Genomic DNA, 115,343 nt, shown 5'->3' on the forward strand with positions numbered 1-115,343 from the left:
GGTGCAGCCCTTCAGTACGCACTACGCGCCGGCACCCGAGCAGGCGCAGGCCCCCGCCGAGCCGGCGGCCGCGGGTGAGAGCCTGCTCGACATCCTCGCGGGGCGGCTGGCCGGCAAGGGCGTCCCGGCCCACCAGGTGTGGCTGCCGCCGCTGACCACCCCGCCGACCATCGACGAGCTGGTCGGGCCGGTGGCGCTGGACGCGGCCCGGGGCCTGTCGGTGAGCAATCCGCAACTGCACGGCGCCCTGCAGGTGCCGGTCGCGCTGGTGGACAAGCCGTTCGAGCAGCGCCGCGACCTGCTGTGGCTGCAGTTGGACGGCGCGGCCGGCCATGTCGCCGTCGTCGGCGGCCCGCAGAGCGGCAAGTCGACGGCTCTCCGCACTCTGGTCACGGGCCTGGCGCTGACCCACACCCCGGCCGAAGCGCAGGCGTACTGCCTGGACTTCGGCGGCGGACAACTGTCAACCCTGCGCGACCTGCCGCACGTCGGCGGTGTCTCGGGGCGGCTGGACACCGCGGCGGTCCGGCGCACCGTCGGCGAGGTGGCGACGCTCCTGGCCGATCGGGAGCGGCGCTTCGCGGCCATCGGCGTGGACAGCATGGCGACCTACCGGCGCCGGCGGGCCGCCCGCCCCGAGGGTGGCGCCGCGGATGATCCGTTCGGCGACGTCTTCCTCATCGTGGACGGCTGGGGCACGCTGCGCAGCGAGTACGACGACCTGGAGGCCGTGGTCACCGACATCGCCACCCGTGGCCTGTCGTACGGGATCCACGTCGTCGCCACCGCGTCGCGCTGGATGGACTTCCGGCCCGCGATCCGGGACCTGTTCGGCTCGCGGTTGGAGCTGCGCCTGGGTGATCCCAGCGATTCGTCGGTGTCGCGCAAGGCTGCGGCGAACGTCCCCGAGCGCAACCCGGGCCGTGGGATCACCGCCGAGCAACTGCACTTCCTCACCGCCCTGCCGAAGTTGACCGGCGGGGAGCCGGCCGACCTGGTCAAGCAGGTGGCGGCGGGTTGGACCGGGGCGCCGGCGCCGCGGGTGCGGATGCTGCCGGCCGTTGTGCCGTTCGCGGCGATCGCGAACGTCCGCGACGACCGGGAGCCGTTGTCGCTGCCGATCGGCATCGCCGAGGCCGACCTGCGGCCGGTGCTGGTGGACTTCGACTCTGAACCGCACTTCCTGCTGTTCGGCGACGCGGAGTCAGGAAAGTCGACGTTCCTGCGCTCGCTGGCGACCACGATCGTCAACCGGTTCACGCCGGAGCAGGCCCGCTTGATCATCGTCGACTACCGCCGGAGCCTGCTCGGGGCGGTGCAGAGTGAGCACCTGATCGGGTACGGCACGGCAGCCGCACACACGCAGGAGCTGACCCAGTCGGTCGCCGTGTACATGGACAGCCGCCTGCCCCCGGCGGACGTGACGCCGGAGCAGATGCGTACCCGCTCCTGGTGGACCGGGCCGGAGTGTTTCGTGCTGGTCGACGACTACGACCTCGTCACCACCGGTCCGAGCAACCCGCTGCTGCCGCTGCTGGATTACCTGGCACAGGCGCGGGACGTCGGCCTGCACCTGGTCATGACGCGGCGCAGCGGCGGCGCGAACCGGGCGATGTTCGAGCCGGTCATCCAGCGATTGCGGGAGCTGTCCTCCCCCGGCCTGATCCTGTCGGGCGACCGGGACGAGGGGCCGCTCCTGGGCAACGTGCGACCGTCGACACAGCCGCCGGGGCGCGGCTGGCTGGTCACCCGCAAGGAGGGTGCCCGCCTCATCCAGGTGGCACATGCGCCGTCGAACTAAGGAATTCTTAACGTCTATCCGATCCCCAGGACCGGCGGAGAGCGGCCAGAATATAGCCACCGTGATCAGATACGTATCGGCCCGTGGAGCCATCTCGCGCGCGGCTTCAGTGGCGCTCGCCTGTGTCGTGGCTGCTGTCGTCGTGGCCGCCGGCGTGGCGACACCGGCGTACGCCGATGCGATCCGGGACGAGCAGTACCAACTGCGTGCGCTCGACGTCGCCACGGCCTGGCAGTCCGCCAACGGTGCCGGGGTGACGGTCGCGGTGCTCGACTCCGGAGTTGACGCGACCCACCCGGACCTCGCCGGCCAGGTGCTGCCGGGCGCCGACTTCGTCGATGGCTCAACCGACGGTCGGCGGGACCTCGTCGGCCATGGGACCACCGTCGCGGCGCTGATCGCCGGGCGTAACGACAAGAGTTCGGGCGTCGCCGGTATCGCGCCCGCGGCGAAGATCCTGCCCGTCCGCGTCCTCGACAAACAGAACAAGTACGACGACGCCACGGTGGTGGCGGCCGGGCTGCGCTGGGCGGTCGACCACGGCGCGACGGTCGTCAACATGTCACTGGGCGGGGGTACGCGCAGCGAGGCCCTCGCCGAGGCGCTCACCTACGCGGCACAGCGCGACGTGGTGGTCATCGCCTGTACGGGAAACGTGACGGCCGGCGCGAACTACACCGAGGTCTGGTACCCGGCGCGCGAGCCCGGCGTGGTGGCTGTCGCCGGTCTCGTCGGCACGCCGGCGTCCGGCGCTCCGGCGACCGGCGGCACCGCGGCCGGGGGCGGCTCCGGTGGCGGTGCGGACGCGCTGTGGACCGGGTCGCTGACCGGACCGCCGACCGTACTCACGGCACCGGCGGTCAACCTGATCGGTGCGCGCCCCGGTGGGTACTGGCGGGTGCAGGGCACGAGCTTCGCGGCGCCGCTGGTCGCCGGGGTCGCCGCCCTGGTGCGCTCCCGCTGGCCCAGCCTTGACACGGCCAACGTGATCAACCGGTTGATCCGCACCGCCCGTGACCTCGGGCCGCCAGGGCGGGACGACCGGTACGGCTACGGCGAGATCAATCCGGTCGGGGCGCTGACCGCGTCGGTGCCGGTCATTCGCCGCAATCCGCTTGTCGCGCTCAAAGAACCGCCCGCCGTCCAGCGGTTCAGCGAGCGCGTCCCACCGGCACGCGCCAGCGACACCGGCGGGGTCTGGGTGACACCGCTCCGCGTGATGTTCAGCGCCGCCGTCGGCCTCGCGACCTTCACCCTGATGCTGGTCGCGGGTCTCGTGGCCGCACGCCGTTTCATCCGCCCCCGGGCCTAGTCCCCCGGCACGCCTACTCGGCGCAGTTGCCGGTGCTGGTGGCCTGGGTGCGGGTCTGGCCCGCTGCTGCGACGGGCGAGGCCTCCTCCGCGGTGACCGCGAAGCCGGTCTGCGGGTCGTCAGCGGCGGCGGCGAAGATGACGCCGAGTACCGAGCCGTCGGTGCCGACCAGGGGGCCTCCCGAGTTGCCGCTGCGTACGAGGCCGTAGATCGTGTAGACCTCGCGGGTGACCTTGCCTGTGTTGTAGATGTCGGGGCCGCTGATCTCGCGGCGGTCGCGCACCCGGGCGCCCTGCGCGTCGTACGGCCCGTCGAGGGGGAAGCCGAGCACGATCGCGTCCGAACCGGTCTCCGCTGGGCGGCTGAACTTCATCACCGGCCCGCGCAGTCCGGGCACGTACAGCACGGCGAGGTCGCGCTGGGGATCGTAGGCCACCACCTGGGCCGACCGGCGTGCCCCGTTGACCTCGACGGTGTTGCTGCGGGTACCGGCTACCACGTGCGCGTTGGTCATGACGCGTTCCGGCGCGTAGATGAACCCGGATCCCTCGATGCGGCGCGAGCAGCTGGGTGCGGTGCCGAGCACCTTGACGACCGAGCTGCGGGCGCTCAGGACGAGCGGGGAGTTGGCCAGAGTGGGGTCGGGCGCGGGCACCGGGCGCACCCGGGTGGGCGTGAGGCCGCCGAACACGTCCGGGAAGCCACGGGTGTCGACGGTCTGGCGCAGCGCGTCCGACAGTGCTCTGGCCTGGGCCGGCATCACCCGGTCGACCGTGCCGAGAATGGCCGAGTTCTTCACCGCCCGCGCCAGCGATGGCAGGGACGACGAGCCGAGCGGCAATGCGACCAGCCACACCACGAGCAGTACGGCGACCACGGAGACCAGCGCACCGCCCAGGTCGTCGAGGCGGCGCGCGGATGGGTTGCTGATCGCTTCCCGCAGCTTCGCCCCGACGAAGCCGGCGACCGCCTGTCCGATGGCGGCCACCCCGAAAACGGCCGCTAACGATACGAGCACCCGGATCGGGTCGTCGGCGAAGCGCCGCGCGATCATCGGGCCCAGCTGCAGCCCGATCAGGGCACCGCCGAAGAATCCGATGAAGGACAGCAGTCCGATGAGGAAGCCCTGACGGTAACCGTTCAGGGCGAACACGAGCATCAGACCGACGAGGATCAGATCAACTACGGTGCCGGACACGAGTTCAGCGTACGGGGGCATTTCCAGAATCGGGTAAACCCTCGACTCGGTCGATCGGCCATGGGACCGACCAACCGGCCATTTCGAGCAAGGTAGACAAGACGCCTGCGGTAAAACCCCAGACCAACATCTCGCGTACGCGGAACGCCGGACCGATCCAGCCACTCGGGCTGCGAACCCGTAACCGGTTGTCCGGATCGACCAGTTCGGACACCGGTACCCGCTCCACCCGCGCCACCTCGGCGAGATCGACCGGGCGGACCGGATGCGGGGTGTGCCACCACGCCAGCACCGGGGTCACGAGAAAGTCACTCACCGGGATCCAGAGGGTCGGCAGGTGGGTGACGACCTCGACGCTCGTCGGGTCGAGGCCGACCTCCTCGGCCGCCTCCCGCAGGGCTGTCGCGGCCACGTCGGCGTCCCCGGGGTCGCACGCGCCACCCGGGAACGCGGGCTGGCCGGCGTGGTTTCGCAAGGTATGGGCCCGCTGCAGCATCAGCACGTCGGGCCCGGAGTCCGGGCTCTCCTCGCCGAGCAGGATGAGGACGGCGCTCTCCCGGCCGGCGGCCTCGGGCGTCGGCAGGCGGGTGAAGTCGGCCGCCTCGGCCAACTCCAACCGGGTCAGCAGCGGCTCCCACCACTCGGGCAGGCGCTTTCGGCGCTCGTCCCACCCGGCCCCCTCGCGCGCCGCGTCTTTACCGGACTCGGCCGCGCCGAACTCGTTCACACCGCCACCCCGAGGTGCTGTCGCACGAGATCGGCCAGCGCCGCCTCGTCCAACGGCCGTGCGCTGTGCCGGTAGGCCACCCGGCCGCCGGCATCGACAAGCAGGGTGGTCGGCATCGCCACCGGTGGACCGATCTGCGCCTGGAGCTTGGCCTGCCCGTCGTAGAGCATCGGGAACCGGAGTTTCAGGTCGTCGATCAGCGACTGGGCGCCGCCGCGGTTCGGGTCACTCGTGATCACACCTACCACCTGTACCCGACCGGCGGCCCGATCGGCGAACCGCTGCAGCTCCGGCAGTTCGGTCCGGCAGGGACCGCACCACGACGCCCAGAGATTGATCACCGCCGGGGTACCGAGCTTCGACAGCCGGACCGGCTGGCCGCCGGTGAAGCATGGCAGCGTGAGATTGAGAGACGGCCCGGTCGCGGAGCCGCTCGGGGCTCCGGCAGTCGAACTCGCCGGCGGCATGCAGGGCGGCCCGGACGGCGCCGGCGCCGCAGCGGTTCGATCGCCGACCGAACCGCGGTCAGCCGGCGACGCGCACCCGGTGAGGAAGACGACCGCCACCAGGAGCGCGGCCAGCCCTCCGCGCAGCCGGCTCATCGCCCCTTCGCCTCCCGGTAGCGCCGGGCCTGCTCGGTCAGCTCCGCGACGCGCGGCCCCTTGAGCAGCTTGGCGGCGGTCTCGAACTCGGTCGGCCCAATGCCGTACGACGGGCAGTCACCGGCCAGGACACACGCCCCGCAGGCAGGTTTGCGCGCGTGGCACACGCGCCTGCCATGGAAGATCACCCGGTGCGACAGCATCGTCCAGTCGCGCCGCTCGATCAGCGCGCCGACGGCGTGCTCGATCTTCACCGGGTCGGTCTCGGTGGTCCAGCGCCAGCGCTGAACCAGGCGGGAGAAGTGGGTGTCGACGGTGATGCCGGGGACGTCGTACGCATTTCCAAGAATGACGTTGGCCGTCTTGCGCCCGATGCCGGGCAGCGTGACGAGTTCGTCGAGCGTACGGGGAACCTCGCCGTCGAACCGCTCGACGAGCAGCTGGCCAAGCCTGATCAACGAGTCGGCCTTGTTCCGGAAGAAGCCGGTCGGCCTGATCAGCTCTTCCAGCTCGGCCCGGTCCGCCCCCGCGTAGTCCGCCGCCGTCGGGTAGCGCGCGAACAGCTTCGGTGTGACCTCGTTGACCCGCTGGTCGGTGCACTGCGCGGAGAGGATCGTGGCCACGGCAAGCTCGAGGGGGTTGCGATGGTCGAGCTCGCAGTGCGCGTCGGGGTGCGTCTCGGCGAGCAGTCGCGCCATCCGCCGGGCCCGCCTCTTGCGCCCCAGTTCCGTTTCCTCAGCCGCCACGGCTCGCAGCCTACGTCGCCCGTACGACGAACGGTGACGAGGTGTCAAGTCCGAGACGTGATCGCCCCGTTGTCGCCGATCCTTACCCCGGACGCCGGAAGGTCGGTGTCGCTGAGACCGCGGATCAACGACAGCGCCTGCTTGGCCGGGTCCATCGCCGGCAGGCCGGGCGCGACCATGCGCGTCGGTACGAGCGAGCCGTCGACGTACGAGCCGTCCTTGCGCAAGGTCACCTTGAGCACGCCGCCGACGCCGGGCACCCCGTTGTAGTTGAGCGCCCGGTATCCGGCGAAATTGCCCAGCGAGTACGCGATGAGCCGGCCCCGGTAGAACTCCATCGCCCGCATGACGTGCGGGCCGTGCCCGATGACCAGGTCGGCGCCGGCGTCCACCACGGCGTGGGCGAACTTCAGCGGGTCGCCCCGGTTCTCGCCCAGGAACATCTCGGTGCCCGGCCGGACGTGCGTCTTGTCCGCCCCCTCGGCACCCGCGTGCATGTGCACCACGGCCAGGTCGGCGCGGGCTTTGGCGCGCTTGACGAGCGCCGCGGCGGCGCTGACGTCGACGAGGCTGGCCGACCACGGGTACGACGAGAAGCCGACCACAGCGATCTTGATGCCCTTGGTCTCCACCACCGTGATCTGGCCCGGCGCGCCGGTGTGTGCGAGACCGGCCGCCTCCAGGGCCGAGCGGGTCTGCCGGTTGCCCTCGGCGCCGAAGTCGTACGCGTGGTTGTTGGCGAGGTTGAGCACCCTGAAGCCGGCATCGCGCAGCACTTCGGCATAGGCGGGCGGCGAGCGGAACGCGAAGCAGGTGGGCTTCGGCGGCGCTGACGGCGGCGTCGACGGCACCGCGCCGGGTGAGGGCGCCGCCGACGGCGGGCACTTGGTCACGCCCGTGTCGTTGGTCAGCGGCTGCTCCAGGTTGCCCATCTGCACATCGGCCCGCAACGCGCCCTTGACGTCGGCGAAGAAGTCCCCGGCGCCGCGCGGGGGCAGGTTGGCCGGGGCCGCGCCCATGATGATGTCCCCGGTGGCCGACAGGCTCACCGTCGCGTCGCCGGTGCCCACCACCGGCGCGACTGCCGGCGACGAGGCGGCGTCCGAGCCGGGAGCGGCTGGGGTGACGACGGGCGCCGACCACCGGGACGCGCCGGCCCCGGACTCGGATCCGCGCAGCGCCAGCGCGGTCCCGCTGGTGGCCAGCCCGACGACGATCAGCCCGACCAGGCCCACCGCCAGCAGGTTGGTACGCACGGCGGAGGACGGCCGGCGGGGCGGTTCGGCGGTCACGATGCTGGCGAGGCGGCTGGGGCGCTCGGCGGCCGGGCGCCCGACCGGCGCCCGGCCGGCAGCCGACGCCCTGTTGACGTCCGCCGATCTACCGACGGCCGGCGGCACCGGCGGGGTGGAACGCCGGTACGACCCACTCGCCGGATCGGCCGGCCCCGCGCCCCGCATCGCCATACAACATCCAACGCCTTCGAAGGGTGCGGCGGCAGCCGCTCGCGTGAAGATACCTCAGGAAACAGCGTTGACGGACGATTGAAACACCGTTCCCGCAGGCAACGTTGCCGCTGCGTGGAGCACGGCGACGGTCGGCGTTTGTCATACGACCGGATATGCTGCGCAAGCCGGGCGTTTAAGCAGCGCCGGGTGGATGGCATACCTACTGGTAGGTATGCCTAGACTGGCTCGCAGCAGGCGTTGCCCGTACACCCCCACCGGCAACGCACTTTGAGCGACAGAGGTGACGCATGGACGAGGTACTTGCCCGAAGCGGGATCTTCCAGGGCGTGGACCCGGAGGCGGCGGATGTCCTCGTCAAAGAGATGGACACCGTCGAGGTCCGCAAGGGCGAGGTGGTCTTCAGCGAGGGCGAGCCGGGCGACAGCCTGTACATCGTGCTCTCCGGAAAGATCAAGGTCGGTCGGCGCGCGGCCGACGGGCGACAGAACCTCATTGCCGTAATGGGGCCGAGCGACATGGTCGGCGAACTGTCCCTGTTCGACCCCGGGCCACGGACGGCCACGGCGACCGCCGTCGTCGACACCCGCCTGGCCCGGCTGCGCAAGCAGGCCCTGCGCCCGTGGCTGACCAACCGGCCCGAGATCGCGGAGCAGCTGCTCCGGGTTCTCGCCCGCAGACTGCGCCGGACGAACGACGCACTCGCCGACCTGATCTTCACCGACGTGCCGGGCCGGGTGGCGAAGAACCTGCTGCAGATGGCCGGCCGGTTCGGCACCCGGGACGGCGGGGTCCTGCGGGTGACGCACGACCTGACCCAGGAGGAGTTGGCCCAGCTGGTCGGCGCCTCCCGGGAGACCGTCAACAAGGCCCTCGCGGACTTCGCGTCCCGCGGGTGGCTGCGGCTCGACGGCAAGAGCGTGATCATTCTCGACCCCGAGCGACTGGCCCGCCGCGCCCGCGTGTGACGCACGCCTGAGCCGGACCACGATTTAACCGACAAGCCGGGCTGCTGGAGACGACCTCCAGCAGCCCGGCTTGTCGTTGCGGCCGCGCTCAGACCGAGGCGGCGGCCCGCGTAGCGATGGCCTGGCCGTGCGCCCGGGCGGCCTCGTGCGCCTCGCGCAGCGACTGCTCGGCCAGCCCGCGCAGCTCCTCCATGGCCGGAACCACCGGAGCAAGGGTCAGCTCGGCCGCGACGACCTCGAGGTCCAGGCCGAAGACGTCGGCGAAGATGCGCTTCAGGTACGGGGTCGCGTGGTCCCAGCCTTCGCGGGGAGTGCCGGGGCCGTACCCACCTCCGCGCACGACGACGAGCACCGCGGGCCGCCCGGTGAGCGGCTGCTCACCCCCGGGACCCAGGCGCGGGTCGGCGATGAGCAGGTCCAGCCACGTCTTGACGTGCTGCGGAACGCCGTAGTTGTACAGCGGCACTGCGAACAGGTAGGAGTCGGCCTCGAGTAGCTCGTCGGCGAGGGAGGCGGCCAACGCGCGCGCGTCGTCCCGCTCGGCGGGGGTCGAGGCGCCACCGACGAGGCTCATCCAGGCGCGCGCGGGCAGCGGCTGCGCGCCGAGGTCCCGGCGAATCACGCTGGCATCCGGACGTTCGGCCTGCCACGCGGCCTGCACGGTGTCGGCGACTTGGCGGGAGAACGAACCGTCGGTACGGACGCTGGCATCGAGACGGAACAGGGTCACGAGGACTCCTTCGATGAGGGGATCGATGCTGGACAGATCATCTGTCGACCAGAACATCTGTCTAACAGCCATTCATTCCCGCATCCGATCTAGCATGGACGCATGGTGCCCAAGGTCACGCCCGCTGCAGGGGACGACGAAGCCGACTTATGCGGCGTACTCGACGCTGACCTGGGGTGGGCGCTGGGAGTTCTCTTCCGCTCGTACCTGAAGATCACGAATGCGATGCTGGCCGATCTGCCGGGCGGGCCACGGGGCTACCAGGTCCTCGCCTCGGCCGCCGGCGATCGGGCGGGCACCCAGCTCGCCCTCGCGCAGCAACTCGGGGTCGACCGCACCGTCATGACGTACCTGCTGGACGATCTCGAACGGGCGGGCCTGGTCGAGCGCCGGCCGGACCCGGCCGACCGGCGCGCCCGCCGGGTCGTGACGACCGACCGGGGTACGGAGCTCCTGGCCCGGCTGACGCAGCGGCTCCGGCAAGCCGAGGAGCATCTGCTCGGTCCCCTGGAAGCGACGGACCGGACAGCGTTCCGGGAGCTCCTGCAGCGCGTGGCCACCCAGATCGACTGCCTGGACCCGGCGCCGGACGCCTGCGCCGTGGTCGAGGAGGTACGCGACGCGCCCATCCCGGCCCGCCGTCGCGTACGCACCTGACCTTCGCGTCGCGATCCAGAAGTCCTACTAGTACGGGATCACGCGGGTGACGTCATCGTCGCCGGAGGCAACGGTCGACTCGTTGGACCGCGAGGTGGGTGTGTCGAACACCGGGCGGCGGACCGGCCTGGCCGGCCGGGCCCCGTCGAGCTCGAAGTCGAGCACGAACAGCGCGTCCCGCAGCTCCACCGCCGTCGGACGGCGGTGTTCGTCGTGCGCCAGTCCCGCGCGCAGCAGCGCCATCAACTCCGGCGGTACGCCCGGCACATCGGGGATCGGCTCACCGAACATGTCCACTGTGGGCACGAGGCCCGGGTTGACGTCGTCGCGCCAGCGGGGCGGCCGGCCGCGCATCAACGCGTACAGGGTGGCGCTCAGCGCGTACACGTCGGCGGCGGGCGAGGGCGGCGCGTACCGGAACATCTCCGGCGGCGCGTAGGCCGGCGTCAACGCGTCCAGCGTGATCGAGTGGTCGCGCACCTCGACCAGGACCGCCAGGCCGAAGTCGGCCAGTTGGGGCTCCCCGAACCGGGAGATCAGCAGGTTGGCCGGCTTGACGTCGCGGTGCAGCACGCCGAGGGCGTGCGCGTCGGCGAGCGCATCGGCGATTTTGACCCCGACGTCCCGGGCTTCGACCGGCGACAGCGGGTTGGTCTTCATGCGGTCGGCGTACGAGGCCTCGCACAATTCCATGATCAGATACGGGTGGCCGTCCGCCGTCACCCCCGCGTCGAACAGGTCGATGACGTTCGGGTGGCCGGACATCCGACCGGCGGCGCGCGCCTCCCGTAGAAAACGGCGCTGGTCCAGCTCACTCTCCAGGCGCCGGTTCTCCACCTTGACCGCGACGTCCCGCCCGATGGACTCCTGCACCGCCCGGTACACGGTGGCGTAGCCGCCCCGGGCCAGCACGGATAACCCGGTCAAGCCGGGCACCGTCGGCACGGTCACGCGGGCGTCGGTCACCATAGAAAAATACGCCAGTCGGCTAGCGACATATGTCGCATGGTTGCCACGGTCACCAACGTGATCGGCCTAACAGCGGTAGCCAAAGAAGGGCCAATCAGGACAGCTCCGACAGTACGGCCTGGCTGGTCGCCCGCTCGGAAACCTGCTGCGTCGCCTGGGACTCACGGAGCGCGGCGGACGCCACGATCACCGCCTCGTCACGCTTGCCGACGGCGGCGAGCGCACGCGCCAACGCCCTCCCGGCATGGACCCGGCTACGGACGTCCTCACCCGGCGCCGCGACCGCGCGCCGCGACCACTCCAGCGCCTCCTCGTGGCGGCCCGCCGCGAGCAGCGCCTCCGCGTAGCAGGCGACCGCCTGCCGGCGCGGGAACAGCAGCGACGGCCCCTCCGCCGACGCCGCCACGTCCCGCAACAGGTCGACGGCCGCCGGCGCGTCCCCGGCCGCCAGGCGGGCGTTGGCCAGCAGTACCCGCGGGCCGACGTGGGCCGCCTCGAGCACGTCGTGCGGCTCGACGACGGCGAGCACCGCCCGGGCGTCCGCCTCCGCGGCGGCCGCGTCACCCTGCTCGACCGAGACAAACCCACGGATCGTACGGGCCATGCCGATCAGCAGCGGATGGCCGGCCTTCTCCCCGTACTCCAGCGCGTCGGTGAGCAGGTCGATCGCGTGGGACTGTTCACCGAGCCCACGCGCGATGACTCCGCGTACGACCAGCGCGAGGCCGCGCCCCCAGTCGTCGTCTGCCGCCGCGAAGTCCCGGTAGGACCGGCGGGCCTCCCGATCGGCCTCCGCCAACTCGCCCAACTCGGCCGCCGCGAACGCCTCGACCGAGCGCAGGGTGCCGACCGCCCAGGCCTCGCCCACGCGCTCACCGAACGGCAGGAACACCCGGGCCAGCCGGCGCGACTCACCCAGCCGCCCGGCAAGCATGCGTACGAACGCCGTCGTGCCGCGCAGCCACGCCCGGCCGACCGGGTCACCGATCTCGGCGAAGCGCCGGGCCGACCGGCCGAGCGCGAGATCCGCGCCGGCGAAGTCCCCGCGGGTCGTGAAGACCCAGGCCAGGTTCTGCAGCGACCAGGCCTGGCTGCGCCGGTCACCGGTCTCGACGGCGACCTGGTACGCCGCGGCGAACCGCTCGCCGGCCTCCGCCAACCGCCCGGACAGGTAGTCGGCCATCCCCAGGCGGCGCATCGCCTCGGCGCGCTCGACCGGCCGGTTGGCCGCGGTCGCCGCGTCGAGCGCCTCCTGCCAGGTGACGTACGCCCGCTGCGGTTCACCCATCATCCGGTACGCCCGACCGGCGAGCAGCAGAGCGCCGGCCCGGACGCCCAGCTCGTCCTCCGCGTTGGCGGCGATCTTCTCGGCGTACCCGAGCGCGTCGGCGGCCCGCCCGACCTGGAGCAGCGCACGGGCGTGGATGAGCCGGTCGGCCGGGGACAGCGTGCCGCCGGCCAGCGCCGCGGCCCGTTCGGCGTGCGCCGCGGCCTGGGACGGCTCACCGCTGACGAGCGCCTGCCGGGCCAGCCTGCCGAGCACGGCGACGCCGAGCGGGGCGACCGACCGTACGGCCGCGTCGCTGCGCAGCCCGACCGCGTCGGCGAGGGTCGTCACGCGCTCGGCGTGCTCGGCGACGAACGCGTCCGCAGCCTCTGCCGTCATGCCCACCCGGCCCGGCCGGGGCCGGCCGGGCTCGGGTCGCGCGGACGGCGCCGGGTCGGCCGCCCACCGGGCGAGCAGCGCATGCCGCTCCGCCAGGTCGGCCTTTCCGACGCCCGCGTACGCGGCCTCGCGCAGCAGCGGCGTCGCGAACGCGTACCCGCCCTTGACCTTGCGCAGCATGCGCCGTTGCAGCAGTTCCTCGACCGCCCGGGTCAGCTCCACGGCCGCCACGGCGGACGGCCGGCCGTCGGGCCGGCCCGCCCGTAACGCCTCGAGGGCCCCGGCGGGCACGGTGTCGCCGACCACGGCCGCGTCGCGCAGCACCGCGCGGGCATGCGGCGGCAGCGCGTCGATACGCGCCGCGAGAACCGCGGCGAGGTCCCGGGAGAGCAGGCGGCCGCCGAGCGAGCCGGGCGCGAGCCGCCAGGCCGAACCGGTGTTGGTCAGCAGCCCCCGCTCCTGCAGCAGCGCCACGAGTTCGGCGAGGTAGAACGGGTTGCCCTGGGCGGTGGCGAGCAGCCGGTCCTCGTCGGCCTGCGCCAGCCGGCCGTTTCCGAGGTAGTTGGTGAGCAGGCGGGCGGCGTCCGCACCGCGCAGCGGCAGCAGCGCGGTCACCTCCGCGTCGGCGAGCCGGTTGAGGATACCGGCGGTACGCATCAACTCGGGCCGTCCGAGCAGCAGCACGAGTACGGGGCCCGACAGCCCCGACAACGTGACGCCGAGCGCGTCGACGGTGTCCGGGGTCGCGTCGTGCAGGTCGTCGACCACGATCAGCAGCGGCTCCTCGGCCGCGAGGGCCGACAGCAGGTCGGCCACCGCAGCCGGGATCGCTTCAAGGTCGAGATCGTCGATCGGGCCGGCGCTGGCACCCCAGCCGCCACGGGTGCCCGCGGGCCCGGCCCACGCGGCCCGGTCGGCCGGGCCGCCCGGCTCCGAGCGCCCGGCCTCGCCGTACCCGATGAGCGTCAGCAGCAGGTCGGTGGCGAGCCGGGGTGGCTCCCCTGTTCCTGAGGAGGGCGCCCCTGTACCGGTATGGACCGAAAGAGAGGCGCCATCCTCAGCAAGAGGGGTAGTCGACCGCCGGCTGCGAGCCTGGCGCGCCAGCCGCTGGCCGAGGCGGCGCAGTCGCTCCTCGGCCTGCTCCCGGGTGGTCGGCGAGTCGCTCGGCAGGCCGATCGCGGCCCGTACGAGGTCGGCCAGGGGCGCCAGGCGCCGGCGCTCGCCGAACGCGGCGCAGTGCACCGAGAGCACCCGGGCGCCCGTACTGGGCGCGAAGCCGGCGACCTGGTAACCGGTGGCGAAGCGCTCCACCTCGGCGGCGAACCGGGTCTTCCCCAGACCCGCCTCACCGGTCATGATCAAGATTCGGGACTCTTGCCGGTCCACGACTTCGGCCAGCCGACCGGCGACGCGGCCGAGCTCGGTCTCCCGGCCCACGAACGGCGCCTCGTCCCCCAAACCGGACCGGGTGCCAGGCGCGTCGAGCAGGCCGAGCAGTTCGTACGCCTCGACCGGCTCCCGCTTGCCCTTCAGCCGCAGGGGGCGCAGGGTACGCCAGGACGCCACCCGCCGGGTCGCCGCCGCGGTGACGGAACCGGCGTAGACAGCGCCGACTGCCGCCGCGTCGGCCAGCCTCGCCGCGGTGTTCACGGTGTCACCGATGACGGTGTACTCCAGCGCGGCCTGCACCCCCGCGACGACCGCACCGGTGTTCAGGCCCACGCGCAACCCGAGCGGGGCGCCGCCACCGCGCTCGTCGTCGAGTACCCGCCGGACCGCCCGCTGCATCGACAGCGCGGCGCGGACCGCGCGCTCGGCGTCGTCCTCGTGCGCGACCGGCGCACCGAAGACGGCCATGATCCCGTCGCCGGTGAGCTTGTCGACGTGCCCGCCGAAGGTCTTGACCGAGCCGGCGAGGGCCGCCAGCACCCGGTCGGTGACCGCACCGACCCGCTCCGGGTCGACGTCCTCGGCCCACGCGGTGAAGTCGGACAGGTCACCGAAGAGAACGGTGACGATCCGGCGCTCCGCGGCCGGCAGGGTTGCGGCGGCCGGTAACGCCGAGCCGCAGTTGTGACAGAACCGCCCGCCGGGGACGGCGACGGTTCCGCACACGGGACAGGTCACGCTTCGTCCAACTCCCGGGACGACGAATGTGATTCCCGTCCCTGCTCACTTTCGATGTACGCCAATTGTGCCCGGACCGACAACTCGGCCGCGGGCCACAACACCGGGTCGACCTCGGCATAGACGACCTGTACGAGCTCTTCGGCCGTCCGCGCGCCGGCCGACCGCGCCGCCCGTACCTGCTCCAGGCGGGCCAGCCGGTGCTCCAGGTAGTACGCCGCAGCAGCCGAGCAGTCGGCGAGCGCCGGCCCATGGCCGGGCAGTGCGGGTACCGGGCCCTGGGCCTGCAGCCGGCGCAGGCTGCCGAGGTAGTCACCGAGATCGCCGTCGGGCCAGGCCACGACGGTGGTGCCGCGCCCGAGGACGGTGTCGCCGGTGAAGACGACGTCCCGGACCCGGTAGCTGACCGAGTCACGGGTGTGGCCGGGCGTCAGGATCACCTCGAGGCCGGCGATCTCCCCGCCCGGCCGGCTCGGCAGCGGGTCGGCCCCGATGCAGTGCTCCGCATCGAGCCCGACCACCGGAACCCCGCCGAGCAGCTCGGACAGGCGCGCCGCGCCGTCGGTGTGGTCGGCGTGGCCGTGGGTGAGCAGGATGGTGTCGATCGGCGCACAGTCCGCGATCGCGGCCAGATGGCCCTCGTCGGCCGGGCCCGGATCGATGACCACGCGGTGTTCCGGGAGGACCCAGGTGTTCGTACCGTCGAGGGTCATCGGTCCCGGATTGGGTGCGCGCAGCAGCGTGACCCAGCCGGGCAGCCCGTCGAGCAGCGCCGCCGTGGGCGCGGTCACATGGGTCACCATGCTCAGGATGGTACGGCGACGACCGCCGTTTCCGTCCCAGGGTCATTCATAAGTCGTACATAAAGGCAGATATCGCAGCTATCCACCGGCTCGGGAAGCCCTTGACGCAGCGTTCGCCAATTGCTGCGCTGTGTGTACCAACGTCCCCGAGTCCCCCCAGGGGTGCGTGTTGAGGCCTGACGTCGTCGCCGCCTTCCTGAGCGGTGCCGTACTCGCGTCCATCGCCACCGGAACGGCCGTCTACCTCGTCCGGCGGGAACGGCGCGGCGCCCGCTCGGCCATCTCCGACCTCCGCGCCGACTGCCTGGACCCCCTCGCCGAGCACCTGCTCGGCCTGACCGAGGAGCAACGCGGGAACGCCCACCGCGTCGATCAGGTACGCACCGGGCTGACCGACGTGCAGCAGAAGATCGACGAACTGAACCGGCGCTTCCTCGCGGTCCGCACCGAGCTCCGTCGGCTGCAGGACGACGCGTTCGCCGCCCGGTACCGACGCCACCTCGACCTTCCCGACGCCGGCCTGCTGAAAGGCGCGGTGTTCGCCCCGGATCCGGTTGCCGCCGACCGGATCCTCACGAAGTACCTACGGGCCGCCCGCGCCCTCCAACTGCAGACCACGCTGCTGACCGCGGCCGACGGCGGGCGGCACGTACGGCTGTGGCTATGCCGGCGCAGCGCCGGTGACGCCCCGCAAGACGTCGACCGGCGCGTCCACGACGCCATCGCGGAGGTACAGGCCTGGCACGGCGACGTGGCCGGCCACTGGCGGGCCGCCACGCCGCCGGTACGCGCCCTCGCCGACACCATCGCGCTGCTCGGTGCGGAGGACGAGGCCTTCCTGCAGCTCGGCCGGGCGGTCTTCGTCAACGCCGGGGCCCGGCTGGGCGTGGCGATCTTGACCGACCGCGATCTGGCGTACCTGGAGGAGCACCTCGACCTGGTGACCTCGCCCGGCCGGGCGCTGGCGCGGATGCGGACCGCGATGCGGGGCCGCTACCTCGACCTCACCCCGACGCTGCGCGCGCTGGCCGGCTCGCCAGGCAGCTCGACCTCAGCCGACCTCGAAGATCGCCTCGACCTCGACGGGCGCCCCCAGCGGTAGCTCGGCCACGCCAACGGCGCTCCGCGCGTGCCGCCCGGCCTCCCCGAACACAGCCCCGAACAGTTCGCTGGCACCGTTGATCACTCCCGGCTGCCCGGTGAACCCCTCGGCGGAAGCGACGAAGCCGACCACCTTGACGACCTTGACCACTCGCTCGATGCCGACCAGCGAATCGACCGCTGCGAGCGCGTTGAGAGCGCACTGCCGGGCCAGTTCGGCAGCCCGCTCCGGGGCGACCTCGGCGCCGACCTTGCCGGTGGCCAGCAACTGCCCCTCGGCCATCGGTAGCTGGCCGGAGACGTAGACGTGGTTGCCCGACTGCACGGCCGGCACGTACGCCGCCACCGGAGGCACCACGGCGGGCAGCTTCAGGCCCAGCTCGGCGAGCTTGTCGCGCGCGTTCATACGATCACCTCGCTGCGCTCGGCGATGCGTTCGCGACGCACTGAGCCACTGATTCGCTCACTCATCACGCCCCCTCGCGCGGCCGCTTGAGGTACGCGACGAGCTGGTCGGGGTTCGGGCCCGGCACGACGGCGACCAACTCCCAGCCGTCCTCGCCCCAGTTGTCCAGAATCTGCTTGGTCGCGTGGACCAGCAGCGGCACGGTGGCGTATTCCCACTTCTGCATCGCTAGAGGGCTCCCTGGCTCAAGGGTGTCTACGCCTGCCAGCCTAGAGGCTGCGCAGAGCACAGACCGCGAGAGTGGGCCAGTAATTGGATCTACATCGGGTCGGAATGCGCAAGATCCCGACAACATGCACCCAACGGCGGTCACCGCTCGATGGCGGAGCGACCTACGCTTGATCGCGGCCACATCCGGACCGGCGCTGGGACCGTGCGCGCCCCACCCAAGCATCGAACATGTGTTTTAATTCACGGGATCGGACGTCGGTGAACGCGGGTCCGACCAGCGGCGCGGGCTCATGGGATGGGGAGGGTCGATGGTGGCGGTGCAGGCGTACCGATTCGCACTGGACCTGACTCCGGCGCAGGAGCGGGCGGCGTGGGCACACGCAGGGGCAGCCCGGGTGGCCCACAACTGGTCGCTGGCCCGGCTGGGGCGGCTGAAATTGCACGAACCTTGCACTTGGAAGTGCGTCATGAAAGGTAACGGGAGGACATGAGCCAGCCGCCTGGATACCCGCCCTCGCCCGAGGAACCGCCCTCGCCCGAGGAACCGCAACACCAGCCGGCGCCGCAGTCACCGCCGCCCGCGGTGCCGGCCGCGCCCGAGGCGCCGGCAGCACCCGAGCCACCGGCAGCACCCGAGCCACCGGCAGCGCCCGAGGCACCGGACACGTCCACGGCCGCGCGGCGCCGCCGCCGGACCCTGGTGATCACCTCCATCGTCCTCGCCGTGGTACTCCTGCTGTGCGGTGGCGGCGGCACGACGGCGTACTTCTTGATCAAGCGCGTGAACGGCACCGGCACGACCACCCCCGCGGCGGCGGTCGAAGGCTTCCTCGCCGCCGTGTTCCGCGAGCACGACGTGGAGAAGGCGAACACGTTCGTCTGCGCCGAATCCCGCAACAAGGCGGCCCTGAGCAAGAAGATCGACGAGCTGCGCTCCTTCGAGCAGAAGTACAAGTCGCCCCGGTACAGCTGGCCGACGCCGAGCGTGCAGTCGCGCAAGGACAAGACGGCCACCCTGACCGTCCCCGTCAAGATCACAACCGCTGATGAGCGGGTGGCCGAGAAGCGGCTGAAGTTCGTGGCGGTCGACGAGTCCGGCTGGTGGGTATGCGAAGTCGGTGACGCGGGATAGCTACGCTCGGATCGTGGCTGCACAAGAGCACGCCGGCTGGCCGGCACGCCTGCACGTGGTGACCGGCAAGGGCGGCACCGGGAAGACGACCGTCGCCGCGGCCCTCGCGATCGCGCTGGCGACCGGTGGCCGTCGGGTCCTGCTCGTCGAGGTCGAAGGCCGGCAGGGCATCGCCCAGCTGTTCGAACTACCGCCCCTGCCGTACGAGGAGCGGGTGGTCGCCGCCGCCCCGGGCGGCGGCGAGGTGCGGGCGCTCGCCATCGACGCCGAGAAGGCGCTGCTGGAGTACCTCGACATGTTCTACCGGTTGGGGGTGGCCGGCCGAGCGCTGCAGAAGATGGGCGCCATCGACTTCGCCGCCACGATCGCGCCGGGCATGCGCGACGTCCTGCTCACCGGGAAGGTCAAGGAGGCCGTCACCCGTGCGGTGGACGGGCGCCGAGTGTACGACGCAGTAGTCGTCGACGCACCGCCCACCGGCCGGATCGGGCGCTTCCTGAACGTGACGGCGGAGACCGCCCGGCTGGCGAAGGTCGGGCCGATCAAGTCGCAGAGCGAGGGGGTCTCGGCCATCCTCCGGTCGCCGATGACCGCCGTGCACGTCGTCACGCTGCTCGAGGAGATGCCGGTACAGGAGACCGCCGACGCGATCGAGGAACTGCGCGGACTGGACATCCCGATCGGGTCGGTGATCGTCAACGCCACCCGGGAGCCGATGCTCGACGGCGTACGGGTCAGCCAGGCCGAGATCCGCCGCGGGCTGATCGAGGCCGGCCTCCCAGCGGACCGGGACACGGTCGCCGGCCTCGTGACCGAGGCCAAGGCGTACCAGACGCGCCTCGGCGTCGAAGCCGCCCTGCGTGACGAACTGGCAGCGCTGGGCCGCCCGGTGGTGGAGCTGCCCGCCCTGGCCGACGGGGTCACCCGGGAGGGCCTTGACGCGCTCGCCCGCGTGCTGCTGAACGAGGGCTGACGGTGTGACAAGGGGCGCTCTGCCCGACGGACCTGGTCAGTTCGCCCGTACCGCCGGATAGGCTCGCAGCGTGCTGTCCGACCACGATGATCGATTGGGAAGCCCTCAGCTGGACGTCGACGCACTCTTGGCCGACCCCGGGATTCGCATCGTCGTATGCTGCGGCGCCGGCGGCGTAGGTAAGACCACGACCGCGGCGGCGCTCGCGCTGCGCGCCGCCGAGCAGCACGGACGGCGTACGGTCGTGCTCACCATCGACCCGGCCCGCCGGCTGGCCCAGTCGATGGGGCTGACCGCGCTGGACAACACGCCCAGGCAGGTCAAGGGCGTCGACGCCGACAGCGGCGAACTCCACGCCATGATGCTGGACATGAAGCGGACCTTCGACGAGGTCGTGTTCGCGCACACCGACGCGGAAAAGGCCGAGGAGATTCTCGCTAACCCCTTCTACCAGGCCATGAGCTCCACGTTCTCCGGCACGCAGGAGTACATGGCGATGGAGAAACTGGGCCAGTTGCGCGCCCGCGGCGAGTGGGATCTCATCGTGGTCGACACCCCGCCGTCTCGGTCGGCGCTCGACTTCCTCGACGCGCCCGCCCGGCTGTCCCGCTTCCTCGACGGCCGGATGATCCGGATGCTGCTCGCCCCGGCCCGGGCCGGCGGCCGGGGCATGTTCAAGCTGGCGTCGGCATCCTTCGGCGTGTTCAGCCGGGCGGTGACGAAGGTTCTCGGTTCGCAACTGCTGACCGACGTGTCGACGTTCGTGACCGCGCTCGACTCGATGTTCGGCGGCTTCCGGGAGCGGGCCGAGCGCACGTACCGGATCCTGCAGAACAAGGAGACGGCGTTCCTCGTCGTCGCCGCGCCCGAGCCGGACGCGATCCGGGAGGCCGCCTACTTCGCCGACCGACTCGACAGCGAGCAGATGCCACTGGCCGGTCTGGTGCTCAACCGGGTGACGACCGTAGCCGCCCCCGCAATCAACGCCGGGAGCGCCCGGGCCGCTGCGGTACGGCTCGACGAGGTCGACGGGCACGGCGTGACGGCGGATGCGATGCGGGTACACGCCACCCTGGTTGAGCAGCGCGCGCGACAGGCCGCCGTCGCCGACCGGTTCGTCTCGGCGTATCCGGACGTCCCCGTGGTGGAGGTGCCGGTGCAGGCGGCCGACGTTCACGACCTCGACGGGCTGCGGGCGATCGGCGGGTCGTTGACCGCCCCGCGACCCGCTGACGTCTGAGGGAAACCCGCCCCCTCACCGCGACGAGCAGACGAGGTCGGGCGCGGTCATCCCCGTGACCGCGCCCGCCCGTGGTTTCGGCGTCAGCCCGCCGCCACCAACTCCTTCTCGCCGTCCAATAGCCTGGTCTCCTTGACCATGGCGGCCTCGAACGTCTTACGCCAGTTCGTCACCTGCGGATTGCGGCGCAGCAGGGCCCGCCGCTCCCGCTCGGTCATGCCGCCCCAGACACCGAACTCGATGCGGTTGTCGAGCGCGTCAGCCAGGCACTCGTTGCGCACCGGGCAGCCCCGGCAGATCCGCTTCGCGACGTTCTGCTCGGCACCCTGGACGAACAGCGCGTCCGGGTCGCCATTTCGGCAAGCCGCCATGCTCGGCCAGTCGACGACCATCGCCATCTCGTACGTCCCCCCTTGAAAGGCCCCCCCGGGCCTCTAACACCCAAACGGTTGCGCGGCCCTCATCGGCGCGTATCGTGGCCCCACACCGCAACCCGCCAACTCCGACATCAACCGCGAACCGCCCACCGCCATCGATGACTGCTCCCTCCAGGCCCGAAGGGATTCGCATCCACCGATCATGATGCTCTGTAGTCACACAATTACGCAACGTTGTGTGCCATAGACTAAGCCCGCTATTGGGCGGTGCCAAACATGCTAAACGGGACTTATCCCCTCTAGACCCCCATCCACCACCGAAACGGGTCACCCAAACCGTCACACATTCTGACCGACCGACGGACACTGACAGCACACTCGCCGTCACGGTTAGAGTCATCCGTCTATCACAACGAGGCCACGTTCTGAAAGGACGCGGTCTATTGCATTCTCCCGTACCCTGTGCCCGTGACATGGATGCGCAAGCGGGACCATGGTGTTCTCACCAATACAGCATCATTGCTCGTCTGCGGCCTCCTCGCAGGCATCGTGGTCGCTGCCGCGGCCTTTCCGGTCGTCGCCGTCTCCGGTCTAGCCGCAAAGGCCAGCGCGGATGCCTTCGATAACCTGCCGACGCAGTTGGTCGAACTGCCTCCACCGCAGATCTCGTACGTCTACGCCTCGGACGCCAAGACGCTGCTCGCCATGTTCTACGACGAGAACCGGCGCGACGTCCACCTCGCCGACATCGCCCCGGTGATGTATCAAGCGATCGTCGCCGCTGAGGACTCCCGCTTCTACGAGCACCACGGCGTGGACATGAAGGGCGTCGCCCGGGCCGCCGTCGCCAACCGCAACTCCTCCGGTCAGGTGTCGCAGGGCGCATCCACTCTGACGATGCAGTACGTGCGGCAAGCCCTGGCGTACTCGGCTCGCACGAACGAGGAGATCGTCGCCGCGACCGAGCAGACGCCGGCGCGCAAGCTGCGCGAGATGAGGTTCGCGCTCGCCATCGAGAAGAAGTACAACAAGCAGCAGATCCTGGAGCGGTACCTCAACATCTCCAGCTTCGGCCACGGCGCCTACGGCATCTACGCCGCGAGCCAGGTCTACTTCGGCAAGGAGCCCAAAAACCTCACGTTGGGCGAGGCTGCGCTGCTCGCCGGCCTGGTCAAGGCGCCGACCGCGTACGACCCGGCCGACCCGACCGATCCCGAGAAGCGCGCCGCGGCGCTGAACCGCCGCGAGTACGTGCTGCGCCAGATGGTCACCTTGAAGTACATCACCCAGCAGCAGGCCGACGAGGCGAAGTCCGCCGAGCTCAAGATCGTCGGACAGCGCTCGCCGGAGGGCTGCGCCTCGATGCCGCGCGCGGACCTCGGCGCCGGTTTCTTCTGCGACTACCTCTATCGGTGGTGGCTGGAGCAGCGCGACTTCGGCGTGGACCCGTATCAGCGGGAGAACAAGCTCCGCAGCGGCGGATACAAGATCATCAGTTCGTTCGACCTCGGCACACAGACGGCGATGCGCAAGAACGTCGAGAGTTCACTCGCCACGGGCAGCCCGTACGCGTTGATGGTGGCCGCGGTCGAGCCCGGCACCGGCAAGGTGCTCGGTCTCGCGACCAACCGCACCTTCAGCAACGACCAGAGCGGCAACGGGGCCAACACCAACCCGAACAAGCAGGGCCAGAAAGGCAACTACCCCAATACGACCGCTCCCCTGCTGACCGGCGGCGGCGACATCGTCGGCTACCAGGCCGGCTCGACGTTCAAGATGTTCACGATGGTCGCGGCCCTGGAAAAGGGCATGACGCTCGACTACACCATCAACAGCACCTCGCCGTACAAGTCAAAGTACATTGTGGACTCTAACGGCGAGGCAGCGTGCAAGGGCACGTCCTTCTACTGCCCGGTCAACGCGACTCCGAGCTGGATGAACGGCCCACGCAACATGTGGACCGGCTTCGGGCGCTCGGTCAACACCTACTTCGTGCCACTGCAGGAGCGCGCGGGCGCGGAGAACGCGGTCGACGTGGCCAAGCGCCTGGGCATCCAGTTCCGGGCGCGCAGCAACGACCCCCGCTACCCCACCGACTACGAGTTCGCCAACAACCCCGACCTGACCCGCTCCTGGGGGCCGTTCACGCTCGGGGTGAGCGCCACTACCCCGCTGGACCTGGCCAACGCGTACGCCACCCTGGCTGCCGACGGGAAGTACTGCGCGCCGACCCCGGTGGCGGAGATCCGCGACATGGACGACAACAAGCTGGACCTGGCGAAGCCGCAGTGCCGCCAGGTTGTCGATCCGGACGTGGCCCGCGCGGCGGTGGACGCGGCGCGCTGCCCGCTCGGCGACCAGTCCGCGTTCGGCCGCTGCGACCAGGGCACAGCCAGCGAGGTACGGGGGATCGTGGGGCGCCCGGTGGCCGGTAAAACCGGTACCACCGACGGTGACAAGACGGCGTCGCTCGTCGCGGTGACCAAGCAGATCGCGATGGCCGGCATCCTGGGCGACCCCGACTGGCCGCTGACCAACCGGCTCGATGCCGTCCTCGGCGATCCGCACAAGTTCGTGAACAAGGCGGTGCAGTACGGGCTGCGCGACGCGATGGCCCCCAAGCCGGCGATCAACTTCACCCCGCCGAGCAGGCAGATCGCGTTCGGCAAGGGCACTGGCAACTCGTCCAATTCAGGTGCCGGCAACTCCGCGACCAACTCGGGCCAGGGCGGTGGCGAGAGCCAGCCCGGCGGCGGAAGCAGCCCCGGTACCGTGGCTCCGACCGCCGCTCCGTCACGCGGCCAGTCCGCACGCTGCCAGCTCTTCCCTGCCCTATGCCAACGGGGCTAGGCCGACGCGCCGAAACGTGATGGGGGTGGGTCAAGGTGACCCACCCCCGGTTTTTGAGGTCTGCCGTGAGCGGCTGATACGACGACGGCTCAGACGGCCAACTGCCGGCGCACCTCGGCAGCGACCCTGCCGCCCTCGGCCCGTCCGGCTACCGCGGCCTGGGCCGCCTTCATGGCCGGCCCCATCCCCTTGGGCCCCGCGAAGTCCCCGGCGGCGAGCGCCGTCGCGACGATGTCCGCCAACTCCTGATCCGACAACTGGGACGGCAAGTACCGGTCGAGAATCTCCTCCTCGGCGCGCTCCTTGTCGGCCTGCTCGGTGCGGCCGGCGTCGGCGAACGCGGTGGCCGCCTCCCGACGCTTCTTGGCCTCCTTGGTCAGTACGGCCAGCACCTCGTCGTCGGCGAGCTCCCGGGCGGAGGCGCCGGCCACCTCGGCGGCTCGAACAGCGGCGATCGCCATCCGCAGCGTCGATGTCACCAGCTCGTCACGCGCCTTCATCGCGGCGCGTAGATCATCTTCCAACCGTCCCTTGAGCGTCATAACTAAGAAAGCTACCGAAGCCGGGTTGCAACTGCCGCCCGATAATCTGGCAGGCATGGCCAAGCGATCTACTTTCCGCCGCGTGGCAGTGGGCACCACCGTGCTCGGCGCCGCCACGCTCGCGTACGCCTCGCTCGTCGAGCGCAACCTGTTCACGCTGCGCCGCTTCGACGTGCCGGTACTCGCCCCGGACGCGGAACCGCTGCGGATCCTGCACCTGTCCGACCTGCACCTGACTCCCGGGCAGCACAGAAAGCAGCGTTGGGTCGCCGAACTGGCCGCCACCGACCCCGACCTGGTCGTGGTGACCGGCGACAATATGGCCCATGTCGATGCGGTGCCGGCCGTGCTCCGATCCTTCGGGCCACTGTTCGACCGGCCCGGCGCGTTCGTGTTCGGCTCCAACGACTACCGGGGGCCGGTGCTGAAGAACCCCTTCTCGTACTTGCAGCGCGACCGGGAGTACGTGCAGGGTGCGGCGCTGCCGGCCGAGGAGTTGCGGGATGCGCTCACCGGGGCCGGCTGGGTCGACCTGAACAACGCGCGTACCACGATCAAGGCCGGCGGCCGCGCCATCGAACTGGTCGGCGTCGACGATCCGCACGTCGGACGCGACGACTATCCGGCGGTGGCCGGCCCGGCCGACCCGACGGCGGACGTACGCATCGCCCTGACGCACTCACCGGAACCGCCGGTCCTCAACGCGATGGCCGCCGACGGGTTCGACCTGATCCTTGCCGGGCACACCCACGGGGGCCAGGTGTGCGTGCCCTTTGTGGGCGCGCTGGTCACCAACTGCGGACTGGATCGGCGAATGGCCAAGGGGCTGCGCCGCTGGCCCGGCTCGGACGCGCTGCTGCACGTGTCGGCCGGGTTGGGTACCCATCCGACGGCGCCGGTCCGCTTCGCCTGCCCGCCTGAGGCTTCGGTGCTCACGTTGATTCCACGATGAGCACTGATCCACTCACTTCACCTGTCATCCGCCGCTGGCCCCGGCGCACCGCCTACGGGCTGGCGGGCCTCGCCCTGCTGGTCCCGACCAGTACCGCCAGCGCCGGTTGGTACTTCGCCAACCAGGTCGTCGACGCCCGGCCGCGGGAGTACCCCCTCGAAGTCCGGGGTTTCGACGGCGAACTGGTGACGTTGACCCGCACCGAGGACACCGAACTCGACGTGCCCTACGCGCTGCTCTGGCCGACCGGGCACGGCCGGCTCGGTTCGGTCGTACGCGTGGACCGGGGCACCGTCGTCCGCCATGTGGACGAGATCACCCGGGGCACGCTGCAGGCCGGGGTTCGGGCAGCCACCAGCAGCGCGGTCTTCGACGGGGATCCGCTGACCGCGCGAGGCCTGAACTTCGACGAGGTGACGGTGCCCGGCGAGCTGGGCCCACTGCCCGCGTGGCTGATCCCCGGCACGTCGTCGACCTGGGCGATCGCCGTGCACGGGCGGGGCGGGACCAGGGCCGAGGCGCTGCGCGCGCTGCCGACGCTGGCCGAGCTCGGGGCGCCGACGCTGGTCATCACGTACCGCAACGACGAGGGCGCGCCACCCAGCCCGGACCGCCGCTACCACCTGGGCGGGACCGAGTGGCACGACGTGGCGGCCGCCATCCGGTACGCGCGCTCACACGGCGCCTCGGACGTCATCCTGTACGGCTGGTCCATGGGCGGGGCGGCGACGATGATGGCGCTCCGGCACGCCCCGGAAGCCGACTCGGTACGGGCCGTCGTCATGGACTGCCCGGCGCTGGACTGGACGTCGACGCTGCGCCTCAACGGCCGGCGGCGCAACCTCCCGCCGCCGCTGATCTGGGCCGCGATGCGGCTGGTGGAGCAGCGCATCGGCGCCCCGCTGGCCGAGCTCAACCAGGTACGCCACGCCGGCTCGCTGCGCGTACCGACGCTGATCTTCCTCGACGGCGACGACCTGGTCGTCGACCCGGAGCCGACCCGGCATTTCGCCCGGTTACGCCCTAACCTGGTGCGACTGGTGGAGACCGGGGGCGGCGGACACACCCGATCATGGAACGTGGAGCCGGCCCGGTACGAGGCTGAACTGGCCGGTTTTCTGCGGAACGTTCTCGACCGGTGATACCCCGAGTTGCTCGTGGCGCTCAGTAAGCTACTATTGCTCGGCACGCCGGGGTGTAGCGCAGCTTGGTAGCGCGCTTCGTTCGGGACGAAGAGGTCGTCGGTTCAAATCCGGCCACCCCGACAGAGCAGTACGAGAAGGGCCCCTCTCCGGAGGGGCCCTTCTCGTACTGCCAGGTCGCTCAGCGTCGACCCTGAGCGATCATTCCGACGCCCGGGTCAACCGCTGGATCTCAGCGTCGGTCAGCCGTAGCTGCGCCACCCCGAGCAGGTCGGGCAACTGCTCCACGGTACGGGCGCTGGCCAGGGGCGCGACCACGGTCGGCTGGGCGGCGAGCCATGCCAGCGCGACGGTCGCCACCGCCGTGTCGTGCGCCGCGGCCACCTCGTCCAGGGCTGCGAGCACCCGGCGACCCCGCTCGTCGAGGTAGGCGGCGGCACCGCTGGCACGCGGACTGTCCCCAGCGGCGCCGTCCCGGTACTTGCCGGTGAGGAAGCCGCTGGCCAGGGCGTAGTACGGCACGACCGACAGGCCCTCACGAGCGGCGAGTCCGGCGATGCTTCCCTCGAATCTGTCGCGCTCCACCAGGTTGTAGTGCGGCTGGAGCGCGACGATCCGGGGCAGGCCCCCGGCGTCAGTGATCTTCAGCCACTCCGCCAGCCGCTCTGCGGTGTAGTTGGACGCGGCGATGTAGCGCACCTTGCCCTCGCGTACCAGCTCGCCGAAGGCGGAGACGGTCTCCTCCAGCGGCGTGTCCGGGTCGTCGAAGTGCGCGTAGTACAGGTCGACATGGTCGGTCTGCAGCCGGCGCAGAGACGCGTCGATGGCCCGTCGAATTGTGGGCCGCGACAGCCCCTTCGCCTCGGGATGCTGGCTGACCTTCGTGGCCACCACCATCTGGTCGCGGTTGCCCCGAGCCGCCATCCAGCGGCCGATGATGGTCTCGGACTCGCCGCCGGAGTTGCCCGGCACCCACGCGGAGTAGCTGTCGGCGGTGTCGATGAAGTTTCCGCCGGCCTGCGCGTACGCGTCGAGCACGGCGAACGACTGCTCCTCGTCCGCCGTCCAGCCGAATACGTTGCCGCCCAGGGCGAGGGGGAAGACTTCCAGGTCCGTGTTGTTGATGCGCGGCATGCGGTGGGACCCTCTCGTGCTCTCGGTCGATCAGCGATAACGGGTCGATCATGCTCCCCTACCGGGACCGAACGGCCTATGATCCCACTCACGCGACTGCACGCCACGCGAAACGTCACTACGCGGGTACGGCCGGCCGCGCCGCCGCCGACGCCATTGCCCGCAACTGCTCAGCGGGTAGGTGCTCGCGCAATTGTGGGAACTCCAAACGCTCCTCGTTGCGGGCGTGGGCGGTCACGGCGTCCCGCAGGTCCCCGATCGCGGCGGCAATGCCCTCCTCGCTGACGTCGGCGTCGATCAACGGGGTCAGCAGCTCGTTGATCTTGCGTTCCTCGTCGATCAGGTCGCGCACCACGTTGAACCCGCCGACGATCCGGTCGCGGGCCAGCGGGTGCACCAGCTCCCCCTCCGCACCCTCGTGTGCGCGGAGCAGGTCGACCAGTTCGGCCCATACCGACTGCCGGCGCTCGTCGGTCGCCACGTCGAACTCTCCGAACAGCGCCTCGATGCGCCGGTGCTGCTCCGTGAGTACGTCGATCAGATCGCGCTCACCGGAGATCGCCGGAGCGTTCTCCAGCCGCTCATTGACCTCGCGGACCTCGGGTACCTCCCGCATGGCGGCGGAGCCGACGGTGTCCGGGGCGAGCCGGGCGGCGAGCAGCCGGCGCAGGAACGCCCGGTTCTCCTCGAACCCGAGCGGCTCGGGCAGGCCGCTGCCGACGACCTCGTCGGCGTCGCGGTCTTCGAAGCGGCGCAGCAGATCCCGGGCCAGCTGCAGGCGCGCCAACTCCATGTCCAGGTACAGCTCCCACACCGCCCGTAGCCGTGGGTCGGTCTCCTGCTGCAGGAACGAGTAGTACAGGTAGCACTCGTTGTACTCGTGCAGCACGAGTTGCCGCCACGGGCTCGCGTTGGGGTCGACCAGCGCCTGGTGGCGGGTGAGCTGATCGCGCTCCTCCTGGCTGATCTCCCGGTAGGTCGGCCGGGTCGCTGGGTCGACGTAGTCGGGGGCGGCGCTGCGGTAGAACGCCCGCATCAACTGCTCCACCGACAGCAGCGTCAACGCGTTCAGGTCCGAGATGGGGGCCGTGGTCGGCTCACGGCGGCCCTCCCCTTCGACCGGGACCGCGCCGGGCTCGGGCCGCTCGGGAAGCACGTCGGTCAGCTCATCGGCGACCTGCTCGGCCCGGCGCCGCCGGAACAGCTCCAGTACATCGGCGTACCGGTACAGATGGTCGAAGTCCTCCAGCGCATCGGACTCGTAGACCTCGCGACGATGCGGGTCGGGCTCCCCGCGAGCCAGCCACGAGTCCAGTTCCACCGCGGCGAGCTCGTAGTCGAGCGCCCGGTCCACGACGCTGCCAGTCTCCGGAAGCAGCCGGTCGACGACCCGGTGTTGCTGCTCCGAGAGGGATCCGAGGTAGTCCATCTCCCGGCGGATATCCGAGTCGGCGTGGTTGCGGGCGATCTGGTACTCGAACTGGATCGCCTCGTTCTCGGCGCCGTTCACGGCGATGATCCGGCAGGTGGCGTACGGATCGGCGCTCTCCGTGTCGATCGGCGCGACGTCGAGTTCACGCCAGTCGCGCGTCTGGCGTTCCAACGGGATGCCGTTGTACTCGAGGGGATTGAACACGGCCTCTCCTGGCACTTGGTCGCGGTGAGCGGACGCCGACAGCGCACCGCCCAGGTCGGATCGGCCCCCTTCTACCCTTCGTCACTGGCCGAAACCTCCGCGCGCGACCTAATCAACGTCCGGGTTGCAGGTACAGGCCTCGCGTACAGGGTTGAACTGTGACATCGCGGGTAGGCCCGCCCGACATGAGCGCGCTGGCGGGTTCCGCCTGGCCGCCTGAGCAGCTGGTCTATCAGGTTGATCTGTCGACCGAGATGCTGCGGGCGGGGGTGCATGCCGTTGACGGCCGGGAGTGGGCGGACCCGACGACGAAGCGGCGCACCTGGTGGACGCGGCGGCGTGGCCTGGACGCCGGAATACCGCGGCAGCGGGTGGCGGACGTGCGTGCCGACGAGGTCGCGGCCTGGATGACCGGTGCCTACAGCCGGCCGCAGTACCCGGCGGTCGTCGTCGGGTCTCCGCACGTCGGCGCGCTGCACCTGGCCGCGGCCCTCGGGGCGCCGTGGCTGCCGGCCGGGTTTCGGCTGTCGGTGCGCTGCTCCCCCACCGAGGCGAGGCGACCGCAGCCGGCGCTGCGCCAGGGCCGGGTGATCGCCTCTCACCTTCTCGAGGCGGACCAAGACATCGCCGTATACCAACGCTGCGATCCGATCGGACAAGGCGCGACCGTCAGCGCCACTCTCGACTTCTATGTGAAGTGGACGGCCGTACCCGAGCACCTGCGCCGGTTCCTGGCCGAGCGGCTCGCTCCGGGCGGCACCGTCGTCCTGATCCGCGATTGCCGGGGGTGGCCCGCGACCCAGCCCGACGACGGGTACCGGTTCCAGGTCGGCACGGTAGGGGCCGGGCTGTCCTGGCCCGACTACTGCCGGCAACTGCGCCGGCTGAGCGACGAGAGCAGCGACGACTGGGCCGACGACGAGAGCTGGACCGTCCCCGCCCCGGACGGTGGCGACGTGGACGCCGAGCAGGGGATCCACCCCGGCCTCCTCGGTGACCTGCGCCGCTGGAGCGGCGACAACGCCAGACGCCTGCGCATCGTCGCGATCACCGACTCGGCCGCGCTCAGCGCGGCGGTCGCCGACGTGTACCGGTCCTGGCTGCGCGGCGCCGGCAAGACCGGCAACCGGCTCGTCATCGGCTGCGGCGCACTGTTGGATCCGTGGCACGTCGTACGGGCCGGGCTGGTCCCGTACTGGTTCCCCGGCCCGCTGCACAGCGACGTCGACGCGCTGGAGTACTGGCTGGCCGGCAGCGAGCCGTACCGCACGATCGACCTGCTGGTGGACCCGCCGGGACGGCTCTCACCGAAGGTCGTGCCGCGCGACCGGCTCTCCGCGCTGACCCGGTTCGCCTGCGAGCGCGGGGTCCTCGACCCGACCTGCCGGCGCAACTACCCGCTGGGCATGGTCGACCCGCGGCACATCACCCGCCTGCTCAGCGAGCAGCCCTACGACTCTCCGCCGCCCCAGCCGCTGTCCACGGCGGCGGCGATCGAGGGGCTGGACCGGCTCGCGCGCTACGGTCGGCTGCTCGTTACGTGAGGTGCCCTTGTTGGTCAGGAGGGTGCCCCTGTAGGCGTCTGCACGCTAAGAGGGTGCCCCTCCTGCCGAACAGGGGAAGATGACCGCATGCCGGATCTCCGCGCGCAGTGGCGCGCGCTCGTACCGGGCGCTGAAGCGCTCGCCGAGGACCTGATTACCCGCTGGTCGCAGCCGCACCGCCACTACCACACGACCGATCATCTGGCTGCGGTCCTCACTGTGGTCGACCGGTACGCCGACCTGGCCCCGGACGCCGACGCGGTCCGGCTGGCCGCGTGGTTCCACGACGCCGTGTACGACCCGCGGGCGCCGGACAACGAGGAGCGCAGCGCACAGCTTGCCGAGACCGGGCTGCCCGCTGCCGGCGTGCCGGCCGGGCGGGTCACGGAGACCGCCCGCCTGGTACGCCTGACCGCCGGTCACGCCGTGGCCGACGGCGACCGGACCGGCGCTCTTCTCGCCGACGCGGACCTGGCGATCCTCGCCGCCGGGCAACACGACTACGACCGGTACGCGGCCGCGGTGCGCCGGGAGTACGCGCACGTGCCCGAGGCGGCGTTCCGGGCCGGCCGCGCCGCCGTACTGGAGAGTCTTCTCGCACTTCCGGCGCTGTTCCGGATCGTGCCGCCGCGGGTGGAGTGGGAGGACCGGGCACGGGCCAACATCGAGCGCGAACTGAGCGCCCTGCGCCGCGCTTCCCCATGATCACGGGAACTTTGCCGTCTGGAGACGGAAAAGCTCCCGTGATCATGAAAGTCAGGTGGCGACCGTCCCGAGCGAGAATGCGTCGACTCGACCCCACCAGCCAGGTATGCCGGACAGCGCCAGGTGGCCACAGCGCAACGGCACGTGGCCGTCCACGCCCAGGCCGTCTCGCCGTGGCTCCAGCCCCATCATGCTGCGCAGCAGGAGCAGCGGCGTGCCGGACGCCCACGCCTGCGGCGAGCACGCCGCGGTGTACGCCACCGGTACGCCGGTGGCGGCGCGGTCGGTGCCGATCAACGCCTCCGGCAGCCGGTGCTGGAAGTACGGTGCGGCCTCCAGCATGACCTCGGCGAGCCGGGCGGCCTCGGTATGGCGGCCGTACCGGGTCAGCCCCATGGCGATCAAGGCGTTGTCGTGCGGCCAGACCGTGCCGTTGTGGTACTCCATCGGGTTGTACGCCCGTTGCCCGGCCGCGACCGTCCGCACGCCCCACCCGGAGAACAGGTTCTCACCCATCAGGTGCTCCACGACCTGGTCGACGTTCTCGTCCGGCACGATCCCACTCCAGAGCAGGTGGCCGATGTTCGAGGCCAGCGTGGGCACCGGCCGGCCGTGGCCGTCGCGCGCCAGCGCATAGAAGCCCTCGTCGGGCAGCCAGAACGTCTCGTGGAACCGCTTGCGCAGGGCGTCGGCGTCCCGCTCGAGCCGCTCGGCCAGCGTCATGTCCTCCCAGCACTCCCGGGCCAGCCGGGCCATCCGCCGGCGGGCGTCGTACGCGTACCCCTGGATCTCGCACGTGGCGTGGGGCAGCGGCGCGGGCGTGCCGTCGGGGTAGACGATCGAGTTCCAGGAGTCCTTCCAGCACTGGATGCGCAGGCCGGTCTCGGGGTTGCGGCTCAGGTACTCGATGAACCCGTCCCCGTCGAGGTCCCCGTACCGCTCCATCCAGGTCAGCGCCGCCCGGGCCGCGCCTTCCAGCGCCTGTACGGTCTCGCGGTCGCCGGTCCACCGCTCGTACTCGTCGAGCACGATCAGGAACAGCGGCGTCGCGTCCGCGGTGCCGTAGTACGGCGACTGGGGGCGCTCCCCGAAGTGGACCAGCTCGCCCTGGCGCAGTTCGTGCAGGATCTTTCCGGGCTCGGCGTCGCGGAAGTCGTCGAGCGCGGTGGCCTGCTGCGCGGCGAGCGCCCGCAGGGTCGTACGGCACATCTCGGGCACGAACGGCAGTGCCTGGTAGCTGGTGATCAGGCTGTCCCGGCCGAAGAGCGCCATGAACCACGGCAAGCCGGCGGCGGGCAGCGACGAATCGGGGACCGAGTCCGGGTAGAAGCGCAGCGCGGCCAGGTCGACCAGGCTGCGCTGGTACACGCGACGCAGGTCGTCCCAGCCGGTGTCCAGGCGCGGTGCGGCGTCGATCCACTCCTGCATCGCATAAGGCATGTTCGGCTCGGGGATCCGCTTCACCACCGGCCGTACGCGCTCCGTCGCCACCCCGACCTCGACCTCGGTACGCCAGGTCTGGCGGGGCTGGAGCGTGATGCGGAAGGTCGCCGACTCCTCGGTGAAGAACGCGTTGGCGGCCCGGACGACCGTCTCGCGCCGGAAGGCGCCGCGCTCGTAAACCATCGTGACGTCCCCGGGGCCGACCCGCCGGTAGGACCGGCCGGTCTTCTGCAGCCGGTCCTTGATCTCGAAGATGTCGGCAAAGTCGGCCGCGAACAGGATCGACAGTTCCAGCGTCAGCGGCGTGGTGCTGTGGCTGGTCAGCTCCAGTGTCTCCCGCATGCCGTCGCCTACGTGGCGGCGGCGCAGCAGCGAGACGGTGGGGTTGCGGTAAATCGTTCCAGTCGGTTCGACCAGGAAGAACACCGCCTCGTCGTACTCGACCTCCTCGCCGGAGAGCGCATCCAGCTGGTTTCCGTTCAGCCGTACCTGCCATCGGGAGAGGTGACGGACATCCCGGTAGAACAAACCGGTTGGCTCGTCGGGGTCGGGCGCGATGTCACCCCGCATATCGCTGACGACGAATGTGATTCCTTCAAGGATGCTGACCTGCGGAAGCTTCACCAAATCTCCAATTTTCGTCCACTTTGGTAAAAGGTGACGATTTAATCCGTCGGCGAATGGCCTCGGATGTTCGATTCGGCGCGGAAGGGGTAGTCGGCCGCTCGGCTCAGGGTCTCTACCTCGCCTCGGGTGCCGTACCCGACGAGTGATGACACAACCGGAAGGGGCCGGATAGTGATCCCGACTGAGGCCGACCATAGCGACCCTACTTCCCCACTGAGAATCGCGATGGTCGTTCCGCCGTGGTATGAACTGCCACCGAGCGGCTACGGAGGTATCGAACTGATCTGCGCCGCGCTCATCGACGCCCTGTGCGCCCGAGGTCACGACGTGACGATGTTCGGGGCGGGCCGCCGTACTGGCACTGCGGCACGATTCGTGAGCACTCTGCCAGAACCTCAGTACGAGCGGCTTGGCGAGGCGATGCCCGACGCGCTCCACGCCGCCCGCGTTACCGAGTTACTGGCCGATTCCCAGTTCGACGTCGTCCATGACCACTCACTGTCCGGACCGCTGACCGCAGGGCACCGGAGCGCACCGACGGTGGTGACGGTCCACGGGCCGGCCGATGGCGAACTGGGCGACTACTACGTCGCCCTCGGTGAGCACATCCACCCGGTCGCGATCTCGGACTCCCAACGGCGCCAACGTCCGGAGATCCGCTGGGCTGCCACGATTCACAACGCCATCGACCCGGCGCAGTTCGTCCCGGCACACCGCAGTCAAGGGCCGGTGCTGTGGCTCGCCCGCTTCTCCCCCGACAAGGGGCCCGACCTGGCCATCGAGGCGTGCCGGAAGGCCGACCTGCCGCTGGTTCTCGCGGGCAAGTGCAACGAGCTGAGCGAACAGCGCTATCTCGACGCGGTGATCCGCCCGCTGTTGGGCGATGACGTCACACTGATCGTCAACGGCGACCGAGCCACCACCAATCGAATGCTCACCGAGGCCCGCTGCCTTATCATGCCGATCCGCTGGCACGAGCCCTTCGGCATGGTGATGATCGAGGCGATGGCGTCGGGTACGCCCGTGGTGGCCCTCCGGCGCGGCTCGGTGCCGGAGATCGTGCGGCACGGGACCACCGGATGGATCTGCGACGAGCAGGCCGAACTGCCCGAGGCCCTGCACCGGGTGAGTGAACTGGACCCCGACGAGTGCGTGGCGCACGCGCGCTCGGCGTTCGGGGCGGCCCGGATGGCACGCCGCTACGAGCGCGTGTACCGGCAGGCCATCACGTACGCCCGCCGCCCACGCCGGGGAGTTCGCCGACCGACGGCGCTGGCGCCGACTCGGATCCTGTCGACGGTGGGCGAACGCCGGGGCGTGCTCGGCTGATCTCCGGGGCGTGCTCGGCTGAGCTCCAACCGGCACCATCCAGCAGTCAGGCGATCGGGGGCATCTTGCGCCGGCGCAGGCCAGCCGCGTAGAGCCGCGCGACGATCTCGCGGCTGGGTACGACGGTCGCCCCAGCCACACGGCCATCCGTGCCCGCTCCGCCGGCAGGTCGTAGTGGTCGCGCTCGAACGCCCGCCGCGGCGCCCCCAGCATCTCGGCGAACGCGTGGAGTTCGGCGAAGGAAGCGTCGCTGACCAGGTGCGACCACAGCCGGCCGCGAGCCGGCCAGCGCGGTGGGTCTACGTAGATCACATTTCCCCAATTCGCGATCTTGGACGCCGGCTTCAGCGTCCAAGATCGCAAAGCGTCACGTGGCAGCGTATCCCCGGGGGTCCGGGGCACCCAGGCGCGCGGCGTCGGCCGTCGCGTCGTCGGGCATCCGCTGCGACTCCCGCTCGGCGGCCACCCGGGCCAGGTAGTGGTCGACCTCGCGGCGCCGGGTCGCCTCGTCCCAGCCCAGCACCCGGCCCATGATCAGCGCGGCGTCCTCGGCGCTCTCGACGCCGCGGTGCACCGTGTCGATGGAGATGCGGGTGCGCCGGGTGAGCACGTCCTCCAGGTGCAGCGCCCCCTCGGCGAGGGCCGCGTACGCGATCTCGGCGGCGAGGTACTCCGGCGCCCCGACCAGCGACCGGGCCAGCGTCGGGTCCTCCGACATCAGGGTCAGCAACTGGTTGGACAGCGTCCCGTACCGCTCCAGCAGGTGCTCGACCACGCCGACCGACACCCCGTGCCGGCGCGCCACATCGGCCCGATTGGTCCACATCTGCTGGTAGCCGTCGGCGCCCAGCAGCGGTAGATCGAAGGTACGGGAGCCGGAGACCCGGCCACCGTCCCGGCGCAGGCCCCCCAGCCGCCGCGCGGCGTGGTCGACCACGTCGGCGGCCATCACCCGGTACGTCGTGTACTTGCCGCCGGCCACGAGCATCAGGCCGAGCATCGGCTCCACCACCGCGTGCTCGCGCGACAGCGACGAGGTCTGCTCGTCGCGGGTGTGCGGGCCGACGCGGTGCCGGGCCTCGGCGGAGAGCAGGGGACGCAGGCCGGCGTACACGCCTTCGATGTCGTCCGGGGTCAGCGGCCGGTCGAGCACCCTGTTGACCTGCTCCAACAGGTACGAGATGTCGTTGGCGGACGCGGCCGGATGGGCCCGGTCGAGCTTCCAGTCGGTGTCGGTCGTGCCAATGATCCAGTGGCCGCCCCACGGGATGACGAACAGCACCGACGACGCCGTCCGCAGGATCAGGCCGGACTCGCCGCTGATCGCCGAGCGCGGCACGACGAGGTGCACGCCCTTGCTGGCGCGTACCCGCAGGCCGGTGTGCTCGGCCGGCTGGCCGTCGCTCGACAGCAGTTCGGAGATGTCGTCGCTCCACACGCCGGTGGCCGCGACCACCGTGCGGGCCCGTACGTCGAACTCGTCACCGCTCTCCAGGTCGCGGACCCGTACGCCGGTCACCTCGCGGGCGTTGCGCAGGATGCCGACGGCGCGGGCGCTGGTAGCGACGGCCGCGCCCAGGCTGGCCGCGGTACGGGCCAGCGTGACCACGAAGCGCGCGTCGTCGACCTGGCCGTCGTAGTACTCGATCGCGCCGGTGACGGCGTCCTCGCGCAGGCTCGGGAAGAGCCGGCGGGCCGCGGTACGCGACAGGTGGCGGTGCATCGGCATGCCGCGGGCGGGCTGGCCCTGCAGGAGCCGGCTGGCGAGCCCCGAGACGCTGGCGAACGCGTCGTAGAGCGCGACGCCCGCGCCGTAGTACGCCCGGTGCCAGATCCGCTGCGGCAGCCCGGCCGGGCCGGCGGGCGCGGTCAGCGGCACGAGGAACGGGACCGGCCGGACGAGGTGCGGCGCGAGTCGAGTGGTGAGCAGACCCCGCTCCCGCAGCGCCTCGTGGACGAGTCCGAACTCGAACTGCTCCAGGTAGCGGAGGCCGCCGTGGATGAGTTTGGAGGATCGGCTGGACGTACCGGAGGCGAGGTCGCGCGCTTCGATCAGCGCGACCGACAGCCCGCGGGACGCGGCGTCGAGGGCGGCGCCGGCACCGGTGACCCCGCCACCGATGACGAGCACATCGAAGTGCTCCGCCTTGAGTCTGGCCAGGTCGGCGGCGCGCCGCTCGGACGAGAGCTGTCCGGCGCCGAAGCGGGACGCCTGAGGATCTCTGCGCACGTACTCCACCGTAACTCTCAGACTGCCTGGGTTACCCCGCAGTAGTGTCAAAACTCATGTTCTGCACTCGTAACGACCGACGAATCGCTAAGGGTCTTTGACCGAAACAGCGAACAACGGGTGCGGCTCGTTTTCGGACTCAGCGGAACGTGTCGATCTCTACATCGACGACCATACGCAAGGGTTGTCGCCGGCCCCAAACAATGGTCGGAATAAGAAGCGGCGCGGCAAAGCGCTTCTTTACCAATTCCAGGTTTAAACCCTGCTTACTCCCAGGATGTCGCGCGGCGCCGCTGGGCGAAGCCCCAGCGTCGTACCGTTCAGACATGTCCGCACCGGAGCCGCCACCGACCGCGACCTGGCCGCCGCAGCAGCCGCCACCCCCGCCCAACCGGCCGACCGACGGTTGGCGCGGTCCGGTCACTGTGCTGCTCGCGGTGCTCGGCGGCCTCTGGATCGCCACCGTCATGGCCGCCGGCCAGGTCCTCGCGTGGGGGATCGAACAGGCCTTCGCCGTGACGTCCGGACGCGAGCTGCCGCGCTGGGGCTGGCTGGTCAGCACGCTCCTGTCCGGGTTGCTCGCCGGCGTACCCGCGCTGCTACTCGCCGTCGTGCCCCGGATGCCGGCCGTACGGGCGGCCGGTCGCCTGTGGACCCGGGCGGTTGTGGCGGCCGTCGTGCTGGGCGTCGTGCGCGCCGGTGTTCCGATCTCCCGGCACGAGCTCTACCTGCTGCTGCTCGCGGTCGGCGGGGCTGTGGTGGCTGCCCTGCTGCGCCTGGTCCAGCGTCGGGGACGCCGTCGGGAACCCCGCCCCGAAAGCGATTTCCGGGCGGATCTGCTCGGGCTCGCCGCCGGTCTCGCCGCGCTGCTGCCGTGGCTGGCGCTGGGCGCGCTCGGCGGGGTTCCCGAGACGGTGCTCGCCCTCGCGGCGGCGGCCGCGATCGGGTTCCTCGCGGCGAGCGTGATCGACGCCCTCCTGCCGCGCCACGGTTCCCCCTGGTTCCAGGTGGGCGTCGGCGGCCCCATCGCGGCCGTGGCGCTGACCGCGATCGCGGCGACCACGGGCGCTTCCGGCATCGCCCTCGCCGAACTGTTCGTACTGCCGCCGCTCGGCTTCGCCGCCGCCAGCCTGTACCGCGCCTCGGGGTCCGCCCGGCCCGTCGGCTGGCTGGTCGCGGCAGCGGCGGTGGGCCCGCTCGCCCTCGCCGACCCGCAGGAGACCACCATCGTGCTCGGCGTTGCGGACGCCCCGCGGTGGATCCTGGCCGCCGCGGTCGGGTCGCTCGCCGTCGGGCTACTCGTCGACCTCGGGTACGCGCTGAGCCTCGGCCGCGGCGTCGTACCGCGCCGGTGGCTCGCGGCCGCGGTCGCCGGCGTCGTCGCGGTCGCCGGCGTCGCCGTCTACCTCGGTACCGGCCAGCCCGGCACGTACGGTGACCGCCTCTTCGTCGTCCTGAAGCAGCAGGCCGACCTGTCCGGATTGGACGTGATCGGCAACCGCGACGCCCGACTTCGGGAGACCTATCACCGGCTGGTGGCCAACGCGAACTCCACCCAGGCGGCGCTCCGCCGTGACCTGAGCGGGCTGCACATCGGCTACACGCCGTACTACCTCGTCAACGCCCTCGAGGTGGACGGCGGCGAGCCCGTACGCGCCTGGCTGAGCACCCGGGCGGAGGTCGCGCAGATCCTCGACAGCCCGCGCGTACGCCCGATCCCGGAGCCGGCCCCGGTCATGCGCGGCAGCCAGCCCGCACCCGCCGGCCCGCAGTGGAACCTGTCGATGATCGGCGCCGACCGGGTGTGGCGGGAGCTGGGCGTGACCGGCGCCGGAATCCTCGTCGGCACCTCGGACTCCGGCGTCGACGGCGCCCACCCCGCCCTGGCCGACCGGTTCCGCGGCGGCGCCGACTCCTGGTACGACCCGTGGTCGCACACCCGCGCCCCGGTCGACCACGGCGGCCACGGCACGCACACGCTCGGCACCGCGGTCGGCGGGCAGAACGTCGGGGTCGCACCCGGGGCGCACTGGGTCGGCTGCGTCAACCTCGAACGCAACCTGGGCAGCCCGGCCCGGTACCTCGACTGCCTGCAGTTCATGCTCGCGCCGTTCCCGTACGGCGCGGATCCGCTGCGCGACGGCCGGCCCGAGCGGGCGCCCCACGTCCTGACCAACTCGTGGGGCTGCACCCGGCTGGAAGGCTGCGACCTGCGGTCGCTGCGGCCGGCGATCGAGGGGCTGACGGCCGCGGGCATCTTCGTGGTCGCCGCCGCCGGCAACACCGGTCCGGCGTGCCGGTCCGTGGTCGACCCGCCGGCGCCCTATCCGGAGACGATGACCGTCGGCGCGGTCAACCGCTCCGACCGGCTCGCCGACTTCTCCAGCCGCGGCCCCACGCCCGACGGCCGAACAAAGCCGGACATCGTGGCTCCGGGCGTCGACATCCTGTCCGCGCTACCCGGCGGTAGCTACGGCACGGAGAGCGGCACGTCCATGGCGACCCCGCACGTGGCCGGCGTGGTGGCGCTGCTGTGGTCGGCCAACCCGCGGCTGATCGGCGACATCCCGCGTACGCGGGACATCCTGCGTACGACCACGCGGCCGGCATCGGCGCCAGCGGAGAACTGCGGCAACCCGGCGGACCTGGTCGGCACCGGGCTGGTCGACGCGTACCGGGCGACCCGGGTGGCTGCGGAAATCCGCTAGTCCTGCTCCTGGTCCAGCTGCTCGATCGTGGCGTCCGACGGCCCGCACTGCTGGCGGATCCGCGCGGCCACCGACTCGGTCTCGCGCATGACCCGCAGGATGTTGTTCCAGGTGAGCTTGCTGAGCTCGGCTTCGGACCAGCCGCGGTTGGACAGCTCATCGAGCAGCGTCGGGTAGCCCGACACGTCGGTCAGCCCGTCCGGCGGGCTCGAACAGCCGTCGAAGTCGCTTCCCAGCCCGACGTTGTCCACCCCTGCGACCTCCCGTACACGCTCAATGTGGTCAGCGACGTCCGCCACCGTGCACGGCGGCCGCGGGTTGTCCCGTAGCCAGTCCGCGCGCGCGGCGTACCAGGCCGGGCTGCCGTCCGGGTACGCCTCCGCCAGGCGCTCCACCGCGTCGCCCATCTCGGCCATCCACGCCCGGCCCTCCTCGGTGAGGAAGCCCGGCACGAAGGTCACCATCACGACGCCACCGGTGTCGCGTACCCGGGTGAGCACGTCGTCTGGCACGTTACGCGGGTGATCGCACAGCGCCCGGGCCGACGAGTGCGAGAAGAAGGCCGGCGCCCGGGACGTGTCCAGCGCGGCGTGCATGGTGCTCGGGGCCACGTGCGACAGGTCGACGAGCATGCCGAGGCGATTCATCTCGCGTACGACCTCGTGGCCGAAGGGTGACAAGCCGCCGACTTTCGCCTCGTCGGTGGCGCTGTCGGCCCACGGCGTGTTCCGCACGTGGGTGAGCGTCAGGTACCGGACCCCCAGCTCGTACAGCATCCTCAGCGTGCCGAGGGAACAGTTGATCGAGTGGCCGCCCTCCGCGCCCAGCAGCGAGGCCACGCGCCCCTCGGCGCGAGCCCGCTCGACCTCGTCGGCAGTGGTCGCCAGCGCGAGCTCCGCGGGGTAGCGCGTCACGAGCCGCCGTACGGCGTCGACCTGTTCGAGGGTCGCGGACACCGCGGCCTGGCCATCCGGCTCGCAGGGGGCATAGACCGACCAGAACTGGGCGCCGACGCGGCCCGCGCGCAGGCGGGGCAGGTCGGTGTGTAGCCCGCAGGCCGATTGATCAACGGCGATGTCGAGCGCGTCGAAGTCGTAGCGCACCCGGCGGCGTAACTCCCAGGCCAGGTCGTTGTGCCCGTCAAAGATCGGCTCGCTCATCGTGGGAGATACGTTACCGGGCCTTTGGGTAATACGCCCACATGACCGAACCGCGTGACCCCAGCCCGTACCGGGCGACTGGCGAGTCGGGCGTCGCCGGCAGTCGCCATGCCGGCGAGCCGAGTGGCTCCAGCGTGCCGGATGTCCACGTCCCGGAGCAGCCGGCACCGTCCGACCCGACCACGACCACCCTGACCGAGATGGTGACGGACACCGGTGAGTCGAGGCCGCCGACCGAGGTGGAGCCGGTGACCAACAGCGGACTCACCGACCCGTACAGCCCGACCGGCACCGCCCCCAGCTCCCGCGGCTCCGCCGGCTCCTCATGATCGGTGAGCGCCGGGGCAAGCGACGAGGGGGTGGCCCGGACGGGCCACCCCCTCGCGAGGATTCAGACTTCTTTAGAAGTCCATCTCGCCGCCGCCGGGCGCACCCGCCGCGGCCTTCTCCTTCTCGGGCTTGTCCGCGACCACAGCCTCAGTGGTCAGGAACAGAGCCGCGATCGACGCCGCGTTCTGCAGCGCGGAGCGCGTCACCTTGGCCGGGTCGATGATGCCCGCGGCCAGCATGTCGACGTACTCGCCGGTCGCCGCGTCGAGACCGTGCCCAACCGGCAGGTTGCGCACCTTGTCGACCACGACGCCACCCTCGAGGCCGGCGTTGGCAGCGATCTGGCGCAGCGGAGCGTCCAACGCGATGCGGACGATCTGGGCACCGGTCGCCTCGTCGGCGTTCAGGTCCAGCTTGTCGAACGCGGACTTGCCGGCCTGCACCAGCGCGACGCCACCACCGGGGACGATGCCCTCCTCGACGGCCGCCTTCGCGTTGCGAACGGCGTCCTCGATGCGGTGCTTGCGCTCCTTGAGCTCGACCTCGGTCGCCGCGCCGACCTTGATCACCGCAACACCGCCGGCCAGCTTGGCCAGACGCTCCTGCAGCTTCTCCCGGTCGTAGTCGGAGTCGCTCTTCTCGATCTCGGCCCGGATCTGGTTGACCCGGCCCTGGATCTGGTCGGGGTCACCGGCGCCGTCGACGATCGTGGTCTCGTCCTTGGTGACGACGACCTTGCGGGCGCGGCCCAGCATGTCGAGCGTGGCGGTCTCGAGCTTGAGGCCGATCTCCTCGCTGATGACCTGACCGCCGGTCAGGACGGCGATGTCGCCCAGCATGGCCTTGCGGCGGTCGCCGAAGCCCGGCGCCTTGACGGCGACGGACTTGAAGGTGCCGCGCACCTTGTTGACGACCAGGGTGGCGAGCGCCTCGCCCTCGACGTCCTCGGCGATGATCGTCAGCGGCTTGCCCGACTGCATGACCTTCTCCAGCAGCGGGAGCAGATCCTTCACCGACGAGATCTTGCCGTTGTAAATCAGGATGTAGGGGTCGTCGAGGACGGTCTCCATCCGCTCCGGGTCGGTCCAGAAGTACGGAGAGATGTAGCCCTTGTCGAAGCGCATACCCTCGGTGAGCTCAAGCTCCAGGCCGAAGGTGTTGCTCTCCTCGACGGTGATGACGCCTTCCTTGCCGACCTTGTCCATCGCCTCGGCGATGATCTCACCGACGGTGGGGTCACCGGCGGAGATCGACGCGGTCGACGCGATCTGCTCCTTGGTCTCGACGTCCTTCGAGATCTTGGCCAGCTCTTCGGCCACGGCGGCGACGGCGGACTCGATCCCCCGCTTGAGGGCTATCGGGTTCGCGCCGGCCGCGACGTTGCGCAGGCCCTCGCGGACGAGCGCCTGAGCCAGGACGGTCGCCGTCGTCGTGCCGTCACCGGCCACGTCGTCGGTCTTCTTGGCGACCTCCTTGACCAGCTCGGCGCCGATCTTCTCGTAGGGGTCCTCGAGCTCGATCTCCTTGGCGATGCTCACACCGTCGTTGGTGATCGTGGGGGCGCCCCACTTCTTCTCGAGGACGACGTTGCGGCCCTTAGGGCCCAGCGTCACCTTCACGGCGTCGGCGAGGATGTTCATTCCCCGCTCGAGACCGCGGCGCGCCTCTTCCTCGAACGCAATTGTCTTGGCCATTCGGCGTTGTCCTCCTGGACACAGTCACGGCTCGCGCTGGTTTACAGCCACGCTCCGCTGCTCACGCACCTTCGGCGGTCCCTCCGCGGCACGGAAGGACCCTCGTAGGCCGGACCGGATAGCCCGCGACGACCGGTCCCCTGCCGCACCCGGCCCGCTCGGCGTCAACCGCCGGACGGCCCGGCCACGGCCGGTGACCCCACCGACCCCGACCTTTGGCACTCGATGGTTCCGAGTGCCAGTGACTTGTTTAGCACTCTCCACCCGAGAGTGCAAGCAAACGGTGGGTGGCCGTCCGACGCTCCGCACGCGTTCCAGCCCCCGACCACCAGCCGCCGGGTCCATAGACGGTCACCCGCGTGGGACATAGGCCCCCATGGGCAGCACTTGACCGCAGAGTGGCCAATTCCGTCCACACAGCCCGCAACTTCCCCGAAGCTGCGCCGTTAGTACCAACAGCGACAACAACTTTCCGACCAAGTTGCGCGATCAAGCAACAAACGACAAGGCACCGCAGCCGCGGCTGCGGTGCGGTGACACGAAGGGGCTCGGTGATTCCGGTAGCTCGGGGAGGCGGAAACGAAGGACACCGTTCCCCGACAGAGGAACGGTGTCCTAGAAGTGGTGCGAGTCTGGAGTAGTGGTCAAGAGGCGAGTCGGACGTTCTCTGCCTGCGGGCCCTTGTTGCCCTGCGCGATCTCGAACTCGACTCGCTGACCGTCCTCCAGCGTCTTGTAGCCGTCCATCTGGATCGCCGAGAAGTGGACGAAAACGTCCTGCCCCCCGTCGACGGCAATGAAGCCGTAGCCCTTCTCGCTGTTGAACCACTTGACGGTGCCCTGTGCCACGGTGCACTTCCTCACTTCGGTGGTGCTGGGTATTGCCAACCCCCGACGACGCGGCGCGACGCCGGAGCCGTCGGTGCCTCGCTGTGCCCCCAATGGACACAGACGACGAACGACGACCGATCACGCACGCTACACGAGGCCTCCCAACCCCGTACAGCCCCAAATCGGACAGCCAGACTAACCTCCAGATTCGCGATCATCTCAACGGATAGCGGTTAGAGAGCTGGAATACCGGGTAGTCTTTGCTCCACCGCGGCATCGATAAATGTCTATTACTGATTCCGTGGCTGGGCCTACGCGTGCCGGCGCGACTGTACGATCCGGAACCGACTGGCCACGTACGCGCCGTCGGTGAGAACGGAGTTCGCCGCCGCGTTGGCACCGCTGCCATGGAAGTCGGAGAAGGCTGCCGACTGGTTGACGAAGACCCCATCTGTCAGGTTTGCCGAAAGGTGCACTCCGACATCTAGCGCCGCCCGCTCCGCGAATTCCAAGACCTTGTCATCGCACGAGTACACCGACGCGGTAAGGGCACCGCGCCGCCCCACGGTCCGCCGGAAGACCTCAAGACTGTGCTGTGTGGAATCCGTAGCGACGACGAACGAGATGGGTCCGAACCACTCCTCGCCGTATGTCTGCTCACTGTCCGCGTCGAGCTTGATAACCACCGGGGTACGCACGACCGCGTCACCGAATGCCGGATGGGTGACCTCCTGCGAATCGAGCAGGATCTCGCCCGAATCGCGGACCCGTTCCAGCCGCTCCAAAACGCCATCGTTGACGATGGCGCCGGTCAACTCGACGGCTCGGGCCGGGTCGCCGGTCAGCTTTCCGACCGCCGCTGCGATACCCCCGGCGACCTCGTCGAAACTCTTGTGGCCGGCCTCGGTGGCGATGCCTTCGCGCGGAATGAGGATGTTCTGCGGCGCGGTACACATCTGTCCGCTGTAGAGGACCAATGAGAAGGCGATGTTGTTGCACATTCCGGCGAAGTTGTCGCATCCGTCGACGATGACGGTGTTGACTCCCGCCTTCTCCGTGTAGACCACGGCCTGCCGGGCGTTCGCCTCCAGCCAGTCGCCGTACTCGGTCGACCCGGTGAAGTCGACGATCCTCACCTCGGGCCGCAGCGCCAGCACGCTCGCGAGACCCTCCCCCGACTCCTCGGCCGCGAGGGTCACCAGGTTCGGATCGAACCCGGCCTCGGCGAGGACCTCCCGGGCGTGCTTGACGGTGATGGCGAGCGGGAGGACGGCGCGCGGATGCGGCTTGATCATGACCGGGTTTCCGGTAACCAGCGAGGCGAACAGGCCCGGGTACGAGTTCCAGGTGGGGAACGTGTTGCAGCCGATGACGAGCCCGATGCCGCGCGGCACGATGTGCCATGTCTTCATCAATCGGAGCGGCTCAGCCGAGCCTTTGGCGCCCGCCGGCTTCTCCCAGTGAGCCTCTGCCGGCGTACGCGTCATCTCCGCGTACGCGTACGCCAACGCTTCGAGCGCCCGGTCGAGCGCGTGCGCGCCGCCGGCCTGGAACGCCATGACAAACGCCTGCCCGCTGGTGAACTGCACGGCGTTGGCCAGTTCGAAGATGTTCTCGGACAGCCGGGCGAGGATCTCCAGGCAGACCCCGACGCGGGTCTGCGGGCCGGCATCGCGCCAGGCCGGCAGGGCCGCGGCGGCAGCGGCCAGCAGCGCGTCGGCTCCCGCGTGCGGGTAGCGGACGTCCAGCCGGATGCCGAAGGGGCTCTTCTCGGTGGCGACCCGGCCGGTGGTACCCGGTTGGTCCAGCGGAAAGTCCGCACCGAGGTACGCGTCGAACGCGGCTTTGCCCCGGGGCGCGGCGTCCTCGCCGTACACCCGGGGGCTGGGCGATTCGTTGAAGGCCGACCAGTAGCCACGGTCCCGGATCGCGGTGAGAGCCTGGTCGAGGGTGGCGGCATGCTTGCCGTAGAGGGAATGAGGTTGGCTCATGACGTCATCCTGCCGGCTGCCCCGGGGCCGTGGACAGATTCGATTCGTGCCCGGTCGGCAGTTCGCGCATCGTGCGTCGCCTACTACGCCGACGTCAGCCGCGACCGACCTCCCGCTGCCAGTTGACCCAGACGTCCACCGGCCGGAATCCCAGCGCCTCGTTGATCGAGATCATGTGGTCGTTGACCGCGGCGTTCCAGGTGTCGACGAAGCGCAGGGCGGGCTCGTGGGCGAGCGCGTACCGGAGGTTGACGGCCTTCACGATCGTGCCGAGCCGGTGACCCCGGTGTGCTGGGTCGACGAGCGTGATCTTCTGCCAGGCGTGGTCGCGCGCCGAATGCTCCATGACAAGTTCCGTGCGGGCGACGATCCGGCCGGTCGCGTCGTGCCGTACGCCCGCGTTGTAGCACCGGGTCCCGTGGCCGACCCGGGTCTCGTCCATCGCGCGCTGCAGCTCGGCATCGATGTTCTCCGGCTCCCACTCGAGGTCACCCATCGGGGCGTCGGCCATCAATCGGCTGCCGAGATAGGCCACGTCGGCCAGGTACTCCTCCGGGGTGCGCTCCCGCCACCGCACCAGCGAGTACCCATCGGCGCGCCGCCACGCGTCGGCCAGCAACCGGTCGTACCGCTCGGCGTCCACGCTGGACAGATCGAGCCGGCGCCGGACCTCGCGGAGCGCGTCGCGCGCGCCCACCGCCCGGGCGAACCCGCCCGCTGACCCCGGCAGGTCGGCCCCGTCCGGCAAGGCCTCGACCGCGTCACCCATCAGCCGGGCGCGGCCAGCGGCTCGGACGTATTCGGCGACGTGTTCGTAGAGGGCCCAGCCGGCACCACGCCGACGATGATCGGGGTGGACGTTGAGGTCGCACCAGGCGTTGTCGAAGTTGTCGCGCTGGGGCAGCCTGACATCCGCGACGCCGACCGGCCGGTCACCGTCGTGGACCAGCCACGCCGCCATGACCTCGTGCGGCCATGGAACCCGGAAGACCACGTCGTGGGCGTGTCGGCACGGCGGCGGAAAGTCGGGAACGTCGTGGGCCCGCGCCGCGCTCCGGATGGCGTACGACGCGTCGAGGGCGGCCGGGTCGGCGGGGTCAAGCTCGACGACGCGGAAGGTACGGGTACTGATGGTCATACCCGGCAGGGTGCGCCGGACGGAGCCTGGCACGCGAGTGAATTTTTCCTAGACCGAGCTTTCCCCGGAAATGGTCGAGAGGACGCTCGCACAACGCCTCCGGCGCTGCGGTCGCGGGCCTGCCGAACGGATCGGCGGCCTCGCGGCGACGCGTCCTCCCGCACCGAAAATCGTGCCGCCAGGGCAAGGCGCAGTCAAGGCCTCCGATGCCAGATCTTCAACGGCAAGCCACCGGCCCAACACTCTGCGCAGCCGGCCATTCCTTCCGCAGAAGGGGGCGAATGCTACGGCAGGAGCGCCCGAAACGGGCGCTCCTGCACGTGAAAGATATAGATAAACTTCTTCATCCTTTACAGATGGTGGAAATTCATCCCAGCAAGCCGGCCTCGCGGACCGCCCGCAGCGACGGCTTCACCCGGTACGTGGGCCCCACCCGGTCGGCCACCGCGTCAAGGGTCTTCAACCCTTCGCCGGTGTTGTACACGACGGTCTCGGCGTCCGGGTCCAGCTTTCCCTCGGCGACCAGCTTCCGCAGCGCCGCCACCGTGGTCCCACCCGCCGTCTCGGCGAAGATGCCGGTGGTACGGGCGAGCAGCCGGATCGCGTCGCGGATCTCCTCGTCGTCGGCGTACGCCATCCAGCCACCCGTGCGGCGGACCGACTCGAGGGCGTACACGCCGGCGGCCGGGTCGCCGATGTTGAGCGACTTGGCGATGCCCGTCGGCTTCTGCGGGATGATGTCCTCGCGACCTTCGTGCAGCGCCAGCGCGATCGGGTTGCAGCCGGCGGACTGGGCGCCGTACACCCGCCACCCGTTGGCCGGCGCCTCGACCAGGCCGATCTCGACGAGCTCGGTGAACGCCTTGTCCACCTTGGTCAGCAGCTCGCCGCTGGCCATCGGGATGACGACCTGCTCCGGGATCCGCCAGCCCAGCTGCTCGGCGACCTCGTACCCGAGCGTGCGCGAGCCCTCGGCGTAGAACGGCCGGACGTTGACGTTGACGAACGCGGTCGTCTCGAACTCGTCGGTCTCGGTCAGCTCCGAGCACAGCCGGTTGACGTCGTCGTACGAGCCGTCGATCGCCACCACGTCACCGCCGTACACGGCCGTGGTGACCACCTTGCCCTGCTCGAGGTCGGACGGGATGAAGACCATCGACGGCACCCCGGCACGGGCGGCGTGCGCGGCGACCGAGTTGGCCAGGTTGCCGGTCGACGCGCAGGCGTACCGGTCGAAGCCCAGGGCACGCGCGGCGGTGAGGGCGACCGACACGACCCGGTCCTTGAACGAGTGGGTCGGGTTGGCGGAGTCGTCCTTGACCCAGAGCGGGGCGCGCAGGCCGACCTCGCGGGCCAGCGCGGCGGCGGGTACGAGCGGGGTGAAGCCCGGGTCGAGCGTGACCCGGGTGGCGGGGTCCTGGCCGGCCGGCAGCAGCGACGCGTACCGCCACATGTTCGCCGGGCCGCGCTCGATCTCCTCGCGGGTCACCCGCTTGAGGGCCGCCTCGTCGTACGCGACCTCAAGCGGCCCGAAACACTCGTAACAGGCGTGCTGCGCGGCGAGTGGGAACTCGGTGCCGCAGCCGCGACAGACCAGCGCGCGGGCGGGCGAGTTGACGAACGGAGACGCGTCGATGGTCGACGTCATAGAGGCCTTCCTCTCATCTTCCCCGGCGTCGCACCGGGACGGAATTGGCACCTGCCACGCGCGACCTCGTCATCGAGTCGTCAGTGGTGGTTGCCGGGGCTTCGTCGGGCCGTTTCCCTCAGCCCCTCTGGATGAGGTATGCAGTTGTGCTCACGAGTCTAAAGATCAGGCGCGGTCGCCGCTACGGTACGTGACCCGTCGTGAGTGAGGTCACCCAGCAGTGTCAGGAGGGTGCCCGTGCGGCACGGACACCCTCCTGACAGGTCTCAGCTGACGACGTCCTTGCGCAGGAAGCGCCACCACGCCAGCCCGAAGAAGACCACGGCGTAGCCCAGCGCGGAGATGCAGCCCCGGACCAGGTTGTCGGTCTGGATCGGTGTCGACAGCAGCCCCAGCCACGCCTGGGCGAAGTGCGTCGGCAGGAAGCTGCGGATCGCGCCGAGCGCCGTGATCTGGTCGAGGATGCTCGACAGGATCTGCAGCAGCACGGCACCGCCGACCGCGCCCAGCGGCGCGTCGGTCGTCACCGACAGCAGGAACGCCAGGCCCGCGACGACCAGCAGGCTCACGGCCAGATACGCCATGATGCCCAGCAGCCGCAGCAGCGCCTCACCCGCGGCGATGTCACCGGCGATCGTGCTGCGCAGCGGGTGCCAGCCGTACCGCAGGGTGCCGACGGCGAGCGCGGTGCCCAGCAGGAGCACCATCGCGATGACGGAGTACGCCAGCGACACGGCGAGCTTCACCCCGAGGAGCCGACCGCGCGGCACCGGGATCGCGAGCAGGTATCGCAGGCTGCCCCAGCTCGCCTCGCTCGCCACCGTGTCACCGCAGAACAGCGCGACCACCACGATCAGCAGGAACGATGCCGACACGAACACCGTGAACAGGGCGAAATTGACGCCGCCCGCCGTCGCCAGGTCGACCAGGCTGGAGAACTCGCCCCGCCGCCGGCCATTGTTGCCGTCGCCGGTGTTGAGCTGGAACGCGACCAGGATGATCAGCGGCAGGACCACCATGAACCCGAGCGCGAGCTGGGTACGCCGTCGGCTGGCCTGCCGCCGGAACTCGGTGGCGAACGTGAAGGTACGGGTGGGCCGGTAGGTGTCCATGGCGGTCGGGGGCGCCGCCGGAGCTGTCGTGGTCATCGCTCTCCGCTCGCTTTCGTGTCGCCACCGACCAGGGCCAGGAACGCGTCCTCCAGACGCCTCCTGGGCACCACCCGGTCCACGCCGATACCTGCCTTGACCAGCGCCGCGACCACCTCGGCCCGCGGCGTGCCGTCCAGGTCGACGACCAGGCTGTTGCCGCCCGACCAGGCCACCGTCCGGACGATGCCCAGCTCGTCGAGCACGTTCTCGGCGAGGTCCACGTCAGATACGTCCAGGTGCACGCTGGGCGAGTCGCCGACGATGTCGTCGACCGGCCCGGACGCCACGATCTGCCCCTTGTGCATGACGACCACGTCGGTGCAGGTCTGCTCCACCTCGGCGAGCAGGTGGCTGGAGACGAGCACGGCCCGCCCGTCAGTCGCGTACCGGCGCAGCACCTTGCGCATCTCCGCGATCTGGGGCGGGTCGAGACCGTCGGTCGGCTCGTCGAGCACCAGCAGCTCCGGGAGGCCGAGCATCGCCTGCGCGATCGCGAGCCGCTGCTTCATGCCGTGGCTGTACGTCTTGACCTTGCGGTGGACGGCGGTACCGAGGCCGGCGATGTCGAGCGCCTCGTCGAAGCGCGCCTCCGCCTCCGGCCGCCCGGTGGCCTTCCAGTACAGCTCGAGGTTGGCGTACCCGGTCAGGTGCGGCAGGAAGCCGGGGCCCTCGACGAGCGCGCCGACCCGGCTGAGCACCGGCGCGCCGGGCTTGAGCCGCTGCCCGAAGACCAGGATCTCGCCGGCGGTCGGGTAGGTCAGCCCCATGAGTACGCGCAGCGTCGTCGTCTTGCCCGCGCCGTTGGGCCCGAGCAGGCCGACGACGGTGTTGCGCTCGACGGCGAAGTCGACCTTGCTGACCGCGACGAACCCGTCCGCGTACTCCTTGCGCAGCCCACGGACGACGAGCGGAGTCTGCGCGTACTCGTCCTCGGTCTGCTCGCGACGGCGTAGCCGCCGGCGGCTGAGCGCGATCAGCACGACGAGCGCGAGCGCGATCGCGGCGACGAGCCCCGCGAGCACATAGCGCCAGATCACCGACGGACTCTGGAGCGGCGTACCGGCCGCAGTCGGCAGGGTGACCGGACCGTTCGCCGCAACCGTGTAGACGGTCGGCGCTGCGGGGCTCAGGTACGACTGGTCGGAGGTCGAGACGGTGATCCGCAGCCGGTGACCCTGCTCGAACCGTCGCACGATCGCCGGCAGCGTCACCGTCGTCGGGACCGCCTGGTCGATGCTCGTCGGCAGGCCGGTCAGCCGGACCGGGGCGACCAGGCCGTTGGGGAGGGTGGGCTGGCCGTTGGCGTCGACGTCGTAGAGCTTGACGAAGAGCACGGCCTCGCGCGTCGGGGAGGCCACCTTGAGCTGGACGGTCGGGGAACCCGTCACGTCCGTCGTCTTCGCGAGCGGCGCGGAGTAGAAGTCCGCGTGCTGGCCTGGCACCTCGATGGTCATGCCGCTGGCGAGGTTGCCGATGGCGCCGCCGACCCCGGCGAGTGAGGAGACCGCTGCCGGGTTGCCGTTCGGCGGGTTGGCGGCCGGCTGCGGCGGCCCCTCCACCGTGACCCGCTCGGTCTTCGTGCCGCCCGTACCCGGGTAGTCGGCGACGTTGAAGCCGGCGGCGACCAGGCCGTCGCCGCTGGCGTCGATGCCGGAGATGCGCGAGTACGTGAAGCTGTTGTTCGGTTTCGCGCCCTTACCGGCCAGGTAGTGGTCGAGCCACTGCGCGGTCAGGAACTTCACCCGGTCCTGGTCGGACTGCGGCCCCTGCCCACCGTCGTGGCCGCCGGTGAACCAGGCGACGCGTACCGGCGTGCCGTTCGCTGCGATGCCCTTGGCGTTGGCGTCGGCTTCCGACAGCGGGAAGAGCGAGTCGGCCTCGCCCTGGATGAGCAGGGTCGGCGCCTTGATTCGGTCGAGCACGCCCGCGGGGCTGGAGCGGCGCAGCAGGTCGATCGCCCGTGCGCTCGGGCGGCCGGTCGTGGCCATCTCCAGGTACACCTGGCAGACGTCGAGGGCGAACCGCCCGCACTGCGCGGCGGACGGGTCGGCGCCACGGGGGCCACGCGGTTGAGCCACTGGCGCGGTCCCACCCATCGATCCGCCCGAGCCAAAGAACATTCCTGCCCACTGCTTCTTGAACACGCCGTTCTCGGGCCCACCGCCGATGCCGTTCGGCAGGAAGGCTCGGGCCAGGTCGTTCCACGTGATCATCGGTACGATCGCGTCGATGCGCCGGTCATGCGCTGCCAGCAGCAGCGACAGGCCACCGCCGTACGAGCCGCCGACCGCGGCGACTCTGGGATCGTTCGCGCTGTCCTTGCGAACCTCCGGTCGCCTCGCTAGCCAGTCCACCAGATTCTTCGCATCCTTGACCTCCCAGTCCGGGCTGTCGAGGTGGATCTGACCGGTCGAACGCCCGAACCCCTGCGCGGTCCACGTCAGTACGGCGTACCCGTGCTCCGCGAGGCTCTGGGCGTCGGACACCGAGTCGAGCTTGGTACCGCCGAATCCGTGCGCCAGCAGCACCGCCGGGACGGGGTGGCTCGCATCGGCACTCTTGGGCAGGTACAGCCGCGTGTCGAGGGTGACATCCTGGTCACCGCCGGGTCCGGTCTTGACCGCGATCATCCGATCTTCGGTGCGGTAGCTTGACGGCACCGGCCACGCGGCCCAACTGATCACGCCGGCGAGCAGGATGAGCACGATGGAGCCCGTGACCACGCGGCGCCGGGTCAGGTGTACCCGCGCCCATGCACGACGTAGTCGCGCCGGAATCGATGACGGCATGGCGCCAACGGTACGACGCCGAAGCTGTGTGCTACCTGAAGGTCCCCGGCGGTGTCAAAAACGGCTGTACCTCCACTCCCCAGTGGGGTGTGGAGGTACAGCGTTCGCCATGCCTTTATGAAGTCACGTTCGGGTGCGGACCAGAAGCGGAGGTCGTGCGGCGCCTACAGTCCGCGGCGCTGCTCGCTGATCGACGATTCTCCCGCGCGCACCAGGTCGAGCTGGTCGGCGTCGGCCGGCACGCGCTCCAGCACCGCCGTGTCGGCGTTCGCGTAGTTCACGACGGGCCGCAGGTTCTGGACCGGGTGGCGGGTGAGCGAGGATGCGTTGTCCCGCGAACGGCGGCGGCGACCGCGGAACTGCTCCCGCTCGGCGCGCTGCGCGTTGAGGATCGCGTCGATCTTGCTGTTCTTGGTCCCGTGCGCGTACCCGATCAGGTACGCGACGCCGTTGGCGGCGCAGGCGATCAGGAAGGCCGTGATGGGCAGCCACACGAGCGGCGAGCTCTGGTCGAAGACCACAGACATGGGGAGGGGCTCCTTTCGTGCCGTCCGCACTTTATGAAGGGATCACGCCCCGGTGATACACCGATTTCCGATCTAGACCCGTTTGGATACGGACCTCAACCCCGCGGTAACCGCCAACCATACTTTCAGTCACCGAGTACCCCTGATCAGATTAGCCGTAACAGGGGGACGCATGACGGGATCCGAATCGGTAGCGAATGTGGCAGCCAACTCATGTGACAGCCACCGCGCGCCGGCCCGATTTCCTTACGCCCCAGTAAGGTATTGCTCGCGACGCAAAGGTATCGCCCGCAACGCGGGCAGCAGAAAACCAATCTGCGATCATGGTGAATATCTAGTAATTACGATTCATCTATTTGTAGCCACCGAATACGCCGCAGGACCCCAACAACCGCGATTCGACACGCCACCCCCGGTTGATTCCGGGCCACCTGTAGGCGCTTCTTGGGCAACCCGTAGGCACTTCTTGTGCCACCTGCGGTCACTTCTTGCGCCACCCGCGCGCATGACGGGCCGATGAATGCACGGCGACGATAGGCTCATGATCGTGTCCGAACCGTCCCGATCCCTGACCCTGACCGCCAGCCTGCGCCCCGCCGCACTCGACGCCCGGCGCGGTGTCGTCCGCCTGCACCCCGAGGTTTTCACGGCGCTCGACCTGCGCCCAGGCGATCCGGTCACCCTCACTGGACGGCGGACCACGGCCGGGATCGCGGCGCTCGCCGAGTCCGGCGCGAGTCGTGCGCTGCTCTACGCCGACGATCTGATACTCGGCAACCTCGGCGCCCGGGACGGCGGCCAGGTCACCGTCGCGCCGACGCCGGTGAAGGCCGCCCGTACGGTCACCCTGTCCGGCCCGGCCGAGATCCAGGCCGTTGTCAGCCCGGAGATGCTGAGACTCGCGCTTCTCGGCAAGGTTGTCACCGTCGACGACAACGTGTCGCTGATGCCGCAGGATGTCGCCCCGGCGAACGACGTCCGCGGCCTGCTGGAGGCCGCGCGGCGCAGCCTGTCCAACACCATCGGGTACGGGTTCACCAGCGCCCTGGTCACCGTCACCGCTGCCGAACCGGAGGACGCGGTACTGGTCACAATGGACACCGTCGTCGCGTGGCAGAACGGACCGGCCACCCACGAGCCGGGCAGCGTGCCGGCGCCACTCGCGGTGGAGGCGGCCGGCCCGAGCCTCGACGACCTCCCCGGCCTCCGCAGCCAGGCACACGACCTGGCCGAACTGCTCGACCTCGGGTTCCACCACGGTGAGGTGCTCGCGAAGCTCGGCACCACGGTCTCGCTCGGCGTACTGATCACCGGTCCTGCCGGCTCCGGTAAGTCGACCCTGGTGAAGGCGGTTGCCGAGGGCATCGGCGCGGAGGTCACCGCCCTCTGGGCGCCCGAACTCGCCGCGATGACCAACGAGGACGCCGCCAACCGCCTGCGGACCGCGGCAGGAAAAATCAAAAATCCGGGCGTACTGGCCATCGCCGACGTCGAAGCCCTTGTCCCGCGAACCTCCCCCGGCCCGCTGGCGACCGTCTTCCGCCAGGTGATCCGCGGCCTGCTCCGCGACGGCGTCGCCGTCATCTGCACCACCAGCCACCCGGAGGCGGTCGATCCGGCGCTGCGCTCCCCCGGCCTGCTCGAGCACGAGATCGGCGTACCGCTGCCGGACGCCGCGATGCGCCGCGAGCAGCTCGCCGCCCTCACCCGGGACATGCCGCTGGCCGAGGACGTGCGCCTGGACGACATCGCCGGGCGTACCCCCGGCTTCGTCGCCGCCGACCTGGCCGCGTTGATCCGCGAGGCCGGCGTACGGGCGGCGCTGCGGCAGAAGTCGACCAGGCGACGCAGCCCGAAGGTAGCGAAGGCCGACTTCGACGGCGCCCTGGAGGTCGTCCGCCCGACGTCGATGGCGGACAACTCGTTGGAGCTCGCGAAGCTCACCCTCGACGACGTCGGCGACATGGCCGAGATCAAGGAGGTCCTCACCGAGTCGGTGCTGTGGCCACTGTCCTATCCGGACGCTTTCGCCCGCCTGGGGATCGAGCCGCCGCGCGGCGTACTGCTGTACGGACCGCCCGGCTGCGGCAAGACCTTTCTGGTCAAGGCGATCGCGGGTACGGGTAAAGCGAACGTCCTGTCGGTCAAGGGCGCCGAGCTGCTGTCGAAGTGGGTCGGCGAGAGCGAGCAGGCGGTTCGCGAGCTGTTCCGCCGCGCCCGGGAAGCCGCGCCGACGCTGGTCTTCCTCGACGAGGTGGACGCGCTCGCACCGGTCCGCGGACACGCGACCGACGGGGGCACCGCCGACCGCGTCGTCGCCGCGCTGCTCACGGAGTTGGACGGGATCGAGCCGCTGCGCAACGTCGTCGTCATCGGCGCCACCAACCGTCCCGACCTGATCGACCCGGCGATGCTGCGGCCGGGGCGGCTCGAACGGCTGGTCTACGTGCCGCCGCCGGATGCGCCGGCCCGGGCCGAGATCCTGCGCGCGGTGGCGAAGAACGTCCCGCTGGCCGACGACGTCAACCTGGACCGGCTCGCCAGGAAGCTCGAGGGCTTCTCGGCGGCCGACTGCGCGGCGCTGATCCGCGAGGCCGCGCTCGCCGCGATGCGGGAGTCCCTGGAGGCGTCGACCGTGACGGCCAAGCACGTGGCAGCAGCCCGGGAACGAGTCCGGCCGTCGCTCGACCCCGACCAGGTCGCCTGGCTCGCGGCATACGCCGGCCAGCACGCGGCGCACTGACGGTCCGGCCCGCTTTAACGGCGGGTCGGCCCGCTTTAACGGCGGGTCGGCCCGCGGCCGGTGCGCACCCGCTGCAGCCGGTTGACCAGCACCGGGTCGTACGCCAGTGCGGCGGGCCGGTCGAGCAGCGCGTTGAGCAGCCGGTAGTAGCTGGTCGGGGACAGGTCGAACCGGTCGCGGATCGCCTGTTCCTTGGCGCCCGGCTGGCGCCACCACTGCTTCTCGAAGTCGAGCAGCGCACGCTCCCCGTCGGTCAGCTCGGCCGCCCCGACGTCCGAAATGGACTGCGGCTGGTCGACCGAGTCGGGGGCCGGATCAGCCGGCTCGTCCTCGGCTTCAATCACTTTCCTGGCCTCGTTCTCCGCGCGTTCCATGTCGCCTCCCGGCTCGTGTCGCGGCCGGTTACCAGCCTAGTTACGCGACGATGACGCGCACGCCGGCGTACTCGAAGGCGCTCACGATCTCCGGCGTGGCACCCGAGTCGGTGACCAGCGTGTCGATCCGGTCGATCGGGCAGATGCGGGCGAAGGCGTGGCCGCCAAGCTTGGAGCTGTCGGCGATGATCACGACGCGGCGGGCCTGGCCGACCATCAGGCTGTTCATCGCGGCCTCACCTTCGTGGTGGGCCGCGGCGCCGAGCGACACGTCGAGCGCGTCCACCCCGAGCAGCGCCACGTCGAGAGTCACCTCGCGCAGCAGGTTGGCGCCGAGCGGGCCGACGAGCTCGAAGGACTGCGGGCGCACCACCCCGCCGGCCACGACGATCTTCATGCGCGAGCGTACGAGCAGTTCGTTCGCGATGTTCAGGGCATTGGTGACGACGGTGAACTGGGCATCGTCGGCATTGCCGGCCAACTCCGGGCGCACCGCGAGGGCGCGGGCCACCTCGGTCATGGTCGTCCCGCCGTTGAGGCCGACCACCATGCCGGGATCGACGAGCGCGGCCGCCGCCGCGCCGATGCGCTGCTTCTCCGCCGAGTGCTTGGCGGTCTTGTAGCGCAGTGGCAGGTCGTAGGAGACGCCGTTGGCCACGGCTCCCCCGCGGGTACGGGTGATCATCTGTTGCTGGGCGAGCTGGTCGAAGTCGCGCCGGATGGTGGCCTGGGAAACGGCGAGCCGCTCGGCCGCCTCCTCCACGGTGACCCGGCCGCTCTCGGTGAGCAGCTCGAGAAGCGTGTTCCAGCGGGCGTACCTGTCCATACTCACCTCCCTGCGCATATCGTGCGAAGTGCTGTGCACACTAATGCGCGAAATGGCGCGTGACAAGCGCGGCCGTTGCGCGTTTCACCTATTGTCCGTTGCGATCTTGGACACTTAGGCCGGCTGTGGCCGGCGCAAGTGTCCAAGATCTCGATAGCGCCTCGATAGCGCCGCGCTATCACTGCGGGGGTAGCGGGCAGCGTGTGGCCTCCTGCACAATGTCGCGCGAAGCAGCCCCCTTTCGCGCCGAACCACGCAGTCGGGAGTTGGTATGGCGGACAACGTGGTCGTCGCCCTCGACGTGGGAGGCACCGGCATCAAGTGCGCGCTCGTCGACGCCACGGGCCGCGTACACCACAGCGAGCGCCACGCCACCGGCCGCGAGCGCGGGCCGGACGCGGTTGTCGCGACCGTTCTGGAGATCGCGGAGGGCCTGGCCCGTACGGCGGTCAGCGCCGGGCTACGACCCGAGGCGGTAGGCGTCGTCGTGCCCGGCGTCCTCGACGAAACGGCCGGGATGGCGGTCTGGTCGGCCAACCTCGGTTTCCGCGAGGTGCCCCTGCGGGAGCTGATCTCCCGGCGACTCGGGCTTCCGGTGGCGCTCGGCCACGACGTCCGCGCCGGTGGGCTCGCCGAGGCCCGGCTGGGCGCGGGCCGCGGATTTCGCCACGTCCTGTTCGTGCCGATCGGCACCGGCATCGCGGCGGCCCACGTCGTCGACGGCCGGGTCCTCGCCGGGGCACACGGCGCGGCCGGCGAACTCGGCCACGTGGTGGTACGCGCCGATGGCCCGCCGTGCGACTGCGGGCTGCGCGGCTGCCTGGAAGCGCTGGCGTCGGCCGCAGCGGTCGCACGGCGGTACGCCGAACGCGCCGGAAGCGCCGGAAGCGCCGGAAGCGCCGACCGCACTCTCGGCGCCGATCAGGTCGCGGCGCTCGCCGCCGCCGGCGATCCGATCGCCGGGGCCGTCTGGCGGGATACGATCAATGCCCTCGCCGACGGCCTGCTCACCGGACTCGCACTGTTCGACCCGGAGGCCGTGGTGGTGGGTGGCGGCCTCGCCGAAGCCGGCGAGGCGCTGCTGACTCCGCTCGGCGCCGCTCTCCGCGCCCGGCTCACGTTCCACCGCGAGCCTGTCCTCGTACGGGCGGCGCTCGGCGACGAAGCCGGTTGCCTCGGTGCCGGCCTCATCGCGCAGGACGCGCTCGACCAGGAGACTCCATGACCGTTCTCGCCGGCCCGCGGATCGTCACGCCCGACGGGATCCTCGACGACGGGTACGTGCGTGTCGAGCGCGGCACGATCGCGGCGGTCGGATCCGGCCGGCCGGCCGGGCAGGTGGAGACGGTCGACGGCGCGTGGATCGTGCCGGGCTTCGTCGACATCCACACCCACGGCGGCGGCGGGTACACGTTCACCACCGGGGACGCGCAGCAGGCGAAGGGGGTGGCCCGCTTTCATCTGGCGCACGGCACCACGACGCTGCTGGCCAGCCTCGTCACGTCTCCGCCCGCCCTGATGCTGGCAGCGACCCGCGCGTACGCGCCGCTGGTCGCGAAGGGAGTCATCGCCGGTATCCACTTCGAAGGCCCGTACCTGTCGCAGCCGCGCTGCGGCGCCCAGAACCCGGCCCACCTGCGCTCTCCTTCTACCGACGAACTGTCGCGGCTGGTGGAGGCCGGCGAGGGCGCGGTCCGCATGGTGACCATCGCCCCGGAACTCCCCCGCGCGCTGGAGGCCATTTCGCTGCTGGCCACCTACGGGGTGGTGGCCGCCATCGGACACACCGACGCCACGTACGAGCAGACTCTCGCCGGCATCGCCGCCGGCGCCACCGTCGGTACCCATGTCTTCAACGGCATGCGGCCGCCGCACCACCGCGAGCCGGGCCCGGTGGTCGCGCTGCTCGACTCGGAGGGCGTCACCTGCGAGTTCATCGCCGACGGCGTGCATCTGCACGACGGCATGCTCGCGTTCGCCGCCCGCGTCACCGGCCCGACGCGCGCGGCGCTCATCACCGATGCGATGTCGGCGGCGGGGATGCCGGACGGGGAGTACGAACTGGGCGGCCAGTGCGTCACCGTCGCCGGTGGGGTGGTTCGCCTCTCCGCCGGCGGTTCGATCGCGGGCAGCACGCTGACCATGGACGCCGCGTTCCGCCGGGCGGTGAACGTCGGAATCGGAATCGAGGGCGCCGTTCGCATGGCCGCCACGACGCCGGCGGCCGCGATCGGCCTGCGCGACGTGGGTGCGCTGGAGGCCGGCCGGCGCGCCGATCTGGTCGTGCTCGACGACGACCTGCGGGTGCTGCGCGTCATGCGCGCCGGCACCTGGATCTTACGGCTCCCATGATCATGGGAGAGGAGGGTGGCGTCGGCGCGCCAAAAACCACAGCGCGCCGGCGCACAGCACGAGAACGCCGGCCAGGACGCTGTGCCACGGCAGCGAGGCGGCCAGCACCACGCAGCCGACCAGCCCAACGGCGGGTACCACCCGTCCCCGGCCGGGAAGCGTGAGCGCGGAGGCGTTCGCGATCGCGTAATACACCAGTACGGTCACGCTGGAGAAACCGATCGCGCCGCGTACGTCGGCCAGCGCGACGAGCGCGACCACGACGGCGCCGATGAGAAGCTGCGCCCGGTGCGGCACGCGCCGGGCCGGGTGGATCTCGGCGAGCGACTCCGGCAGGTCACGGCGGCGGGCCATGGCGAGCGTCGTACGCGCCACCCCGGCCAGCAGCGCCAGCAAGACACCGAGCACGGCCACGGCGGCGCCCAGCCGGACGAGCCAGGCGAGCCCGGGTACGCCCGCAGCCTGCACGACGGCGGCCAGCGGCGCCGGAGTCACAGCGAGCCGCGGGGCCCCCAGGACGGCGAGCGCGGTGACCGCGACGACGGCGTACACGACGAGAACGGCGCCGAGCGCCACCGGGATCGCCCGCGGAATGGTGCGCTCCGGGTCCCGGACCTCCTCGCCGAGCGTGGCGATCCGCGCGTAGCCGGCAAACGCGAAGAACAGCAGCCCGGCGGCGGTGAGCACACCGGTCGGCCGGGTCCCCGAGCCGTCCAACGGAACCACCCGCGCGTGGGTCAGCCCCACCGCGACCACGACTCCCAGTACGCCGAGGGTGACGGCGACGAGCCAGCGGGTCACCCCGGCCGTCTTGGTGACGCCGAGCAGGTTGACCGCGGTGAGCGCGACGACCGCCGCGACCGCGATCGGGCGGGCCAGGGCCGGCGCCGCGTAGAGGCCGACTGTGAGGGCCATGGCCGCGCAGCTCGCCGTCTTGCCGACCACGAAGCCCCAGCCGGCCAGGTAGCCGGCAAACTCGCCGAGGCGCTCCCGCCCGTACACGTACGTGCCACCCGACTCCGGATACCGGGCCGCGAGCCGGGCCGAACTGGTGGCGTTGCAGAAGGCCACCAACCCGGCGATCGCCAGCGCGACCAGCAGGCCGGCCCCACCGCCCGCGGCGGCCGTGGCCGGCGCGAAGACCACGAAGACCCCGGCGCCGAGCATCGAGCCCAGGCCGAGGACCACCGCGTCGCGTACGCCCAGGCGGCGCTCGAGCGTGGTCACCGTTGTCGAGCCAGGCCGGGTCGCGCCCAGCCGCTCGTGGCGAGCCGCCGGCCGAGCGGCAGCGAGTCCCAGGGCGCCCGCATGAGCAGGCGGTAGAGCAGCAGTCCGAGCAGTAGCCCGGCGACCGAGTCGGTCAGCCAGTGGAAACTGAGGTAGACCGTCGTGAAGAACAGGATGACCGGCGGCACGACCCGGAGCGCCCACCGCCGCTGCTCCCGGAGGATGCCCGCGAGGAGCAGCGCGATGATCCCGTACCAGACGATCGCGACGACCAGGTGGCCGGACGGGTAGGACTGGCCGGCGGGGTCGCTGAACAACCGCTCGGGGTTGGCGACGCCGTTCTGGTTGTTGGGCGGCGCCCGGTGCAGGCCGAGCTTGAGCGCGAGCACGGTGACGCCGGTGAGCAGCTCGGCGGCGAGCACCGGCAGGAGCGGGCGTACCGACCGTCGCCGCCACCCCAACACGACCGCCAGCCCGAGCGCCAGGACGGCCAGCGGCGTTCCCTGGCCGAGCAGGTTTCCGCCCCGGGCCAGCCAGTACAGCAGCTCCGGCCGGTGTGCCCGGCACCAGTCGTCGACGCGCACGTCAATCGCCAGGACCGCCTCGTTGGTCAGCGCCAGCGTGAGAGCGATGAAACCGGCGAGCAGTGCGCCATCCACCCACCAGGACCGCTTCGCGGGTAGCAGCGGCGAGCCGTCGGTCGGTAACCGCAGCAGCCGGCAGAGCGCCGCGAAGCCGTCGTCGCTGCCGGGCCAGTGCCGCCGCAGGGCCGGCAGGCCCACCCGCCGGGCCACGGAGCGCAGGGTCCAGGCGACGACGATCGCGTCATCGGCGTACCCGAGAACCGGCACGAAGTCCGGTATCAGGTCGAACGGCATCGCGAGGTACCCGCCGAGCAGCAGCAGCCGTCCGCGTACCCCCGACGGCAGAGTGCCGTCGGCGGCGAGCCGGCCGACCAGCCTCAGGAGATCCGGGAGCAGCCGCAGTGCCTCCGGCAGCGCGCCCCCGCGCGGCTTTCCGACCAGCAGCACGCCCACGAGGGCGAGCCAGGCGACGAGCGCCCCGGCGGCCACGCCTGCCATGATCTCCCACGCCCGCACGCCCGCCACGGTACCTGGCCTCGATGGCTGCTCGAAGCGGCTCCACCCGCCACGCCGAGTCGCCCGCCCTGAGGGAACAACGCCGGCGGCCCGGAGCGTGACGCTCCGGGCCGCCGGCGTTGTTCGTTCGGCTACGGCGAGGGTCAGCGCCCGCTCGACCGCAGCGAGATGCCCTTCAGGAAGATCTCACCGATCTTGGACGGGTCAGGGGCGAGGAACGTGCCCCCACCGGTCGTACTCGTGATCTGCTTGAGCTCGGCCTCGCTCACCTCGGGGCCGATACCGATCGCGATGATCTGAATGGGCCGGTTCGGGTCCATGACCTTCTTCAGCTCAGCGGTGAGCTGGTCGAGGTTGAGGCCCTGCGGATCCTCATTCTTACCGTCGGTGAAGAGCACGATCGAGTTGACCCGGCTGGGGTCCCAACCTTCCTGGACGTTCTTGTACGCGGCCAGCACCGTGTCGTAGAGCCCGGTAGCGCCACCGATCTTGGGCTGAACGGCACCGAGCGCGCCGAGAATCTGCTGACGCTGGTTGGCGAGTAGTCCGACCGGCACGAGTTCGCGGTAGTCGTTCGCACCTTCGAGCTGGGTCGAGAACGTCCACAGGCCGATGGCCCAGGAGTCGTCGAACAGGGCGAGGCCCCGCCTCGCCGCCTCCACCGTGACCTGCTCACGCGTTGCGTTGCCGGCCGTGGGTACCGGCTCCGCCATCGAGCCGGACACGTCGATGACCGCGAGCATCCGCCCGGGCAGGGTGACGGCCGACCAGGTGGACAGCACCTTGTCGAGAATCTGCGGATCGGGCGCCTTGACCGCCGGCGACGGGGTCACCGGCACGCCCTTGGTGGTGGTGAAGCCGCTGCCGGCGCTGCCGTCGGCGGCCCGGAGGCCCACCCTGGCCAGCCGGTCGCGGTAGGGGTCACCGGCCAGCGTCACCAGCAGGGCACGCGCCGCGCTGGTCTGGTCGGCGGAGAGCCCGGGCAGCACCGCGAACGGGTAGTCCAGCGGCATCGGGGCCGGGTCGATGAACACCGCGGCCAGCGGCACCGGCGGCTGTCCGTTGTTGTAGGCGATGACCGCCTGCTCCGACAACGGCGCGGCGCCGACGCTGCTCGTCAGCGACGCGGCGTCGGTGGCGCGCGGGAACTTCGCCAGCAGGTCGTCGCGCAGCGTCGACTTGCCGGTCGCCAGCGCCCGCAGCGCCGCGACCTGGGTCGCCTGGCCGTTCGCACCGCCCGCCGCGTTGGCCGCCGCCGTGAGGGCGAGCAGGCCGCTGGTGCCGGACGCGTCGCGACTGGGGTCGACGATGCCGGTACGAATCCTGGTGTCGGAGGTCAGCTTCGGCAGCAGATCAGCCCAGGTCAGCTTCTTGTCCGGCCAACCGAGGGTGGCCGCGAGCGGCTGGGGCATCGCGAGCACGACGGGGCTGCGGGCGATCGACGGAGCATCGGCCGGCACCCAGTCCGGACCGGCGGTGCGCAGCCGCTGCAGCCACGTCCCCGAGTCCGGGATCCAGACGTCCGGCACCTTGCTCTTGCCGCTCGCCTGACCCACCCCGGTGAGGACGGTGTCGTGCTGCCCGGCGACCGCCGCCGCGACGTCAGCAGATTCGGCAGCGGTCACGTCGACCGCCACGCACTTGTCGTTGACCTGAGGCTTGGTCTCAAGCCACTGGGCTGCGGTGCTCTGCACGGCCGGGACGATCTCGCGTGCCGCCGCGACCGTCAGGCGCACCGTGTTGGAGCACGACGGCGATGCGAAGAGACGGTATCCGCCCCAGCTCACCGTGATGATGGCCAGGACCGCAGCGGCCGCCGCGACAGCGCGCAAACCGCCGGATGTACGTTGACCGCCGGCACCCGGCATGGCAATGCCGGTGCGGCGCGGATTTCTATGGCGTCCTCCCACGGCTACCCAATTTCCCTGAGTAAGCGCGGTGCGCACCACGTACGTTCAGTCAAAGTTACCGCCGAGAAACAGAGGGGTGGGCGGCCTAGTTTAAGCACAGACCGGGCCCTATAGACGAATAGCTATCAGTGACTGTATCGATACAATCACTGTGGGCAATCGGAGCCATCGTGACCACATGGTTCACTCGCCCCGGTTGCCAGGTGAGGCGAAGTACTTCACGCCCCCCGGACTGCTGCGCAACCACCTCAAGCCATGCCCGGGGGCCGTATAAGTGACATACATCACTCACCGGCGAGCCGGCGGCGCCCTTACGCCCAGCCCTCCGTCATCGGTCGCAGCAGCAGCCACCCGCCGACCAGCAGAGCAGCGACCGTACCGACCCAGAAGAACGCAACCCAGAACAAGCCCGGCAACCGGGTCAGCCGGGCCAGTTGGTCAGCGTCGGAGTAGGGCGCTTGGCCGCGACGGCGCATCCGTTGCAACTCGACGATCGGACGCACACCGCCGGCCAACAGCAACCACACGGCGAAGTACGCGAAAGCCGCCTGCACCTGTGCCGAGGTGAACCAGGACACTGCGAAGACGATGCCGATCGTCGTGACGACCGAGACGACCCCGAACACGTTGCGGATCATCACGAGCATCGCCGCCAGCACGGCCAACGCCGTCCACAGCATCACGGTTATCCGGCCGGACGTGAGCAGGACGGCCCCCAGCAGTCCCAGCAGTGACGGGGTGAGGTAACCGGCCATGCCGGTGGCGACCATGCCCGGTCCGGTGGGCCGGCCGGCGGACACGGTCAGTCCTGAGGTGTCGGAGTGCAGCCGGATCGCGGACAACCGCCGGCCGGTGAGCAGCGCGGTGAGCGCGTGGCCGCCCTCGTGGGCGATCGTGACGACGTGACGGGTGATTCGCCAGCTTCGGTACGGGCCGATGACCGCGATCGCCAACACCGCCGCGCCGAGGACGACGAGGCGCGGCGGCCCCGACTGAACGCCGACCAGCCGACTCCAGAAATCTGTCAACGACGAAACGGGCACGCCGTAGCTAACCACGCCAGGCTGTGAATCAGATCCGCATGTGCAGACGGACCGTCGTGCTCGTGGCGTCGGTGTGCACCCGTACGAGGTCGCACAGGTAGTTGACCAGCAACAGGCCGCGCCCGTGTTCGCTGTCCAGACCGGGTGGAATCCGGCCCGCGAGCGGGTCGGTCAGTTGACCGGGATCCGACACCTCACAGAGCAGGCTGCCGCGCTCCGGCCAGACGCGTAGCGTGCCCGGCCCGCCACCGTGGATCACCGCGTTCGTCGCGACCTCGTTGACCGCAACCGCAAGATCCGCGATCCGGTTCGGCGCGAGACCGGCGCGACCGGCGTGCGCCGCGACGAAACGGCGGACCGCCGGAAGGTCGTCCGCGTCGAAGACAAGGGTCGCCGGCGGGGTGGCCGGGTCGGCCAGGGGGCGGTTGAACGCCGCGACGACGCTCTCCGGAGCCGCGTACGCCGCGCTGTCCCGGCGACCGGCGCAGGTGACGACGACCGGATGGGTACGCTCCGCGTCGGCGAGCGCCGCCTCGGTCAGCCGCCGCCCGTCGTACGGGCACAGGATCGCCGCGTCGTAGTCGGCGAACGCGAGATTGATCAGAGCTTCGTGCTGAACGCAGGCCGGGTACTCGGCGGCCGAGCGCCCCGCCCAGATCGGCTCCCCGATCACTCGAACCCGCTTCGGGGCGTACTCACCGACGAACGCGTGCAGTACTCCGGGGATGATCCGACCGGGGTTACGCCCCTCCTCGGTCATGTCCACGAACCGGACCCCCGCGGCCGAGCCACCCAGCGCGGACCGGATCGGCTCCAGACTGGCCGGCGGCGCGGCGACCAGGACCGGCTCACCCGCGTCGAGACCCTCGCGCACGAAGGGGACGGTCCCCGCGATCAACTCGTCCGGCGTCCCGTAGACCAGCACCTCATGCTGGAACGATGCGGTCATCGAACCGCTCATCCCGCATGCATGTGGCGGACCCGCCCGTCATGGCTCAACACCGCTCAGACCCCCTCGCCGAGGAGGATACGCCGGCATCGAAGCCATCGACTAGGTAACTGTCGGGTTGAGGAAGGTTGGCGCGACCCGGGTACGCGCCGACGGCGCCGCACCCACATCCAATAAGGACGGACGCGGGCGCCGCTGCGCTCCTTCCATCAGTTCCGATGAAATGGAGCCGCAGCCTCACACCGTGGTCAGCCAGTCACCAACGGCAAGACCTGCGGGCGCCGCGTCGCTCAGGACGAAATCGTCGTCACGCTCCACCACGGCGAGGTCACGGTGGTCGAAGCGGAACAGCACACCGACCCGATCGCCGAGGACGGCGGCGTCGACCAGCTGATGGCCGGCGTAGTGCCACAGCAGATCGGTCTGTCGCGGCGACGCGACCCGGAACTCACCGTACTCACCCATGTCGTACGAGGCGTACGGCTCGTCGAACGTGACCAGCAGCCGTTCACCGTCGTCATCGCCGCACACGTGGACCGCCGGCAGCCCGTCGAAGTAGAGCCAGAAGTCGATCAGCGCCTCGTCGCCCTCGCCGCGTACGCCGTCGCGCCAGTGCCGCGCCTCCTCCACGACGAGCAGCGTTCTCCCGAGGAGTTGCACCAGGATTTTGCGCACATCGGCAGCCTCGCACGACAGCGATGGGGACACGGTCATTTCGACCGTGACACGCCCCCGTTCGTGCGGAGGGCGCCCCTGTACCGGCATAGACCGTAAGCGGGGCGCCCTCCTCAACAACGGGGGCGGACTACCGCAACAAGAACCGGCGACTCAGTGCTTCGATCGTCTCCGCCGCCTCGCCCGCGATCCGCTCGACGATCTCCGCGGCCGGCAGGTCGCGTGACAGCGCGTGCGCCTGGCCCGCCCACAGGTTCAGCACTGACGGATCCCCCGCCGCCCGGGCCGCCGCCCGCAGCGGCGCGGTCAGGTAGTGCACGTGCGGGTACGCGGCCGGGGCCGCCTCATCAAAAGAGCGCATGAACTCGTTCACCACCCCGCGGGCGCGCCGGCCGGTGAAGCCCCTGGTCAGCCTGGTGTCCGCCGAGCTTGCCACCGCAGTGCGGTGCGCATCGGACGTACCAGCCTCCGGGCTGCGCAGGAACGCGGTGCCGAGCGCCCCCGCGGACGCTCCCGCCGCGAGCACCGCGGCCAGCGCCGGGCCGTCCGCGATGCCGCCGGCGGCGACCATCGGCAACCGCGTGCGCGCCGCGACCAGCCGCAGCAACGGCAGGAGCGCGTACTCGTCGGTGTCGTCGATGCCGCCGCGGTGGGCGCCCGCCTCCATCCCCTGCACGACCAGCGCGTCGGCGCTCACCTCATCGGCCGCGACCGCCGCGACCGGGTGCGAGACGGTCACCCAGACCTCGCTCCCCCGGTCGTGCAGCGCGTCGACGACATCGGACGTGGGCACCCCGAAAGCGAAGGACACCACGGGTACGGGGTCGGCCAGCAACAGGTCGACCTTCTCCGAGTACCGGTCGTCACCACCGACCGGTACGCCCAGCACCACGCCCCACCGCCGCGCGATCGGGGTCAGGCGCTCGGCGTACGCGACGACGGCGGCCTCGTCAGCCGGGGGCGCGACAGGCGCGAACAGGTTCACACCGAACGGCTGGTCGGTCAACCGCCTTACCGAAGCGATGTCGGCTGCCAACCGCTCCGGCGACAGGTACGCGCCCGCGAGAAAGCCGAGCCCGCCCGCGTTCGACACCGCTGCGGCGAGGGCCGGCGTTGACGGCCCGCCGGCCATCGGCGCGGCGACGACGGGCCGGCGCAGGCGAGCGAGAACGGCGCTCACGAGGCGCTGTCCGGCTGCGGCAGGCCGATCGGGGTCGTGGTCGGCAGCGCTGTCCGGCACGCCGCGGCGATCGGGGTCAGCAGCGTCCGCAGCCGCTCGACGTCGACCGCCTCCCAGGGTCCGGCGGCGGCCCGGTCGGTCGCCGCCTCGATCTCCCGGTGCGCCGCGATCCCCGTTTCGGTCGGCCGCCCCTGCGCGTCCAGCCAGCCAAGGTCGGCCAGGCGCCGCGTAGTGGCGTCCCACTCCTCGTCGGTCCAGCCCCGGGCCGGCTGGATCGCCTCCCGCGGGATGTCCACCGCCGACCGCCAGACCACGATCTCGCGCCCGGTCAACCCGGCGGCGACGACCGCGGCCACATGCCCGTCGCCGCGGTGCTCGCGCAGCGTCGTTGCGGCCTGCCAGAGCCGGGCGAGCGGTTCGTCGGGTACGGGCAGCGCGGCGTTGGCCGCCCCCAGCACCCGTCCACCGGGCTCGACGTGTGCGGCCGCGGTCGCCAGGAGGTCCGCCGCCTCGGCCACCGACCCGGCCGGTTGATCGGCCAGCAGCCGGCCCAGTGTCTCGGTGGCGCCCTCGAGTCGTGCCCGCAGCGTCTCCTCCGGCGCCGCGCGCTGCCACACGTCGGGCAGCGCGCGGGCCACCATGGCCGGCGCGAAGCTGAAGAACGACGCGATCACGGGCGCGGCGCCGACCGGGCCGAGCGGCGCGGCCCGGCCGGCGAAGTAGCCCCGCCAGAAGCCTTTCAGCCCGGCCTGCTGAAACGCCGCCAGCGGCTCCGGGGCGAAGTAGGTGATGGCGTGTACGGGCTCGTACAGGGTCCACATCCGGCGGGCATCGTTCATGCCCGCAGCATGGCACGACCGGCGCCCGGAGCGATCCCCCACGCCACCGTGATCCTGACGGCTTGCCGTGCTGGAACACGGCAAGCCGCCAGGATCACGAGACGAGAAAGACGTAGTCCGCCTCGTACGGCACCCGCGCGGTGGGCTTCTTGATCGGGTCACAGGGGCCGGCCGGCGCGACCCCGCCGACGGTGTTCAGCCGCTCGATCTCCGCCACCCCCGCGAACAGCCCCTTGGACGCGCCGCTCTGGGTCGCGTCCAGGTCGAGTTCGGGTATGTTGCCGGCCCCGTTGGGCGTACGGGTCAGCACCTTGCCGGTGATCGCGCTGCGGTCGCGGGCGATCCACTGCGGCGGGCCGGCGACATCCTTGACGAACGAGTGCCGGATGCCGCCCGCCAGCCGGGCGCTGACGTTGTGCTGGGTGTATGCGTAACCGCCGTTGGCCTGCTTGGTACAGGCGTAGATCTGCTCGCCCTTGATAACCGGGGCGACGCTGTCGAGGACGGCGGAGTGCGGGCCACCGCGCAGGACAGCGGCGAGGTCGACCGGGTGGGTCACCGTGTGCAACTGGCCGCGGAGCGCACCGCCGGGGAACTCGGCGTTGTGCAGGTTGGTGTAGAAGGTCCCCGGCTGGGACTTCAACGCCTCCAGCACTGAGGCGTCAGCCACGGTGACCGTGCCGACCACCGCGTTGAGCGTGGCGGGCAGCGGCGCGCCGAACAGCAGCACTTTCATCGGGCCGTTCGCACCGGCGGCGCCCAGGTGTAGATGTCCGGCGGTCGGTGCGCCGATGCCGGTCCACTTGATGGCGAACGAGACCTGGTTTCCCTGGATCCGTAGGACCTCGACGGCCCGGCCGTCCTTGTCGCCGGCCGCCGGGGAACCGGCGGCGCCGGGTACTTCGTTGCGACCGTTGAGGGCGGCGACGAGATACGTCGCGTCGGCCGGCGGCTGTTGTGCTGGAATGCCGTGCGCCGAGGCGGTGCCTGGGACGGCGAGAAAGGCCGCGGCCGCGGCGGCTACCGAGAGGGCCAGACGCGAACCTACTGTACGAACCATACAAGCACTCCCAACTGGATCGGCGCCACGTGCGCCGTAGTCGTCTGACACACGGACAGCAACGCGGAGCGGTTCAACCAGCCACTGTGGAGTGTCGGATAGCCGACTAACCGACGATCAGTTTGAGCGCCGCCGTACGCGCCTGCTGCCCGACGCTCGTCGCCGTGACGGTGAGCGTGTAGGTGCCGGGCGCGGCGGTCGGCAGTGCGGAGAGGCTCATTTTCGCGGAGTTGCCGGCGAGCACCACGACCGGTGTAAGGCCCACGGCCACACCTTCCGGCATGCCGGTCACGGCCAGCGTGACGAGCGGCCCGCCCGGGCCCTTGGTCGCGGCCGTCACCGCGAGCGATGCCGAACCGTCCGGCGCGACGGATACGGTCGACGCGCTGAGCGTGACGGTGTCCTCCCCGCCACCGTTCGCGACCTTCGTGGCGGCCTGCTGCAGGGCGGCGCCGATGACCGCGCTGCCGGTCATGTCGATCGCCGGCTCACTGGTCTGCCAGGAGCGAACGTCGTCGACGTACCGGCTGCCGTGACCGGTGAAGGAGCTGAACGGGTTCCCGGTCGACTGGCACCTGACCATGCCGGTCTGGTGCTCGCCCAGGCTGCCGGAGAACTGGCGGAGGTCGGTGGGGCCGTTGACGACAGCTCCGGTCAGTACCGGTGCCCGACCGGTTGTGCCGGTTCGCAGGTTGAAGATCTGGTGGTGCGGGCAGCGCGGGAAGGTCGCACCTTCGCCGATCATGAAGCTCGTGCCCCAGGCGTTGGCACCCAGCAACCAGTTGCGCTGCTGGGTGGCTACGGCCGCAAACGAGGTGTCACCGCTGATCCGCCGGTACAGCGCCTCCGTGGTCAGCAGGCCGAACGTGTGCGAGGCGACGTCGGACGCGGTGTCATCGCCGCCCGCGCGGAAGACGTCCGAGGCGGCCCGTGCGGCACCGGCCGCCAGCTGGCGCTTGAGGTCGGCCAGCAGGGCCGTTCCGGTAACGGCGAGGCCGGGCGGGCTGCCGCCGATATGGAGCGCCTCGAGCAGATCCGCGTGGGCGAGCGCGCTGGTGTCGTACAGGTTGAAGGTGTCGCCGGTCGCCCCGTCGAGGTAGCCGCGCGCGAACCTCGCGGCGTCGGCGAGGTAGGCCGAAGCGTCCATGTCCAACTTCTGCGCCGCGAGGGCGATCTCGGCCGCGCCGAACTCCATGTCGTCGTGCCAGGTGCGCTCGGGGTAGAAGTCGTTAGGCAGCGCGGTGACCAACGGGCTCGGCGGATCGGCGATCGCCGCCTGGGCGTAGACGGAGGTGGCCGCCCGGAACGCGGCAGCCGCCTTCGCCTTGTCCCGTTCGGCGTTCACCTGCGCGGCGAGCGCGAAGGCGGCGCTGACCCGGCCCGCCAGGTTGGGGCTGATCTTCGCCCCGGGCTCGGCGGCCTGGAACACGGGACGGTGCGCGGTCGCATACCGGTCGGCGCCGGAGGTGTTGGCGTCGTCGTCCTGCGGAAGCCGCCACAGGTCGTGGTCGCCGGTGAACGTGCCGGCGGCGTTACCGGCCCCGATACCGACCTGCAGGTAGAGCGTTCGACTCGACTCATCCCACGCCTTGTTCAACCAGTCGGCGCCGAAATCGGCCTCGGCGCCCAGCGTGGACGGGGCAACCGAGCCGAGCGCGCGCTCCGCGGCGTAGAGGACGGCGGTGGCGTACGCGGTGCTGTGGGTGAACTTGAGGTAGTCGCCGGCGTCGTACCAGCCACCCTCGACGTCGACCGGCCCACCGATCTTCGTCAGGTCGTCGTCGGCGATCACGTCCTCGGACTTGAACCTCGGCGTCCGGTAGACGCCGGCCTCGGCGTCGCCCCGATGCGCCGGCCGGCGCCCGAGGGCGCCGGGGATGACCCGCCGGCCGTCGCGTTGCGTCTGGAAGAAGGTCACGCCGTCGGCGACCAACTGCCCGTACAGGCCCGCCGGGTCCAGGATCTTGAACCGTGGCGACGTGGCGGACGCCCCGCCGCTGACCTGGATGCGGTACGTGCCGGGCCGGGTCAGCCCGTCGAAGCTGATCGGGTGGACCGCCGGGTACGCCGTGTTCCACGAGCCGCGGCTGGTCGCGCCGACCGCGCCGGACAGGACCGCCGTCCCGGCCGAGTCGAGCACCGTGAACTGGGCGCCGGAGGCCGGCGCCGACGCCATCAGATAGGCCTGCTTGCTCTCGCCCGCGAGGTAGCCGACCTGGTCGACCCGTACGACGCCACTGACCGCCGCGTCCGCGGGTAAGACAGCCACGGCGAACGCCGCCGCCAGCGCGCCCGCAGCCGCGAGAGCGCTCGCTCCCCGAACGCCACCTATCCGCCAGACGCTTGTCACTGGGCCTCCCGCCGTGGGCACGTGACTTTTGAGCAGGCGAGGCGCAACGTACTTGCCGCCGGAGCAGGTGGTCAAGAGCAACTCTGATCGATACCAGTAATTTGCACCTATCGACGATCCGCGATGGATTGGCGCCGGCCGAGACGGGTAGGTGACCTGGCGGGTGACCTGGTGGGCGACCTGACTCAACCGCGCCGGGAAGCCTTGCGGCGGACACGGACAGCCTGCAGCAGTCAAGGGAGGCGACGACATGGCCCGCGACCGAACGGGCGGCATCCAGGTGAAGGAGCGCGGCGGCAGGACCCGCGGCAGGCAGGACTACCGGGAACAGACGGGGCGGCCGTTCCAGCCACGGGACTGGACGGCACCGGCCGGCCGGCGCCCGCGGAACCGGCGGAGGAACCGGCCCCCCGGCTGGGGTAACGCCGCCGTCGCCGCGGCAGCCGCCCTTGCCGGCGTCCTCGTCGGCGCCGCTACCGCGCGCAGGGGACGGTAGCGGCAGCGGTCAGGAGGAGGTCGGGTTGGCGTAGGTGCGCTGGCTGTCGCTGATCGCCGGACGGCCGGACGTCGATCGGCGGAGCGCCAGCACGCTCACCCCCGCGAGCGCCACGACCGCCAGCGCGATCACGACCACGAGATTGGGCGCCCCGAACAGCTTCAGCGCACTCGCCAGCAGTACGAGCACGAGCGCCGCCCGGACGGCACGCGCGGGTGCTCGGGACGACAGCCGGGCGCCGATCAGCACTCCGGGCACCGAGCCGACGAGGATCGCCGCCGACAGATCCAGATGCAGGTCACCGAAGAACACGTGGCCCAGCGCGGCGGCGGTGACGAGCGGGACGGCCTGGACCAGGTCGGTACCGACGAGGTCGTTGGCGCGCAGCGCGGGGTACAGCGCCAGCAGGATGACGATGATCAGCGAGCCGGACCCGACCGAGGTCAGGCCGACGACGAGGCCTCCGACCGCGCCGAGTAGCAGGGTCGGCACTGGGCGTACCCGCACCGGGGCCGGCGACGATTCACCGTCAGCGCGCCGCGACGTCTCCCGGACAGCCTTCACGATCAGCCCGACGACCGCGAGCAGCAGTGCGCCACCCAACGCCAACTGAATGGCGTGGTGCACGCCGCGGTCCCCGCCGATCGCCCGCATCAGCAGTACGCCGACGAAGGCGCTCGGCACGCTCCCGGCGCAGAGCCAGCCGACGAGCGACCAGTTGACCGTGCCGCGACGGATGTGCACGAAGCTGCCGAACGGCTTCATCACCGCGCTCGCCACCAGGTCGCTGGAGACGGCCGCCAGCGGTGGAATGCCGAAAAAGAGCACCAGGATCGGGGTCATCAGCGCACCGCCACCCATGCCGGTGAGCCCGACGACGATGCCGACTCCAAGGCCGACGAGCGTGAGGACGGGGTCCAGATCCATTCGTCGAGTGTCGACGACAATCCCTACCTTGTCCACCTAACCCAGTGAATTGGTGGGGATTGCCAGACAGATCACAGAGAGACCGGCCGGCGGTGATCGGGACGAATCGGCGGCGACCCGGCCGGGTCGCCGCCGATCACGCATTTCGCCCGTTCGCGCACCTGAGTCAGTTGGCCGACGGGACCCGGCCGCTGCCGGCCCCGGTAGCCCGCTCAGGCGTCGTGACAAGGTCCGAGTACTCCGGATGCCGCTTGATGTACGTGGAGATGAAGGGGCAACTGGCGACGGCCCGGTCACCACCCGCCCGTACGGCGTCGAGGGCGCCGGCCGCGAGCTTGCTGCCCAGCCCCTGCCCCTCGAACTCCGGGTAGACCTCAGTATGGGTGAAATCAACGGTTCGGGGCGCCCGCCGGTACTGCGTGAAGCCGGCGACCTTGCCGTCGATGCGCACTTCGTAACGCGACAGTTCGGGGTTGTGGACGATTCTCATCTCGGACACGTTGCCGCCTTTCGCGAAGGGCTTATTCGAGTTCGACGCTGCCGTTGACCCGGAGTTTGCGGCGGGCGCGTTCGTAGAACGTGGTCTCACCGAGGCGGACCACGCGCGCCGCGGCCGTTACCGGCTTGATCAACAGGCTGTCGCCTGCCGTCACGTACCCCCGTACAGCGCCGTCAACCTCCACCGCCAGTCGCCCGCTCGTGGCTAGTACGTCGAGCTCGAGTCGTTCATCCAAGGACAGCAGCAGATGCCGATTGAACGACGAGTGCGCCGAGGACGCCCCGACCAGCAGACCCTCCACATTGGGCGACACGATCGGGCCACCGGCAGAGAAACTGTACGCGGTGGAGCCGGTCGGTGTCGCGACAATGACCGCGTCCGCGGCGTACTGGACGAACCGGTGCCCCTCCACGTTGATCCCGACCGCCGCCATCCGCTCACCAGGGATGCGGGCCAGGTCGATGTCGTTGAACCCGGTGACCGTGGTTCCGTCCGGCAGCACCGTGGACAGCGCCAGCCGCGACTCGACCCGGTACTCGTGCTCATCGATCGCGGACAGCGCGGCGGGCAGCCGGGGCACGTCGACCTCGGCCAGGAACCCCAGCCGCCCGAGGTTGACTCCGAGGATCGGGGTCTTGTGGCCCTCGGCCAGTCGCATCGTGCGCAGCATCGTCCCGTCACCGCCGAGGCTGACCAGCAACTGCGAGCGATCGACCAGCTCCTCCGGGTCGACCGCGACCGCGCTGCAGTGGATCCGGTCGACCTCCTCGCGCAGCCCGAGCACGGTCACGTTCCGCTCGTGCGCCCAGCTGAGGATCGCGTCGATCGCCGCGGCGGAGTCGCGGCGCGGGTGCAGTACCAGGCCCACCGTCTGCACATGGCCCATCCCGTCACTGTACGGCTACCGCTACTAGCCGTGTGCGTACGAGGGGGCACCTTTGACCTCGAAGCCGACCTCGTCGACAAAGCACCACCACCAGTTCTCGCCTGGCTCGAAGGACTGGACGATCGGGTGCCCGACGAGGTGGGAGTGCAGCCGAGCGTGCCGGTTGGGCGAGCTGTCGCAGCAGCCGACATGGCCGCAGGTCATGCACAGCCGAAGGTGGACCCATTCGCTACCGCTCTCCAGACACTCCTGGCAGCCTTCGGCTGCGGGCGTGACGTCGCGGCGGACCTCGCCGAGATGCGGGCAGGCTGGCATCGTCATGGCGGCGCCCTACCCGTGCTCGTGGAAAATTTTCGGGTTAGCGCCCGGAAATGTCGCCACGATCATGGGAAGAAGGAACGCATGCGCCTCGCCACGTGGAACGTCAACTCCGTACGGGCCCGCCTGCCCCGACTCCTGGAATGGCTGGCGGCGACCAAGCCGGACGTCGTCTGCCTGCAGGAGACCAAGTGCTCCGCCGACGCCTTCCCGAGCGGGGAGGTCGCCGAACTCGGGTACGCCGCGTCCGTCCACGGCATCGGCCAGTGGAACGGAGTCGCCCTGCTGTCGCGGGTCGGCCTCGACGACGTGACGCGCGGTTTCCCTGGTGAACCCGGCTTCCCCGAGCCGGAGGCGCGCGCGATCTCCGCGACCTGCGACGGGGTACGGGTCTGGTCGGTGTACGTGCCGAACGGGCGCACCCCGGAATCCCCGCATTACGCGTACAAGCTCGCCTGGCTGGAGGGGTTACGCGAGACGTTGGCCGCGGATCTCGCGGGCGGGCGGCCGCTCGCGGTGTGTGGTGACTTCAACGTCGCGCCGACCGACTCCGACGTGTGGGACCCTGCCCTCTTCGTCGGTTCGACGCATGTGACGCCGCCCGAACGACAGGCGCTGGCCAATATCCGCTCGCTCGGCCTGATCGATGTGGTGCCGCGCCCGATGAAGGGCGACAACCCGTTCACGTACTGGGACTACCGGGCCGGCATGTTCCACCAGGACAAGGGCATGCGCATCGACCTGGTCTACGTCACCGACGACCTGGCCGGTCAGGTGCGGTCGGCGTACATCGACCGGGAGGCCCGCAAGGGCAAGGGGCCCTCCGATCACGCACCCATCGTGGTTGATTTCTGACGCACGACCCTACTTCTTGACCTCGAAACCCGCTCAGCGGAGCGATCCGCTGAGCGGGCCCTTCCCTACGCCCTTCGGTAGGGACAAGATCAGGCATCTGTACGCATGCCGATGAATCCCCCTGGCATGCGCCTGACAGGGAGGGTCGCGTGAAGGAAAAGAAGCCAGGTTTACGGACGAGCAGGATCCTCGTCTTCAGCACCGCCGCCGCCATGGCCGCCACGAGCGCCGGATCGGCCGCGTGGGCAGACCCCGCTTCGGCGACGGACAAGCCGAGCGTCCGGTGGGAGACGTGCACCAACGCCAGGCTGATCCAGGCCGGCGCGGAATGTGGGTTCGTGTCCGTCCCGCTCGACTACAGCAACCCGAACGGCAAGAAGATCGAACTCGCGGTGTCGCGGATCAAGCACAAGACTCCGGACTCGACGTACCAGGGCATCGCGCTGGTCAACCCGGGCGGCCCCGGCGGTTCGGGCCTCACCCTCTCCCGGCTCGGCCAGTTCATCCCCAACGGCGCCGGTGAGTCCTACGACTGGATCGGCTTCGACCCGCGCGGCGTCGGCTCGAGCAAGCCGGCGATCTCGTGCCTGCCCGACTACATGAGCCCGAACCGGCCCGACTACATCCCGTGGAACTCCTCGCTCGAGAAGACGTGGCTGGAGCGGTCGAAGTCGTACGCGGACGCGTGCCGCAAGAACGACAGCATCGGGCTGCTCAACCACATGACCACGGTCGACGCGGTCATGGACCTGGACAGCATCCGCACGGCGTTCGGCGAGCAGCAGATCAACTACTACGGCTTCTCGTACGGCACGTACCTGGGCCAGGTCTACTCCACCATGTACCCGAACCGCATGCGGCGGATGGTCCTCGACGGCAACGTCGACCCGCGCAAGGTGTGGTACCAGGCCAACCTCGACCAGGACGTGGCGTTCGAGCGCAACGTCAAGATCTGGTTCGGCTGGGTGGCGAAGTACGACAGCGTCTACCACCTCGGCGCGAGCGCGCAGGCGGTCGAGGCGCGCTGGTACGCCGAGCAGACCAAGCTGCGCGTGCAGCCGGCCGGTGGCGTCGTCGGTCCCGACGAGTGGACCGACATCTTCCTGCAGGCCGGGTACTACCAGGTCACCTGGCCCGACCTGGGCGATCTCTTCGCGAACTGGGTGCGCAACGGCGACCCGAAGCCGCTCATCCAGGCGTACCAGGACACCGACTCGCCGGGCGACGACAACGGGTACGCGGTCTACAACGCCGTGCAGTGCACAGACGTGCAGTGGCCCAAGAGCTGGGACCAGTGGCGGCGCGACAACTGGAAGACGTTCGCGAAGGCGCCGTTCGAGACCTGGGGCAACGCCTGGTTCAACGCGCCGTGCCTGTACTGGCCGGCGAAGGCGCAGCAGCCGGTGAACGTCGACGGCCGTAAGGTCGCCGGCGCCCTGCTCATCAGCGAGACGCTGGACGCGGCGACGCCGTTCGAGGGCAGCCTGGAGGTGCGCCGGCGGTTCCCGAACGCGGTGCTGATCGCGGAGCCGGGCGGCACCACCCACTCCGGCAGCCTCGGTGGCAACGCCTGCGTCGACAACCAGATCGCCGACTACCTGGCTACCGGCAAGCTGCCGACGCGCAAGGCCGGCGACGGTCCGGACACTACCTGCGACCCGCTACCTGCGCCGGAGCCGAACCCGACGGTGTCGTCCGCGGCGTCGACGATGTCGGCCCTGGCGGTCCCGGCCCGACCCGACCGGCTGCTGCCGCTCGGCCGCCGGTAGCGAAATCCCACGATGATCGCGGAGACTTTTCCGTGTCAGCGAACGGAAAAGTCCCCGCGATCATGAATCAGGAGCCGACCGGGCGGCCGTCCAGGCGCCACGACACGACCACCGCCGGCTTGGCGAAGTCCCCGTCCGGCCAGGTAGACGCCGGGTTCTCCACCCTCGCCCCGTCGACCTCGCCCGGGTGCTGGACGTTGACGAACACCGACCGGCCGTCGCCGGTGATGAACGGCCCGCAGGTCTCCGCGCCGTAGGGCACGGTCAGGAACTGCTTGACGTGCCCGCGCTCCGGGCCCGCCAGCGGTACGGCGAACAGGCCGTCGTTGGAGCCGAGCTGGTTGCCGTCCGTGGAGATCCACAGGTTGCCGGCGCCGTCGAAGGTGACGTTGTCCGGGCAGGAGATCGGCGACACCTTGCTCTTGTCGTACCCGGCGAAGTAGGTGTTCGGGTCCTTCGGGTCGCCGCAGACCAGCAGCAGGTCCCAGCTGAACGACTCGGCGCCGTTGTCGCCGCCGGCCTCGGTGATCTCCACGATGTGGCCGTGCTTGTTGGCGTTGCGCGGGTTGGCCTCGTCGGCTGCGGCCTTGCCGGCGGTGCCGCGCTGGGTGTTGTTGGTCAGCGCCGCGTACACCTTGCCGGTCTTCGGGTTGACCTCGACGTCCTCGGGCCGGTCCATCTTGGTCGCGCCCATCTTGTCGGCGGCGAGCCGGGTGAAGACCAGCACCTCTTCGACCGACATCCCGGGCACGAGCGACCGGTTGCCCCGCACCAGCGGGATCCAGCTGCCGCGCCCATTGAACGCGCCGTCGCTGGGTAGCTTGCCGCTGCCGTCGATCTCCGACGCGCTCGTGTACTCGAACTTCGCGACGTACAGCGTGCCGGACTCCAGCAGCGTCATGTTGTGCCTGCGGGCCTGCTCGGAGCGCCCCCGGTCCATCCGCTTGTCGGAGACGAACTTGTACAGGTAGTCGAACCGCTCGTCGTCACCCATGTACGCGACGGCCCGGTCGTCCTTCGCCACGGCGATCGTCGCGCCCTCGTGCTTGAAGCGGCCCAGGGCGGTGTGCTTGCGCGGCGTCGAGCCGGGCGTGTACGGGTCGATCTCGACGACCCAGCCGAAACGGTGCGCCTCGTTGGGGTTGGCCGCCAGGTCGAACCGGGTGTCGGCCCGCTCCCACTTACGGCTGCCCGACGGGTACCGCTTGGTGGTGTCGATGCCGTAGCGGGCCAGCCCCGGCTTGATCGCCTCCGGCGCCTGGTCGCCGCCGACGAAGTACTGGTTGAAGTTCTCCTCGCCGGAGAGCACCGTGCCCCACGGCGTGGTGCCGCCGGCGCAGTTGTTGAGCGTACCGATGACGGTCGTTCCGCTCGGGTCGGCCTTCGTCTGCAGCAACGGCGAGCCGGCCGCCGGACCGTCCATAATGAACTTGGTCTCCAGGGCCGTGATCCGGCGGTTGTACCGGCGGCCACCCTCGTTGACCGGCCGCCACTCGCCGGTGCGGCCGACCCGCTCGATCTCCACCACGCTCAGCCCGTGCGCGGCCATCGCGATCTTCACCTGGTCGACGGTGAGGGCGTCGTGCGACGTGAAGCCCGGGAACATCAGCTCCTCGTTGGTGTACTCGTGGTTGACCACGAGGAGCGCCCGGTCACCACGCCGGTCCAGCGGCAGCACGGTCAGGTAGTCGTTGTTGTACCCGAACTGCTTGAGCTGGGCCTGCCAGGTCTGCTTGTGCACGCCGAACGCGGGCGCGCCGGGAACGACCGCGTCACCCCAGCGGATCACGACGGCAGAGTCGTAGCCGTTGGGTACGACCAGCGCGTCCAACTGGTTGGGCGGAATGGGCTTGAAGGTGAGCGCGCCGCTGGCTGCGGCCGGAGCGGCAGCCATATCGGCGTCCGGCACCTCGGGCTCCGCCTCGGGGCCGGCGAACGCCGGGCTCACCGCGCCCGCGAGGCCGGTGCCGGCGGCGCCGACGACCAGCGCGCCGAGCGCGCCCGCGCGGACCAGGCCGCGCCTGGTCAGACCGGTCGAGATGATGTCACCCAGGTACTCGTTGTCAGACCCGTTCGGTACGGGGTGATCGCACGCGTTACCGCACCGGTACTGGCACGTCATGGCGCTGCGTCCGGTATGACCGCGCTGCGCTGTGCCGATGACGGGAAGTAGCCTCCGGAAATCTGGCATGGACCCTTCCTTACGGGGCTCGGGAGTGTGCCTAGCCGGACGCTAGGAGCCCACCATGACCATCAGCAAGCAGCTTTATCGATATGACGTGAACATTCAATCGGCAGGGCCGCGGCCTGCTCGGCCGCCGGCACCGGGCACCCAAACCCGCGAAAACCAGGACATTCAGTCACTCTTGCGGTGCTGGCCGAACAGGTAGATCTGAGCGTGCGAACGTTCACCCGCCGCTTCCGGCAGGAGGCCGGTCTCCGCCCGACCGGTGCCCGCTCCAGCAACAACAGACCAGGCGCGCCAGACCTGGAGACCGCCGATCTCGGCGGCGACCAGATCGCCCAGGCGGGCCGATTTTCGGCACCGCGACCTCGACTGAGAGCGCCGGCACCTGCGGTTGGAGTCGCAGCGGCGGCCCACCGGCGCACCGTCGCGGACGCGTCCCATGGCGACAGCCGGTCTACTGCGGCCCCCTCCGTCACCGGTGGTAGTTGGCGCAGCATACGGGCGTGACTGGAGCCACGGGGGTTCCCTCCAACTGGCAAATAACCGTTACCGTGTACCCCGCAAGTTGGTCACTGGAGTGTTTCTGATGGGAGGGCGATGCCCGCCGGTTCGCATCCCCCGGGTCGTGACCGCGTCGAACGGCGCTCCGGTCCCGTGTTCACCTCGGGAACGGTTTTCCCGTCAGGACCCACGAGTGGGGGCTCCCAGTCACCGGCGCCCGCCTGGCCGGGCTCGGTCGCGGGCGCGGGCGCGCCGATGGCACCGAGTCGGCCGCCGGCCGCTCAGCCCCCGTTCGCTTCGGCCGCGCCGCTCCCCCCGCGACCGCCAGCCGCGAACGCGGCCCCACCCGCGAACACCCGTCCGCCCGCGAACACCCGCCCGGCCGCGAACAAGCCGCCAACCGGCACGGCCAAGCCGCAGACCGCGGCGCAGCAGCCAGAGAAGAAGCGGCGCGGCGACCCGTGGTGGGCGAAGCTACTGGTCATCACCGGCGCGCTGCTGATGCTGTTCAGTGGGACCGCCATCGCCGGGGTCACGGTGCTGCTCGACCGCTACACCGGCTCGGTCAACCAGCAGAGCCTGCTCGGCTCGGAGGCGATCGCCTCCGGCACCTCGATTGACGGCCCGCTGACCCTGCTGCTCGTCGGCATCGACGAGCGGCCCGGTGAGAACGCCGAGGGTTCGCGCGCCGACTCGATCATCATGGTCCACATCACCGCCAACCACGACGCCGCCTATCTGATGTCGATCCCGCGCGACTCGCGGGTGCAGATCCCACCGTTCCCGAAGAGCCGCTACCCCGGCGGGACCGACAAGATCAACTCGGCGTTCTTCTTCGGCAGCCAGAACGGTGGCGGGCGCGCGGGTGGCTTCGAACTCCTGGCGCTGACCATCAAGAAGCTGACCGGCGTGACGTTCAACGCCGGTGCGATCGTCAACTTCTCCGGGTTCCAGGCGGTGACCAGGGCCCTCGGCGGCGTGCACATGTGCATCGACGAGACGGTGACCTCCATCCACATCGGCCACGACTCGCGCGGCAACACCAAGCCGCCGTTCCGGATGGGCCCGGACCTCCGGCCGATCCCGATTCCCGGCGTGAAGCCGTACGTGTACAACCCGGGCTGCCGCGACCTGGCCGACTGGGAGGCCCTGGACTACGTGCGCCAGCGCGAGCTCATCCCGGACGGCGACTACGGCCGCCAGCGTCACCAGCAGCAGTTCGTCAAGGCGCTTGCGCAGAAGACGCTCAGCGCGGGAGTGGTGACCAACCCGAAGAAGCTGGACAGCGTTCTGCGCGCCGCCGGCCAGGCGCTGACGGTCGACAGTGGCCGCTTCGCCCTGAGCGACTGGCTGTTCACGCTCAAGGACATCAACCCGGACAACGTCACCATGATCAAGACGAACGCCGGCAACTTCCACTCCGAGACCATCAACGGGATGGCGTTCGAGACGCTCGACGCCACCAGTCTGGAACTGTTCCGCGCGGTGCGCGAGGACAACGTCGGCTACTTCGTCGCCCAGCACCCCGATTGGGTGAACACCGACAAGGCTGCGGTCGGCGGCTGATCCCGGCCGGGGTCAGTCCCGGCGCCCGCGACCCGAACGACCCGGCCGAGATCGGCCGGGTCGTTTTCGTACGCCGGTGGTATCCGTCAGCCGCCTCGGATAGCGTGACAATGTGCTCGGCCTGCCCGCAGGCGTACGCGCATGCCTGTTCGACCTCGACGGCGTGCTGACCCCGACCGCCGCGGTGCACGCGGCGGCGTGGAAAGAGCTGTTCGACGACTTCCTGCGGCAGCGCGCGGCCCGCACCGGGGAAAAATTCAGGCCTTTCGACCCGGTCGCGGACTACGACGAGTACGTCGACGGCAGGCCCCGCGCGGACGGCACCCGGTCGTTCCTCGCGTCGCGCAACATCACCCTGCCGGAAGGCGAACCTGATGATCCACCCGACCGGGAGACCATCCAGGGCCTGAGCGCACGCAAGGACGCCGCCTTCTCCCGCCGGCTGCACCATGGCGGGGTCGAACCGTACGAAGGATCGGTCCGGTACCTGCAGGCCGCGCGCGACGCCGGCCTGCGCCGCGCGGTCGTGTCGGCGAGCAAGCACTGCGCCGAGATCCTGCGGACGGCCGGCATCGACGAACTGATCGAAGAGCGGGTGGACGGCATCGTCGCCGCACGGGAAGGGCTGCGCGGCAAGCCCGCTCCCGACACCTACCTGTACGCGGCCCAACTGCTCGGAGTCGAACCAGCCGCAGCGGCGGTGTTCGAGGACGCGCTGGCCGGAGTGGAAGCGGGTCGGGCCGGCGGCTTCGGGTACGTGGTCGGCGTGGACAGGGTGGGCCAGTCCGACGCCCTGCGCGCCCACGGCGCGGACGTCGTCGTGAAGGACCTGGCCGAACTGCTGGACCGCGCGGATCCGGAGGCAGCGAGATGATCACCCATCCGGCGTACCCCTCGGAGCCCTGGACGGTCGGGGAGAAGGGACTCGACCTCAACGTCCTGGCGCAGTCCGAGTCGGTGTTCGCGCTGTCGAACGGGCACATCGGGCTACGGGGCAATCTCGACGAGGGCGAGCCGCACGGCCTGCCGGGCACCTACCTCAACTCGGTGTTCGAGTTCCGGCCACTCCCGTACGCGGAGGCCGGGTACGGTTACCCGCCCTCCGGGCAGACGGTCATCAACGTCACCAACGGCAAGCTGATCCGGCTGCTGGTCGAGGACGAGCCGTTCGACGTGCGCTACGGCGAACTGCGCTCGCATAACCGGGTGCTCTCGCTGCGCGACGGGGTGCTGCGGCGTACCGCGGAGTGGACCTCGCCCTCCGGTCACAGCGTGCACATCTCCTCGACCCGGTTGGTGTCCTTCACCCAGCGCGCCACGGCGGCGATCGCGTACGAGGTGCGCCCGGTCGACGGCCCGCTGCACATCGTGCTCCAGTCCGAACTCGTCACCAACGAGCAGTTGCCGCCGACGACTGACGACCCGCGAGCGACCGCCGCCCTCACCGCGCCGCTGCAACCTGAGCAGCACAGCGCACACGACGCGCGCGCCCATCTGGTCCACACCACCCGGCTGAGCGGGCGGCGGATCGGCGCGGCGATGGACCACACGGTGCACTGCCCGGCGGACGTGCAGACGAGCATCGAATGCTCCGAAGACACCGCCCGACTCACGCTCACCACGCAGCTGGCCGCCGGACAGCCGCTGCGGGTGGTGAAGTTCCTGTCGTACGGCTGGTCCAGTCAGCGGTCGATCCCGGCCATCTCCGCGCAGGTGGAGGCGGCGCTGGCCCTCGCCTGCGCCACAGGATGGGAGGGCCTGCTGGCCGATCAGCGGCGCTACCTCGATGACTACTGGGCGGGCGCCGACGTCGACCTGGAAGGCGACGCGGAGGTGCAGCAGGCCGTACGGTTCGCGCTGTTCCAGGTGCTGCAGGCGAGCGCCCGGGCGGAGCGCCGCCCGATCCCGGCCAAAGGCCTCACCGGTCCCGGCTACGACGGCCACGCCTTCTGGGACACCGAGTCGTACGTGCTTCCCGCGTTGACGTACACCGCTCCGCACGCCGCGGCGGACGCGCTGCGGTGGCGGCATCTGACGATCCCGGCCGCGCGGAAGCGGGCCCGCGAACTCACCCTGGACGGCGCGGCGTTCCCGTGGCGGACGATCACCGGCGAGGAGCGTTCGGGGTACTGGCCGGCGGGTACGGCCGCGTTCCACATCAACGCCGACATCGCCGACGCGGCCATCCGGCTGGTGCAGGCCACCGGCGACGAGGAGTTCGACCGCGAGGTCGGCCTCGAACTGCTGGTCGAGACCGCCCGCCTGTGGTCCTCGCTGGGCTTCCACCGCCGCGATGGCCAGTTCCGGATCGACGGGGTGACCGGACCCGACGAGTACACCGCGCTCTGCGACAACAACGTGTACACGAACCTGATGGCGCAGCGGAACCTGCGCGGCGCGGTCGAGGCCGCGAAGCGCCACCCCGACCAGGCCGCTGAGCTGGGCGTGGACGACGACGAGATCGCCGCCTGGGAGCGGGCCGCCGACGAGATGCTCGTGCCGTACGACGTCGGGCGCGGCGTCCATCCCCAGGCCGAGCGGTTCACCGACTACGAGTGCTGGGACTTCGAGCACACCCGCCGCGACCAGTACCCGTTGCTGCTGCACTTCCCGTACTTCGACCTGTACCGCAAGCAGGTGGTCAAGCAGGCCGACCTGGTGTTGGCGCTGTACAAGCGCGGCGACGCGTTCACGGCCGAGGAGAAGGCCCGAGACTTCGCGTACTACGAGCCGTTGACGGTGCGCGACTCGTCACTGTCGGCGTGCATCCAGTCGGTGATGGCCGCCGAGGTCGGTCACCTCGACCTCGCGTACGCGTACCTGGGCGAGGCCGCCCGGATGGACCTCGACGACCTCGCGCACAACACCGGCGACGGACTGCACATCGCGTCCCTCGCCGGGGCCTGGATCGCGCTGGTGGCCGGCTTCGGCGGCATGCGCGACAGCGGCGGATCGGTGGCGTTCGCACCGCGGTTGCCCGGGCCGCTGACCCGTCTCACCTTCAGTGTGTTGTGGCAGGGGCAGCGGTTGTGCGTGGTGGTGACTCCGGCCCAAGCCACGTACAGCCTGGGCGGTGGCGACCCGGTCGAACTGGCTCACCACGGCCGGCTGTTCACCCTGCGGCCCGACCGGCCGGTCACGTACCCGATTCCACCGATCGAGCCGGGTCCCCGCCCCAGCCAGCCACCGGGGCGCGAGCCGGGCCGGCTCCGCCCCCGCCGTGCGTAGCGGAGCGGGCGACGAACCCGCCCGCATCGCCTGAATAGGTCATCGAGCTTTGTCAAAGCGAAACATCTGCATCAGTATGTGCGAGTGCGCGCTGCCCGTCCCGCCCTCGTCACCCTGATCGGTGTCGCCGCCGTCCTGCTCGCCGCCGCGCCGTCCTTCGCCGCGACCGGCGCGAAAATGGCGCTGTCCGCCAGCCACGGCGCCGCCGGCGAATCGGTGACCGCTACCTTTTCGTACCCGGGCCACTGGGGTTTGTTCGGGCCGAACTGCGACGACCCCGTCACGTTCCGGTGGGACGGTCGGTCGATCGCGCAGGCCCGTCCGGGGTGGAGCGGCGGGACCTGCTCGGCGAGCGTCACGATCACCCCGCCGGCGAGCGCGTCCGGTTCGCACGTCGTGAAGGGTTCGGCGCCCAATGCGGGCAGCGCCGAGGCGACGTACACCATCGATCCCGCGCCGGCTCCCGTGGCATCGCCGGCATCTCCCCCGCAAGCCGCGCCGCCGCAGCCCGCAACGACCCCGCCGGTACGGGCTCTGGACGCCCCCCAGAGCCCGTCCCCGTCCCGGTCGGGGCGCTCGGCGCAGCCGTCGCGGTCCGCCGTGCCGACGCCGTCAGCCGGTCCGTCGAGCGCTGCCGGCGCCGTACCGGCCCCGTCAGTCAGCGCGTCGACCGGTGAACCGGCCACGCTGGTAACGCTGGACGCCCCCACGGTGGTCGTCCGGCCCGCCGTCACCACACCACTCGGGGTGTGGGTGCTCATGGCCGGAGGAGCGCTCGTCCTGCTCGGCGCGGGGCTCGTCGGGGCCGGACGCCTGTTCCGCCGAAGGAGGCGGGTGGCGTTCTCCATCTGATCTTCGGCGCGGCCGGACCATCGCCCGATCGGTGGACGTTACCTAGATCACGTTTCGGATTCCGATTTATCGGATATCACCCCTGCGGCTATTGGCATGGGGGTGAGCGGTGACAGTAATGCCGTCCTGGGATCTCGGTTCCGGCATGAGGCTGGACCTGGAGTGCGACGACTGCGGCTATCTGATCTCGCAAGCAGGGACCGACCGTACGGACTGGAACGCGCTCTGGGCGAGCGCGCAGAAGCTGGGCTGGGACGGAACACCGCAGCACACCGGCCGGCACAGTTGCCCCGAGTGCGGATCGGACCTCCAGGCCGCCGCCTGAAGCGAGTTTGTCCTGGTCGCCTCCGGGAAGGGTGGATCAAGAAGGATCTCGCTCCAACCCTTTGCGGAGGGTGCAGATGACGACGGCAACCGCCATCCGCACGGTCACTCTCCCGTCGGCGGAACCGATACCGGTGCTCGGCCAGGGCACCTGGGGCATGGCCGAGAACCCGTTGCGCACCAGCAACGAGATCGCCGCGTTACGACTCGGCGTCGATCTTGGGCTGACGTTGGTCGATACCGCCGAGATGTACGCCGACGGTGGTGCGGAGACGCTGATCGGGGAGGCGCTCGCTGATCGCCGGGATGAGATCTTCCTGGTCGACAAGGTGCTGCCGCAGAACGCCACTCGGTCGGGAACGAAGGCTGCCTGCGAACGGAGCCTGCGCCGGCTGCGTACCGACCGGCTGGACATGTACCTGCTGCACTGGCGCGGTCCGGTGCCCCTCGACGAGACCGTTGCGGCCTTCACCGACCTGATGTTGAGCGGCATGATCCGGCACTGGGGGGTCAGCAACTTCGACCTGGACGACCTGATCCAGCTCACACGGGCCCCCGGCGGTGCCGCCGTCGAGGCCGACCAGGTCTACTACAACCTCGCCCACCGCGGCATCGAGTGGGACCTGCTACCGAAGTGCCAGGAGGTCGGGCTCCCGATCATGGCGTACTCGCCGTTCGACCACGGCAGGATGGTCGACCAGCCGGTCCTCCGGTCCGTCGCCGACGAGCATGACGCGACCCCCGCCCAGATCGCACTGGCGTGGGTGCTGCGCCACGACGGAGTCGTCACGATCCCCAAGGCCTCCACCCCTGAGCACGTGGTGAGCAACCGCGCCGCGTACGACATCCAGCTCACCGAGTCCGACCTTGCCGCTCTCGATCGCGCGTTCCCGCCGCCATCGGGGCCGCGGCCACTCGAAGTGCTCTGAAGGAGCGCCCCCATGAAGACCATGACCAGCACCGTCGTCCAGTGCGAGCACTGCGGCGCCAAGAACCGGATACCGGCGGCGGCGAACGGTGTGCCGCGCTGCGGCAAGTGCCACAACCCGCTGCCGTGGATCGTGGACGCCGACGACGACACGTTCGCCGAGGTGGTCGAGCAGGCCTCGATCCCGGTCATCGTCGACATGTGGGCCGCATGGTGCGGTCCGTGCCGGATGATCACCCCAGCGCTCGAGAAGGTCGCCAGCGAGATGGCTGGCCGAGTGAAACTGGTCAAGGTCGACGTGGACAAGTCACCGAAGACCGCCCAGCGGTTCACGATCCAGGCGGTGCCGACGCTCATCCTGATGCGCAACGGCCAGGTGATCGCGCGTCAGGCCGGCGCCGCGCCAGCGGCCATGCTGCGGAAATGGGTCGAGGACGCACTCGCGAAGGCCGGTTGACGGCTCGCTAGGCGGCTCGATTGGAGCCCGACCGTGCCAGGTGCATCAGGAACTCGACATTCGTCCGGGTCTTCTTGAGCTGGTCGAGTAGCTGCTCGACCGCCTGCTGGGAGTCGAGTGCGTGCAGGGCCTTGCGCAGCTTGCGCACGATGGCGAGTTCGTCCGGCGCGAGCAGGACCTCTTCCCTGCGGGTACCGGACCCGTCGATGTCGACGGCCGGGAACACCCGCTTGTCGGCGATCCTGCGGTCGAGCTTGAGCTCGGCGTTACCCGTGCTCTTGTACTCCTCGAAGATCAGTGTGTCGCCGGCGGAGCCGGTCTCGACGAGGGCGGTGGCGATGATCGTGAGCGAGCCGCCGTTCTCGATGTTGCGAGCAGCGCCGAGCAGCTGCTTGGGCGGCTGCAGCGCGGTGGAGTCGATGCCGCCGGACAGGGTCCGGCCGCTGACCTTGGCGCCGAGGTTGTACGCCCGGCCCAGGCGGGTGATCGAGTCCAGCAGTACGACCACGTCGTGACCCCGTTCGACCAGGCGCTTGGCCCGCTCGATCGCCAACTCCGCGAGGGCCATGTGATCGGTCGGGGGCCGGTCGAACGTCGAGGCGATGACCTCGCCCTTCACCGACCGCTGCATGTCGGTGACCTCTTCGGGGCGCTCGTCGACCAGTACCACCATCAGGTGGCACTCCGGGTTGTTGTGAGTGATCGCGTTCGCGATCGACTGCAGCACCATCGTCTTACCCGCCTTCGGCGGCGAGACGATCAGCGCCCGCTGGCCCTTGCCGATCGGCATCACCAGGTCGATGACCCGCGTCGTGAGGATGTGCGGCTCGGTCTCCAACCGCAGCCGCTCCTGCGGGTACAGCGGCGTCAGCTTGTAGAACTCCGGCCGGCGACGCGCCGCTTGCGGGTCCACGCCGTTGATCGTGTCCAACCGCACCAGCGGGCTGTACTTACCGCGGTTCTGCGGTTTCCTGTTCTGCGGGCGGTTTCCATTCTGTCGCTTTCCGCCCGGTTCAACCGCCAACATGTCAACCTCGGCGGACTGAGCGACTCCGGTCACCTCGTCACCGCGGCGCAGGCCGTACCGCGTGAGCTGAGCCGCCGACACGTACACGTCGTCGGGCTCGGGAAGGTAACCGGAGGTGCGGATGAAGCCGTGGTGGTCGACGACGTCGACGATCCCGGCCACCGGAACTTCTGCGCGGTGCTCGGCGGGAGCCGGGTTCGCGTGCCGCCGTCGTGACGATTGGGCTGTGCTCATGCCGATCCTCCTGAAGATGTGGCTGAGCTGGGAGATGTGGGTCGGCGCCTGGCGGTCCGAGCGGAGGTGAACTCCCATGGGCGCCGGGTCAGGGAATTGGTCGTTGAACCCACTGGAGCACCGGACTGACCGGCATGATCACCGTTACAACAAAAGGCGCCGTGCGATGATGGGTGATCGAAGGAATTCCTGGGGCGGCAGCTCTAGCCGGCATCCCAGGAGCTACTCAAGGCTAGCTCGACATGTGGGCAGGAGCAATAGCCTCCTACCGAGACCCCGCGCCGGACTGATCGAGCGCCCTGTACAGGGTGCCTTCCCGGCGGCACGATAGGCCTGATCCGAAGCGCTGATCTACGCCCCGTCGATTTTTGGAAATAAGGAAAACGTCATGAGTCCCTTGGACCGCCCCGTTGTCGTCGGCCTCGACAGCGGCGGCAACTGCAACAACGCCACGGTGCTCGACGCGACCGGGCGGTTCCTGGTGGACCGGCTGTGCGAGACGCCGAGCATGGTCCAGCAGGGCCCGGAGATCGCCGTCGACGCCCTTGTGCACGCGTTGGAGCACGTCCTGGCGGAAACGGGTACGCCCAGGAAGGCGGTCGCCGCCGTGGGCCTCGACACGCCCGGCCCGGCGAGCGCCACCGGCGTCATCTCCTCGAAAGGCTCGACCAACTTCTCGCAACCGGCCTGGCGCGGGTTCGACATCCGGGCCGCGCTCGAGGCCCGACTGGGCCTGCCCGTCATCTACCACAACGACGGCAACGCCGCGGCGCTGTACGCCCATCACGTGCACTTCGGCGCGCGGGCGGCGGCGTACTCCTCGGTGTCGGCGATCGTGGGCACCGGCCTCGGTGGTGGCGTGGTCGAGGGCGGGCGGGTGATCGGCGGGGCCGCCGGAATGGCCGGCGAGCTCGGCCACGTCCACATCCCGCTGCACGGCCTGCTCGAAGAGGGCCAGCCGATGCCGGTCTGCAACTGCGGCTTCGTGGGCGACGTCGAGAGCATCGCGTCGCTGACCGGCATCGAGAAGAACCTTCTGCCGTACTGGCTGACCCGGTTCGACAACCACCCCCTGAGCAAGGTCGAGTCGCTGAACAAGGCGGCGAAGCTCGTTCGCTCCTACGGCGAGGCGGGCGACCCGCTCGCGCTCAAGATCTTCGAGCAGCAGGCGATGGCCATCGGGCGCCTGTTCACAATCGCGGCAAACTTCACCGACCCGCACGCGTACTTCGTGGGCGGCGGGGTCGTCGAGGCCGCACCGGATTTCCGCGACTGGTTCCTGGCGAAGGTACGCGAGCACACGGCGCTGCGAGCCGAGCAGGCGGCGGTGGCGACGTTCGCCCTCGTACCCGATCTCGACATGGCCGGAGCACGCGGCTCGGCCATCGCCGCCCTGGAGGCGGTCGAGCTACCCACGGTCGTGGTCTGACCGCCGTTACGGAGAGTGCGTTCCCGCTGGATACGGTGGGTGCCGTGGTGAAGCAGTCGTGGTGAAGACATCGAGGCGCGGGCCGGCCAGCATCGTCGAAGAGGTCGACCTCGGCATGGCCGCGCTGGTGCCCGACCGCGACCGGCCGGGAGGCTGGACGCTGCTGGTCGACGGGGTGCCGCAGTCCCATGTCAGCCTGGCCGACCCGAGGTACCTGGAGTTCGAGTACATGCGCCGGCTCGCATCGGTGATCGACACCGCCGCACCGGCCGGCTCGCCACTGCGCGTGCTGCACCTCGGCGGCGGCGCGCTCACCCTGCCCCGCTATCTCGCGGCGACCCGCCCCAGGTCCCGCCAGCGGGTCGTCGAGCGCGACGCCGCGCTGGTCGCCCTCGTGCGGCGCGTCCTGCCACTGCCCCGCGACGCGGATCTACGGGTACGCGTAGCCGACGCCCGCGCGGCCGTGGAGACCATCCGTGACGCCTCCTTCGACCTGGTCATCGGCGATGTCTACCGGGGGGCGCAGATGCCGAGCGCGGTCTCCAGCGTGGAGTTCGTCGCGCACATCGCCCGGATCCTGCGGCCGGACGGCATCTACGCGGTCAACGTCGCCGACATGCCGCCGCTGGCGTTCTCCCGGATCCAGGCCGCCACGCTGCGGACGGCGTTCCCCGACGTCTGCGTCATCGCCGAGGCCGGCACGCTGCGCGGGCGACGGTACGGCAACGTGGTGCTCGCCGCCGCGATGCGACCAGCCGCCCTGCCGGTCGACCGGCTGGCCACTGCGGGCCGGCGGGACCCGTTCCCCGCCCGACTGCTGCACGGCGAGGATCTCGACCGGTTCATCGCCGGCGCGCAGCCGATGCGGGACGCCGACGCCAGGGACTCCCCCAAGCCGCCACCGGGGCTACTCACCTGACAGGGCATCCGACGCGCCCCTACGGCGCCGCAGCAGGAAGCCGGCGGCCCCGACGACGGCGGCGAGTACCGCCGCACCGCCCACGGTCAGCGGAAGCGCGCTGCTAGCGCTGCTGGCCGGGGTCAGGGTGACCGCGCGAGCCGGCGCCGTCGTCGCTTGCGGCGCCGCACCGGTTGCCGGGGCCGCACTCGTCGGTGCCGAGGTATGGGCCTCGGTGCCGGCCGCGCCATCGAATACCACGTCGGAGCACGAGTAGTACGTGTCCGGGGTACTGGAGTTCTGCCAAATGGTGTAGATCAGGTGGCGGCCGGTCTTGCCGGCCGGCAGCACGCCCCGCATGACGTACGCGCCGTTCGTCAGCGCCGGGTCGGTAGCCGTGAGGAACGGCTTCGACTCCAGGTCGCTCCACCTGAGCGGCCTGGTCGGGTCGTAGCCGTCCTTCGTCACGTACAGCCGGAAGATGCCCTTGTGCGGGATCGTCTCCCGGTACGTGAACCGGAAGCTCGCCCCGGCGGTCAGCCGGGTCGCCGGCCAGTCGGCGCGGGCCAGATCAAGCCCCTTGTACGCCGGGAGTCCTCCGCTGCACAGCTTGCCGTCCGGGATCACCTCTCGGTCCCGGCCACCGACGTTGGCGACGCGCAGGTTGTCCCACTGCGTGAACGCCAGTGCTCCGCTGATGGCGACCGCGGCCTTGCACGCGGCCGACCGGGCGTTCTGACCGGCGTCCAGACCGCACGCCACCACCCGGCTGACCGGGTTGTCCAGCGCACCATGGGCCTGGGCCGGCAGCGTCACGAGGCCGGTTCCCAGCAGCGGCGCCACGACGACGAGGGCGATCCGGGCGAGCGTGCGCGGTACGGCCATCTGGCTGATCTCCTTTGCGTTCGGTCCGGCGGGCAGCACCAGGCCAGCCACCCGTCTGGTAACACGCAAACGATCTCTGCGGCGTTCACACGCGCTCGGCGTACCGTCTCACTGCGACTGTCCGAGAGTGACGGTCGGACAGTGTCGGACAACGTCGGACAGCACCCGCGACGCTCAGAAGATGGCGTCGACGATCTTCTGCGCCTGCGGCTGATGCTGGGCGTACGCGTTCGGAAACGCCGATCGCTGCACCGCCTGGGCGGCGTCCCCGACGCTCTTCTTCTCCCACCCGGGCACCTTGGCCAGCCGGGCGTAGAAACGGCCGGCGGCGGTCGCCGGGTCCATCAACTCGGCGGCCGTGCCCCAGCCCTGGCTCGGACGCTGCTGGAACAGGCCGACCGAGTCGAAGTCGGAGCCCACCCCCTCGTTCGGAATGTCCAGCGACTGGGGCACCCGCTTGTTGGCGAGGTTGCGCAGGCGGGTCTCCTGCAGAACGGTGACGAGCGCGACCACGCTTGCCCGCTTGGGCAGGTTCATCCGCTTGCCGACCTCGACGATGACGACCGCGTGGTCCATCTGGTCCTGGTTCAGGCCGGCGACCGGCGCGCGCGTGGCCGGCAGCGCCGCAGCCGCCTGCGCGGCGCCACCCTGCGGTGGAACCAACAGGCCCACCGCAGGCAACGCGGGCGTCGACGGCGTCGGATCGGGTCGCGCGAACTCACGCGACGCCTGGTCGGCAGCGGCCCGCTCAGCGTCGGTCAGGACCAGCGATCCCGGATCGGCGGCGGCCAGGCCGACCGGGCGGACGAACGTGTTGATGGCCAGCACACCGATCGTGAGCACCACGGACGACGCCATTACCGCCGAAATCCAGGGCCGGACCCTGGACCGCCGGGCGTGCCGGCCCCGACCCGATTTACGGCGCTCGGGCGTGGGCCGGATGCCCGCGACCGTTGGCTCGTCGTCGGAGTCATGGCGCATCCGGTCAACCTAGGCAGTGACCTGTTCTGCGGGCCACCTCGCAGACATAGAGGTCGATGAAATCAAACCTAAGTTGTCCTTAGCCCGGTCATCGGCGTCCGAGCACCGGTTCCGGCCTGCGCTTTTCTTCCGATCAGGGAACGAACGCGACCCCGGCCACGTCAAAGCCGGCGTGAAAAGAATGCGGTTTGTCCTGTCCATAATACTCGCGTGCGGAGCGCTCGCCGGCTGCGCCGGAAGTGGGACGACCACGCCCGCCAACGAGTCCGGAGGACCCTCGGTGACGAATTCAAGCGCGCAGCCCAACCCGTCCGCCTCCGGCCAGGGGCCGTCCGTGACGCCACCGGGCGGCAAGCCGACGCCGACCCTGCCCGGCGACGCCGGAGCCAACTCGAGCGGCGCCATGACGCTGACCGGCACGATCACGCCGGGCGTGGAGGCGAACTGTCTGCTGCTCGACGGGTACCTGCTCGTCGGCGGCCCACGGGAGCAGCTCCGCAGCGGCACCCGGGTCACGGTCACCGGCCGGGTGCAGAAGGACCTGATGACCACCTGCCAGCAGGGCACCCCCTTCGTCGTCGAGACCGCCAAGCCGGCCTGAGCCACAAAACGGGCGGAGCCCGTCCCCGGTCCGGGGACGGGCTCCGCCCGTACTAGCGCTGACGCGTCAGCTGACGGTATCGGCTTGTCAGCTGGCGCTGACGCTGTCGATCTGGACGTTGCCGCGGCCGATGACCGCACCCTGGTCTGTCACGACCGTCATCTCACCGAACAGCTGGCGGCCGGTGGTGGGAGCCACGTTGGCCGTGACTGTGCCGGTGATGGTGGTGGTGGCGCCGTTGGCGAGAACCACCGGCGTGTTCGGCACGTCCACCGAGCCGAAGGCGGGCGAGTAGAACACGTCGCGGTAGTCGTACGTCGTCGTACCGGCTGGAACCGCGTAGCCGATGATCAAGGCTACGTACGTGCCAGCCGCCGGGTTGACCAGCGAAACCGCCTCCTCCGAGTCACCGTCGGCGGACTGCCCGACCAGAACGGCACCGTTGGGCGTGAGGTGGAACAGGGCGAGGTCGAGGTCAGCGGCCTTGTCGCTGGAGTTGCCGATCGAGACGTCGAGCCTCGTCGCGTTCGCCGGGACCTGGATCCGAACCTGCTTGTTCTCGTGGTTGGCGATGGTCGGGGTGGAGCTGAACGCGCTGCCGAGCGGGCCGCCCTTGCCGGTCACGTTGACCGGCCCGAAGTTGTTCTTCGCGGTCCAGGTGGCCGCGGTCGACTGGCCGCGGGTGGCGTTCGCGATGTGGAACACCGCCGGGTCCACCGTCACACCCTGGACCTGAGCGGCCAGCTGGAACGGGTTGTTCAGCACCGGCGAGGTACGGCGGGACTCGACCTCGATCTCCCAGACGCCCGGCGTCGGGTTCTGGTAGTCCCGCTCCTGCGGGTTGCAGCCGTCCGTGGAGAAGTTGGTGTAGCAGGCGAGGCTCGAGGTGCTCTCGACCGGAACGCCGTACGGGTCGAACGCGATGAACCGCGTCTGCGATCCGGTCGCGATGCCCGACAGGTTCACCTGCAGCGCCGCCGCACCCGCCGGCACCGTGACGAAGAAGGACTTGAACGAGTTGCGGTCGACGGATCCCGAGGTCGCGAAGGAGTACGTCGGCGCCTTGGTCTCGTTTCCGACAACGACGGTGTTGAGGATCTCGAAGTCCGCGACGGCCGTCTTCGGGTCGTCGACCACCAGCTTGGCGCTGTGCACGCCGGCGCCGGCCTCGGCCTCGATCTCGATCGTCACGGTCTTGTTCAGCGGCAGGTCGATCGACCGGTCCGACTTGAACGTGCCGTCGTTGCCGACCCAGCGGAGGTTGTGCTTGATCTCCTTGTTCGGACCGCTCGTACGGGTCAGCTTGATCCGGTACCTCTTGTCCTGACCGGCCTTCTGGCCGCCCTTGCCAGCGGCGCACCGGTTGTAGATGCCGGTACCCCGGTTGGGGGTGGCCAGGAAGCCGGACAGCTCGGTGCAGACCGGCGCGTCAATCGTGAAGCTGTTGGTCTCGATCGGCTTGCCCTTGAGCAGGTCCCATGCGCCGTTGACGTCGAACATGCCGTTGCCCTGCGCGTGCACCGGGACGTCCGCGATCGGCTTCGCCGACGTGTAGATCGCCCGCCGCATGGCCGCCGGAGTGACGCCCTTGTGGTTCGCGAAGGCCGCCGACAGCAGCAGCGCTGCCGCACCGGTCGCCTGCGGAGAGGCCATCGAGGTGCCGTTGAGCATCGAGTAGCCCGGCGGCAGCTGGTAGCCGGCCTGGGCGACCGGGCCACCGGGCTGCCACAGCGGCGTGGTCGAAATCGCCGAACCGGGGGCGGCGATGTTCGGCTTGAAACCGCCGTCCTCGCGCGGACCGCGCGAGGAGAAGTTGAACAGGTTGTTGGCCTTGCGCACGACCGAGCCGTAGTTCGCCAGCCAGGTGTCCTTGCTGACGGACGCGGCGACGCTGACCACGTCGGTGGCCACCGACGGGTCGCCGACGGTGTTCACGCCCGGGCCGGAGTTGCCGGCCGAGATGAACATCTGAACGCCGTTGTCGTTGATGAGCCGGTTGTACAGAACAGCGCGGGCGTTGCTGCCGTCGTTGAGCGCCGGCAGGCCGCCGATCGACATGTTGACGACGTCGACGTGGCGGTTGAGCACGAGTTCCCGCATGCCCTCGTACAACGCGACTGCGGTGCAGCCGCCATCCCAGGAGCAGGCGCGGGCGGACACGATCTTGGCACCGGGGGCGGCGCCGTTGAAGTTCGGGTTGCCGAGCATGTTGTACGCCGCGGTGATACCCGCGACGTGCGTGCCGTGCTGCGCCTCGACGATGCCGATGTTGACGAAGTCGGCGAAGGCGTCGTCCTTCTCGTTGCCCGGCGTGAGGTCGACGTGCTTGCGGTACTCGACGACGAACGGCATCTGGTCGCGCACCGCGGTGTCCGCGCGGTCGGTGCCGAAGTGGCCGATGTCGCGCTTCTCCTTGAATGGCCGCATCACCGGGTCGTCGCTGAAGTCGTTGTTCTGGTTGGCGTCGACACGGATGTCGCCGGTCGCCGGGTCGTAGAGAATGCCGAACCTGTCGGCGGTGTCGCCGTCGCGATTGACGTCACCACCCACCTCGCCCACGGCGATCGACTCGTCGAACTGGGCAAACCTGTAGTCGGCGGGGTTCGCCCCCGCCGGGAGCTTCCAGCCAGCGCCAGCGGCGGCGAACGACTGGTCCATCTTCAGCCAGGTACCGTCGTCATCGGCGATGGGATCCGTGGCGGTGAACCAGTCAACGATCTTGTCTTCACCCGTCGAGGTCTTCTGCAGCGACGGGTGGTCCAGGTCGACGCCGGAGTCCATGATGCCGATCGTCACGCCGCGGCCATCCCACTTGGGGTGCGCCTTCACGAAGGCGACGGCGCCGGTCTCGTTCGTCGGCATGTAGGGGTTCGCGGCCGGCGTGTCCTTGCCCGGGCCGGTCACGGGAGACTGCTTCGCGCTCGCGTCCGCGGGCCGCGACTCGGGGTCAGTCTTCGGCAGCGGGATCGACTCATTGAGGCCGACCGCCACGATGCCGGGGACCTTCGCAGCCTTCCGCACGGCCGAGGTCGGCAGGGTGGCCCGCACGTAGCCGTCGGCCTCCTCCTTGGCGACCTTGCCACCGAGCTTCTTCAGGTCGGACGCGACATTCTTGGCCTTGCCCTTGTCGGTGGCCACCATGACCGTGACCTGCTGCTCACCCTTTGCCTCCGCCTGGGCGAGCAACTGCTCGTCGTGCGAGCCCAACTTGTCGGCGGTAGCCTTAGGCGCATCGGACTGTGTGGACGGGTCGGCGTTCGCGGTGGCGACGCCCGCCAGTGAAATGGCACCTGTCGCCAGCACTGACGCGAAGAGGCCAGCGGAGAACCGCCGACCCCATGTGCGACTTCGACTCACGTTTTTCCTCCGGGGGGAACGCTGCCCTGGGCATAGGGCACGTTGGTCCGCATCCTTCCGCAAGGGCGGCCATCTTTGTCACTAGGCGATTCGACGTTGTAATCCGGTCGTGACTTTTCGATATGGCGATTGCCCACTTCGCATCTTGCCGCCCACAATGCGTCATAGGCCCTGGCCGAGCCGGGGCGCATTGATCCCCCGTTTAGACATTTCCGAGTAGGGGCACCCCATCCGGAGGCTGCGCCGACCCTATCCACGCCCTTCGGATTGGACAGCACACGGGTTAGCTGGCCAATCCGGCGTCGCACCGTACAGGGGAGAGTTCATGCTGGTTGTCACGAACGAACTCGCAGGGCGTACCGAAGCGGAGGCCGTCAACGAGGTCACCGCCGAACTCGGCGGAGAGTCCGCGGTCGAGGTGATCACCTGCCGCCAGGATTCCGACCTGGAATCGTTGCTGGACCGGCGGGCAGGCCGCACGGTGGTGGTCGTCGGCGGCGATGGTTCCCTACACACTCTGCTCAGGCACCTGTGGCGGCGCGGCGAAGCTGCCGACTGCACGGTCGGCCTGGTGCCACTGGGTACCGGCAACGACTTCGCCCGCGGGGTCGGCATCCCCCTCGACCACCGCGAGGCCGCCCGCCTGGTCCGCACCGGCCAGCCCCGACCCGTCGACCTCATCGTCGACGACACCGACGGGGTGACCGTCAACGCCGTCCACGTCGGCGCGGGCGCCGAAGCCGCGATGCTGGCGCGGCCCTGGAAACGCCGCCTGCGTACGGCAGCCTTCCCGCTCGGCGCGATCGCGGCCGGTTTCTCGGTCGACGGCTGGCGGCTGCGGATCGAGGTGGACGGCAAGCTGGTAACGAGCGGCAAGCGCAAGGTACTGATGGCCGGGCTGTCGAACGCGCCATCGATCGCGGGCGGCTCCGCGCAGCTTGGCCCCGGCGCCGACCCGACCGACGGGCAGATAGAGATCACCGTGTCACTGGCGACCGGTCGGCTCGCACGCCTCGGGTACTCCCTGGCGCTGCTGCGCGGCCGCCATCCGGAGCGCTCCGACGTCATTAACCTCTCCGGCACCACCGCGACGATCAGCGGCAGCCCATTCCACGTCAACGCAGACGGGGAACTGAACGGCCCGGTACGACGGCGCGAGTGGCGAGTCGTGCCCGGCGCCTGGCGGTGTGTCCTACCTGACGTGGCCGGCTAATCGGGGCTAGTCGCGCTCGGTGACGAATACCCCGACGCCTTGATGCCCTTCTAGAACACCGAGCAGCTGCAGATTGTCGGTCACTTTGCGGATGGTGGCAGCGCTTACGCCGTACTGCGCGGCGAGTTCACGCGGGGTCGGCAGCTTGAATCCGGCCGGCCACTCGCTTCGGGCCACCTTGCCCTGAATGTCTTCCATGATCGCGCGGTAGTCGTATCGGACGGGCACGTCAACTCCCCAGCTCGGCAGGCAGAGGTACGGCGAGGTTTCCATTCGGGTCCGGGGTTGGAGCCCCCCGGCCGTTGCAGCCATCACCCCAGCTCATACGCAACTCCCCGGGGGCGAACCACTTCCGCCCCGGACCCTCCGTTCAGTTCTGGATCCTCCGGCGCACAGGGAAGGCCCGGCAGTGGACCAGCGCGACATCAGCGACATGCTCCGGCGACACCGGCGACAGAAGTGGCGGCCGTGGCGCTGCCGGTGCGGATTCCGGCACCCCTGCCCACCACGCCTGCTAGCGCAGGAGAAGCAGGTAAAGCTGGACACGAGAGCGCGCATGGAAGTCGTCATGGAGCAGCTACGCAGACAGGCCGGCCAGGAGGGTTCGTGAGCGAGTGAGACGGTCGTGCTTCGTATCCTCACCGGGTGGCTGGCAAGGCGACCCGGACGGTGCCGGTTGACCTGCTCCCCCACCTCCGCCGGGCGCGTTCTCCCCATGATTACGGACATCTCGCTGGTCACCGTGTACTGCCTCGACCGCCAAGGGCGTGACGTTCCTGCAGGAGCCGTCGGACCGCCCGTACGGCGTCGAGGCCGTCATGCGCGACAACGCAGGTAACTGGCTGGTCCTCGTGGAGCCGAAGGAGTTCACCCCAGGGGACTTTGCCTGACGTCACGCTAGGCCGCGGCTCCTGGCCAGCGCCTCGACGGCGTCCTTGGCCTCCTTGAGGCCGGCGCCGGTCGCATCCCGGTACGCCTTGATGGCTTGGATCTTGCGGCCGGCCTCCAGTTCGCGCACCACCTCGGGCAGCTCCGGCTGCTTGTCCACGACGCCGAGATGATCCATGACCAGCTGGAGCCTGCGCTCGATCACGGCCAGCCGCCTCGTCCTTCTCGACTCCTCCTTGGCGAGCGCCGACAGCGAGAGCGAGAACCCCAACACCGCGACCAGTAGCACGAGAATCAGCGCCGCATCCACGATTTACCATCCAACCATATAAGTACTTCGATCAATCTCCTGGGAGCAACTGATCGACCGGCGTTTCATTGACGTCTTCCATTCCTTCGATCCATGTGATCCGCTACAAACACACGCGACACCAGCACCACTGGGTGGAGGAAGACTTGCGCCGGACAGCTCTCTTCGCATCGCTCACCGCCGCGTCCGTCGCGTCCATGCTCACCATGGCCGCGCCCGCCTCGGCGATCAACTCGTACAACGCTGCGCTCGCGCCCGAGCGGACCGAGGTCGGGTCGCTCGTCGTCCAGTACGACCGTGACAACAACCCCGCCACGCCCGATGCCGTCCGGTGGGTCTGCTCGGGCACAATGATCTCCAGGGACGTCTTCCTCACCGCCGCCCACTGCACCACCGACTGGCCGGCCGGCATCAAGTTCTACGTCTCCCTGGACCAGAACACGCAGGCCGCGATCGACGCGTCGAACAAGCTCGGCGGAACGCCGGAGCAGATCGCCCAGCGGGTCGCCGTCGAGGGCAGCCCGCACTGGGACGCGGCCTACCCCGGCAACTCGGCGGACGCCCACGACATCGCGGTCATCACGTTCGACAAGGCCCAGGCCGCCGAACTAGCGAAGCGGTGGACCTTCACGCCCGCCCAGCTGCCCCGCGACAACCAACTCTCCGAGCTCGGCTCGCGGGCGCTCGACGCCGCGCAGTGGCAGGTCATGGGGTACGGCACCCAGGAGGCGGTGAACGGACCCGGCGGGCAGACCCACCCCGGCGGCGGCGTGCGGATGAAGGCGACGCTCGACTTCAACGCCCTCAACAAGACCTGGGTCCGCCTGGCCATGAACGAGAGCCGCGACCTCGGCGGCGCCTGCTACGGCGACTCCGGCGGCCCGAACTTCGTCACCCTCGACGGCAAGCTCGTCCTCGCCGGCACCACGATCACCGGCGACAGCCCCTGCTACGCCACCAACGTGGCATACCGGACCGACAGCGACAGCGCCCGAAACTTCCTCAAGCAGTTCGTCGCCCTGCCATAGCTCGGACTCAGGCGGCCGGCCGAGGAGCGCCCGGCCGGCCGCCTGACCATCTGGGGAATCGATTTAGTTACACCGTTTAATAAATGGCCTCAGTTGGTTAGGCTTCTCAGTCGTGCGGCGGGCATTGACGGTGTTCTGGTTGGTCGGGTTGTTGTCAGTCGGGGCGTGCTCGTCGGGTGGGCACCGGAACAGGGAAGCCGCCCCGGCCGCACTGGTCGCCTCCTCGAACACTCCGTCGCCGACAGCGGCCGCGAGCTCGACATCCCCGTCGGCGTCTCCATCGGCGTCCCGGTCGCCCTCCCCGTCGCCAACCCCGTCACGATCTCCGGCGCGACCGGCCACCGCAACGGCCCCCAGGACGACCGGGGCACCGGCGGCCCCCTCCCCCGCGCCGGTCAACGAGGGCCCGAAGTGGTTGATGACCAAGGTTCCTGCCGGCAGCCGGCAGGCCATCGTGGTGGACGCCGCCTCGGCGAGCACCACGTACGCCACACTGTCGGCGTATCAGCGAACCTCGAACGGTGGCTGGCACCGGGTGTTGGGACCGGCGCCAGCCAGGATCGGTTCGGGCGGGTTCAGTTGGAGCCACAAGGAAGGCGTACCGAACACGCCGATCGGCGTGTTCACCGTGCCGCTGGCGTTCGGGACAGCTAACCCGGACACAAAGATGACGTGGCGGACCGTGACCTCCGATTCGGTGTGGGTCGACGATCCGAACTCGGCGTACTACGACACCTGGCAGAGCGCGCCCGCCGACGGCAGGTGGGCCTCTGCCGAGCAGCTGAACGTCCCCACCTACCGGCTGGCGCTCTGGATGAACGTCAACCCCAACCACACCCCCGGTGAGGGCAGCGCGTTCTTCGTGCACCTGCCGGTCGCCGGCGCCACTGCCGGGTGCGTGGCCGTCGACGAGGCGAGCCTTCGGTGGCTGATGGGCTGGCTGGACCCGGCGGCCCAGCCGCGGATCGTGATGGGCCCCGAGAGCACCCTCAACCAGTAGGACATAGCGCAACTACGTTGGCGCTTGCGCCGAGGCTCAACCCTCATCCGCGCGTGGGCGCTCACCACTCGTTTCGGTGCCCTGTGCCGCTTTCAATGCCCTGTGCCGCCAGGCGTGTTCGATGAGTTGCGGACACGCTCCTCGGAGACGCAAACGGGGGTACCGCCCTGGGATGGGCGGTACCCCCGTCTTCCGTCCGTCAGCTCCGCCGCGCTAGCCGGCGCTGTCCCACTGGGATACAGGTGGGTTGTAGCCACTCGCGGCATCGGGGCTCAAGGCCCACAGCCCTACGTGGCCACGACCGTAGTCGAAGAGAAGCGCAACGTCATCTCTCGTCGCGCCCGTGTAGTTCCCCATGGCCATGGACCTGGTGTAAGGGCCCCAATGAGGGTTGTCCCAGCGCAGGACCGGCCCGGAGAAGCCACCATCACCGCTGGCATTGGCGCTCAACGTCCACACTCCGACACGGTTGCCGCCGTAAGAGTAGAACAGCCCGATGTCGGCCTTACCGTCACCGTCGGCGTTCCCCGAGGTCATGAAACTGGTGTTAGGACCCCAGTAAGGGTTGTCCCAGCGCATGACCGGCCCGGCGAAGCCCCCATCACCGCTGGCATTGGCGCTCAACGTCCACAAGGCGACACGGTTGCCGCCGTAAGAGTAGAACAGCCCGATGTCGGCCTTAAGGTCACCGTTGAAGTCCCCCGACGCCATGAACGTCGTATTCGGACCCCAGTAAGGGGAGTCCCAGCGCATGGCCGGCCCGGAGAAGCCACCATCACCGCTGGCATTGGCGCTCAGCGTCCACAAGGCGACACGGTTGCCGTAGTAGTAGAACAGCCCGACATCGCCCTTACCGTCACCGTTGAAGTCCCCCATCGCCATGAACTTCGTACTCGGACCCCAATAGGGACCGTCCCAGCGCAGATCCGGCCCGGAGAAGCCACCATCACCGTTGGCGTTGGCGCTGAACGTCCAGAACGAGACATGGTTGCCGCCGTAGTGGTAGAACAGCCCGATGTCGGCCTTACCGTCGCCGTTGAAGTCCCTCGAAGCCATGAACTTGGTGTTATTAGCCCCCCAGTACGGGGAGTACCAGCGAAGTACGGGCGGGTCGAAGCCGCCCGTACTTCGCGCGGTCATCGTCCACAGTGAGACGTAGTTATTTCCATAGTCATAGAAGAACGCAAGGTCGGCCTTGCCGTCGCCGTTGAAGTCACCGCTGGTCGTAAACTTCGGTGCGGGCTGCGCGGCAAGTGCGGCAAGGTCAGCAAGAGACCCATTGAAGACGTTCTGGTCGCCGGGGAGTGAACCGCTGGAGCTGTACTGCCAGATGGTCCACCTCGGCCATCCAGCCGGCAATGTGCTGGGGGGCGTGCTGCTGTAGTGCGCGATGAAGAGAAGCTGGTCACCAAACGAACTGTTGCTGCCTGTGCACGGATTCCACCAGTTCGTATTGGTGTAGATCAGCGTCTGTTTTCCCGTTCGCTGCCAGATTCGGGTCACGAAACTACGGATCCAGGAGACCATCGCGCTTGGCGAGAGACCCCAACACGGGTACGGCGCGACGTAGTTACCCGCGCTGTTCTTGTACGGCCACTCCAGGTCGAGCATCAACGGAAGGGTCTTGCCGTCATAAGCGAACTGGGAATGATCGATAAAGAAGTCCGCCTGCGCGACACTGTCCGGAGAGTCCGGCCGCGCGAACACGTAGGCGCCGACGTACAGGCCAGCGCTTTTCGCTCCGTTGTACTGACTGTTGAAGTAGGGGTTGACGTACGAGGTGCCCTCTGTGGCTTTGACGTACGCGAATTTCGCGCCAGCGGCCGCGACCTGGTTCCAGTCGACGTTTCCTTGCCAACTAGAAACGTCGATACCCGTCACGGGGTACCCCGCGGGGGCGGCTGCGGCTGAAAAGCGGGGGTCGGCGGCGCTTACCCCAGTCGCCGGGTCCACTCCCGCATGCGCGGAGCCACCGTTGCCAGGCACATCCGGTCCCTTGGCCGAGGCCGGCGACGCGTTCATGACGGCTGCAACGGAGATGCTGACGAGTGCGACAACGCCCGCTGTGCAGTTCCGTAGCAGTGAAGTCCGTTTGTTCAACCGGACGCCTTTCTGATCGAGGATGTTCGACCGGGCAGCGAGCAGGCGGGATGAAAAGACACCACGAGCCGCAGGGCGCACAGTCGACACCCGACCGCACCACTACGCCCAAGATCGCCGCCGCCTCGCTGCGCAGTCGCGTCCACCGCTCCTTGAGGCTGCTGGAGACCCCATGCTATTACGTTTCGGCCACCTTAGATGGCATTTGCCCTAAATTTCCCCGTGTCGGCTTCGAGGACATGGATGCGTCGGCGGACCACCACAGAGACCCGCGTTGATGCGATTGGCGCTCGGTAACCGGATACCGACGCGACCACCAGGCAGGGGAGCGAGGTCCCGCAGCGGCTGTCGCACAAGACACCCCGACATCCGCACGAGCCAGCGCCACATGGGTTTCGCGCTCGGGACCTTACCCAAAATGATCTTCAGGGCAGAGTTTTAGCAGGTGGGGCTTGAGCCGACGGCGGGACTTGAACCCGCAACCTTCCGATTACAAGTCGGGTGCGCTACCAATTGCGCCACGTCGGCGGACGTACCCGTGTAGGTACTTCTGAGATGGTACGCGGCCGACGCGGCAGCACCGAACACCCCCGAACCCGGACCCCGGCAGCGCCAAACCGCCCCTTAGTCACCCCAACCAGACGCGCATCTTGGCAAGAAATCAAAATCCATCTACGTTGTGCAGATCTGGTGACCCACGTCACTAACGCCTTTTACTCGGATCGTCCGGCACGTTCCTGCCGGTGAAAGGAATTACTTCGTCATGGCTACGGTCAGGTACGACAAGGCGACCCGGATCTACCCGGGCACCAGCCGCCCCGCTGTTGACAGTCTCGATCTCGAAATCGGCGACGGGGAGTTCCTCGTCCTCGTAGGCCCGTCGGGCTGTGGTAAGTCCACCAGCCTGCGGATGCTCGCCGGTCTCGAGGAGGTCGACGAGGGCGCGATCTACATCGAGGACCGCGACGTCACGAACCTCCCGCCGAAGGCACGCGACATCGCGATGGTCTTCCAGAACTACGCCCTGTACCCGCACATGACGGTGTACGAGAACATGGCGTTCGCCCTGAAGCTGCGCAAGACGCCCAAGCACGAGATCGACCAGCGGGTGCAGAAGGCAGCCGCGATGCTGCAGCTTGAGGAGTTCCTCGGCCGCAAGCCGAAGGCCCTGTCGGGTGGCCAGCGCCAGCGGGTCGCGATGGGTCGCGCGATCGTACGCGAGCCCCAGGTCTTCCTCATGGACGAGCCGCTGTCCAATCTGGATGCCAAGCTGCGTGTACAGACCCGTTCGCAGATCGCGACGCTGCAGGCCGAACTGGGCATCACCACGGTTTACGTCACGCACGACCAGATCGAGGCCATGACAATGGGTCACCGGGTGGCGGTCATGCTCGACGGCGTACTTCAGCAGGTGGACACCCCTCGGGCGCTCTACGACCGGCCGGCCAACGTCTTCGTCGCCGGCTTCATCGGCTCCCCCGCTATGAACATCAAAACCGTTCCGCTCGTCGAGGGTGGCGCCACGTTCGCCGACATGGTCCTGCCGCTGGACCGGGACCAGACCGAGGCTGCGGCGGCCGACGGCGGCAGCCTGCACGTGCAGGTCGGTTTCCGACCGGAGGACACCGATCTGGTTGGCCCCGAAGACGGCGGCATGCCGATCCACGTCGATCTGGTCGAGGAGCTGGGCTCCGACGCGTACGTCTACGGCACGGTCGCGCTTGAAGGCCAGGACGAGCGGTTCGTCGTCCGCGCCGACCCCCGGCGCGCGCCGAGCCTGGGCGACACGGTCTATGTCAAGCCGCGCGCGGGTCACCACCACGCCTTCCACGCCGTGACCGGCCAGCGCCTCTAAACCGCACGACAGCACGAAGGCCGTCATGACGGTCTCTCCCCCCCTGACGGCCTTCGTGATCTGTCGGCTGAGCGGCTAGTTGCGCGTACCCGCCTTGGCGCGCTCTTCCCGCGAGCCGAAGGCCTCGCCACGGGCCTTACCGTCGTCGCTGCCGCTGAAAACGCGGGCATCCTCGGAGTCGCCGCCCCCGCCGTCACTGGCGCGATCGCCCAGCCACCGCCTGAGCCCCTTCGACCCGAACGCGCCATTGCCCTCGCCCACCTCGGCGCGCATGCGCGGCAGGGCGGTCGGCCGCTGGTCGCGCACCCACTCGACCAGGTGCTCGCGGACCAGGCACCGCAGGTCCCACAGGCTGCCCGCGTCGGCGGCGCTTACCAGGGCCCGCAGTCGCACCATCCCGCCGGTCGCGTCGGTGACCTGCAGCGCGCAGGCCCGCTCGTCCCACAGCCCGGTGCCTTCGATGAACCGGCGCAGCTCTTCGCGCATGGCCTGCACCGGCACCGACCAGTCGACATCGAACTCCACGGCGCCCAGCACCGCCGACTGCGTACGGGTCCAGTTCTGGAACGGCTTGGTGGTGAAGTACAAGGTGGGCAGGATCAACCGACGGTCGTCCCAGATGTGCACGACCACATAGCTGAGGGTGATTTCTTCGATGCGGCCCCACTCCCCCTCGACGACGACCACGTCGTCGAGCCGGACCGCCCCGCCGAACGCCAGCTGCAGCCCGGCGATCACGTTGCCCAGGACGCTCTGGGCGGCCAGCGCGGCGACGGCACCGATGACCCCGGCGGAGGCGAGCACGCTCGCACCGATCCCCCGCACGCTGGGGAAAGTCATGAGCATGACACCCAGAGTCAAGACGAAGATCACCGCAACGGTGAGCCGGCGGAGGATGACGACCTGGGTGTGGATGCGTCGCGCCTGGCGGTTGTTCGGCACGTCCATGCGGAACCGGTTCAGCGCCCGGTCCTGGGCCACCAGCAGGAGGGAGGCCACCAGCCAGGCCGAAGCGGCGATCATGGCGAGGCCGATGACGTGCAGCGTGATCTGGCGCCATCGCGGATCCCCGCCGAGACCGGTGGTCGCCTGAACGGCGATCCGGACGGCGACCAGGACCGCGACTGTCTGTAATGCCCGATGCGAGTGTTCGTACAGCCCTGCCGCCAGCAGCGAGCGTCTACCGAGCCGGCGGGCGACTCGATGCATCACCTCCACCACGCCGAGCGCGATCGCCGCCGCTGCCACCGTGGCGGCGATCGTCCACATGATGTTCCGCACGGGCCTTAACCCCCTCCTAGACCGACGTCGTACGAGCCGATGACACGGCAAGGCTGACCCGCCTGCGTCTGCGAGGGGTCAGCCACGTACACGATCACTTACATCCGCACCCCGTACCCCTGCTCCCCCACGGTCAAAACCGGCCATATGGGTCGCCTGCGCCACACCCCCACCGAGGGGCCGACTCCGCGCACGATTCCAGCCATGGACGCGCCACAGGGTGGTTGGGCGCCGTACGGGCACAGGAATCACCAGCGTCGTCATCGACGCGGTGCTCCGCGCGCCGTTCGAGGACGCGCAGACCGCCGGGACCGTACCGAGCTAACCGGGGCCGTACCGAGCTAAACGATGGCCGGCGCGCCGGGCGGCGGAGCCAGGTTCTCGGCGTCCCGGCGGCGCCGGGCCACCTCGGCGAGCGAAACCGCGGCGGCCACGGAGGCGTTGAGCGACTCGATCTCCGAGGCCATCGGGATACTCACCCGGAAGTCACAGGTCTCCCCGACCAGCCGGGACAGCCCGCGCCCCTCCGAACCGACGACCAGGACCATTGGTTCGACGGCCACCTCGAGGTCGTACAACTGCACCTCGCCGTCGGCGTCCAGCCCCACGACCGTGTACCCCTGGTCCTGGCACGCCTTGAGCGCCCGGGTCAGGTTGGTCACCTGCGACACCGGGATCCGGGCGGCGGCGCCGGCGCTGGTGCGCCACGCGGTCGCGGTGATCCCGGCGGCCCGCCGCTCGGGGAAGAACACGCCGTGCGCGCCGAATGCGGCGGCCGAGCGGACAACCGCGCCCAGGTTGCGCGGATCGGTGACCCCGTCGAGGGCCACCAGCAGCGGCGCCACCTGCTCGGAGGCGGCCGCGGCCAGGTCGTCGAACGGCTCGTACGCGAACGGCGGCACCTGCAGCCCGATGCCCTGGTGCAGCACCCCGCCGGTCATCCGGTCCAGCTCGGCGCGGCCCACCTCGAGCAGCGGGATACCCCGGTCGCTGGCGATGCGGACGGCCTCCTTGACCCGGTCGTCCATGTCGATGCCCTGCGCGATGTAGAGCGCCATCGCCGGCACGTGCATGCGCAGCGCCTCCAGCACCGGGTTACGCCCGACGAGCAGCTCAGGTGCGTCCTTCGGGGTAGCCGCCTTACGCCCCGGTGCGACCCGGGGGCCGGCCTTTCCCCCGCCCCTCTTCGCCGCAGGGGCGCCCTTCTTGCCGGGCTGGCCGACCTTGGGGGCACGCCCCTCGGCGGCCGCCTTGCGCCGCTCCTTCTCCTGCTTCCAGGCGGTGCGCTCGGGCAGCGGCTCGTCGCCGGAGTACCCCTTGTGCCAGGGCCGCTCGGACGCGGGCAGGGTGCGTCCCCGCCCGGTCAGTGCCTGCCGGCCCTTGCCACCCGAGCCGGCCGTCGGTCCCTTGCGGGCTGTCGTGCGCCGACCGCGACGCTGGGAATTACCGGCCATCAGGCACCATCCGAAAGTGTCCAGCGGGGGCCGGCGGGAGTGTCCTCCACGACGACCCCGGCTTGCTTGAGCTGGTCGCGGACGGCGTCCGCCGCGGCCCAGTCCTTACGTGTGCGGGCGGCTGCCCGCTGGTCGAGCGCCAACGCGACGAGCGAGTCGACCACGTCGGTCAGCCCGGCCGTCGCCTCGGTCGTCCACTGTGGATTCAGTGGGTCGAGGCCGAGCACGCCGAGCATTGCCCGTACCGAAGAAAGAGCTGACGCCGCCGCGGCGTCGTCGCCGCCCGCCAGGGCCGCGTTGCCCTCACGCACGGTGTCGTGCACGACGGCGAGCGCCCGCGAGGTGTTGAGGTCGTCGTTCATGGCCTCGACGAACCCGGCCGGCAGGTCGGCCGGCTCGCCCGCGCCTACCCGCTCGACGGCCCGCTGCACGAAGCCCTCCAGCCGACGGTACGCCGACGCGGCCTCATGCAGCGCCTCGTCGGAGTAGTCGATGGCGGAGCGGTAGTGCGGCGCGGTGATGTAGTACCGCAGCTCGACCGGCCGGATCCCCTTGGCGACCAGCGCCTCGACGTTGAGCACGTTCCCCAGCGACTTGGCCATCTTCGTGCCGCCGAGGTTGAGCAGGGCGACGTGCACCCAGTGCCGGGCGAAGTCGAACCCGGCCGCGCGCGACTGGGCGATCTCGTTCTCGTGGTGCGGGAAGATCAGGTCCAGGCCGCCGCCGTGGATGTCGAACTCCTCGCCCAGGTAGCGCCAGCACATGGCCGAGCACTCGATGTGCCAGCCGGGACGGCCCGGCCCCCAGGGCGAGGGCCAGCTGGCCTCGGCCGGCTCGTCGGCCTTGGCGCCCTTCCACAGCGCGAAGTCACGGGGATCGCGCTTGCCGCGCGCGGGGGCGTCGTCGGCCGGCTCCATCGCGTCGACCCGCTGCCCCGACAGCGCGCCGTAGGCCGGGTACGAGCGGACGTCGAAGTAGACGTCGCCGCTACCGTCCTCGGCCGGGTACGCGTGCCCCTTGTCGATCAGCAGCTTGATCAGCTCGATCATCTCGGGGATGTGCCCGGTCGCGCGCGGTTCATAGGTCGGCGGCAGCACACCCAGGGTCGCGTAGTCACGGGCGAGGCGCCGCTCATTGGCGTACGCGATTGCCCAGAACGGCTCACCGGCCTCGACGGACTTGACCAGGATCTTGTCGTCGATATCAGTAACATTGCGGATGAGCCGGACTTGATACCCCGAATGGGTCAGCCAACGGCGCAGGACGTCGTAGTTGACGCCGCCGCGAAGGTGGCCGATGTGCGGACCACCCTGCAGCGTGAGGCCACACAGGTACATCCCCACCTGGCCGGGGGTCCGCGGGACGAAGTCCCGCACCGTGCGGGTCGCGGTGTCGTACAGCCTCAACGTCACTCTGCAAGGGTAGCCGCCGACGCCATTGCCGTAGGTAACCCCTATCAACCCGATTCCCGACCGGAATACCGGGCAGAAATGGGACGGCGCGAATCAGCCTCGTACGCGTACATTCTGCGGGTGAGCTCGGAGACGGCCCAGACGCTCGACCGCGGGCTACGCCTACTGCAACTGGTCGCGGAGGCGCCCGCCGGGCTGACCGTGACCGAGGCCGCCGCCCACCTGGGAGTCAGCCGCGCCGTCGTGTACCGGTTGGCGACCACCCTCGGCGAGCACGGGATGATCCGCCGCGACAGCGCCGGCCGGCTGCGACTGGGCGCCGGGGTGCTGCACCTCGCCCGCCGAGCACAGCCGCTGGTGGCCGACGCCGCCCTGCCGGCGCTGCGGCGACTCGCCGAGCAGGTCGGCGCGACCGCCCACCTGACCGTCGCCGAGGGCGGCGAGGCGCTCGCGCTGGTCGCCGTCGAACCGAGTTGGACCCAGTTCCACGTCGCCTACCGGACCGGGTCCCGACATCCGCTCGCCCGGGGCGCGGCCGGGCAGGCGATCCTGGCCGGCCGCGAGGGCGACCACGGGTACGTGGCCAGCGCCGGCCAGTTGCAGCCGGGCGCGTACGGGGTGGCCGCCCCCGTGCCGGGCGTCGAGGGCATGGAGGCGAGCGTCGGCGTCGTGGCGCTCTCCGTGCTGGACGCCGACGTGGTGGGCCCGCAGGTGGTGGCGGCCGCGGCAGCAGTGGCCAAGGCCCTCTCCTAGGGCTCTCTGGACCTACGGCTCTTCGGACCTACGGCTTTGCTTTAGGACGCCGGACGGGTCATCGCGAGCACGTCGAGGGCACGATCCAGGTTGGCCTCGCTGATCTTCCCGCTGTCGACGTGACCGCGTTCGATGACGACCTGGCGGATCGTCTTGCCGTCGGCGAGCGCCTGCTTCGAGATGGCGGCCGCCTCGTCGTAGCCGAGATACCGGTTCAGCGGGGTGACGATCGAGGGCGAACTCTCCGCGTACTGGCGGGCAATCTCCTCGTTTGCCGTGAGCCCGGCGACCATCCGGTCGGCGAGCAGCCGGCTGACGTTGGTGAGCAGCCGAATCGACTCCAGCAGGTTGCGGGCCATCACGGGCACCATGACGTTGAGCTCGAAGTCGCCCTGGGAACCGGCGAACGCCACGGCGGCGTCGTTGCCGTACACCTGCGCGCAGACCTGGCGGACCGCCTCAGCCACGACCGGGTTCACCTTGCCCGGCATGATCGACGACCCTGGCTGCAGGTCCGGCAGGTTCAGTTCGCGCAGACCCGCCCGCGGGCCGGAACCCATCCACCGGAGATCATTGGCGATCTTGTGCAGGCCGGCGGCGATCGTGCGCAGCTGACCGGACGCCTCGACCAGGGCGTCCCGCGCGCCCTGCGCCTCGAAGTGGTTGCGCGCCTCGGTCAGCGGCAGGCCGGTCTCGTACGTGAGCAGCTCGATGACCATCTGCGCGAACCCGGGCGGGGTGTTGATGCCCGTGCCGACCGCGGTGCCACCCAGGGGCAGTTCGGCGACCCGGCCCAGGGTCGACTGCAACCGCTCGATGCCGTACCGGACCTGCGCCGCGTACCCGGAGAACTCCTGCCCCAGGGTGACCGGCGTGGCGTCCATCAGGTGGGTACGGCCGGCCTTGACGACGTCGGCGAACTCCTCGGCCTTGCGCTCCAGCGCGTCCGCCAGATGGTCGAGCGCCGGGATCAAGTCACACGAGATCGCCTCGGTCGCCGCGAGGTGCACCGAGGTCGGGAAGACGTCGTTGGACGACTGGGACGCGTTGACGTGATCGTTGGGGTGGACAGTGCTGTCCAGGCGAGTGGTCGCGAGCGTCGCGAGCACCTCGTTCATGTTCATGTTCGACGAGGTGCCGGAGCCGGTCTGGAACACGTCCACCGGGAAGTGGTCATCGTGCTGGCCCGCGCACACCTCTTCGGCCGCCGCGATGATCGCGTCGGCCACCTTGCGGTCAATCACGCCCAGTTCGGCGTTGGCGGCTGCCGCCGCGGCCTTGATGTGGGCCAGTGCCTTGATGTGCCGGCGCTCCAGCCGGCTGCCGGAGATCGGAAAGTTCTCCACGGCCCGCTGGGTCTGCGCCCGGTACAGCGCGTCGGCCGGGACCTGGACCTCACCCATCGTGTCGCGTTCGATGCGGTACTCCACCATGCCCCCTATCTGCCCAACCCCGAGCGTTACGAATCTTTACGCGTCCAGGGGGTTCGGTGGCGGCTCACTCGGTTGGCGGGTGGTACCGGCAGATCCTTCCCAGGAGCCGGCACCACTCCCTCAACGTCAGCGCTTACCGATCGTCAGCACCGGCTGACTGGTCTCCGCGAAGAAGTCGTTGCCCTTGTCGTCGACCACGATGAAGGCCGGGAAGTCGACAACCTCGATCTTCCAGATCGCCTCCATGCCCAGCTCCGGGTACTCCAGGACCTCGACGTGCTTGATGCAGTCCTGCGCCAGGCGGGCCGCGGGGCCACCGATCGAGCCGAGGTAGAAGCCGCCGTGCCGCTGGCACGCGTCGGTGACCTGCTTGGAGCGGTTGCCCTTGGCCAGCATGACCATCGAACCACCGGCGGCCTGGAACTTCTCCACGTACGCGTCCATGCGTCCGGCGGTCGTCGGGCCGAACGAGCCCGAGGCGTACCCGTCGGGGGTCTTCGCCGGCCCGGCGTAGTAGACGGCGTGGTCGCGCAGGTACTGCGGCATCGGCTCGCCCGCGTCGAGCCGCTCGGCGATCTTGGCGTGGGCGATGTCCCGGGCCACCACGAGCGGGCCGGTCAGCGACAGCCGGGTCTTGACCGGGTACTTCGACAGCTCGTTGCGAATCTCGTCCATCGGCCGGTTGAGGTCGATCTTCACCACGTCACCGGACGTGTCGGCGTCGGTGACGTCGGGCAGGAACCGCGCCGGGTCCCGCTCCAGCTGCTCCAGGAACACACCGTCGGCGGTGATCTTGGCGACGGCCTGCCGGTCGGCTGAGCAGGACACCGCGATCGCCACCGGGCAGGACGCGCCGTGGCGGGGCAGCCGGACGACACGGACGTCGTGGCAGAAGTACCGGCCGCCGAACTGGGCGCCGATGCCGAAGTTGCGGGTCAGCTCCAGCACCTCGGCCTCGAGCTCGAGGTCACGGAAGCCGTGCGCGGTCATGTCACCGCCGGTGGGCAGGTTGTCCAGGTACTTGGCCGAGGCGTACTTGGCCGTCTTGAGCGCGTACTCGGCGCTGGTGCCGCCGATGACGATCGCCAGGTGGTACGGCGGGCACGCGGCCGTACCGATCAGGCGCAGCTTCTCCTCCAGGAACTGCATCATCCGCTTCGGGTTCAGCAGCGCCTTGGTCTCCTGGTACAGGTAGCTCTTGTTGGCCGAGCCGCCACCCTTGGCCATGAAGAGGAACTTGTACGCCTCGTCGCCCTCGGCGTAGATCTCGATCTGCGCCGGCAGGTTGGAGCCGGTGTTCTTCTCGTCCCACATCGTCAACGGGGCGAGCTGCGAGTACCGCAGGTTCAGTCGGGTGTACGCGTCGTAGACGCCCTTCGCGATGGCCTCTTCGTCGCGGCCGTCGGTGAGCACGAACCGGCCGCGCTTGCCCATGACGATCGCGGTGCCCGTGTCCTGGCACATCGGCAGCACCCCGCCGGCCGCGATGTTCGCGTTGCGCAGCAGGTCGAGCGCGACGAACCGGTCGTTGGGCGACGCGGCCGGGTCGTCGATGATCGAGCGCAGCTGCGCCAGGTGCGCCGGCCGGAGGAAGTGCGCGATGTCGTGCATGGCCTCGTCGGTCAGCCGGGTGAGCACCTCCGGCTCAACCGTCAGAAATCGACGGCCACCGGGCCCGTCGACGAGGGCGACACCTTCCGTGGTGACCAGGCGGTACTCGGTCGTGTCAGGGCCGAGAGGAAGCAGGGGCGCATATGCGAACTCGGGCATGAGCGCGAGCGTAGCGCCGCCGGTACGGTCTGACGCAGCACATCGGTACAGGTGACGCGGGCGTCACGCCCGATGATCGCCGCAAATGGCACACTTGTACCCGTGACGAGCCAGCCGTACACGCTTCTGAGCTGCGCCGTCTCCATCGACGGGTACCTGGACGACACGACCCCGCAGCGGCTGCTGCTGTCCAACGAGGCCGATTTCGACCGGGTTGACCAGATACGCGCCGGCTGCGACGCGATCCTCGTCGGCGCCAACACGATCCGCCGCGACGACCCACGCCTGGTCATCCGCGATCCGGCCCGCCGCGCCGCCCGCGTCGCACGTGGGCTACCGCCCAACCCGTTGAAGGTGACCGTCACCGCCGCCGGGGACCTCGACCCCGGCAGCCGCTTCTTCAGGGTCGGCACGAGCGAGAAACTCGTCTACTCGCCTTCGCCGCCGGCGGGGCTGGCCTCCGTCGCCACGGTCGTCGCCGCCGACGATCTCCGGACCGTCCTCGCCGACCTGGCCGGGCGGGGCGTACGGCGGCTGATGGTGGAGGGTGGCGCCACGATCCTGGCCGAACTGCTGGCCGAGGGCCTGGCCGATGAGCTCCAACTGGCGATCGCGCCGCGCTTCGTCGGCGATCCCGGCGCGCCCCGGTTCACGGGCGTTCCCGGTCGCGCGCCTCTGCTCGCCAGCGTGACGAACCTCGACGGGGTGGTCGTGCTCCGGTACCTGCTGTCCCAGGCGGCCGTGGACCGGCACTGGCTGGAGGCGGCGATCGGCGAGGCCCGACGCTGCCCGCCGGCATGGACGGCGTTTTCGGTGGGCGCGGTCATCGTCGATGCGGCCGGCCGCGAGATCGTGCGAGGGTACTCGCGGGAGACCGACCCGCACGTACACGCCGAGGAGGCGGCGCTGGCGAAGGTCGACCCGGCCGACCCGCGGCTCGCAGGCGCCACGATCTACAGCTCCCTGGAGCCCTGCAGCCTCCGCAAGTCCCGGCCGGCACCCTGCGCGACCCTGATCCGGGCTGCTGGAATCCCCCGCGTCGTGTACGCGTGGCGAGAGCCCACGCTCTTCGTCGACGGCCGGGGCGCTGAAGACCTCGAGGCCGCTGGCGTGGAGGTCGTCCAGGTGCCTGAGCTGGTCGACGAGGCCCGAGCGGTCAACGCCCACCTGCTCTGACGACCCCTCCTCCGCGCACCCCGCGCACCCGCGCACCCCGCGCACCCGCGCACCCCGCGCACCCGCGTACCCCGCGCCTCCTCAAGATCCACACAGTTTGGCCCAAACTGCTGCTATCTAGCCGGCGATTAGCAGCAGTTTCCCCCAAACTGTGCGGATCTTGGCGCGCGAACGGGCGCGGATCTTGGGACGCGCTCAGGACCCGTCAGGAAGCGGCCTCGCGGACGAGCGGCATCGTCCGGTACGGGATCTGCTCGGCCAGGGCGATGATCGTCGAGGCGCGCACGATCCCCTCGTACCCGACGACCCGGTCGATGACCCGCTGAAGGTCGGCGTTGGAACGGGCCACGATCCGGCAGAGGAGGTCGCCCGAGCCGGTGATCGTGTACGCCTCCAGCACCTCGGGGATCTCGGCGAGGTGGGCGGCGACCGGGTCGTGCCCGTACCGCTGGCTGATCTCCAGCGTGACGAACGCCGTGACACCGAACCCGAGCGCCGCCGGGT

Annotated in this window: 95 protein-coding genes, 2 tRNA genes, 4 pseudogenes and 1 riboswitch (2 of these 102 only partly in view); of the genes and pseudogenes, 42 read left to right on the forward strand and 59 right to left on the reverse strand. The window is 70.1% G+C overall.

Going from position 1 to position 115,343, the window contains the following annotated elements; translation table 11 throughout:
• On the forward strand, positions 1–1,801 hold the 3' end of the coding sequence (eccCa, locus tag HC028_RS04430) for a type VII secretion protein EccCa (RefSeq protein ID WP_168073086.1). Its footprint begins 2,168 nt before the window's first position; the window shows 1,801 of its 3,969 coding nt (coding positions 2,169–3,969); the start codon falls outside the window, past its left edge; its stop codon occupies positions 1,799–1,801.
• A gap of 127 nt (positions 1,802–1,928) precedes the next feature.
• A complete protein-coding gene (locus HC028_RS04435; RefSeq protein ID WP_239075437.1) occupies positions 1,929–3,113 on the forward strand; it encodes a S8 family serine peptidase in 1,185 nt (394 codons plus the stop codon).
• A 13-nt stretch (positions 3,114–3,126) separates the two neighbouring features.
• Here HC028_RS04435 and HC028_RS04440 read toward each other — a convergent pair whose 3' ends face one another.
• The 5 genes from HC028_RS04440 to HC028_RS04460 all read right to left on the reverse strand — a co-directional run bounded on the left by HC028_RS04440 (position 3,127) and on the right by HC028_RS04460 (position 7,678).
• Positions 3,127–4,311: a MarP family serine protease gene (locus HC028_RS04440; protein ID WP_275408243.1), complete on the reverse strand. Its 1,185-nt coding sequence runs from the start codon at positions 4,309–4,311 to the stop codon at positions 3,127–3,129.
• Positions 4,312–4,315: 4 nt separating this feature from the next.
• Entirely contained in the window at positions 4,316–4,960 is a 645-nt protein-coding gene (locus tag HC028_RS04445) for an NUDIX hydrolase (RefSeq protein WP_205861081.1), read from the reverse strand.
• Positions 4,961–5,034: 74 nt separating this feature from the next.
• Positions 5,035–5,631: a TlpA family protein disulfide reductase gene (locus tag HC028_RS04450; RefSeq protein WP_168073408.1), complete on the reverse strand. Its 597-nt coding sequence runs from the start codon at positions 5,629–5,631 to the stop codon at positions 5,035–5,037.
• A gap of 5 nt (positions 5,632–5,636) precedes the next feature.
• Entirely contained in the window at positions 5,637–6,386 is a 750-nt protein-coding gene (nth, locus tag HC028_RS04455; protein ID WP_203981306.1) for an endonuclease III, read from the reverse strand.
• A 44-nt stretch (positions 6,387–6,430) separates the two neighbouring features.
• Positions 6,431–7,678 carry a CapA family protein gene (locus HC028_RS04460; RefSeq protein WP_420850167.1) on the reverse strand — a complete coding sequence of 416 codons (1,248 nt, stop codon included), beginning with the start codon at positions 7,676–7,678 and terminating at the stop codon, positions 6,431–6,433.
• Positions 7,679–8,142: 464 nt separating this feature from the next.
• Between HC028_RS04460 and HC028_RS04465 the strand changes: the two genes are divergently transcribed.
• On the forward strand, positions 8,143–8,820 hold the full coding sequence (locus HC028_RS04465) for a Crp/Fnr family transcriptional regulator (protein WP_168073105.1): 678 nt from the start codon (positions 8,143–8,145) through the stop codon (positions 8,818–8,820).
• Positions 8,821–8,908: 88 nt separating this feature from the next.
• On the opposite strand, the gene HC028_RS04470 is transcribed toward HC028_RS04465, so the two are convergent.
• Positions 8,909–9,550 carry an FMN-dependent NADH-azoreductase gene (locus HC028_RS04470; RefSeq protein ID WP_203981305.1) on the reverse strand — a complete coding sequence of 214 codons (642 nt, stop codon included), beginning with the start codon at positions 9,548–9,550 and terminating at the stop codon, positions 8,909–8,911.
• A 102-nt stretch (positions 9,551–9,652) separates the two neighbouring features.
• Here HC028_RS04470 and HC028_RS04475 point away from each other — a divergent pair, with 102 nt between their 5' ends.
• On the forward strand, positions 9,653–10,207 hold the full coding sequence (locus tag HC028_RS04475; protein ID WP_168073109.1) for a MarR family winged helix-turn-helix transcriptional regulator: 555 nt from the start codon (positions 9,653–9,655) through the stop codon (positions 10,205–10,207).
• Positions 10,208–10,330: 123 nt separating this feature from the next.
• Here the strand turns inward: HC028_RS04475 and HC028_RS04480 are convergent.
• From HC028_RS04480 to HC028_RS04490, 3 genes and pseudogenes are all read right to left on the reverse strand, one after another.
• Positions 10,331–11,176 (reverse strand): annotated as a pseudogene (locus HC028_RS04480) (serine/threonine-protein kinase); the annotation flags it as partial.
• Positions 11,177–11,270: 94 nt separating this feature from the next.
• Positions 11,271–14,969, reverse strand: coding sequence for an adenylate/guanylate cyclase domain-containing protein (locus HC028_RS04485; protein WP_168073113.1), 3,699 nt, complete (start codon positions 14,967–14,969; stop codon positions 11,271–11,273).
• Positions 14,966–15,772, reverse strand: coding sequence for an MBL fold metallo-hydrolase (locus tag HC028_RS04490; protein ID WP_168073115.1), 807 nt, complete (start codon positions 15,770–15,772; stop codon positions 14,966–14,968). Before HC028_RS04490 ends, HC028_RS04485 begins: the two co-directional genes overlap by 4 nt.
• Before the next feature lie 169 nt (positions 15,773–15,941).
• Here HC028_RS04490 and HC028_RS04495 point away from each other — a divergent pair, with 169 nt between their 5' ends.
• Entirely contained in the window at positions 15,942–16,874 is a 933-nt protein-coding gene (locus HC028_RS04495; protein ID WP_168073117.1) for a hypothetical protein, read from the forward strand.
• On the opposite strand, the gene HC028_RS04500 is transcribed toward HC028_RS04495, so the two are convergent.
• Both HC028_RS04500 and HC028_RS04505 read right to left on the reverse strand, forming a co-directional pair.
• Positions 16,824–17,279, reverse strand: coding sequence for a RidA family protein (locus tag HC028_RS04500; protein ID WP_168073128.1), 456 nt, complete (start codon positions 17,277–17,279; stop codon positions 16,824–16,826). The two genes, HC028_RS04495 and HC028_RS04500, sit on opposite strands and share 51 nt — an antisense overlap.
• Before the next feature lie 64 nt (positions 17,280–17,343).
• The gene (locus tag HC028_RS04505; protein WP_168073130.1) at positions 17,344–17,505 is read right to left on the reverse strand and encodes a Sp36 family protein; all 162 of its coding nucleotides are present in this window, start codon (positions 17,503–17,505) and stop codon (positions 17,344–17,346) included.
• A 313-nt stretch (positions 17,506–17,818) separates the two neighbouring features.
• Between HC028_RS04505 and HC028_RS26975 the strand changes: the two genes are divergently transcribed.
• The 4 genes from HC028_RS26975 (at position 17,819) to bagB (ending at position 20,855) form a co-directional block, all read left to right on the forward strand.
• Entirely contained in the window at positions 17,819–18,001 is a 183-nt protein-coding gene (locus HC028_RS26975) for a helix-turn-helix domain-containing protein (RefSeq protein ID WP_203981304.1), read from the forward strand.
• Positions 17,998–18,642 (forward strand): Rv0361 family membrane protein, encoded by a 645-nt coding sequence (locus HC028_RS04515; RefSeq protein WP_168073132.1) that lies wholly within the window; start codon positions 17,998–18,000, stop codon positions 18,640–18,642. Before HC028_RS26975 ends, HC028_RS04515 begins: the two co-directional genes overlap by 4 nt.
• 10 nt (positions 18,643–18,652) lie before the next feature.
• A complete protein-coding gene (gene bagA, locus HC028_RS04520) occupies positions 18,653–19,615 on the forward strand; it encodes an ATPase BagA (RefSeq protein WP_168073414.1) in 963 nt (320 codons plus the stop codon).
• Between the two features lie 94 nt (positions 19,616–19,709).
• The gene (gene bagB, locus HC028_RS04525; protein WP_168073134.1) at positions 19,710–20,855 is read left to right on the forward strand and encodes an ArsA family ATPase; all 1,146 of its coding nucleotides are present in this window, start codon (positions 19,710–19,712) and stop codon (positions 20,853–20,855) included.
• 83 nt (positions 20,856–20,938) lie between these two features.
• On the opposite strand, the gene HC028_RS04530 is transcribed toward bagB, so the two are convergent.
• A complete protein-coding gene (locus tag HC028_RS04530; RefSeq protein WP_168073136.1) occupies positions 20,939–21,253 on the reverse strand; it encodes a WhiB family transcriptional regulator in 315 nt (104 codons plus the stop codon).
• Positions 21,254–21,709: 456 nt separating this feature from the next.
• Between HC028_RS04530 and HC028_RS04535 the strand changes: the two genes are divergently transcribed.
• On the forward strand, positions 21,710–24,082 hold the full coding sequence (locus HC028_RS04535) for a transglycosylase domain-containing protein (protein WP_168073417.1): 2,373 nt from the start codon (positions 21,710–21,712) through the stop codon (positions 24,080–24,082).
• Positions 24,083–24,171: 89 nt separating this feature from the next.
• Here the strand turns inward: HC028_RS04535 and HC028_RS04540 are convergent, their stop codons facing one another.
• Positions 24,172–24,624 carry a GatB/YqeY domain-containing protein gene (locus tag HC028_RS04540; RefSeq protein ID WP_239075435.1) on the reverse strand — a complete coding sequence of 151 codons (453 nt, stop codon included), beginning with the start codon at positions 24,622–24,624 and terminating at the stop codon, positions 24,172–24,174.
• Positions 24,625–24,679: 55 nt separating this feature from the next.
• Here HC028_RS04540 and HC028_RS04545 point away from each other — a divergent pair, with 55 nt between their 5' ends.
• The 3 genes from HC028_RS04545 (at position 24,680) to HC028_RS04555 (ending at position 26,841) form a co-directional block, all read left to right on the forward strand.
• Positions 24,680–25,576, forward strand: coding sequence for a metallophosphoesterase (locus HC028_RS04545; RefSeq protein ID WP_168073140.1), 897 nt, complete (start codon positions 24,680–24,682; stop codon positions 25,574–25,576).
• Entirely contained in the window at positions 25,573–26,718 is a 1,146-nt protein-coding gene (locus HC028_RS04550) for an alpha/beta hydrolase family protein (RefSeq protein WP_168073142.1), read from the forward strand. The genes HC028_RS04545 and HC028_RS04550 overlap by 4 nt, the downstream gene beginning before the upstream one ends.
• Positions 26,719–26,767: 49 nt before the next feature.
• A tRNA-Pro gene (locus tag HC028_RS04555) sits at positions 26,768–26,841 on the forward strand.
• A 78-nt stretch (positions 26,842–26,919) separates the two neighbouring features.
• Here the strand turns inward: HC028_RS04555 and HC028_RS04560 are convergent.
• Positions 26,920–27,852 (reverse strand): aldo/keto reductase, encoded by a 933-nt coding sequence (locus tag HC028_RS04560; protein WP_168073144.1) that lies wholly within the window; start codon positions 27,850–27,852, stop codon positions 26,920–26,922.
• A 118-nt stretch (positions 27,853–27,970) separates the two neighbouring features.
• A complete protein-coding gene (locus HC028_RS28365; RefSeq protein WP_168073146.1) occupies positions 27,971–29,488 on the reverse strand; it encodes a hemerythrin domain-containing protein in 1,518 nt (505 codons plus the stop codon).
• A 158-nt stretch (positions 29,489–29,646) separates the two neighbouring features.
• On the opposite strand from HC028_RS28365, the gene HC028_RS04570 reads away from it, so the two are divergent.
• Positions 29,647–31,032 (forward strand): hypothetical protein, encoded by a 1,386-nt coding sequence (locus HC028_RS04570; RefSeq protein ID WP_168073148.1) that lies wholly within the window; start codon positions 29,647–29,649, stop codon positions 31,030–31,032.
• 87 nt (positions 31,033–31,119) lie between these two features.
• Positions 31,120–31,737 carry an HD domain-containing protein gene (locus HC028_RS04575; protein ID WP_168073150.1) on the forward strand — a complete coding sequence of 206 codons (618 nt, stop codon included), beginning with the start codon at positions 31,120–31,122 and terminating at the stop codon, positions 31,735–31,737.
• 51 nt (positions 31,738–31,788) lie between these two features.
• Here the strand turns inward: HC028_RS04575 and HC028_RS04580 are convergent, their stop codons facing one another.
• Positions 31,789–33,804, reverse strand: coding sequence for an amylo-alpha-1,6-glucosidase (locus HC028_RS04580; protein WP_275408242.1), 2,016 nt, complete (start codon positions 33,802–33,804; stop codon positions 31,789–31,791).
• A gap of 174 nt (positions 33,805–33,978) precedes the next feature.
• Between HC028_RS04580 and HC028_RS04585 the strand changes: the two genes are divergently transcribed.
• The gene (locus tag HC028_RS04585) at positions 33,979–35,136 is read left to right on the forward strand and encodes a glycosyltransferase family 4 protein (protein WP_373313899.1); all 1,158 of its coding nucleotides are present in this window, start codon (positions 33,979–33,981) and stop codon (positions 35,134–35,136) included.
• A gap of 189 nt (positions 35,137–35,325) precedes the next feature.
• Here the strand turns inward: HC028_RS04585 and HC028_RS28370 are convergent.
• The 3 genes and pseudogenes from HC028_RS28370 to HC028_RS04600 all read right to left on the reverse strand — a co-directional run.
• Positions 35,326–35,538 (reverse strand): annotated as a pseudogene (locus tag HC028_RS28370) (DUF4031 domain-containing protein); the annotation flags it as partial.
• Positions 35,504–37,366 (reverse strand): glycerol-3-phosphate dehydrogenase/oxidase, encoded by a 1,863-nt coding sequence (locus tag HC028_RS04595; RefSeq protein ID WP_168073156.1) that lies wholly within the window; start codon positions 37,364–37,366, stop codon positions 35,504–35,506. The gene HC028_RS04595 and the pseudogene HC028_RS28370, both read right to left, overlap by 35 nt.
• A 139-nt stretch (positions 37,367–37,505) precedes the next feature.
• Positions 37,506–37,694 carry a hypothetical protein gene (locus HC028_RS04600; protein ID WP_168073158.1) on the reverse strand — a complete coding sequence of 63 codons (189 nt, stop codon included), beginning with the start codon at positions 37,692–37,694 and terminating at the stop codon, positions 37,506–37,508.
• Between HC028_RS04600 and HC028_RS04605 the strand changes: the two genes are divergently transcribed.
• On the forward strand, positions 37,693–40,074 hold the full coding sequence (locus HC028_RS04605; protein WP_203981303.1) for a S8 family serine peptidase: 2,382 nt from the start codon (positions 37,693–37,695) through the stop codon (positions 40,072–40,074). The genes HC028_RS04600 and HC028_RS04605 overlap by 2 nt on opposite strands.
• Here the strand turns inward: HC028_RS04605 and HC028_RS04610 are convergent.
• Positions 40,071–41,234 carry a dipeptidase gene (locus HC028_RS04610; RefSeq protein ID WP_168073160.1) on the reverse strand — a complete coding sequence of 388 codons (1,164 nt, stop codon included), beginning with the start codon at positions 41,232–41,234 and terminating at the stop codon, positions 40,071–40,073. The two genes, HC028_RS04605 and HC028_RS04610, sit on opposite strands and share 4 nt — an antisense overlap.
• 41 nt (positions 41,235–41,275) lie before the next feature.
• On the opposite strand from HC028_RS04610, the gene HC028_RS04615 reads away from it, so the two are divergent.
• Positions 41,276–41,563, forward strand: coding sequence for a hypothetical protein (locus HC028_RS04615; RefSeq protein ID WP_168073162.1), 288 nt, complete (start codon positions 41,276–41,278; stop codon positions 41,561–41,563).
• Positions 41,564–41,635: 72 nt separating this feature from the next.
• Here the strand turns inward: HC028_RS04615 and groL are convergent, their stop codons facing one another.
• The 8 genes from groL to HC028_RS04655 form a co-directional block, all read right to left on the reverse strand.
• Entirely contained in the window at positions 41,636–43,258 is a 1,623-nt protein-coding gene (gene groL / locus HC028_RS04620; RefSeq protein WP_168073164.1) for a chaperonin GroEL, read from the reverse strand.
• A gap of 644 nt (positions 43,259–43,902) precedes the next feature.
• Positions 43,903–44,106: a cold-shock protein gene (locus HC028_RS04625; protein ID WP_167928535.1), complete on the reverse strand. Its 204-nt coding sequence runs from the start codon at positions 44,104–44,106 to the stop codon at positions 43,903–43,905.
• Positions 44,107–44,399: 293 nt separating this feature from the next.
• On the reverse strand, positions 44,400–46,079 hold the full coding sequence (gene paaN, locus HC028_RS04630) for a phenylacetic acid degradation protein PaaN (protein WP_168073166.1): 1,680 nt from the start codon (positions 46,077–46,079) through the stop codon (positions 44,400–44,402).
• Between the two features lie 94 nt (positions 46,080–46,173).
• A complete protein-coding gene (locus HC028_RS04635; RefSeq protein WP_168073168.1) occupies positions 46,174–47,217 on the reverse strand; it encodes a GNAT family N-acetyltransferase in 1,044 nt (347 codons plus the stop codon).
• Between the two features lie 367 nt (positions 47,218–47,584).
• On the reverse strand, positions 47,585–48,865 hold the full coding sequence (gene thrC, locus HC028_RS04640) for a threonine synthase (RefSeq protein WP_168073170.1): 1,281 nt from the start codon (positions 48,863–48,865) through the stop codon (positions 47,585–47,587).
• Positions 48,866–48,875: 10 nt separating this feature from the next.
• A riboswitch (SAM riboswitch) is annotated at positions 48,876–49,003 on the reverse strand.
• A gap of 128 nt (positions 49,004–49,131) precedes the next feature.
• A complete protein-coding gene (locus HC028_RS04645) occupies positions 49,132–50,013 on the reverse strand; it encodes an ABC transporter permease (RefSeq protein ID WP_168073172.1) in 882 nt (293 codons plus the stop codon).
• On the reverse strand, positions 50,010–52,805 hold the full coding sequence (locus HC028_RS04650; RefSeq protein WP_168073176.1) for an alpha/beta fold hydrolase: 2,796 nt from the start codon (positions 52,803–52,805) through the stop codon (positions 50,010–50,012). The genes HC028_RS04645 and HC028_RS04650 overlap by 4 nt, the downstream gene beginning before the upstream one ends.
• A gap of 164 nt (positions 52,806–52,969) precedes the next feature.
• Positions 52,970–53,332, reverse strand: coding sequence for a hypothetical protein (locus HC028_RS04655; protein ID WP_168073179.1), 363 nt, complete (start codon positions 53,330–53,332; stop codon positions 52,970–52,972).
• A 547-nt stretch (positions 53,333–53,879) separates the two neighbouring features.
• Here HC028_RS04655 and HC028_RS04660 point away from each other — a divergent pair.
• Complete coding sequence (locus HC028_RS04660) at positions 53,880–56,075, forward strand: AAA family ATPase (RefSeq protein ID WP_239075434.1); 2,196 nt, start codon at positions 53,880–53,882, stop codon at positions 56,073–56,075.
• Between the two features lie 35 nt (positions 56,076–56,110).
• Here HC028_RS04660 and HC028_RS04665 read toward each other — a convergent pair whose 3' ends face one another.
• Together HC028_RS04665 and HC028_RS04670 are read right to left on the reverse strand one after the other, a co-directional pair.
• Positions 56,111–56,449, reverse strand: a complete 339-nt coding sequence (locus tag HC028_RS04665) for a DUF3263 domain-containing protein (protein ID WP_168073191.1) — start codon at positions 56,447–56,449, stop codon at positions 56,111–56,113.
• A 40-nt stretch (positions 56,450–56,489) separates the two neighbouring features.
• Entirely contained in the window at positions 56,490–57,275 is a 786-nt protein-coding gene (locus tag HC028_RS04670; protein ID WP_168073192.1) for a DeoR/GlpR family DNA-binding transcription regulator, read from the reverse strand.
• A 271-nt stretch (positions 57,276–57,546) separates the two neighbouring features.
• On the opposite strand from HC028_RS04670, the gene HC028_RS04675 reads away from it, so the two are divergent.
• Together HC028_RS04675 and nagA are read left to right on the forward strand one after the other, a co-directional pair.
• A complete protein-coding gene (locus HC028_RS04675) occupies positions 57,547–58,500 on the forward strand; it encodes an ROK family protein (protein ID WP_168073193.1) in 954 nt (317 codons plus the stop codon).
• Entirely contained in the window at positions 58,497–59,627 is a 1,131-nt protein-coding gene (nagA, locus tag HC028_RS04680; RefSeq protein ID WP_168073194.1) for an N-acetylglucosamine-6-phosphate deacetylase, read from the forward strand. Before HC028_RS04675 ends, nagA begins: the two co-directional genes overlap by 4 nt.
• On the opposite strand, the gene HC028_RS04685 is transcribed toward nagA, so the two are convergent.
• From HC028_RS04685 to HC028_RS04730, 10 genes are all read right to left on the reverse strand, one after another.
• Positions 59,628–60,854 carry an APC family permease gene (locus HC028_RS04685; protein WP_168073195.1) on the reverse strand — a complete coding sequence of 409 codons (1,227 nt, stop codon included), beginning with the start codon at positions 60,852–60,854 and terminating at the stop codon, positions 59,628–59,630.
• Positions 60,851–61,954, reverse strand: coding sequence for a phosphatase PAP2 family protein (locus HC028_RS04690; RefSeq protein ID WP_239075433.1), 1,104 nt, complete (start codon positions 61,952–61,954; stop codon positions 60,851–60,853). The genes HC028_RS04685 and HC028_RS04690 overlap by 4 nt, the downstream gene beginning before the upstream one ends.
• Positions 61,955–62,097: 143 nt before the next feature.
• Positions 62,098–63,822: a substrate-binding domain-containing protein gene (locus tag HC028_RS04695; protein ID WP_168073196.1), complete on the reverse strand. Its 1,725-nt coding sequence runs from the start codon at positions 63,820–63,822 to the stop codon at positions 62,098–62,100.
• A gap of 353 nt (positions 63,823–64,175) precedes the next feature.
• On the reverse strand, positions 64,176–64,907 hold the full coding sequence (locus HC028_RS04700; RefSeq protein WP_168073197.1) for a M50 family metallopeptidase: 732 nt from the start codon (positions 64,905–64,907) through the stop codon (positions 64,176–64,178).
• Between the two features lie 28 nt (positions 64,908–64,935).
• The gene (locus tag HC028_RS04705; protein ID WP_239075432.1) at positions 64,936–65,856 is read right to left on the reverse strand and encodes a sensor histidine kinase; all 921 of its coding nucleotides are present in this window, start codon (positions 65,854–65,856) and stop codon (positions 64,936–64,938) included.
• Between the two features lie 237 nt (positions 65,857–66,093).
• Positions 66,094–66,531, reverse strand: coding sequence for a hypothetical protein (locus HC028_RS04710; protein ID WP_168073199.1), 438 nt, complete (start codon positions 66,529–66,531; stop codon positions 66,094–66,096).
• A 130-nt stretch (positions 66,532–66,661) separates the two neighbouring features.
• Positions 66,662–67,711, reverse strand: coding sequence for an NAD(P)H-dependent flavin oxidoreductase (locus HC028_RS04715; RefSeq protein ID WP_203981301.1), 1,050 nt, complete (start codon positions 67,709–67,711; stop codon positions 66,662–66,664).
• Positions 67,708–68,550 (reverse strand): SCO6745 family protein, encoded by an 843-nt coding sequence (locus tag HC028_RS04720; protein WP_420850160.1) that lies wholly within the window; start codon positions 68,548–68,550, stop codon positions 67,708–67,710. Before HC028_RS04720 ends, HC028_RS04715 begins: the two co-directional genes overlap by 4 nt.
• Before the next feature lie 94 nt (positions 68,551–68,644).
• On the reverse strand, positions 68,645–69,610 hold the full coding sequence (locus HC028_RS04725; protein ID WP_168073203.1) for a CHRD domain-containing protein: 966 nt from the start codon (positions 69,608–69,610) through the stop codon (positions 68,645–68,647).
• A gap of 106 nt (positions 69,611–69,716) precedes the next feature.
• Positions 69,717–71,960: a glycoside hydrolase family 9 protein gene (locus HC028_RS04730; protein WP_239075431.1), complete on the reverse strand. Its 2,244-nt coding sequence runs from the start codon at positions 71,958–71,960 to the stop codon at positions 69,717–69,719.
• A gap of 250 nt (positions 71,961–72,210) precedes the next feature.
• Here HC028_RS04730 and HC028_RS04735 point away from each other — a divergent pair, with 250 nt between their 5' ends.
• Complete coding sequence (locus tag HC028_RS04735) at positions 72,211–72,456, forward strand: hypothetical protein (RefSeq protein ID WP_168073207.1); 246 nt, start codon at positions 72,211–72,213, stop codon at positions 72,454–72,456.
• Between the two features lie 9 nt (positions 72,457–72,465).
• Here the strand turns inward: HC028_RS04735 and HC028_RS04740 are convergent, their stop codons facing one another.
• The 4 genes from HC028_RS04740 to HC028_RS04755 form a co-directional block, all read right to left on the reverse strand.
• On the reverse strand, positions 72,466–73,383 hold the full coding sequence (locus HC028_RS04740; protein ID WP_168073209.1) for a sulfite exporter TauE/SafE family protein: 918 nt from the start codon (positions 73,381–73,383) through the stop codon (positions 72,466–72,468).
• Positions 73,384–73,549: 166 nt separating this feature from the next.
• Complete coding sequence (locus HC028_RS27335) at positions 73,550–73,873, reverse strand: GNAT family N-acetyltransferase (protein WP_168073426.1); 324 nt, start codon at positions 73,871–73,873, stop codon at positions 73,550–73,552.
• Positions 73,874–73,904: 31 nt separating this feature from the next.
• Positions 73,905–74,768 (reverse strand): NAD(+)/NADH kinase, encoded by an 864-nt coding sequence (locus HC028_RS04750; RefSeq protein ID WP_239075430.1) that lies wholly within the window; start codon positions 74,766–74,768, stop codon positions 73,905–73,907.
• A gap of 24 nt (positions 74,769–74,792) precedes the next feature.
• Positions 74,793–75,089 carry a UBP-type zinc finger domain-containing protein gene (locus tag HC028_RS04755; protein ID WP_168073211.1) on the reverse strand — a complete coding sequence of 99 codons (297 nt, stop codon included), beginning with the start codon at positions 75,087–75,089 and terminating at the stop codon, positions 74,793–74,795.
• An 81-nt stretch (positions 75,090–75,170) separates the two neighbouring features.
• On the opposite strand from HC028_RS04755, the gene HC028_RS04760 reads away from it, so the two are divergent.
• Positions 75,171–75,941: an exodeoxyribonuclease III gene (locus HC028_RS04760; protein WP_168073213.1), complete on the forward strand. Its 771-nt coding sequence runs from the start codon at positions 75,171–75,173 to the stop codon at positions 75,939–75,941.
• A gap of 149 nt (positions 75,942–76,090) precedes the next feature.
• Positions 76,091–77,710 (forward strand): alpha/beta hydrolase, encoded by a 1,620-nt coding sequence (locus HC028_RS04765; RefSeq protein WP_239075429.1) that lies wholly within the window; start codon positions 76,091–76,093, stop codon positions 77,708–77,710.
• A gap of 67 nt (positions 77,711–77,777) precedes the next feature.
• Here the strand turns inward: HC028_RS04765 and HC028_RS04770 are convergent, their stop codons facing one another.
• Positions 77,778–79,901: a PhoX family protein gene (locus HC028_RS04770; RefSeq protein WP_168073215.1), complete on the reverse strand. Its 2,124-nt coding sequence runs from the start codon at positions 79,899–79,901 to the stop codon at positions 77,778–77,780.
• A gap of 753 nt (positions 79,902–80,654) precedes the next feature.
• On the opposite strand from HC028_RS04770, the gene HC028_RS28060 reads away from it, so the two are divergent.
• The 7 genes from HC028_RS28060 to trxA all read left to right on the forward strand — a co-directional run bounded on the left by HC028_RS28060 (position 80,655) and on the right by trxA (position 87,754).
• A complete protein-coding gene (locus HC028_RS28060; RefSeq protein ID WP_168073217.1) occupies positions 80,655–81,965 on the forward strand; it encodes an LCP family protein in 1,311 nt (436 codons plus the stop codon).
• Positions 81,966–82,077: 112 nt separating this feature from the next.
• Entirely contained in the window at positions 82,078–82,839 is a 762-nt protein-coding gene (locus HC028_RS04780; RefSeq protein WP_168073219.1) for an HAD family hydrolase, read from the forward strand.
• Positions 82,836–85,193: a glycoside hydrolase family 65 protein gene (locus HC028_RS04785; RefSeq protein ID WP_168073221.1), complete on the forward strand. Its 2,358-nt coding sequence runs from the start codon at positions 82,836–82,838 to the stop codon at positions 85,191–85,193. The genes HC028_RS04780 and HC028_RS04785 overlap by 4 nt, the downstream gene beginning before the upstream one ends.
• An 84-nt stretch (positions 85,194–85,277) precedes the next feature.
• Positions 85,278–86,045, forward strand: a complete 768-nt coding sequence (locus tag HC028_RS04790) for a hypothetical protein (RefSeq protein WP_168073223.1) — start codon at positions 85,278–85,280, stop codon at positions 86,043–86,045.
• A gap of 145 nt (positions 86,046–86,190) precedes the next feature.
• The gene (locus tag HC028_RS04795; RefSeq protein ID WP_168073225.1) at positions 86,191–86,370 is read left to right on the forward strand and encodes a hypothetical protein; all 180 of its coding nucleotides are present in this window, start codon (positions 86,191–86,193) and stop codon (positions 86,368–86,370) included.
• A 76-nt stretch (positions 86,371–86,446) separates the two neighbouring features.
• A complete protein-coding gene (locus HC028_RS04800; RefSeq protein WP_203981299.1) occupies positions 86,447–87,298 on the forward strand; it encodes an aldo/keto reductase in 852 nt (283 codons plus the stop codon).
• A 12-nt stretch (positions 87,299–87,310) separates the two neighbouring features.
• Entirely contained in the window at positions 87,311–87,754 is a 444-nt protein-coding gene (trxA, locus tag HC028_RS04805; protein ID WP_168073227.1) for a thioredoxin, read from the forward strand.
• Between the two features lie 7 nt (positions 87,755–87,761).
• Here trxA and rho read toward each other — a convergent pair.
• Positions 87,762–88,955: pseudogene (gene rho, locus HC028_RS04810) on the reverse strand (transcription termination factor Rho); the annotation flags it as partial.
• A gap of 448 nt (positions 88,956–89,403) precedes the next feature.
• Here rho and HC028_RS04815 point away from each other — a divergent pair.
• Positions 89,404–90,444: an ROK family protein gene (locus HC028_RS04815; RefSeq protein ID WP_168073231.1), complete on the forward strand. Its 1,041-nt coding sequence runs from the start codon at positions 89,404–89,406 to the stop codon at positions 90,442–90,444.
• Positions 90,445–90,559: 115 nt separating this feature from the next.
• Entirely contained in the window at positions 90,560–91,363 is an 804-nt protein-coding gene (locus tag HC028_RS04820; RefSeq protein WP_168073434.1) for a spermidine synthase, read from the forward strand.
• On the opposite strand, the gene HC028_RS04825 is transcribed toward HC028_RS04820, so the two are convergent.
• Positions 91,352–92,227, reverse strand: a complete 876-nt coding sequence (locus tag HC028_RS04825) for a lytic polysaccharide monooxygenase auxiliary activity family 9 protein (RefSeq protein WP_168073233.1) — start codon at positions 92,225–92,227, stop codon at positions 91,352–91,354. The two genes, HC028_RS04820 and HC028_RS04825, sit on opposite strands and share 12 nt — an antisense overlap.
• A gap of 174 nt (positions 92,228–92,401) precedes the next feature.
• Complete coding sequence (locus HC028_RS04830; RefSeq protein ID WP_168073235.1) at positions 92,402–93,208, reverse strand: hypothetical protein; 807 nt, start codon at positions 93,206–93,208, stop codon at positions 92,402–92,404.
• A 280-nt stretch (positions 93,209–93,488) separates the two neighbouring features.
• Between HC028_RS04830 and HC028_RS04835 the strand changes: the two genes are divergently transcribed.
• Positions 93,489–93,809 (forward strand): hypothetical protein, encoded by a 321-nt coding sequence (locus HC028_RS04835; RefSeq protein WP_373314006.1) that lies wholly within the window; start codon positions 93,489–93,491, stop codon positions 93,807–93,809.
• Positions 93,810–93,896: 87 nt separating this feature from the next.
• Here the strand turns inward: HC028_RS04835 and HC028_RS04840 are convergent, their stop codons facing one another.
• Positions 93,897–97,166, reverse strand: a complete 3,270-nt coding sequence (locus HC028_RS04840) for a S8 family serine peptidase (RefSeq protein WP_168073239.1) — start codon at positions 97,164–97,166, stop codon at positions 93,897–93,899.
• A 325-nt stretch (positions 97,167–97,491) separates the two neighbouring features.
• Here HC028_RS04840 and HC028_RS04845 point away from each other — a divergent pair, with 325 nt between their 5' ends.
• A complete protein-coding gene (locus tag HC028_RS04845) occupies positions 97,492–98,379 on the forward strand; it encodes a diacylglycerol/lipid kinase family protein (protein WP_168073241.1) in 888 nt (295 codons plus the stop codon).
• A gap of 6 nt (positions 98,380–98,385) precedes the next feature.
• Here the strand turns inward: HC028_RS04845 and HC028_RS04850 are convergent, their stop codons facing one another.
• Positions 98,386–98,607 carry a GntR family transcriptional regulator gene (locus HC028_RS04850; protein ID WP_168073243.1) on the reverse strand — a complete coding sequence of 74 codons (222 nt, stop codon included), beginning with the start codon at positions 98,605–98,607 and terminating at the stop codon, positions 98,386–98,388.
• Between the two features lie 539 nt (positions 98,608–99,146).
• Here HC028_RS04850 and HC028_RS28065 point away from each other — a divergent pair.
• On the forward strand, positions 99,147–99,269 hold the full coding sequence (locus HC028_RS28065; RefSeq protein WP_275408276.1) for a VOC family protein: 123 nt from the start codon (positions 99,147–99,149) through the stop codon (positions 99,267–99,269).
• A 2-nt stretch (positions 99,270–99,271) separates the two neighbouring features.
• Here the strand turns inward: HC028_RS28065 and HC028_RS28375 are convergent, their stop codons facing one another.
• Positions 99,272–99,577: a ribosomal protein L7/L12 gene (locus HC028_RS28375; RefSeq protein ID WP_168073245.1), complete on the reverse strand. Its 306-nt coding sequence runs from the start codon at positions 99,575–99,577 to the stop codon at positions 99,272–99,274.
• Between the two features lie 134 nt (positions 99,578–99,711).
• On the opposite strand from HC028_RS28375, the gene HC028_RS04865 reads away from it, so the two are divergent.
• Positions 99,712–100,605 (forward strand): trypsin-like serine protease, encoded by an 894-nt coding sequence (locus tag HC028_RS04865; RefSeq protein ID WP_203981532.1) that lies wholly within the window; start codon positions 99,712–99,714, stop codon positions 100,603–100,605.
• Between the two features lie 418 nt (positions 100,606–101,023).
• Entirely contained in the window at positions 101,024–101,605 is a 582-nt protein-coding gene (locus tag HC028_RS04870; RefSeq protein WP_168073247.1) for a L,D-transpeptidase family protein, read from the forward strand.
• Between the two features lie 213 nt (positions 101,606–101,818).
• Here HC028_RS04870 and HC028_RS04875 read toward each other — a convergent pair whose 3' ends face one another.
• Together HC028_RS04875 and HC028_RS04880 are read right to left on the reverse strand one after the other, a co-directional pair.
• Entirely contained in the window at positions 101,819–103,486 is a 1,668-nt protein-coding gene (locus HC028_RS04875; protein ID WP_239075676.1) for a GH25 family lysozyme, read from the reverse strand.
• A gap of 674 nt (positions 103,487–104,160) precedes the next feature.
• A tRNA-Thr gene (locus HC028_RS04880) sits at positions 104,161–104,233 on the reverse strand.
• A gap of 235 nt (positions 104,234–104,468) precedes the next feature.
• Here HC028_RS04880 and HC028_RS04885 point away from each other — a divergent pair.
• Positions 104,469–105,560, forward strand: a complete 1,092-nt coding sequence (locus HC028_RS04885; protein ID WP_168073251.1) for an ABC transporter ATP-binding protein — start codon at positions 104,469–104,471, stop codon at positions 105,558–105,560.
• 75 nt (positions 105,561–105,635) lie between these two features.
• On the opposite strand, the gene HC028_RS04890 is transcribed toward HC028_RS04885, so the two are convergent.
• The 3 genes from HC028_RS04890 to cysS all read right to left on the reverse strand — a co-directional run bounded on the left by HC028_RS04890 (position 105,636) and on the right by cysS (position 109,707).
• Positions 105,636–106,841 (reverse strand): mechanosensitive ion channel family protein, encoded by a 1,206-nt coding sequence (locus HC028_RS04890; RefSeq protein ID WP_168073253.1) that lies wholly within the window; start codon positions 106,839–106,841, stop codon positions 105,636–105,638.
• 341 nt (positions 106,842–107,182) lie between these two features.
• The gene (rlmB, locus tag HC028_RS04895; protein ID WP_168073255.1) at positions 107,183–108,295 is read right to left on the reverse strand and encodes a 23S rRNA (guanosine(2251)-2'-O)-methyltransferase RlmB; all 1,113 of its coding nucleotides are present in this window, start codon (positions 108,293–108,295) and stop codon (positions 107,183–107,185) included.
• Positions 108,295–109,707, reverse strand: coding sequence for a cysteine--tRNA ligase (gene cysS / locus HC028_RS04900; RefSeq protein WP_168073257.1), 1,413 nt, complete (start codon positions 109,705–109,707; stop codon positions 108,295–108,297). Before cysS ends, rlmB begins: the two co-directional genes overlap by 1 nt.
• Positions 109,708–109,827: 120 nt before the next feature.
• Here cysS and HC028_RS04905 point away from each other — a divergent pair, with 120 nt between their 5' ends.
• Positions 109,828–110,460: an IclR family transcriptional regulator gene (locus tag HC028_RS04905; protein WP_338091267.1), complete on the forward strand. Its 633-nt coding sequence runs from the start codon at positions 109,828–109,830 to the stop codon at positions 110,458–110,460.
• A gap of 41 nt (positions 110,461–110,501) precedes the next feature.
• Here the strand turns inward: HC028_RS04905 and HC028_RS04910 are convergent, their stop codons facing one another.
• Positions 110,502–111,893, reverse strand: a complete 1,392-nt coding sequence (locus HC028_RS04910; RefSeq protein ID WP_168073261.1) for a class II fumarate hydratase — start codon at positions 111,891–111,893, stop codon at positions 110,502–110,504.
• A 126-nt stretch (positions 111,894–112,019) separates the two neighbouring features.
• Positions 112,020–113,663, reverse strand: coding sequence for a fumarate hydratase (locus HC028_RS04915; RefSeq protein WP_168073263.1), 1,644 nt, complete (start codon positions 113,661–113,663; stop codon positions 112,020–112,022).
• A gap of 102 nt (positions 113,664–113,765) precedes the next feature.
• On the opposite strand from HC028_RS04915, the pseudogene HC028_RS27355 reads away from it, so the two are divergent.
• Together HC028_RS27355 and HC028_RS27360 are read left to right on the forward strand one after the other, a co-directional pair.
• Positions 113,766–114,410: pseudogene (locus tag HC028_RS27355) on the forward strand (RibD family protein); the annotation flags it as partial.
• Positions 114,387–114,839, forward strand: coding sequence for a cytidine/deoxycytidylate deaminase family protein (locus tag HC028_RS27360; protein ID WP_373314008.1), 453 nt, complete (start codon positions 114,387–114,389; stop codon positions 114,837–114,839). The pseudogene HC028_RS27355 and the gene HC028_RS27360, both read left to right, overlap by 24 nt.
• A gap of 205 nt (positions 114,840–115,044) precedes the next feature.
• Here the strand turns inward: HC028_RS27360 and HC028_RS04925 are convergent, their stop codons facing one another.
• Positions 115,045–115,343 carry the 3' portion of an Lrp/AsnC family transcriptional regulator gene (locus tag HC028_RS04925; RefSeq protein ID WP_205861019.1) on the reverse strand. 169 nt of this gene lie beyond the right edge of the window, so the window shows 299 of its 468 coding nt (coding positions 170–468); its start codon lies beyond the right edge, outside the window; the stop codon is at positions 115,045–115,047.

Source organism: Planosporangium flavigriseum (genome assembly GCF_011947225.1).
In the GTDB taxonomy this organism is placed as follows: domain Bacteria; phylum Actinomycetota; class Actinomycetes; order Mycobacteriales; family Micromonosporaceae; genus Planosporangium; species Planosporangium flavigriseum.

Bases quoted from the DNA above. Each gene is read 5' to 3' on its own strand.
- HC028_RS04465 (WP_168073105.1), top strand. From the start codon at position 8,143: ATGGACGAGGTACTTGCCCGAAGCGGGATCTTCCAGGGCGTGGACCCG.
- HC028_RS04475 (WP_168073109.1), top strand. From the start codon at position 9,653: ATGGTGCCCAAGGTCACGCCCGCTGCAGGGGACGACGAAGCCGACTTA.
- HC028_RS04490 (WP_168073115.1), bottom strand. From the start codon at position 15,772: ATGGTGACCCATGTGACCGCGCCCACGGCGGCGCTGCTCGACGGGCTG.
- HC028_RS04500 (WP_168073128.1), bottom strand. From the start codon at position 17,279: ATGAACGCGCGCGACAAGCTCGCCGAGCTGGGCCTGAAGCTGCCCGCC.
- HC028_RS04505 (WP_168073130.1), bottom strand. From the start codon at position 17,505: ATGCAGAAGTGGGAATACGCCACCGTGCCGCTGCTGGTCCACGCGACC.
- HC028_RS26975 (WP_203981304.1), top strand. From the start codon at position 17,819: ATGGTGGCGGTGCAGGCGTACCGATTCGCACTGGACCTGACTCCGGCG.
- HC028_RS04515 (WP_168073132.1), top strand. From the start codon at position 17,998: ATGAGCCAGCCGCCTGGATACCCGCCCTCGCCCGAGGAACCGCCCTCG.
- HC028_RS04530 (WP_168073136.1), bottom strand. From the start codon at position 21,253: ATGGCGATGGTCGTCGACTGGCCGAGCATGGCGGCTTGCCGAAATGGC.
- HC028_RS04535 (WP_168073417.1), top strand. From the start codon at position 21,710: ATGCGCAAGCGGGACCATGGTGTTCTCACCAATACAGCATCATTGCTC.
- HC028_RS04540 (WP_239075435.1), bottom strand. From the start codon at position 24,624: ATGACGCTCAAGGGACGGTTGGAAGATGATCTACGCGCCGCGATGAAG.
- HC028_RS04545 (WP_168073140.1), top strand. From the start codon at position 24,680: ATGGCCAAGCGATCTACTTTCCGCCGCGTGGCAGTGGGCACCACCGTG.
- HC028_RS04550 (WP_168073142.1), top strand. From the start codon at position 25,573: ATGAGCACTGATCCACTCACTTCACCTGTCATCCGCCGCTGGCCCCGG.
- HC028_RS04560 (WP_168073144.1), bottom strand. From the start codon at position 27,852: ATGCCGCGCATCAACAACACGGACCTGGAAGTCTTCCCCCTCGCCCTG.
- HC028_RS04575 (WP_168073150.1), top strand. From the start codon at position 31,120: ATGCCGGATCTCCGCGCGCAGTGGCGCGCGCTCGTACCGGGCGCTGAA.
- HC028_RS04605 (WP_203981303.1), top strand. From the start codon at position 37,693: ATGTCCGCACCGGAGCCGCCACCGACCGCGACCTGGCCGCCGCAGCAG.
- HC028_RS04600 (WP_168073158.1), bottom strand. From the start codon at position 37,694: ATGTCTGAACGGTACGACGCTGGGGCTTCGCCCAGCGGCGCCGCGCGA.
- HC028_RS04610 (WP_168073160.1), bottom strand. From the start codon at position 41,234: ATGAGCGAGCCGATCTTTGACGGGCACAACGACCTGGCCTGGGAGTTA.
- HC028_RS04615 (WP_168073162.1), top strand. From the start codon at position 41,276: ATGACCGAACCGCGTGACCCCAGCCCGTACCGGGCGACTGGCGAGTCG.
- groL (WP_168073164.1), bottom strand. From the start codon at position 43,258: ATGGCCAAGACAATTGCGTTCGAGGAAGAGGCGCGCCGCGGTCTCGAG.
- paaN (WP_168073166.1), bottom strand. From the start codon at position 46,079: ATGAGCCAACCTCATTCCCTCTACGGCAAGCATGCCGCCACCCTCGAC.
- HC028_RS04635 (WP_168073168.1), bottom strand. From the start codon at position 47,217: ATGACCATCAGTACCCGTACCTTCCGCGTCGTCGAGCTTGACCCCGCC.
- thrC (WP_168073170.1), bottom strand. From the start codon at position 48,865: ATGACGTCGACCATCGACGCGTCTCCGTTCGTCAACTCGCCCGCCCGC.
- HC028_RS04645 (WP_168073172.1), bottom strand. From the start codon at position 50,013: ATGACCACGACAGCTCCGGCGGCGCCCCCGACCGCCATGGACACCTAC.
- HC028_RS04650 (WP_168073176.1), bottom strand. From the start codon at position 52,805: ATGCCGTCATCGATTCCGGCGCGACTACGTCGTGCATGGGCGCGGGTA.
- HC028_RS04655 (WP_168073179.1), bottom strand. From the start codon at position 53,332: ATGTCTGTGGTCTTCGACCAGAGCTCGCCGCTCGTGTGGCTGCCCATC.
- HC028_RS04665 (WP_168073191.1), bottom strand. From the start codon at position 56,449: ATGGAACGCGCGGAGAACGAGGCCAGGAAAGTGATTGAAGCCGAGGAC.
- HC028_RS04670 (WP_168073192.1), bottom strand. From the start codon at position 57,275: ATGGACAGGTACGCCCGCTGGAACACGCTTCTCGAGCTGCTCACCGAG.
- HC028_RS04675 (WP_168073193.1), top strand. From the start codon at position 57,547: ATGGCGGACAACGTGGTCGTCGCCCTCGACGTGGGAGGCACCGGCATC.
- nagA (WP_168073194.1), top strand. From the start codon at position 58,497: ATGACCGTTCTCGCCGGCCCGCGGATCGTCACGCCCGACGGGATCCTC.
- HC028_RS04695 (WP_168073196.1), bottom strand. From the start codon at position 63,822: ATGCCGGGTGCCGGCGGTCAACGTACATCCGGCGGTTTGCGCGCTGTC.
- HC028_RS04705 (WP_239075432.1), bottom strand. From the start codon at position 65,856: ATGACCGCATCGTTCCAGCATGAGGTGCTGGTCTACGGGACGCCGGAC.
- HC028_RS04720 (WP_420850160.1), bottom strand. From the start codon at position 68,550: ATGAACGATGCCCGCCGGATGTGGACCCTGTACGAGCCCGTACACGCC.
- HC028_RS04725 (WP_168073203.1), bottom strand. From the start codon at position 69,610: ATGGTTCGTACAGTAGGTTCGCGTCTGGCCCTCTCGGTAGCCGCCGCG.
- HC028_RS04735 (WP_168073207.1), top strand. From the start codon at position 72,211: ATGGCCCGCGACCGAACGGGCGGCATCCAGGTGAAGGAGCGCGGCGGC.
- HC028_RS04740 (WP_168073209.1), bottom strand. From the start codon at position 73,383: ATGGATCTGGACCCCGTCCTCACGCTCGTCGGCCTTGGAGTCGGCATC.
- HC028_RS27335 (WP_168073426.1), bottom strand. From the start codon at position 73,873: ATGAGAATCGTCCACAACCCCGAACTGTCGCGTTACGAAGTGCGCATC.
- HC028_RS04750 (WP_239075430.1), bottom strand. From the start codon at position 74,768: ATGGGCCATGTGCAGACGGTGGGCCTGGTACTGCACCCGCGCCGCGAC.
- HC028_RS04755 (WP_168073211.1), bottom strand. From the start codon at position 75,089: ATGACGATGCCAGCCTGCCCGCATCTCGGCGAGGTCCGCCGCGACGTC.
- HC028_RS04760 (WP_168073213.1), top strand. From the start codon at position 75,171: ATGCGCCTCGCCACGTGGAACGTCAACTCCGTACGGGCCCGCCTGCCC.
- HC028_RS04770 (WP_168073215.1), bottom strand. From the start codon at position 79,901: ATGCCAGATTTCCGGAGGCTACTTCCCGTCATCGGCACAGCGCAGCGC.
- HC028_RS28060 (WP_168073217.1), top strand. From the start codon at position 80,655: ATGGCACCGAGTCGGCCGCCGGCCGCTCAGCCCCCGTTCGCTTCGGCC.
- HC028_RS04785 (WP_168073221.1), top strand. From the start codon at position 82,836: ATGATCACCCATCCGGCGTACCCCTCGGAGCCCTGGACGGTCGGGGAG.
- HC028_RS04795 (WP_168073225.1), top strand. From the start codon at position 86,191: ATGAGGCTGGACCTGGAGTGCGACGACTGCGGCTATCTGATCTCGCAA.
- HC028_RS04800 (WP_203981299.1), top strand. From the start codon at position 86,447: ATGACGACGGCAACCGCCATCCGCACGGTCACTCTCCCGTCGGCGGAA.
- trxA (WP_168073227.1), top strand. From the start codon at position 87,311: ATGAAGACCATGACCAGCACCGTCGTCCAGTGCGAGCACTGCGGCGCC.
- HC028_RS04815 (WP_168073231.1), top strand. From the start codon at position 89,404: ATGAGTCCCTTGGACCGCCCCGTTGTCGTCGGCCTCGACAGCGGCGGC.
- HC028_RS04820 (WP_168073434.1), top strand. From the start codon at position 90,560: ATGGCCGCGCTGGTGCCCGACCGCGACCGGCCGGGAGGCTGGACGCTG.
- HC028_RS04825 (WP_168073233.1), bottom strand. From the start codon at position 92,227: ATGGCCGTACCGCGCACGCTCGCCCGGATCGCCCTCGTCGTCGTGGCG.
- HC028_RS04830 (WP_168073235.1), bottom strand. From the start codon at position 93,208: ATGCGCCATGACTCCGACGACGAGCCAACGGTCGCGGGCATCCGGCCC.
- HC028_RS04845 (WP_168073241.1), top strand. From the start codon at position 97,492: ATGCTGGTTGTCACGAACGAACTCGCAGGGCGTACCGAAGCGGAGGCC.
- HC028_RS04870 (WP_168073247.1), top strand. From the start codon at position 101,024: ATGACCAAGGTTCCTGCCGGCAGCCGGCAGGCCATCGTGGTGGACGCC.
- HC028_RS04885 (WP_168073251.1), top strand. From the start codon at position 104,469: ATGGCTACGGTCAGGTACGACAAGGCGACCCGGATCTACCCGGGCACC.
- rlmB (WP_168073255.1), bottom strand. From the start codon at position 108,295: ATGGCCGGTAATTCCCAGCGTCGCGGTCGGCGCACGACAGCCCGCAAG.
- HC028_RS04910 (WP_168073261.1), bottom strand. From the start codon at position 111,893: ATGGTGGAGTACCGCATCGAACGCGACACGATGGGTGAGGTCCAGGTC.
- HC028_RS04915 (WP_168073263.1), bottom strand. From the start codon at position 113,663: ATGCCCGAGTTCGCATATGCGCCCCTGCTTCCTCTCGGCCCTGACACG.